A 112722-nucleotide genomic window follows, 5' to 3' on the forward strand; every position below is an offset into this window, starting at 1 on the left:
CGAGCCTTATCCTCCGTCACGATCCTGACGGGGAGCTCAAGGGGTTGAACGAGTTTCCATCGGCGCATCCGCCGGTGCTGCCGCTGTTCTGGTCGTTCCGGATCATGGTAGGAACGGGCATCCTGATGTTGCTCGTCAGCTGGGTCGGCCTCTGGAGGCATTGGCGCGACGGTTGGGAGTTTTCCCTGATGCCGCGGCCATTGCTCAGGTTGTTCGCGGGAATGACCTTTGCCGGATGGGTGGCAACCATCGCCGGATGGTACGTCACGGAGATTGGACGGCAACCGTTCATCGTGTCAGGCCTGATCCGAACGAGCGAGGTCGCCTCGCGCGTTCCATCGGCGAGCATCGCGCTGACCCTGGTCATCTACGTGACCCTCTATGTGGGCTTGCTGGTGGCCTATGTCGGCGTGCTGAAATATATGTCGGAGAAGCCGGAAAAGCGTCCGGCGGCGGTCACGTCGGAGGACCTTGCACAGGATCCGCTTCGCTATCAGAGCCGCGGAGAGTTCGCATGATGTCGATGTCCTTCGACGAGCTTCTGCCACTGATCTTCATCGGACTGATGGGCGTATCGCTGCTCGTCTATGTCGTGAGCGACGGCTACGATCTCGGGGTCGGCATGCTGATGCATCGGGCGACGCCGGACGAGCGGGATACCATGGTCGCCTCGATCGGCCCGTTCTGGGATGCGAATGAGACCTGGCTTGTCCTCGGCGTCGGCCTTCTCCTCGTCGCCTTCCCAAAGGCGCATGGACTGGTCCTGTCGGAATTGTACCTGCCGACCGCGCTCATGCTGGTCGGCCTGATCCTGCGCGGTGCAGCTTTCGATTTCCGGGTCAAGGCCAAGGCCGACCGGAAGGCGATGTGGGATCGCATGTTCATCGCCGGGTCGATGCTGGCGTCGGTATGCCAGGGCTGGATGCTCGGCCGCTACATCAGCGGGTTCGGCGAAGGCTGGAATTATCCGATCTTCGCCGGCGCAATCGCGATTGCGTTGCCGATGGCCTATGCACTGCTCGGCGCGACGTGGCTTGTGATGAAGACGCATGGCGAGCTGCAGGAGAAGGCGATCGAGTGGAGCAAGATCGCCTTCGCACCCATGGTTCTCGGTCTGATCCTGATCTCGATGGCAACGCCGTGGATCAGCGAGACGGTCCGCATCAGGTGGTTCACCCTGCCGGCGATGATCGCGGTGGCCTCGATCCCGATCACGTCCAGCGTTGCGCTGCTGACGGTCCGCCTTCTGCTGGGTGCACCGGCCGTGCGCGGCGCGCTTTGCTGGCTGCCTTTCGCGCTATTGGTGCTCGTGTTCCTCCTGAGCTTCCTTGGTCTCAGCTATAGCATCTACCCCTATGTCGTGATCGACCGGCTCACGGTCTGGCAGGCCGCCAGCAGTCCGGAGTCGCTCCGAGTCATACTGATCGGGGTCTGCGTGACGCTGCCGGTCATCATCGCCTACACCGGATTTTCCTATCGCGTATTCCGGGGCAAGACCATAGAGTTAGACTATGCGTGAGTGGCCTGCCGCAATTGCCGGCGCTCCCGGGTTTGTGCTGGTTCACAAGATGGCGGAGCTTTCATCCCTGGTGAACGTCAAGGAGCCTGCCAAGGTTGGTTCGGTGGCGCCTGCTTCCGCGCGTTGGTTCATTCGCGGTGCATTTGCCCTTGCGTTGGTCGCCGCCGCGGCGTGGCTCGGATATGCGGTCACGTTCCGCCGGGGACTGGACCATCTGCACGCCGTGGCCCAGCAGCGGCTGGCCGTCGAGGCGGCCAGACTCGACGGCCATCTTTCGAGATTTGAGTATCTCCCGTCTCTCCTGGAGACGTCCCCCGGCGTGTTCCGGCTGCTGGAGGCGCCCGGCGATCCCGCGTTGCAGCAAGCCGTCAGCCTCTATCTGAAATCGATCAACCTGCTGGCGGGGGCCGACAACCTCTACGTCCTCGGTGTCACCGGCGCGACGCTGGCCGCGGCCGATTTCGACCAGCCCGGAACACCCTTCGGCGAAAACCTGTCGTATCGTCCCTATGTGAGCGAAGCGCTTGCGAACGGTCGCGGTGCATTCTTCGGTGTCGGTATCACCACCGCGCGCGCCGGTTATTATCTGTCCTATGCCCTGAAGGACAGCGGGACGACCAAGGGGATCGCGACCGTCAAGGTCAATCTGGATTCGTTCGAGCGGGCGTGGCGCAACATCGACAACGACATTCTACTGGTCGACGAGCGCAAGGTCACGATACTCGCCTCTCGCGACGAGTGGCGCTATCGCCCGATGGAGCCGCTGTCGGTTCAAACGCGCGATGACATCGCGCGATCCAAGCCCTACGGAAACCACGATCTTGCGCCGCTCGGATGGACCTTCGTCGCCCAGTCCGAGAACGGCACGGCACGGATCACCGCGGAGAACGGCACCGCCTATACCGTCAGCGAGCTTCCGATCAACCGCGGGCTGTGGAAACTCGTGCTTCTCGACGACGAGGCGCCCATACGGCAGACTGCGCTCGTCATCGGGGTCATATCGGGATTAGCCGCCCTCGTCGCGCTGTTGGCGCTTGGACTTGTGGAGCAACGCCGCAGAGAGATCAAGCAGCGGTTGGCGAGCCAGGCCGCGTTGCAGGCGGCGAACGACATGCTCGAAACCAGGGTGCAGGAGCGCACAGCCGAATTGCGCGCTACGCAGGATGAACTCGTTCATGCCGGCAAGCTGGCCGCGCTCGGCCAGATGTCGGCGGGCATCGTTCATGAACTGAACCAGCCGTTGGCAGCCTTGCAGACCGCCGCCGACAATGCCGTTTTGCTGGTCGACCGCGGATCAATCGGAGATGCCCGTGGAAATCTCACCCGCATTGGCGAGCTGGTGCGGCGGCTCGGACGCCTGACCGGCCAGTTGCGGGTGTTCGCATACAAGTCGAGCAGCCCGCTTGGCGCGGTTTCCGTTGAGCAGGCCGTGGCTGAATCGCTCAAAATATTATCCGGGCGAGTCAAGGAGGGCGGGGTTGCCGTCGCGACGGACATTGACGCAAAACTCTGCGTCATCGCCGATCAGACGCGGCTCGAGCAGCTGTTGTGCAACATAGTGGCGAATGCGCTGGATGCGGTGGAGAATGTCGAGCCGAAGTCGATCCTGATCCGGGCGGGCAGGGAGGAGGCGCAGAGCGCGCGCTGCCGCATTGCGATCAGCAACAGCGGGCCCGCGATCGCCCCCGACGTCCTGCAGCGCATGTTCGAGCCGTTCGTGACGACCAAGCCCGCGGGCAAGGGGCTTGGGCTGGGCCTGATGCTGTCCAACCACATTGCACGCTCGTTCGGTGGCGAGCTGCATGCGCGAAACCTGGCGCCGAGCGGCGCCGAATTTGTTGTGACCCTTCCATTGGCTGAGATTACAGAGGCGGCTCCCGCATGGGCGATGACCAATCGATCGGCGTGATCTATGTCGAGGATGATGACGACGTCCGGATCGGCGGGGTCCAGGCGCTTGAGCTTGCGGGATTTTCCGTTTCGGGCTTTGCCTCGGTCGAGACCGCCCACAGCTCCGTGCGCGCCGACATGCCCTTTGTCGTGGTCTGCGACGTGCGCCTGCGCGGGCGCAGCGGCCTCGATTGGCTGTCTGATCTGCGTCGGCTGGATCAGGATCTGCCGGTGATCCTGATCACCGGTCACGGCGATATTTCGATGGCCGTGCAGGCAATGCGGACCGGCGCCTATGACTTCATCGAGAAACCCTGCTCCTCGGAGCAGCTGATCTCGGTGGTGCGCCGGGCGGCGGAGAAGCGGCGGCTGACGCTCGAGGTGCGATCGTTGCGATCCGCCTTGGCGGACCGCCAGGGAATCGATGCCAGCCTGCTCGGTCGGTCGCCGCAGATCCAGGAGGTGCGCCGGTTGGTCTCCACCTTGGCTGCGACCAATGTCGACGTCACGATCTATGGTGAGACCGGGACGGGCAAGGATGTGGTGGCGCGCTGCCTGCACAATCATAGCGGCCGCCGCGGCGGCAACTACGTTGCGGTGAACTGCGGCGGCCTGCCGGAATCGCTGGTCGAGAGCGAGCTGTTCGGCCACGAGGTCGGCGCGTTCACCGGCGCCACGCGTCAGCGGATCGGAAAGATCGAATACGCCAGCGGCGGAACGCTGTTCCTCGACGAGATCGAAAGCATGCCGCTCAGCGTGCAGGTCAAGTTGCTGAGGTCGCTGCAGGATCGCTCGATCGAGCGCGTCGGCACCAACAAGCCGATCGCTGTAGATTGCCGTGTCGTGGCCGCGAGCAAGGTGAATCTGCTGGAGCTCAGCGAAAAGCGGCTGTTTCGTGCCGATCTTTACTATCGCCTCGGCGTCGCTTTCATCGAGCTGCCGCCGCTGCGCGAACGGCGGGAGGACATCCCGCTGCTGTTCGAGCACTTCACTCTGGATGCCGCCAGGCGTTTCGAGCGCGACGCCCCGATCCTGGATGACCCGACCATGTCTCACCTCCTGGCCTATTCGTGGCCGGGCAACGTGCGCGAGCTTCGCAACGTCGCCGACCGTTTCGTGCTCGGTGTCCTCGACGGCAAGTCGATCAACAAGTCGGGCTTCGGCGCGTCCGATATGTCATTGCCGCGGCAACTGGAGAACATCGAGCGATCGATCATCGAGGATGCGCTGCGGCGCAGGCAAGGCGATGTCCAGGCAACGGCTGCCCTTCTGAGCATTCCGAAGCAGACGCTGTACGACAAGATCAAGCGCCTCTGCGTCAATGTCGACGGAATCAGGGAGGGCGCGACCGTCCGCTCCGGATCCTGAGACCGCGGCGGATGAGACGGCAAGCTCTCGGTGCAAGCGGGGGCAAAGGGCGCCAGGCAGAAGCGGCCCGAAAACCGGACGTCAACGAACCAATCAATCTTGCCAAGCGAGGAACGCCATGAATCGGCCATTCAACATGCCTGACGAATTTGTCGAGGGCTTCATGAAGGCGGGTGAAAGCCTGTGGCGCTCGCTCGGATGGGCGCCAAAGGGCGATCGTAACGGGGCCGATCCCGGCCCGGCTCTGAATTCGTCAGGCCTCGCTCAATTGCAGGCGGACCACATGATGCGGCTGTACAAGCTCACCGAGCATGTCCTCAAATCGGCCGCCGGCGTCCAGAGCGAAGCAGGCATCGAGCCCGCGCGCGGCGATCGCAGGTTCAACGCGACGGAATGGCGGGACAATGCCACCTATAGCCTGCTCAAGCAATGCTATCTACTCAATGCGCGCTATTGCGTCGACTTCGTCGAAGCACTCGATCTCGACGAGAAGGAAAAGCATCGGCTGCGCTTCTTCACGCGCCAGCTGGTCGAGGCGATGAGCCCGACTAATTTTCTCGCCACCAATCCTGACGTCATAAAGCTTGCGACGGACAGCGAGGGGCAGAGCCTGAAGGCGGGCTTGGACAATCTCATGGCCGATCTCGGCCGAGGCAGCCTGACGATCACGGACGAGGAGGCGTTCGAGGTCGGAAAAGACGTCGCCGCATCCAGGGGCGCGGTCGTGTTCGAGAACGAGCTGTTTCAGCTCATTCAGTATGAACCCGCGACCGAGCAGGTGACGGCCCGGCCGCTGCTGATCGTGCCGCCATGCATCAACAAGTTTTACATCCTCGACCTGCAACCGGCCAACTCCTTCGTCCGCTTTGCGGTCGAGCACGGCCTGACCGTCTTTATGGTCTCCTGGCGCAATCCGGATGCCTCGTGCGGGCACTTTGGCTGGGACGATTACGTCGGGCAGGGCGCCATGCGCGCCATCGAGGTGACCCGCTCGATCTCGGGTGCCGACAAGGTCAACGTGGTCGGCTGGTGCGTCGGAGGAACCATTCTGTCATCTGCGCTGGCGATCCTGCGGACGCGCGGCGACGAGTCGGTCGCCAGTGTGACGTTGCTGACCACGATGCTCGACTTCCGTGAACCGGGGGATCTCGGCGTGTTCGTGGACGAGGAGGGTGTGCGGCAGCGCGAGCAGACCATCGGCAACGGCGGCATTTACCGCGGCTCGGAGCTCGGGTTCGTCTTCCAAACCCTGCGTTCCAAGGAACTGATTTGGCCGAACGTGATCAACAACTATCTGAAGGGAAAATCGCCTGAGCGTTTCGATCTTCTGTTCTGGAATGCCGACGTGACCAACCTGCCGGGGCCGATGTATTGCTGGTACATCAGGAACATGTATCTGGAGAACAGACTTCGGGAGCCGAACCGGTTGACGATGTGCGGCACGTCCGTCGATCTGGGGCGAGTCGACCTGCCTGCCTATGTCTTGGCGACCGTTGAAGATCACATCGTGCCGTGGCGATCGGCCTATCGCACCACGGGCCTGTTCAGTGGCAACACCCGCTTCGTGCTCGGAGCGAGTGGGCACATTGCCGGCGTGATCAACCCTGCGTCGAAGAACAAGCGAAGCTATTGGCTGTCGGACAAGCGATGCGAAGACCCGGCGGCGTGGCTTGCGAGCGCTGACGAAAAGCCAGGCAGTTGGTGGAACGATTGGATCGCGTGGCTCAAGCCGTGGGCTGAAGATCAGGTGCCCGCCCGGACGCAACTCGGCAGCAACCTCTATCCTCCGGGGGAAGTGGCACCAGGCCGATATGTGAAAGCGAAGGCAAACTGACTTCGCTGAACGGTCATGGAACGATTGGAAGATTTCGGAAGAGCTGGCAGTTCGAGCAATCGCTGAGCGAGGCGACCTCATCATTAGAAGCGATGATGGATTGCTCTTCGTACCGTTTGGCGACATCGATACGTTGTTGAGGGCTGCCACAGAAAAGTGCGAGCGAAGCGCTTTGATTGCACATGCACACCTCGGCCTCCGTCTGACGTGTGCATTGAGAATCCGAAGAAGCGATTTCTGCTTCCAATTCATGCAAATATCGTCCTAGAAGAGCCAAGTTACGGAAGCCTCGTCAAATGAGAATTCTCAGTCGGTCCAATTGCACAAAGGGCTGATCGAAGTTAAAATACCTCAATAAGATGAATAGCTTAGAACGAAAATTCGCCGTAGCCCCCATGATGGACTGGAGCGAGAGCTCATGTTTTTCAAACGGTTAGAAGGCGCTGTGTGCACGACGTGTGCACCGGAAGATCAAAGAAAATCTAGCGACGACTAGCGTGAGCGGCTTCGGTGCTGAGCTTGGCGCACGGCTGGCATTGCGCGACCGCGGCGCCATTTGAGCGCGGCCCTTCAAGTCTCCCGGCGCAGGTGCTTCCGCGCTTAGTAACAGTCACCCGGAAGGAGCTAACTGGCTTACCGTACAGCTATCGCAACAGCAGCCAGTGCTGCCGGAAGGGACCAGGCCCAGTCTGCCGCCAATGAAGCTGCTGCCGCGGCGACGACACATCCGAGCAGGAACCCGAACAAGCGACCCAGCGAACGATTCAGCGGGGTTGAATCGTGCGGCAGTAGCGGATGTCGGTCTGTCAGCAAGTCCATCGCTGACAGGACCGCGTTGGCCAGATTGCCGGTCATCACCGCGGTCGAGATCGCGCCGGGCACCGCCAGGCGGAGCAGGGCGTACTGGCAGGCCATGGCCGACACCGCGATCATGGCGGCCGTGCCGGCCAGCAATCCCACCGGATCGGCCGATGCCTTGGTGATGACGCAAAAGATCAGGAGTGCGACCAGAAGCAGGAATTGAACCAGGAGCAACAGTCGCGCCAGGCTCGGACCGCGCCGGCGCGAAGCCTGCGCGACCAGCCAGACGCTCCCCAACGCCAGCATGAAGACAGGAATGGCCAACAACTGCGCCCAGTGAAACGAGCCGCCCTCCACGGCGACGCCGGCGGCCAGCACGATATTGCCGGTCACATGCGCCGTGAAGACATGACCCAGGGTGAAGAAGCCGGTGGCATCGACCATTCCGGCGATCATGCTGAGCAACAGCGGCAGCCGCGCCTCCAGGCGCGACAGCTCCGCTGCGTCATCCGCCGAATCCGGTGTCCTTGCGAAGGTGCGGGAGTCGCTCGCGAGCATGGACATCTTTGGCCGCTCCGGCTATTGCGCGGTCCAGCCGCCATCGACGGAGATCGTTGTTCCCGTGATCTGGTCTGCCGCCGGCGAACACAGAAAGGCGACGGTGCCTCCGAGTTGCTCCGGGGACGCAAAATCGAGAGACGGTTGCTTTTCCGACAGCAACTCCTCGACGGCTTGCTGTTGACTGATGCCGCGTTGCGCGGCCATGTCGCCGATCTGCTTTTCGACCAGCGGCGTACGCACCCAGCCGGGGCAGACCGCATTGCAGGTAACGCCGCTTCCGGCCGTCTCAAGCCCGACCACCTTGGTCAGGCCGACCAGCCCGTGCTTGGCGGCGACGTAGGCGGCCTTGTGGGTCGAAGCGACGAGGCCGTGGGTGGAGGCGATGTTGACGATCCGTCCCCAACGCTGCTTTTTCATCTGAGGTACTGCTGTCGCAATGCCGTGGAACGCCGCCGACAGATTGATTCCGAGGATCGCATCCCACTTGGCAATTGGGAACTCATCAACCGGAGCGGTGAACTGGATGCCGGCATTGTTCACGAGTATGTCGAGGCGACCGAATTTCTCGATCGTCGCGGTGATCAATCCGCGTACGGCTTCGGCTTTCGACATGTCGGCGCCGTCATAGACGGCCCGGACACCGTGTTCGCCTTCGATCCCTTGGCGGATCGTCTCGATCTCGCTTGCGTCGCCGAAGCCATTCAACACCAGGTTGGCGCCGAGCCGGGCCAGCTCCTTCGCGATTCCCAGCCCGATGCCGCTGGTCGAACCGGTGACGATGGCCACCTTGTCCTTTAACATGGGAATTCCTTTGGTCGCCTGGTCGAAGTTGATGCGGGGGTTCATGGTCGTGCTCCCTTGGGTGCGGTTGGAACGAATGATCAGTGGGCGCCGCCGGCACTGAGCTGGCCGGGCTTCTTCAGCATCATGGAAGCTGCGAGTGCTACGACGAGCGCGGCACCGAGCAGGAAAAACATGTCGCTGAAGGCGAGGATGAACGCCTGCTTCTGCACGATCTTGCCGATCGCGACATAGGCGCGGTGCGCGGCATCGCTGCGATCGATCACGCCGTGGCTGATGAAATACTGTGTCAGCTTCTCAACTCTTGCCTGAGTCGCCTGCTCGAGCATGGAAACCGACTGCATCAACACGTTGGAGTGATACTGTTCGCGCTTGGTGAGCAATGTCTGCAACAGGGCGATGCCGACGGCGCCGCCGAGGTTACGTATCATGTTGAATAGGCCCGAGGCCGAGCCGGCGTTCTCTGCCTCGATGCCCGCAGTAGCGACCGCCGATAGCGGCGCGAACACGAAGGCCTGACCTACGGCACGAACGACGTTGGGCCAGAACAACTGGTCGGTGGCGTAGTCATTGGTCATGTGGATGTTCATGAAATTGGAAACCGCGAACAGCGCGAAGCCGGCACCGATGATGATTCGGGCGTCGAAGCGCCGCATCAGTTGCGGCACCAGCGGGATGAACAGCAATTGCGGCAAGCCGGTCCATGCCAGCACCATGCCGATCTGCTCGGCGTTGTAGCCCTGGATACGCGACAGATAGACCGGCAGGATAAACACCGAACCGTACAGCGCGATGCCGAGCAGGAAGTTGGCGAGGATACCGAAGCCGAAGTTGCGACGAGCCAGCAGGCGCAGATTCAACAGCGGCTTGCTGGCGGTCAGCTCGATCCATAGGAAGGCTGACAGCGCAACCGTGGCGATAACCGACATCTTGACGATGAAGGGCGAGCCCAACCAGTCGTCCTTGTTGCCCTCTTCCAGCACCGTCTGAAGCGCGGACAGGCCGATCGACATGGTAACGATGCCCAGCCAGTCGCCTTCGCGAAGCAGCGACAGATTCATCGGTGCTGGCTCCAGGGAGAACCACAGCATCGCAATCATCGCCGCGCCGGGCACCAGGTTGACGTAGAAAATATATTCCCAGCCCCAGTTCTCGGTGAGATACCCGCCGATCGTGGGGCCGATCGCGGGGGCGAATGTCGCTGAGATCGCAAACAACGCGAGCCCGATCGGCTGCTTCGCCTTTGGCAGCAGCGTGATGATGAGCGTGAACGCCATCGGGATCAGCACGCCGCCGGTAAACCCCTGCACGGAACGCAGCACAATCATCTGCGGCAGGTTTTGCGCCAGTGCGCAGGCCGCCGAGAACAGCAGAAACAGGACCGCGTTGGTGAGAAGATACACCCGGATCGAGAATACCTGGGCAAGCCAGCCGGAGAGCGGGATTACCACGATCTCGGCGATCAGATACGAGGTCGAGATCCAGCCGCCGTCGTCGGTTCCAGCACCGATCGCGCCCTGGATGTCGGCGAGTGAGGCGTTGACGATCTGGATGTTCAGTACCGCCATGAAGGCGCCGAGCGTGGCGCCGCCCACTGCGATCCAGGTTTTTGCGGAGACGGCAGGAGCCTTCGGGGCTTCGGCGGCGAGCCGGGGATCGCTGGCGGGAACGCCGTTATTGGCGGTTTGCAATGTGGTCATGATGGTTCTCGTCGGATGCGAGGGGCGGGCGATCGGCGCCGTTCAACTGCGGGGCCCGGCGGCCCGCGAGGCGAGGCGCTTGCCGGCTTCACGCTCGGTGACGACCGTTGCCTTGGTGTCGACGGTCGGCTCGGCCGACATGCCCGGCCGCAGCAGGCCCTTCAGGTTGTGATCGTCGAGCACGATCTTCACCGGCACGCGCTGCACGATCTTGGTGAAGTTGCCGGTGGCGTTGTCGGGTGGCAGCAGTGCGAACTCGAGGCCGCTGGCCGGCGAGAGGCTATCGACATGGCCCTTGAGCCGGGTCGAGTGGAAGCTGTCGATTTTGAGCTCCACCGGCTGGCCGTTGCGCACATGGGTGAGCTGGGTCTCCTTGAAATTGGCGACGACATACACGGCGTCGAGCGGCACCACCGCCATCAACTGTGTGCCGGCCTGCACGAATTGACCGACCCGCAGCGAGCGCGCGCCGACTGTGCCGTCGACCGGCGCGGTGACGGCGGTGTAGGAAAGATTTAGCGCCGCCTGCTGCTCCATCGCAGCCGCGCGGTCGCGCTGCGCGATCGCCTGCGCCCGCTGGGTGGTGAGGACATCGACCCTGCGTTCGGCTGCCAGCAGGCCGGACTTCGCGTGCTGCCATTGCGCGTTGCTGGCACGCAGCGCCGCATCGGTTTGCTGGGCGCGCTGCACCGTGCCGGAGCCGGTCTTCATCAAGCCGTCGTAGCGCGCCTGCTCTTCCTGTGCGAACTTCAGGTTGGCTTCAGCGGCGGCGATATCGGCGATACCTTGTTCGATGATTGGCTGCTGCAGGGCGAGCTGTGCATCGAGATTGCGGACGGCGGCTTCGCCCGCCGCAACGTCGGCGTCGGCCTGGCGGAGCGCCGCGCGAAAATCGCGATCGTCGATTTTCGCCAGCAACTGGCCGGCCGTCACCGGCTGGTTATCGCTTACCAGCACCTGCGCGATGTAGCCGGAGACCTTCGGCGCGATGATGGTCGAGTCGGCTTTGACATAGGCGTCGTCGGTGGTTTCCAGATAGCGGCCGGTGGTGAGGTAGTAGTGGCCGAAATCGGCTCCGGCTGCGACCCCGAGCGCCGCCGCCAGCGCCAGGGCGGCACGTTTGATCGCCTGCCGTGAGGGGCGAAGGCTGATTTTGGCTTTTTGTTCCTCGGTATAGGCAAGTGTGGACATGGCGTTCTCCCAAATCTGCTGGAGGGCGTTGAAGCTCAGTCGCGGCGATGGACGTCGTGGGTGACCATGCCGAGTTCGTGGGCCGGCCGGTCGAGGCGTTGCGGCTCGGCCAGCGTGCGGCGGATGTCATCCACCCCGCTCTGCCAATGCGTGCGCATCGCACTCAACCCGAACTCGTAGTCCCTGGAATGTCCCTCGTAGATCTTGGACTGGTAGATCAGGTGGATGATGTTGTAGGAGCGATGACGGGCCAGATCGGCAATCGCCCGGATTTCCGGATCGTCCTTTGCGCTGGCCGGCAATTTCTCCATCGTCCGTTGCAGCGCCTGACGCATTTTCTGCATCCGCGTCATGTGATCGGTAATGGCGCGCGTCCGGCTGGAATATTGAATGTCTTTCTGCCGGCTCGACACTTCCATCATGTCGTGGGGAACGCGACCCATCGCCGACCAGAGATCGATCTGGAATGTCAGCGTGTCGCGCGGCTCGCCGGACAGCACGCGGGAGAGGGGTGTGTTGGAAACGACGCCACCGTCCCAGTAGTGCTCGCCGTCGATTTCAACGGCGGGGAATCCCGGAGGAAGTGCGCCGGAAGCCATGAAATGCTTCGCTCCCAGCCGGCGTTCGGCGGTGTCGAAATAAGTCAGGTTGCCGGTGCGGACATTGACCGCGCCGACGCTGACGCGCGTTTCACCCGAGTTCAGGCGGTCGAAGTCGACCAGTCGCTCCAGCGTCTGCTGCAACGGTGCGGTGTCGTAGAAGCTAGTCGCCGCATCGCCTGAGAACGGGGACCAGAGCGGCGACGGGAACCGCGGCTTGTAGAAGCCGGGCTGGCCTTGCACCAGCGCCCGCGTTGCCGCCAGCGCGTTGCGCACCGAGCTGATGTCGAACGCAAAGGGCAAGGCATTGGCGAGCCCTTCGCCGGCGGGCCACTCGATCGAGAAGGCGCAGATGGTCTCCCAGAATTCGCGCAGCCGCTGCACCCGTTCGCCTTCGGGCGAGCCGGCGATGACGGCGGCGTTGAGGGCGCCGATTGAGATGCCGGCCAGCCAGTTCGGCCGGATGCCAGCCTCGTGCAGACCCTCATAGACTCCGGCCTGGTAGGCCCCGAGCGCGCCGCCGCCTTGCAGCACGAGAGCTACGACATCGTAGGGCAGCGGTCTGGTTTGCTGCGTCGCCGGACTGATCTGCTCGCGTATCACGTTCAACATGGCCAATACTCCCTGCATTGCGGTTGACCCGATCACCCGGCATTCGCTTCGATCAGGATTTCGGACCCGCTCCCGCGTCGACGTGCGGCAGCGCCAGATGCCAGGTAGTCGTGGACCACCGTGCCTAGCCCAAGCGTCAGGTCGGCAACGATGTGCTTGGCCGACAGCACCTGGAGAACCGGCAACTCGGCGACGGGAGCCAAGGCATGCGAATACAGGTCCAGTGCCGCGGGTCCGGTCCATGCGCCCTTTACCGTGATGTCTTCGAGGTGGTAGCGGACCAGCTCGCAGATGCGCGGGGTGCCCTCGACATGCGGGATGATCTTGAGCAGGAAATTGGGTGCGGCGAGCTTGCCGGCTTCGATCGCGGTGTCGAGCGCGCGGTGTTTGTAGCCCATGGTGCCGGTCGCGATCCGCACCGAGCCATAGTTCAAGGTGCCGACCAGCGTGTCGATCTCGACCGCGAGCTTTGGTTGCGCCAGCTTCTTGGGAAAGCCCCACAATTCGCGTCCGCCGGCGATCGGCGGATGATCGTTGAGAAACATCTGATGGGTGAAGCTGCCGGTCTCACCCCGGTAGGACACCGGGATGACCTGACCGCTTTCGGTGTAGTCGCCGAAGCCGGTCGAGTCGGGCATGCGGATGAATTCGTAATTCACCACCGGCTCGGTGAGTTCGAGCGGCTCGGGCACGATCCGGCGCAGCGCCTCGGGATCGGTCTGATACTGGATGATGAAGTACTCGCGGTTGACGAAGCGGTGGGGGCCGGGTGGAAAAGCCGGGTTCGTCAGCGGCATGGCGAAGGCCTTCGTTCGCACGGTCTCATGTTTCATCGCGGTCGAGCTCCAGGTTGATCGATGTTGAGCGGGCCGCGCTCTGGCGCGGAAGACGCGGCCCGTATCGGATGAGCGCTTGCTGCGCGCTTGCCGGCACTAACCCGACAAGCGATCAGTAATCCCAGAAGGCCGGCACCCAACGAAACGCATCGCCCGCTGTGGCCACATGGCCGACGGACGGGAACGGCATGTGCGTGGCGACCAGCAGTCCGCCGGTCTCCGCCAGCTCTCGCAAAAGGCTGGTACGCGCACGGGCGGCTTCCTCGGGGTAGTGTTCGAAGCCGTTGTGCCAGTCGGGGTGTTCGAACCCGACCGCGAACACGAGGTCGCCGGCGAATGTCAGCCGGTCGCCGCCGGACGTCAGGCGAACGATGCTGTGCCCGGGGGTGTGACCGCCGGTGCGGTGGATGACCACGCCCGGCGCCACCTCGTGCTCATCCTCGAAGAGCCGAAGCTGGCTGCGGTATTCTTTCGTGAACCGTTTGGCCGTGGCGCGAAGCGCATCCGGGAAGCCGTCCGGCATCGAGACGTGGGAGAAATCGGGCGACTCCCAGAACTTGACCTCGGCGGCCGCGACGTGGATCTGCAGGTCCGGACGCAGTTGCTGCTTCACGCCGTCGACAAGCAGCCCGCCGACATGGTCCATGTGCATGTGGGTGAGCACTACGTCGGTCACGGAGGCGAGATCGACACCGGCGGCCTCCAGCCGATGGATCAATTGCCCGGCCCGGGGCAGCGGAAATTCCGCCCCCATGCCGGCGTCGATGAGGATGGTCCGGCCGCCGCTCCGCACCACGACCACGTTGAGTGCCCAATCGAAAGCGTCCGGTGGCAGAAAATTTTCTTTCAGCCAGGCCTCGCGGACGGCCGGCGCAGCGTTGTGGGCCAACATCGCGCCCGGCAGCGTCAGCACGCCGTCGCTGACCACCATCACGTCAATCTCGCCGATCCGCAGCGCGTAGCGCGACGGGACCAATTCATCGGGCACCTTGTTGCCGGTGTATGAGGGATCGTGCAGGTTCATGTTTCTCTCCTGTTAAGTGGCTGGGTGCTGGCAGGTCTTGTTTGGGCAGGCCGCGCAGCCAGCGCGGAGCGCGGCCTGCTTCACGTCGCGGGCTAAAAGAAGCCGCTTACATCGCCCACACGCTCCGGATCGGCCGAGGCGAGGGCGGCGGCGCGTTCGGCCTTCGGCGGATAGATCCAGACGGTGTTGATCTCCTGCTTGGTTTTCTTGGCGGTATCGCCGACCATCGTCACCTCGCGCTCCCAGCCGCGGGTGAACACCGCGTCGGCTTCGCCGAGGTCGAGGCAGGTAACGTATTTCTCCTGGTGGTAGCGTTTGGTCGGAACGCCGAGCAGTTCTGCGGCGGCGTTGTGGCCGGCAAAGGCGCCCATTCGCGTGGCGTGCTGGCACGACATCAGCGCGAAATTACCGTCATCGTCGCAGGCGGCGCGGGCGGCATCGCCGGTGGCAAAGACGCCGGGTACCGACGGCACGCGCAAATCACGGTCGACCAGCAGCCGGCCGGAATTGTCGCGCTCGGCGGGGACTTGTGCGGTCAACGGAGCTGCGCGAATGCCGGCCGCCCAGATCACGGTCTCGGTCTCGATGTGTTCGCCTGAGGTCAGCGTAACGCCCGATTTATCGAGCGAGGCGACACCGACGCCGAGCCGGGTCTCCACGCCGCGCTTGTGCAGGGCGTCCTCAATGACGGGGCGGGGGCGTTCACCCATGGCGGGAGCGATAGCGCTGTTTCGGTCGACGATGATGACGCGCGGCTTGACGCCCTTGCCGAAAATAGCGCGAAGCCGCGTCGGCAACTCGGTTGCCGCCTCGATGCCGGTGAACCCGCCGCCGGCCACGACGACGGTGTCGCGCCCGTTCAATGCCGGCCGGTCAGCCAGGCCATGCAGATGCCGGTCGAGGGCAATCGCGTCGTCGAGCTGGTCGACGCTGAAACCATGTTCGGCAAGGCCCGGAATATCAGGACGCGCCAGCCGACTGCCGGTCGCCACCACCAGCCGGTCATAGGACAGGCTCTTCTTCACACCCTCGGCGGCGACGATTCCCACCACGCGCGACTGGGTGTCGATCGTCTCTGCGCTGCCTTGCACATAGACGACGTCGATGGCCTTGAGCACACCCAGCAGCGGCGCGGTCAAGGTCTCGGGCTTCGATTCGTAGAGCCGCGGGCGGACCACGAGCGTCGGCTCGGGCGAAACCAGCGCGATCTCGAGCTGTTCGGGCGAAACGCCCTGGATGTCGCGCAGGCGGGCGGCGGAAAGTGCGGCGTACATGCCGGCGAAGCCGGCGCCAATGATGACAAGTCGCATGTCGTTACTCCTCTGGTTTGACTTCTCGAACCTACGCGCGCGTCACCGTTGCCGCTCCCGCATCCGGGGATGGCTCGTAGCGATCGGTGACGACGCGAATACGTGAAACGAAAATTGTCGGGCGCTTACGGAGCGCTGCAGTCCGGCGCTAGTATCGTTGGACGTTCGCAGGAAGCCTGACAGCCGCGCGACGCCCGGGCGAGCTGAAGGGTGATCGGTTCGCTGGCCCTCAACGGCCAGCCGTCGCGCAAAACAGGGGCGCCATCTCTGGTTACGATCGACGTTGCGGGCAGTGTCGGAATTTCAACTTCCTCGCCCGTAGCTGAAGTGAAGCGCACGCTGAGTGACAGTCCGTACACCAGCGCGGTCGCAACGACCTTCCGTCGCGGTACGATTGCAAGGAGGGCGACACAGTGCTTCCAGGCCATTGTTCGTCTCCGTCCGTTGTCGATGTTCGATACCGCAAATCTACGGGATCGGAGTTGTGACCGCGCCAGCGCGATTGACGCGGTTGCAGAGAGATTGCTGTTACCGGATGCGCCGGCGCCAATCGCTCGGGGTATTACCCGTCAGCTTCTTGAACGCTGCCGTGAAAGCAGTTTGCGAAGCATAACCGAGCTCTGCGGCCACCAGCTCGATCGATGCGTCGGTATCGCGCAGCATGTTCATGGCCCGCTCGAGTCGCTGCTGGCGCAGCCAGGCGTGCGGTGAAAGCCCGGTGCTATCCTTGAAGGCGCGACAGAAGTGGAAGCGCGACAGGCCGGCATCCGATGCGAGCGCCGCCAGCGAAACGTCAGCATCGTTGCCCGAGCGCAGGCGTTCGATCGTTCGGCGGAGCGCATGGGGCGACAGCCCACCCACGGCCGGCTCGAACGTGACGGCTGTGCCGGTATGCGCAGCCAGCAGACGCGTGGCCAGCAGATCCGTCAGCTGCTGCCTGAACAGGGCATCAAGGGACGAATTGCCGTCGAGTACATCCGCCGCGCTCATCAGCAAGCTGGATGTGATGGCGTCGGGATGCCCCGTCCGTTCCAGCAGTTCGCCGGGAGCAGATGCGTCGGCTTCGCGGGCTACGCGTTCGAGCGTGGTGCGCGGAAGATAGAGCTGGATGACATCGACGGGGCCGGGGATATCCCATTTCGAGCTTGAACCCGCCGGAATGATCGTCACGACTCCGGGACGCGCCGTTCCAGTTGCCAGCGATTTCCCGCTGCGCCGCTCCAGACGCTGAACGCCCGTGGGGTAAGCCATGATGACATGGTCGGCCATGGGCTCGACCACGTCGTGCAACGCCCCGTGCTTCCAATGCGCGATGGCGCCGTTGGCAGGGTCTGAAGCCATCTGTACCGGCGCCGTCTTGAGCACACGCGCCATCTCGACTTCGGCAGCGCGCCGCTGGGCGGCCGGCCAACCGTCCTGGTGCGCACCGGCTGCGCCAAGCAGAGCCTCCAGGGGATCGTTCACGATCGGTTTCTTCATGAAACTATCCTTGCGTTGCTACCGCGCGCCTCGTCGCCAATCGGTCGGAGTTTCTCCGGTCAACCGCCTGAAGGCGGCCGCGAATGCCGTCTGCGAGGCATAGCCAAGCTCGGCCGCCACCGACACGATGGATGTGTCGGTGTCGCGCAGCATGTTCATGGCTTGCTCGAGGCGATATTGCCGCAGCCATGCGTGAGGAGAGAGCCCGGTACTTTCCTTGAAGGCGCGACAGAAGTGCGAGCGCGACAGGCCGGCATCCGAAGCGAGAGCTGCAAGCGAGACGTCGGCGTCGCTATCCGAACGCAAGCGTTCGATGGCGCGAAGCAGGACATTCGGCGAAAGCCCGCCGATGATCGGCTGGAACGCGGTGGGCGAAGCGGTGTGCGCGGCCAGCAGGCGCGTCGCGAGCAGGTCGATGAGCTGATGCCTGAACAGCGTATCGAGAGCGGAGTTGCCCTCCAGCCCGTCGGCCGCACTCAGGAGTAGTCGGGATGTAACGGGGTCGGGATGCCCGGTTCGCTCCCGGAGATCGACCACAGTGGTCGCGTCGGCTTCGCGGGCCACGCGCGCGAGCGTTGTGGTCGGGAGGTAGAGCTGAACGACATCCACGGGTTTCGGAATATCCCACCGCGAACTCGATCCTTCCGGAATGATGATCACGGCTCCGGGACGGAACGTTCCCTTCGAAAGCGATTTTCCCGAGCGCCGCTCCACGTGCTGCACCCTGCCATTGTAAGCCATGATGACGTGGTCGCTCATGGGCTCGACGACATCGTGCAACGGATCATGCTTCCAGTGCGCAATTGCGGCTCCAGAGGGGTCCAACGCCATGCGGATCGGTTCGGTGTGGAGGACGCGCGCCATCTCCGCGTCGGCGGAACGCTGTTCGGCGCTCGTCGATCGGCCCTGACGCTCGCCGGACGCGGCCGAAGGATTCTCATGCGCGGAATCGTGCGAGATCGGCTCGCTCATTGGGGCGCTCCCTTCGGAGGGGGACTTGCGCTGGCGTCGCCTGGGGCGACTTGCGGGCCGGTGTGAAGCCATTGCTTCCGTATGCCCGAATTGATCCGCGAGGCGCCGCGAACTCTCGCTGCGCGATCTAGGCGCGTGGTATTACGGGGTCTTTCCCAAAGCGGCCGCGATTTGTCTGATTCTGCTCAAAGCGCTCCGCGCCGCATTTCGTGATCGGCTGGAGTTCCGATTGACGCCAATGGCAAGGTTGCCATCGAACGCGATGGGTATTGAAATCACTTCGAAAAATTACTTTGTGACAATTAAGGCGGCCGACGATCACAATCACGGTCGACGTTCACCGCGACCTAGACCTCCGCACTCCGATACCGGATAATGCGTGCCGACATGACGGGTGGCGGTGAGACGAGCTGCCTGGTCAACTTCGGACGGGCCGGTCGAAATGGCACAGGCGAGCACCTTCGGACAGAGGGTCAGACAGCAGTTACACCTGACGGATACGCCGCCCTCGCTGATCACGCGTTCGCTGCGCGGCATCGAACTCGCGGCCACCGAAACCCGGAATGATAATCCCGTGCCAGGCCGTTCCGGTTCAGCGGCGGATGAGGCCTATTTCGTCAGTCTGAAGCTTCAGGATTATCCGGACTGCGAACTCTGGGATCATGGCAAGTGCGTCATGAAGACGGATGTCAAAGCCGGTACCACGTATCTGTACGATCTCCGGAGCGATCCGGGCTATATCATCGACAAGCCGTTTCATTCCCTGCACTTCTATCTTCCGCGTTCAGCGCTCGACGGCATCGCCAGAGAATCCCGTGTCCCGCGCGGTGACCTCGCCTGTCAGTTTGGCTTCGGCCATGACGACCAGGTCATGCGTCATATTGGGGCAGTGCTGTTGGAAGCACTGAGTCGGCCGGCAGAGGCCAACCAGCTTTTCATCGATCACATGATGCTGGCGTTCACCGCGCACATCGCGCAGGCCTATGGCGGGCTGCAAAGCACTGCCGGACCCGCTCGCGGGGGTCTTGCCCCGTGGCAGGTAAAGCGAGCCTGCGAACGGCTCGACTCAGACCTTGGTGGGAGGCTATCATTGCAATTGATCGCGGCCGAGTTCGGACTCTCGGTCAGTCATTTCTCGCGCGCGTTCCGAATCTCGACCGGCCTGCCGCCGCACCAATGGCTGCTGCGTCAGCGGGTGAACGCGGCCAAGCAGTTGATGACCGCACGAGACCTGTCGCTGTCCGAAATTGCGATCTCAGCCGGGTTCGCTAATCAAAGTCACTTTACGAAAGTGTTTTCGGTGCAGGTCGGCATCAGTCCGGCGGCATGGCGTCGCGAGGCCGCTGGCGGCTCCGAAGATGATATGTGATCACGGACAGCCCCAGACGGCTGTTTCGTACTCATCGCAATGGTCATGACCTTTGGTCGATCCCGATCAGGTGTTCCGTGCAACTCCACTCAAGGAGGCGGTGCATATGAAATCGTCAGGTTTCTACGGTCAGACCGTGAAGCGGTTCTTGCACCTGGAGCAAGAACCGGTTTCGTTGATCACGCGTTCGCTGCGCAACGCCGAGATCGCCGTCACTGAGACTCGTGTTGATGCGCCCGTGCCACGCCCCTCCGGCGAGATGGGTCTTCAGGATGCGTATGTTGTAAGCCTAAAGCTCAACGACTACCCGAACTGCGAGATTTGGGAGCATGGCAACGCCGTCAAGGCCGATATTCGTGCGGGCGCGACCTATCTGTACGACATGAAGAAGGATCCGCGTTTCATCATCAACAAACCGTTCCACTCGCTCCATTTTTATCTTCCGCGCTTTGCGCTCGACGGTATCGCTGAACAGTCCGGCGCACCGCGCGTGGGTGATCTGCCTTCTCAGCTCGGCGTCGGCCACGACGACCAAGTCATGCGTCATATTGGCGGGACGCTACTGCAAGCGTTGCGCCGGCCAACTGAGACCAACCAGCTCTTCATAGACTACATTATGCTCGCTTTTACCACACACGCTGCGCAGGCCTTTGGCGGGTTGCGATGGCGCGCTCGGGTGCCCCGGAGCGGTCTTGCTCCTTGGCAGGTACAGCGCGCCTGCGAAAGGCTCGACTCGGACCTCGGCGGGATGCTTCCATTGCAACTGATCGCTGCCGAGTTTGGCCTCTCGGTCAGTCATTTCTCGCGCGCGTTTCGAATTTCGACCGGCCTGCCGCCGCACCAATGGCTGCTTCGCCGGCGTGTCGAAGCGGCCAAGCAGTTGATGACCGCGCGAGATCTGTCGCTGTCCGAAATTGCGATTTCGGCTGGGTTCGCCAATCAAAGCCACCTTACAAAAGTGTTTTCGGCCCAGGTCGGCGCCAGTCCAGCGGCATGGCGCCGTGAAGTGCAGGGCACCGAGGATAGCGAAAGCTGATCATTCGATCACCGGCGTTGCGCCAGCGACGTCGCGTAGGCGGCGCGGCGTGCCGCGAAGATCTCATCGGGTGGATAACCGATGCCTTCAGCGAGGGCTGCCGGATCGAAGGCCAATGCGTCGCACACTTCGTTCGCTTCGATTGCGGTGATCACGATCGTGCCGAGGCGCACCGTCTCCCTTTGGTCCTCATCCGGCCATCGAGTCGTGACGTCCAGGATCGGGTCGCCGGGACGGCCGAGCACCGCCATCAGGCTGAAGCGGATATCGCGTGCTGCGATCCTGCTTTGCAGATCATCGTGCAGGAAGGCTCCAGGCTTTGTTTCGGCTACGTCTTCGGTCGGCGCAGCCCGGTTGCCGACCGGGACGATCTTGAACTTGATGAACTGTGTCTCGTCACGCCCGTTTGTCGCCGGAAAGGAGTGGACGGCCCAGTAGGTGGTGTCGGCAAAACTTGCGGGAAGCGGATGGGCGGCCATGTAGCTTGCCTGATGCAGGGTCTCGGGATTGGCAGTGGAGAACGCCTCGAATTTATCCGGATCGGGCCGTCCGTCTGGGGTGGGAACGCGCACCTTCAGGTACGCCAGCATTTGTGCAAGTGTCCTCGCATAGTGAACGGGAGCGCTCTGTGTGAGGATGTCGGAACGATGGTCGACATCCCCAAGCCTGAAGCTGAAGCCGCGCAGCACGGGATTGTCCGTATCCGGCATGCGCGAATTGCCGTCTACCGCGAAGCGCGCCACCACGCGCGACGCGCCCGTGAAGCTCCGGGACTTCGTAATTTCTTCAGCCCGGTCCGACGGAATATAGGTGCCCCGGACGCAGCGGCCTTTGGCGAATCTGGCACGTGCCTTTGGAGAGGCGCCGGCCATCGCTTTCAGCGTGTCGACGATGGACGCGGGCGTGGCGCCACCGGTTGGGACCCGGATCATGACGATATCTCCGACATCCTGCTAAAGCGGCCAGGCACGGCAGCCTCGCGGGCGCTGAAAGACCAGCGGCTGCGTGGGCTTCGGTCTCCAGCCCATGCAGAAGATCGGAACGCCGTCCCGGGTCATGATCGAGGCCAGGGGATTTTGCGCGTGCGCCGGTTGCGGCGGAATCTTCGTTGCTTCATCTGCCGTGGAAGCGAAGCGTACCGTCGCTGACAGGGCGCACATGAAGGTGGCGGTGAGGACTTTCGGCCGTGATGCAAGGGTCGCAGATTGGTTGACGAGGTTTTTCCAGATCATCACGCGTCCCTTCGTGGTTGACGTCGACGCAGTGATGGTAGGGAAATGGCTCGCCGCTGCCCCAGAGCGATTGACCCAATTGTAGAGCGATTGCTGGCAGTTGCTGGCGGTCGGGAACCGCGCTGCGCGAGCGTTGCCGGTCATTCCTGGAGTTTGCCGAAATTGCCGCTGCTGGACGCGCGCTAGCTCAAATGGCTCTCGATGGATCCGAGCGAGAGTTCGGTTTCTTCAGTTGCCGATAGGGTGTCGAAATCCGATTCACTACTGATCGACACTGCTGTTTCGGCGCCATTGCCCCACAATGACGGCAACGCGTCGCAGTGATGCCTCGCAGGCACATCGCGCTGGCGTGGATGGATTGGGAGTGAGGGCAATGTCCAACATCGCATATATTGCCGTGGTTACGGGCGGCTTGGCGATCACATGGGATCGGCAGCTATACTATTCTCGCGAAAATAGTATAACGGAAGGCAACGGCAAGAAAATGTGGTAATCTATTGAAATCACTAAATTATCGCTTTTCCGTGGCCCCCATGATGGATTGGAGCGACCGGCACTGCCGGGTGTTCCACCGCCACCTGACGCGGCGGGCGCTGCTCTACACGGAGATGGTGACGACGGGCGCCGTCATTCATGGCGACCGGGAGCGGCTGCTTGGGTTCGACGTGAGCGAACATCCCGTGGCGCTTCAGCTTGGCGGCTCGGATCCGGGAGAGCTCGCGCGGGCGGCGCGGATCGGCGAAGAATTCGGCTACGACGAGATCAATCTCAATGTCGGCTGCCCGTCGGACCGCGTGAAGGATGGCCGCTTTGGCGCCTGCCTGATGGCGGAGCCGGAACTCGTGGCGCGGTGCGTCGATGCGATGAAGCAGGCTGTCGCGGTTCCCGTCACGGTGAAGTGCCGTATCGGCATCGACGACCAGGATCCGGAAGTGGCCCTTGATGCGCTTGCGCGCGCGGTGGTCGCCTCCGGCTGCGACGCACTGATCGTGCATGCCCGCAAGGCCTGGCTCAACGGGTTGTCTCCGAAGGAGAACCGCGACATCCCGCCGCTCGACTATGAGCGCGTCTATCGGCTCAAGCGCGCGATGCCTGACGTGCCTGTCATCATCAACGGCGGCATTCGAGGCCTCGACGAAGCGAGAGCGCATCTCGAGCATGTCGACGGCGTGATGCTCGGCCGCGCCGCCTATCAGGACCCGTGGCGGCTGCTCGGCGTCGATCAGGAGATCTTCGGCGAGGCGAGCCCGCACGCGACCGTGCAGGACGCGCTGGAGGCGATGATGCCCTATATCGAGCAGCAGCTTGCGCGCGGCACGCGGCTGCACGCGATCACGCGGCATTTCGTCGGCGCATTCCATGCCGTGCCCGGCGCGCGGGCCTTCCGCCGCCATCTGGCCGAGCAGGGGGTTAAGGCGGGCGCCGGCCTCGAGGTGCTGCGCGATGCGATCGCGTGCGTCGGTGCGCGTGCGCCGGCCGAGGCGGCGTAAGGCGGCTAATCCATCGCCGTGCGCGAGCGGCGATGGCTGCTCTGAAGCTCGGGATAGCCGGTCAGCATCAGCTTGTCGGCGCGCACCCCCCAGCTCTCCAGGCGGTCGAGGAAGCTCATGCCGAGCAAATTGGTCTTCATCTGCCCGCGCTGGACGACGAGGGCCGGCACCGATTTTTCGACGAGATGGCCGACGGAGAGACGGTCGAGGGTGAGGCGGGCTGCCTTGGTATGTCCGCCCGCGGTTTCGAGGTCGACATCGTATTCGAGCATCTCGAGCGGCAGCCCGATGGCTTTCGCGGTTTCCCAGGTCAGCACCACCGACGTCGCGCCGGTATCGATCACCATCGGCGCGGCGATGCCGTTGATCTTCGCGCGCAGCGCGAATTCGCCGCCCTGGCCGCGTGGGATCTGCACGGCGGGAGCGGGCGTTGCCGTCTGCGCGCGAAAAATGTGGGAGACCTTGTGGCTGGCGCGCGCGATCTGCTCGGGGTCGCCATAGGCGACGACCGCGCCTGCCGTGCCTGCAAGCATGACGAGAACGAGCAGGAAGCGGATCATCGCGCGCCTCCGCAGGCGAGCAGGCCGGTCAGGTGCGTTTCGGCGATGCCGCGATCGGCGCCAGTCCAGCTTCCGTCATGCGTGCCGGCAACAGCGCCATGACCGCGAGCCGGTCCGCGCTTTCCATGGCGTGCCAGCGCGCGATCTCGGGCAAGGTCCGGCCGCAGCCGAAGCACAGCTTGGTCCTGGGATCGATCATGCAGACGGCGACGCACGGCGTTTCTTTGCTCATTCGGACATAGTGGGGGATTGTCGGGCATGTCTGCAAGCATCTGGTTAGGAGCCTGTACCTGCGCTCATGATCGGCTTGTGGCGCGGCCGGCGCTTCTCCTCGGGCAGTACGGAACTCTCCGGCTGGAGCGGCGGGGAATCATCCGACAGCGGCGCCAGCGCGCTCATCACGCGCTCCGGCGGGAAGGTGACGATCACCTCGGTGCCGATGCGCAGCTTCGATTTCAGCGTGAACGTGCCGCCATGCAGGTCGATCAGATTCTTGGCGATCGGCAGGCCGAGACCGGCGCCCTGTTCGGCGGACTTGATCGAGTTGGAGCCCTGGCCGAACGAGGCGAGCACGACCGGGATCTCGTCCTCGGGAATGCCGGAGCCGGAATCCCGCACCGAGAGATATTGTCCGCCCGAGGCGGTCCAGCCGGCCTTGAGCCAGATCTCGCCGCCTTGCGGAGTGAACTTGATCGAGTTGGAGAGCAGGTTGAGCACGACCTGGCGGATCGCGCGCTCGTCGGCCCACAGCCGCGGCATGGCCTGCTCGAACACTTCGTGGATGGTGATGCCGCGGCTGGAGGCGCGCAGCTTCATCAGGTGATGGCAGTCGGCGACGATGCCGACCAGCGACACCGCTTCTTCGTTGAGCTCGTAGCGGCCGGCCTCGATCCGCGACAAGTCGAGGATCTCGTTGATGAGGTTGAGCAGGTGCACGCCGGAATTATGGATGTCCGCCGAGTACTCCTTGTACACCGGTACCGCATGCGCGCCAAAGATCTCGCTCTTCATCACCTCGGAGAAGCCGAGGATGGCATTCAGCGGCGTGCGCAGCTCGTGACTCATCTGCGCGAGGAAGCGCGACTTGGCGACGTTGGCGGATTCGGCGCGGTGGCGCGCCTCGTCCGAGATCGCCTTGGCCTGTTCGAGCTCGCCGATCAGCGCGTCCTTCTCGGCGCGCGCTTCCAGCGTGGCGAAGGTGGAGGAGTGCAGGCGGTGCGCCAGCAGCACGAAATAGCCTTCGGCGGCGAGCGCGAGCGCGGCCAGGATGTAATTGTCCAGCGAGCCGGTCATCACGAAGCTCAGCGCCATGGCGACCGCGACCGGCGCGGTGGCGGCAAGGGCTGCGATCGGCAAGTTCGCGGCGAGCATGCTCGACACTGCGATCACCAGCAGCATCAGGAACATCATCAGCGATTCCGTGACCATGTCGAGCACGGGATGGATCAGGATCGCCATCCAGCACAGGCCATAGAGCAGGTCGAGCACGACGAAGCGCGTCCGCCAGGCGCGCGTCGCCGCGGGCGAGGCGGGCTCGGTCAGGAAGCGCCGGCAACTGCGGGTCATGGCGCTGTGGATGCAGAGCATGCCGGCGGTCCAGGCCGCGGCCGGGATCGGCTGCATCCACAGGCCGAACAGCACGCCGGTCGCGACCACCAGCAGCATCACGACATAGGAAGCCGACAGCCGCGTCTGGGCGTATTGGCGCAGCATCTCGGCGTCGAAGGCCGGCCGGGTTCCACTGGTCGACGTTAACTTGTCCCGCGCCTCGCGCACCCGCTGCGCCGCAGCCCTTCGGCTGCTCGCCGATGGAGCGCTCACCGGCTCGGCCGGAAGCTCCACAACCTCAGGCTTTTCAGCGGGGTTACTCATCAAGCAACACGATTCCTGCCCACGCCGGACGCGGGCCTTCTGCATTGTCTATCTCTGGCAAGAAATCCTTAAGAGGTGACTTAAGGAGCTAAAGAATTACGTTAACCCGGCGTTAATTTTGGATCTCGCCTGCGCCGTCAATGCAGCGCTGCGTACTGGGCGATGTAGACCATCGCGCCCGCCAGATACCCCACCAGGGCGGGGCCTGCGATGCGGCGGGCGTACCAGAAGAACTCGATCTTCTCGAGTCCCATGGCGGCAACGCCCGCGGCCGAGCCGATGATCAGGATCGAGCCGCCGGTGCCGGCGCAATAGGCGATGAACTCCCAGATGAAGCTGTCGGGCGGATGTTGCACCAGATTGTACATGCCCATCGTGGCCGCGACGAGCGGCACGTTGTCGATGATGGCACTCAACAGGCCGAGCAGGATGACGATGACGTCGAGACGCCCGACCGTGGCGTCGAGCCATTTCGCCAACAGTTCCAGCACGCGAGCATGCTCCAGGCACGCGACGGCCATGAGGATGCCGACGAAGAACACGATGGAACTCATGTCGATGCGCGTCAGCGCATGGACGAGGGTGAGGGGACGGCGCGCATCCTCGTCCTTGTGGCGGTGAACGACCTCGCCGACCAGCCAGAGGATGCCAAGCCCGAAAAGAATACCCATGAAAGGCGCAAGGTGCGTCACGGCCTTGAAAACCGGAACGGCGACCAGGGTGCCAAGGCCGAGATAGAACATCAAGTTGCGCTCGAACACCTCGACCCTGAGGGCCTGTGCTTGGTCTTGCAGCGGAGGGACAATCTCCTTCCCCTTGATGGAATAGCCAACGATGAGCAGCGGTATCAGCAGGTTGAGCAGTGAGGGCAGGAACACCGACTTCATGATGCTGAGGGGAGTGATCTGCCCTCCGATCCAGAGCATCGTGGTCGTGACGTCGCCGATCACGGTCCAGGCGCCGCCGGCATTGGCCGCGATGACGATGATCGAGGCGAACAGCAGGCGATCGCTCCTGTTGCCGATCAGCTTCTGGATCAGCGAGATCATCACGATGGTGGTGGTGAGATTGTCGAGGATCGCGCTCAGGAAGAACGTCACGAAGCCGATGATCCACATCAGCGTGGTTTGCTTCGTGGTGCGGATGATCGAGGTGATGACTTCGAAGCCGTTGTGGGCGTCGATCACCTCGACGATCGTCATGGCACCGATCAGGAAGAAGACGATCTGCGCGGTCGAGGCGACGGATTCGTCGAGCTGATGGTTGACGAGCGAGGCGTCGCCGACGGACAGCGCGTAGATGGTCCAGAGCAGGCCGGCTCCAAGGAGAGCCGAGGCGCTCTTGTTGACACCGAGCGGATGTTCGAGCGCGATGGCAGCATACGCAACGATGAAAACGGCGGCTATCACGCTCAGCAAAGTCGGTCCCCCCGGTGTTCGTTCTTCGGCTCGATGCGCTTGCAAGACCTCGACGCGGCGCCGCGTCAAGGCCGGGGGGACGGTCGCAGCTGCCCGGCAGCGACCGTCGATGCGCTCCTCAGCGCTGCAGGCGCGCGAGCAGGCTGGACGTATCCCAGCGCTTGCCGCCCATCTTCTCGACCTCGGAATAGAACTGATCGACCAGCGCGGTGACCGGCAGGTTGGCGCCGTTGCGGCGAGCTTCAGCCAGCGAGATCGAGAGGTCCTTGCGCATCCATTCGACCGCGAAGCCGAAATCGTACTTGTCCTCGTTCATGGTCTTGTAGCGATTCTCCATCTGCCAGGACTGCGCCGCGCCCTTGGAGATGGTCTCGATCACTGCGGCGACGTCGAGGCCGCTCTTCTTGGCGAAGTGGATACCCTCGGAGAGACCCTGCACCAGACCGGCGATGCAGATCTGGTTGACCATCTTCGTGAGCTGGCCGCTTCCGGCGGGCCCGAGCAGTTTGCACATCCGCGCATAGGCGCCCGTGATGATCGGCTCGGCGCCGGCATAGGCGTCCTGCGCGCCGCCGCACATCACCGTCAGCACGCCGTTCTCGGCGCCGGCCTGGCCGCCGGAGACCGGCGCGTCGATGAACCTGAAGCCGGCCTTGGTCGCGGCCGCGTCCAGCTCACGCGCGACTTCGGCGGAGGCGGTGGTATGGTCGACGAAGGTCGCACCCTTCTTCATGCCGGCGAACGCGCCGTCGGGGCCGATCGTGACCGCGCGCAGATCGTTGTCGTTGCCGACGCAGCACATCACGAAATCCTGGCCTTCAGCGGCGGCCTTCGGGGTCGGTGCGGTCTTGCCGCCGAACTTGTCCGCCCATTCCTTCGCCTTGGCCGCGGTGCGGTTGTAGACGGTGACCTCATGGCCCCCTTTTTTCACGAGGTGTCCGGCCATGGGGTAGCCCATGACGCCGAGACCGAGGAAAGCGACTTTAGCCATGTGTGGTACCTTGTCCGTAGCTTGAGTTTTACGGTTGCAGCCGGGCGAGGGCGCCAGGGCGGCGTCCTCCAAGTTCCGCCGCGAGGGCGGATCGGAGGCGCACCATAAACCGTTAAGCCGGGAGGGCAACGGCTTCGTTTGGCGGCCCCCTGTGCTAGGATGGCGGACCTAAGGACTTCAAAAAAGGGAGCGAAAGCATGGGCGGCGTGAGCGTTGGCGTCCTCGATCATTTCAACATCCGGACCCGGAATCTGGCCGAGACCGTCCGCTTCTACGAGGATGTGCTCGGCCTGGAAAAAGGCGCCCGGCCGAATTTCGCCTTCCCCGGCGCCTGGATGTACAGCGAGGGCAAGGCGGTGGTGCATCTCGTCGATATTTCTGCGACCGCCGAGCCACAAAAGCCGGATTCCGGCGTTGTCCATCATGTCGCCTTCGTCAGTCGCGGCTTTGACGGCATGAAGCGGCGGCTGGCGTCCAAGGACATGAAGTTCGAGTCCCGCCAGGTGCCCGGCGGCGACCTCTGGCAGATCTTCGTCAACGATCCCAACGGGGTCATGATCGAGCTGAATTTCGAGGCCGCCAGGGAGCAGGGGGCGGCGCCCGCCGAGAAGGCCGACGATATCGGCAGGCAGTAGCCTTTTGGGCGTTTCCGCTCTAATGGGGCATCCTAGAGTCTCGAGCATGACCTTGCCGGAAAGCCGCGCCACGCCTTGCGCTGGCGCCGTCCTCCGGCTCCGGATCATGCTCCGTTCAGGAGATGCGCTTTGAGCGTGACGCAGCAACAGGTTCTCGACAGCCTCGCCAGGATCAAATCTCCCCGCGGGGTCGCGCTCATCAATGCCAACGTGCTGAGCGCGATCAGCGCGTCCGACGGCAAGGTGTTCTTCTCGATCAATGTCGATGCCGCCGAGGCGAGGGCCTGGGAGCCAATCCGGGCCGAAGCCGAGGCCGCTGTGCGCACCATTCCCGGCGTCACCACCGTCATGGTGGCGCTGACCGCCGAGCGCAAGCAGCCGGGCTCCGCGCCGCCGCCGCCCCCGCAACCCAGCCGCGGCACGCCCGGCGTGCAACCGGTCCATGCCCACAAGCCGCCGCAGGGCGGCGGGTCGCCGATGGCGCGGCAGTCGGAAATTCCCGGCGTTGCCGCCGTGATCGCGGTCGCCTCCGGCAAGGGCGGCGTCGGCAAGTCGACCACCGCGCTGAACCTGGCGCTGGGCCTGCGCGACCTCGGCCTCAAGGTCGGGCTGCTCGATGCCGACATCTACGGCCCCTCGGTGCCACGGCTGACCGGCCTGCACGACAAGCCGGAGCTGAACGACGAGCGAAAGATGATTCCGCTTCGGCGCTTCGGTCTCGCCATCATGTCGATCGGCTTCCTGGTCGAGGAAGAGACCGCGATGATCTGGCGCGGTCCCATGGTGATGTCGGCGGTGACGCAGATGCTGCGCGACGTCGAATGGGGCAAGCTCGACGTGCTGGTCGTCGACATGCCGCCTGGCACCGGCGATGCCCAGCTCACGCTGGCGCAGAACGTGCCGCTGAAGGGCGCGGTGATCGTCTCGACCCCGCAGGACCTGTCCTTGATCGATGCGCGGCGGGGGCTTGCCATGTTCAAGAAGGTCAACGTGCCCGTGCTCGGTATCGTCGAGAACATGAGCTACTTCCAGTGCCCGCATTGCGGCACGCGGTCGGACATTTTCGGTCATGGCGGCGCGCGGCACGAGGCCGAGAAGCTCGAGGTACCCTTCCTCGGCGAGATCCCGCTGCACATGGCGATTCGTGCTACCTCGGATGCCGGCAATCCCGTCGTCGACAGCGAGCCGGACGGTCCTCATGCGGCGATCTACCGCGCCATTGCAGGGCAGGTCCGCGACCAGCTCAAGGGCGTCATCGCGGCGGCCTGAGCCGGCCGCTCGGGGCACGCCTTCCTCGTCCTTTTGGGGGGCATGCGACTTTCGTAGAGCCCCGTCATGCCATTGTCGCGTTCCGCAAGCGGGGCTTCCGTGGTAAAGGCCCACGGCAGTCAAGCCCCTTCGGTTCGACGCGGCCCTAACGCGTCGCCGGAATGAGCGGCGGCAAGAAGAGAAGTTAAGGGGAAACGCCCCAGCAAGGAGAGACCTGAAGATGAAGCGTCGTGATTTTCTGAAAGTGTCGGCAGCAGGCGCGGCGGCAACCGCGGTAGCCTCGCCGGCGATCGCGCAGTCCTCGCCCGAGGTGAAGTGGCGCTTGACTTCGAGCTTCCCGAAGTCGCTCGATACCATCTATGGCGGTGCCGAGCAGGTGGCGAAGTACGTCGCCGAGATGACCGACAACAAATTCCAGATCCAGGTGTTCGCGGGCGGTGAAATCGTCCCGGCCCTCCAGGCGCTCGATGCGACCTCCAACGGCACCGTCGAGATGTGCCATACCGTCTCGTACTACTATGTCGGCAAGGACCCGACCTTCGCGATCTACGCCTCGGTGCCGTTCGGCCTCAATGCGCGCCAGCAGAACTCCTGGTGGTATCAGGGCGGCGGCATGGAGCTCGGCAACGAGTTCTTCAAGAAGTCGAACGTGATCGGCTTCCCCTGCGGCAACACCGGCACCCAGATGGGCGGCTGGTTCCGCAAGGAGATCAAGACCGTTGCCGACCTCTCCGGCCTCAAGATGCGCATCGGCGGCATCGCCGGCCAGGTGCTTCAGAAGGTCGGCGTGGTGCCGCAGCAGCTCGCCGGCGGCGACATCTATCCGGCGCTCGAAAAGGGCACCATCGACGCCGCCGAGTGGGTCGGCCCCTACGATGACGAGAAACTCGGCTTCGCCAAGGTCGCCAAGTACTACTACTATCCGGGCTTCTGGGAAGGCGGTCCGACCGTCCACGCCTTCGCCAACCTGGAGAAGTGGAATGCGCTGCCGAAGAACTACCAGGCGATCCTCACCAACGCGATGACCAATGCCAACACCTGGATGGCGGCGCGCTACGACATGCAGAACCCGGCGGCGCTGAAGCGTCTGGTTGCCGGCGGCACCCAGCTTCGTCCCTTCACCAACGAGGTGCTGGAAGCCTGCCTCAAGGCGACCAACGAGCTGTGGGCGGAGATCTCGGCCAAGAACCCCGACTTCAAGAAGTCGATCGACGCCATGCAGGCCTACCGCTCCGACGAATATCTGTGGTGGCAGGTTGCCGAATATACCTACGACAGCTTCATGATCCGCTCGCGCACGCGCGGCTGATCGCCTAGGCCTAAAGTCGCAAAGACCGGAAAGCCCGGCCTCCATTGGAGGCCGGGCTTTTTCTTTGCCGCAGTGCGATCGGGATGGAATTGGGCGGCGGCTTGCGTCATGGTGGTGCAAAGCCTCGGCAAGAAGGCCCACAATCACTGGTACATCAGGGCAGGAAATCATGAAGAGAAGAGACTTCATCAAGGTCACAGGACTCGGTGCGGCCGGCGCCGCCACGCTCGCGGCTCCCGCGATCGCGCAGTCGATGCCGGAAATCAAATGGCGCATGCCGACGAGCTGGCCGAAATCGCTCGACACGCTGTTTGGTGGCGCCGAGATGATGTGCAAGATGGTCGCCGAGGCGACCGACAACAAATTCCAGATCCAGATCTTCGCGGCCGGCGAGATCGTGCCGGGCCTCCAGGTGCTCGACGCCGTTCAGAACGGCACCTGCGAAATCGGCCACACCGCGTCCTACTATTATTTCGGCAAGGATCCGACCTTCACCTTCGGCTCGGCCGTGCCGTTCGGCCCCAACATGCGCATCAACCAGGCCTGGTACATGCAGGGCGGCGGGCGCGACGTGCTCAACGAATTCTACAAGAGCTACAACGTCGTCTCATTGCTCGCGGGCAACACCGGCTGCCAGATGGGCGGCTGGTTCAGGAAAGAGGTCAACGCACCCGACGATCTCAAGGGCATGAAATTCCGCATCGGCGGCTTTGCCGGCCGCGTGCTCCAGAAGCTCGGAGTGGTGCCGCAGCAACTCGCCGGCGGCGACATCTATCCCGCGCTGGAAAAGGGCACCATCGATGCCGCCGAATGGGTCGGCCCCTATGACGACGAAAAGCTCGGCTTCTACAAGATCGCGCCGCACTACTACTATCCCGGCTGGTGGGAGGGTGGGCCGATGCTGCTGGCCTTCGTCAACCTCGACAAGTGGAACGCGCTGCCGAAATATTACCAGAGCGTGCTGGAGCAGGCCGGCCACTACGCCAACAACTACATGATGGCGCGCTACGACACCGCCAATCCGCTGGCGCTGAAGAAGCTGCTCGCGGGCGGCGCCAAGCTGCACGCCTTCTCGCCGTCGATCATGGATGCCTGCCACAAGGCCGCCAAGGAGCTGCATGCCGAAGTCGGCGCGACCAACGCCAATTTCAAGAAGGTGCACGACTCCCTCGCCAAGTTCACGAGCGACGGCTACGCCTGGTTCCAGGTCGCCGAGGTCGGCTACGACATCTTCATGGCGCGGCGCTCGCAGAGCTGATCGCGTCACGCCGCCGAATGCAACGCCCCGGAGCGGAAGCTTCGGGGCGTTTCTTGTGCGTCCTGCTTCTTTGAAACCAGGAGTAGTTGACTTGTCGGGCAAAGCAGAATGTTAGGATCCAATGATCCGGAATATGGTTCGTCGGCAGCCGTTTGGACGTGACATGAGTTTCGATCCCGAGGCCGTTCAAAGCGCGCTGCTCAAGGCGTGGTCGCGGTCGACCGCGAGCCAATGGACGGCGGACAATCCGGCCGCAGGACAATGCAACGTCACGTCGCTGCTCGTTCATGAACTCTTCGGCGGCGACCTGCTGAAGACGCCACTGCCGGCCGGCGACCATTTTTACAATCGGATCGAAGGCAAGAGGTACGACTTCACGGCGAGCCAGTTCGACCGGCCGATCGCTTATACGGACTTGCCTGCAGATGGGGCCGACGCGTTGCTGGGAGCAACGAACGATCAATTAGCCGAACTAAGGGCAGCATTTCAGCAGAGCCATACCAAGTCAGGCTAGCGCCATCAGGCAGAAGGCGAATGCGAGTGCGAGTGTGAAGCTGACCATGTGCATGCGTTGCCCTCCGTTGAGATTTGCGGAAGGTGTTTGTTCGGAGCGGATCCATCCATAAGGTGGTTCTTCGCTGCGCTCTCTCCATCCCTGCATGCTGAAGCGCCATTGCTTACACAAACCTGACAAGCGTGGCCTTCTTTGATGCCGCTCATCAGCGGTGCGCCGGGAGAGACCATCGCGTCCGGAGGCGCGAGATTTCGTGTCATTCAACGCCCACGCGATGCGTAGTTTTTCGGTGTTCCTTTTACGGAACGGTCGAGTTATCGGAATCCGGCAATCGGGCTGAAGCTGCGGCGTGTCATCACGCCGGTCGCGCTTCACGGTACGGTATACCGGACTCAACCAGTCCCGACGGGAATGCAGCATTCACCGAACACGGCGGCTCTCGATCGTTGATCGAGATGCCAGGGCCGCCGTTTCCCGTGGGACTTCTCAAATGAGACTGGCAATTGAAATTCTACAACTCCTGGTCCAATCGGCCGACAGCTGGCTTTTTGAAGGGAGCCTTGCGGGGCTGAGCGATCGGGAATGGATGGCCTTGCGCTTTCTCGCCCGCGCAAACAGGTTTTCGCGGACGCCCACGGCTCTCGCCAGCTTTCTGGGCACGACCCGCAGCGTCGCATCGCAGATCGCCGCCGTGCTCGAGAGCAAGGGGTTGATGGTTCGCAAGCCATCTGCAGAAGACAAGCGCTCGATTGCGCTCTGCATCACGAGCGAAGGCGAGAAGTTCCTCGAGCGCGATCCAATTAACGTCCTTCGAGATCAGCTCGTGACACTTGAGCTCCCCGATCGATCTCAGCTGCGCGATACGCTTCGCCGCGTCCTCGATGGGCTCGATGTTGCCAAGCGCCGTCACAATGCCGACGTCTGCGGCAGGTGCATGTTCCTGATCGAGAGCGGAGAGGGGAAGGGTCGTCACTTCAAGTGCCGGCTGTTCCGGAAATCCATAGCTCCAAGGGACACGACCCTGCTTTGCGCCTATTTCGAGGGACGAGGCTAGGCGGCACTGGTGCCCGTGAGGATTGCTGCCGCGCACCGTGTCCTCATCCCGAGGGCCCGCCAACGGCGGGCGTCTCGAAGGATGGCCATAGAGAAGTCGCTTCCAAATGCGATTGGCCTGCGCCTCTTGGGGGGTACACCTGGTCGGCTTACACAAACCTGACAGACGACTGGTTCGGCCGGACGCTTTTTCGCTGGCCGAGGCGTCCGGAATGATGGAAGACAGCGAAGATGCCGCGCGAGGCGTGCGGTGACCTGAGTATCCGGCAGATATGCGATGCGCCTTCTGATCGTCGAGGACAATGCCGAGCTGTCGCGCCTCGTCGCTGGCGGGCTGGCGGCGGCTGGCTATCAGAGCGACATCGTCGGCAGCGCGGCCGAGGCGCGCGAGGCGGTGAGCAGCGTCAGCTATGCCGCGATGATCCTCGATCTCGGGCTGCCCGACGGCGACGGCCTGTCGGTGCTGCGCGAGTTGCGCATCAAGATGGAACCGCTCCCCGTGCTGGTGCTGACCGCCCGCGGCGGCCTGCAGGACCGCGTCAGCGGCCTGCGCAGCGGCGCCGACGACTATCTCGCCAAGCCGTTCGCGATGGAGGAACTGGTGGCGCGGCTGGAGGCGATCCTGCGCCGGCCGGGCCAGCTGCTCGGCCGCTCGCTCAGTCTCGCCAACCTCGTCTACGACACCGAGAGCCGCCAGATCTTCGTCGACGACCAGCCGCGGATCATCTCCGCGCGCGAGACCTCGGTGCTGGAGATTTTGCTGCGCCGGCAGGGGCGGGTGGTGCCGAAGAAGAACGTAGAGGATCACATCTTCGGGCTCGACGGCGAGGTCGCCTCCAACGCGGTCGAGGTCTATGTTTCGCGGCTGCGCAAGCAGCTCGCTGAACACGGCGCCAAGGTCGTGATCCATACCATCCGCGGCGTCGGCTATCTCATGGACGTGGAGAAATAGCGTGACCCAGCTCGGATCCAACGTCGGATCCTATGCCGGGTCCTATGGCAGGTCTCCGACGTTCAAATCGCTGATCTGGCGCATCGTGTTCCTGCACATCCTGGCGGTCGCGGTGGTCGCGATCTTCCTGCCGCTGGTGCTGTTCTGGCTGCTCAATTCCGAGATCGACCAGCTGCATCGCGATGCCATGCGCGCCCAGGCCGAGGTGCTGGCGGAGCGCATCGTTGTTCAGCCGGGCGGATTGCTGACGTTCAATCTGCCCGACAGTCTCAAGGGCCTCTATTCGGAAGCGTATGGCCGTTATCAGTACGACATTCGCGATGCCGATGGCCGGCTGCTGTTCTCCTCCCATCGGCGCTCCGCCGCCACCGCTGCACCGCGCTCGTCGGAGAGCATTTCCGGCGCCGCCGTCACCCGCGACATCGACGGCAAGACGGTGCGCATCCAGGTTGCCGAGGACCTCGCGCACCGGGACGTCATCATCGACGACATCGTGTCGAATTTCTTCCGGCGCGTGGGATGGATCACCATCCCGATCCTGCTGGTCCTGCTCGCCACCGACATCATCATCTTCCGCCGCGCGATCGCGCCGCTGTGGAAGGCCTCCGAGGAGGCCAGCAATATCGGTCCGGCGCGCACCGACATCCGCCTGCCGACGGAGCAGATCCCGCGCGAGATATTGCCGCTCGTCACCGCCGTCAACCAGGCGCTCGACCGCCTCGAAGGCGGCTTTCGGGTACAGCGGCAGTTCACCGCGGATGCCGCGCATCAATTGCGCACGCCGCTCGCGATCCTGCGCACGCGGATCGAGACGCTCGACGATCGGGCGGCACGGCATGCGCTGCATGCCGACATCGAAACCATGAGCCGCCTCGTCGCCCAGCTTCTGGAGATCGCCGAGCTCGACACCCTGGTGCTCGATCCCGGCGAGACTGCGGATTTGCGCGCCGTCTGCGCCGAAGTGGTCGCCTCGATCGCCCCGTTCGCGATCGCGCAGCACAAGGACATTGCGCTCCGGGGGACCGATGCGCCGGTCACGATCCACGGCAATGCGGAGATGCTGCAGCGCGCGGTCTTCAACCTGGCGGAAAATGCCATCAAGTTCACGGCAAAAGACACGACCGTTGACGTCGAGGTGCGCGAGGACGGTTCGGTGCGCGTGCGCGATAGCGGCCCGGGGATTGCGGAGGCCGAGCGTGAGCTGATCTTCCAGCGCTTCTGGCGCGCCGACCGCCGGCGCAGCGACGGCGCGGGACTTGGGCTTTCCATCGTGCGGGCGGTGGCGGACGATCACGCGGCGACGATTGCGGTGGAGAATCTTCCGGGGGGTGGGGCCGAGTTCACGCTGCGGTTTCGGCTGGCGGACAGCAACACCGAGTTACCCTCTCCCCTTGTGGGAGAGGGGGGCTCGCCGCGATAGCAGCGAGACGGGTGAGGGGTCTCTCTCCGCTAGTCTCACCCTCAATTGAATGCGCGGAGAGAGACCCCTCATCCGGCGCGAACTGCGTTCGCGCCACCTTCTCCCGCAAGAAGGCGGGGTAATCGCATATGGCGCATTGAGAGACCTGAGCGCGCGCCTCGTCCTTCGAGACGACTGCTTCGCGGTCCCTCGGGATGAGGCTAAGCAGCATCGGTGCTCGTTGAAGCGAGTGCCGAACGTCCGGTCCACATCCTGAGGGCCCGCCAAGGGCGGGCGTCTCGAAGGATGGCTACAGGCGAAATCGCTGCCATATGCGATTGCCCTGCACAAGAAGGGGAGAAGGAAGAAAGGCCGTCGCTACTTCAGTTTACCCATGGACAGATCCATGATCATGCGTGTGGCCAGATACAACCGCGGCACGATGCTGTTGATCTGCACATATTCGGCGTCGTTGGAGTGCGCACCGAAGCCCGACAGGCCCATGCCCTCCACCACGGCTCCACTGGTCTTCAGCGCGGCAAACGCTGCGTCTGTGCCGCCCCCGGTCGCCTTCTCGTCGACCTTGAGGGACATTCCGAGCTCCTGATAGATCGTCTTGCCGTAGGCCGCCACGCGGCGTGAGGCCTCGTTGGCCTCTAACGGCGGGCGACGCACCTCGAACTTCAGCTCGACCTTGGAGTCCGGCAGCAGGCGATCCTTGATCTTGTCCTGGAGGGCCTTCTCCAAATCGTCGAAATCGGACACCTTAAGCGCGCGCGCATCGGCCTGGGCGGTGGCGTCGGCAGGGATCACATTGCGGTTGGTGCCGGATTTGGAGACCGTCCAATTCAGCTTCAGGCCCTGCTCGGGCTTGGACAGGTCCTTCATCTGCAGCACCTGGTGCGAGAGCTCGTATAGCGCATTCACGCCGCCCTCGGGCCTTGCGCCGGCATGTGATGACTTGCCCTGCACGGTGAGATAGGCCGAGCCGATACCGCTGGTGGCGAGGCGCAGCGTGCCGTCGGTTCCGCCGCCTTCGAACGAGAACACCGCGTCCTGGTCAGAGGCGAACCGGGTGATGGTGCTGCGCCAGCCGGGGGAGGAGATCTCCTCGTCGCCGTTCGCGAGCACCGTGAGCGTGCCGTAGTCCTTGAAGGCCAGCTTCTGCAGCAACGCCACGGTATGGAGAATGAGCGCGACGCCCTGCTTGTCGTCGGCGATGCCGAGGCCGTAGGCCTTGTCGCCGTCGATGCGGAACGGTTGATCCTTCAGCATGCCCTTCAGGTACACCGTGTCCATGTGGGCGATCAGCATGATCTTCTTGCTGCCTATGCCCTTGAATGTGGCGTGCACGGCCGGTCCGATCTTCTCGGGCGTGTCGTCGAGGCGATAGATGTCGGTGGGTTGCAGGATCTCCACCGTGCCGCCGAGCTGTTTGAGCTGGCCTGCGACGCGCTCGGCGATCTGGTTCAGGCCTTCGATGTCCTTGCTGCCGGATTCGATGGCGACGAGATCGCGCAGCGTGTCGAGCAGCGGCTGCTGCTCCTTTTGCGCCAGCATGTGGACATCGGCGATCGGCTCAGCCTGCACCGACGTTGCGGCATATGTCAGCCAGAGTGAGGCGATCAACCGGCCAATGAGCGATGCGGCAGGGTGCGATCGGGGCATGAGCGGCCATCCATGGGATTGAGGATGGCCCGGTATGCCTCCGTTTCCGGTGCTTGTCACGCGCGCCGTCGCGCGTCATGCGCCGCTTGAGCGGAGCACGACGGTGAGGGGCGTCCGCGGCTACTTCTGCGGCGGTCCGAGATCCAGCGGCGGCAACTCGATCTGCGGCACCTCGATCTTGATCGTGCTGGGGTCGATGGTCGACTGGACGCCCTTGTAGTGCATGACCATCGACGGGAACGCGATCACCAGAGCGACCATGATGATCTGGATGACGACGAATGGCACCGCGCCCCAATAGATCTGGCCGGTGGTGACAGGGTCCATCCGCTTGCCGGTGACGCGGTCGGTGTAGCGCTCCTTCGGGGCGACCGAGCGGAGATAGAACAGCGCGAAGCCGAACGGGGGATGCATGAACGAGGTCTGCATGTTGACGCCGAGAACGACGCCGAACCAGATCAGGTCGATGCCGAGATGCTCGGCGGCAGGTCCGAGCAGAGGGATCACGATGAAGGCCAGTTCGAAGAAGTCGAGGAAGAAGGCCAGCACGAACACGAACGCGTTGACGAAGATCAGGAAACCGACCTGGCCGCCGGGCAGCGAGGTGAGCAGGTGCTCGACCCAGACGTGCCCGTTGACGCCGTAGAAGGTGAGCGAGAAGACGCGGGCGCCGACCAGGATGAACACGACGAAAGCGGACAGCTTGGCCGTCGATTCCGTGGCCTGCCGGATCAGGTCCCAGCTCAGCCGCCGCTTCGCAGCACCGAGGATGAGGGCGCCGGCGGCGCCCATCGCGCCGCCTTCGGTCGGGGTCGCGATGCCGATGAAGATCGTGCCGAGCACCAGGAAGATCAGGAAGAGCGGCGGCACCATGACGAAGGTGGTCTGCTGCGCCATCTTGGACAGGAAACGGAAGCCGGTGAGCTTGTCGATAACCCAGTTCAGCACGGCGACGGCGAACGCGAAGATGATGCCGTAGAACATGCTGAGCACGACGTAATCGGCGCCGTGCGTCTCCGAATGGCGCATCATGAACCAGCCGAACACGCAGCTCGCGATGAAGAGCACACCGAGCGAGCGGAGGCCACGATCGCCACTCTCCTCGCGAAAGCCGATGGCCTCCTTTGGCAGGCCCGGGACGGCCTTCGGGAAGATCACGCTGACGAGGAAGGCGTAGAGGGCGTAGAGGCCCGCGAGCACGAGGCCCGGGATGAAGGCGCCCTCGTACATGTCGCCGACGGACTTGCCGAGCTGGTCTGCCATCACGATCAGGACGAGCGAGGGCGGAATGATCTGCGCGAGCGTGCCCGAAGCGGCGATGATGCCCGTCGCCACGCGCCGGTCGTAGCCATAGCGCAGCATGATGGGCAGCGAAATCAGTCCCATCGAGATCACGGAAGCGGCGACCACGCCCGTCGTTGCGGCGAGCAGCGCGCCGACGAACACCACCGCGTAGGCGAGGCCGCCGCGGATGGTTCCGAACAATTGGCCGATGGTGTCGAGCAGGTCCTCGGCCATGCCTGACCGCTCCAGCACCAGTCCCATGAAGGTGAAGAACGGGATGGCGAGTAGCGTGTCGTTGTTCATCACCCCGTAGACGCGCTCGGGAAGGGCCTGGAGGAAGTCCGGGTGGAATTGGCCGAGCTCGACGCCGATGATGGCGTAGAACAGGCCGACGGCGCCGAGCGAGAATGCCGCGGGATAGCCCAGCAGCAGCATGACGACCAGCGACGCGAACATGATGGGCGCCATATTGGCGATGATGAATGCGGTCATGACTTCCCCTAAACCGTCGCCAACGGCTATTTCTTCTCGATCGCTCCGACGAGATGCTCGACTTCCGCCTCGAGCGCCGACACCTGGGATTCATGCGGGTCCGGGATCAACCCGCGCATGACCGCGATGCGCTTGATCAGCTCGGAGATGCCTTGAACGAGCAGGAAAGCGAATCCGATCATGATCAGGGATTTGGCGGGCCATTGCGGCAGACCGCCGGCATTGCCGGACTGCTCGTTGATCTCGAACGAGCGCTGGAAGAACGGCACGCCCGTGATGATCATGACGATGCAGAGCGGAATGAGGAAGAACAGGTGACCGATCACGTCGATCAGGTTGCGGACCGGCTTCGGCAGCGCGTTGTTCACGATGTCGATGCGGATGTGCTCGTTGTCGAGCAGCGTCCACGGCGAGCACAGCAGGAACACGATGCTGAACAGCACCCATTGCAGCTCGAGCCATGAATTGGATGACGTGTCGAACGTCTTGCGGACGATCGCATTGACCGCGGAGATGATGACGGCGGCCACGATCAGCCACGCCAAGCGTTTGCCCGTCCAGCGTGTGAACGCGTCGATTCCTCGGCTCAGCTTCAGGAGCGCTTGCAACGACGGATCCTCCCGATCGTGCCCCGGCCGTCTTGACTGCCGAAGCGGGCGCGTGGCTTGTCTCGCCGCGCAGGCATGAGGCTGTCGCACCAAACCAGCGGCCATGCCGCCCGTCAATTGGAAGTTTGTTGAGAGTTAAGGGGAATAAGGCCGCAGCCGATGGTGTCAGCCGCCGGTGACGCTCATGTGCCTGGAGACGCTGGGACGGTCGTGGCGGCGGTCGATGATGAAATCGTGGCCCTTGGGTTTCAAGCCGATGGCGCGGTCGATCGCATCCGCAAGCAGCATGTCGTCATCGGATGCACGCAGAGGTTTGCGCAAATCGGAGGCATCCTCGTGGCCGAGGCAGGTGTGCAGCGTTCCCGTACAGGTAATGCGAACCCGGTTGCAGGATTCACAGAAATTATGCGTCATCGGCGTGATGAAGCCGAGCTTGCCGCCGGTCTCGGTGACGCTGACATAGCGGGCCGGACCTCCGGTGCTCTCCGCCAAATCCGTCAGCGTGAATTGCTGGGCGAGGCGCGCGCGCACCAGCGAGAGCGGCAGATACTGGTCGATGCGGCCCGAGCCGATCTCGCCCATCGGCATGACCTCGATCAGCGTCAGGCCCATGCCCTTGCCGTGGGCCCAGCGCATCAGGTCGGGAAGCTCGTCCTCGTTGAGGTTCTTCAGTGCCACCGCGTTGATCTTCACGGCAAGTCCTGCGGCGCGCGCGGCCTCGATGCCTTCCAGCACCTTGTCGATCTCGCCCCAGCGGGTGATCTCGCGAAACTTCTTGGGATCGAGCGTATCGAGCGAGACGTTGATGCGGCGCACGCCACAATCGGCGAGCTCGCTTGCGTGTTTCGCAAGCTGGGTGCCGTTGGTGGTCAGCGTCAGCTCGTTCAGGGCGCCGCTCGACAGATGCCGCGACAGCGAACGGACCAGCGTCATCACGTTGCGCCGGACCAGCGGCTCGCCACCGGTGAGCCGCAGCTTCTTGACGCCCTTGGCGATGAAGGCCGAGCAGAGCCGGTCGAGCTCCTCCAGCGTCAACAGGTTCGCCTTGGGCAGGAACGTCATGTCTTCCGACATGCAGTAGAAGCAGCGGAGGTCGCAGCGGTCGGTGACCGAAACGCGCAAATAGCTGATGGTCCGCCCGAACGGATCGGTCATCGGGGTGGACAGCGCGGCGGATCCGTTCATGCGAGAGGCCTTGTCACTGACGGCGACGGGCGCACCTTGGCTTCGGCGGTGCTCGGCACCCAATCTAAGCATCGGACGCGACGAGGACAATCGGGTGGTATACGTAGATCAGCGCCTGCCGGCGTTCGGATCGGGGAACGGTGAGCCCGCGGCCGTTGCGGCCTCAGCCGGTGCCGCAGCAGGCGCCGCGGCGGCCGGTTTGGGCTTCCTGGGCCGGTGCGGCTTGCGGATCGGTTTCGGCGGGGTGGCCGGCTGGAGTTCCGCAACCACCGGATTCGGGTCGGTGACCACCGAGGCCGGGGTGGTGAAATCCCCGGGATTCTTGATCACGTTCACCGGGACGCTCGCCGGCTGGTACTTGGGCAGCGCGAAAGCGACCGTAAACGGGGCCTCGGGTGCGGGAACCGAGACGGAGCAGGGTGTCTTGCAGCCCGGCCCGAGCGAGGTGGTGGCGTCGGCACCTGGCGGGTTGGATTCGATTCGGACCTGGACGGTCGGCGGGGCCGATTTGAACATGTCCCAGGACATCGAGGAGCAGCCCCCAAGACTTGCCGCTCCCAATAGACTCGCTCCGGCTAACGCAACCGCGATGACACGACGCATGACCCATCCACTTCAACTGCGACGAACCGCCACATAACCCCGCGCGGACTTTAGGAGCGTCGTCTGGGGCAGGGCAACCGGCGGGCTGCGCATAAGTAATGAATGGTTAAGGGGTATTTCGCGGAATAACGACGCTATATCAATAGCTTGGTAGAGCTATGCCGTCATCAGGCTGCTGGCGGCGGCTGGCAGGTCACGCATGTGATGGATCAGCCGGTCCGGCTTCAGGTCGGCGATCGGCACGTCGGTGTAGCCAAAACTGACCCCGATCACCGGCACTCCGGCCCGGCGGGCCACCCCGACATCGGTTCCGGCATCGCCGACCATGATGCTGGCTTTGACCGCTCCGCCGGCGCGCGCCACCGTTTCACGAAAGATGGTCGGGTCGGGCTTCTGGACGCCAAAGGTGTCCGCGCCGCAGATCGCCGCGAAGCGGCGACTGAGGTCGAGCTGGTCCAGCAACCGCTTCGACAGCCATTCCAGCTTGTTGGTGCAGACGGCGAGGCGATGGCCCTGCGCTGAAAAATGGTCAAGCGCGGCCTCGAGCCCCTCGAAGGGGCGGGATTCGACCGCGATATGATCGGCGTAATAGGCGATGAAATCCGCGGTCATCCGGTCCATGTCGGCGGGGGTGACCGTGCGGCCCTCGGCCTCCAGCCCCCGCTCGATCAGCTTGCGGGCGCCGGCGCCGATCATGTTGCGGGCCGAGGCCATCGGCACGGGCGGCAGCCCTTCGCGGTCGAGCACGTGATTCAGCGCGGTGATCAGGTCGGGCGCCGTATCCACAAGCGTGCCGTCGAGATCGAAGACGATGGTGTGAGGGGAGGTCATGGTCCAAGCGCTACCGGCCCGGCAAGGTCAGTGCAAGGGGCGGCGCCATAAGATCAGCTTATAGCCTGGTTCCCCAGACACTGTTCTCCGGCGGAAAACGAGGCTACATAGGCCGCCGAAAGCGGCCGGGATCGGCGGCACGTTCGAGACTTCAGAGGCAGGCGCAAACGTGAATATGGACCAGTTGAAGCGACAGGCCGCGGCGCGCGCGCTCGAGGAGGTGCGGGACGGCATGCAGCTCGGGCTCGGCACCGGCTCGACCGCCAAGCATTTCGTCGAGCTGCTCGGCGAGCGCGTCGCCGCCGGGCTCAAGGTGATCGGCGTGCCGACCTCCGAGGCGACTCGCCTCGATGCGACGCGGTGCGGCGTGCCGCTGACCACGCTCGACGAGATCGACCATCTCGACATCACCATCGACGGCGCCGACGAAATCGATCCCGCGCTCAACCTGATCAAGGGCGGCGGCGGCGCGCTGCTGCGCGAGAAGATCGTGGCAGCGGCCTCGGATCGCATGATCGTGATTGCAGATGACACCAAATGGGTGCCGACGCTCGGCAAATTTCCGCTGCCGATCGAGGTCATTCCGTTCGGCCTTGGCGCAACACGCCGTGCGATCGAGAAGGCATTTGCCGAGTGCGGCGTTTCCGGGCAAATGGCGGTCCGCAAGGCCAAGGGCGGGGACAAGGATGGCCACGTTTTCGTCACCGACGGCGGCCACTGGATCGTCGATGCCCAGCTCGGACAGATCGGGGATCCTGCCGGCCTCGCCAGCGCGTTGAGCGCGATCCCCGGCGTGGTCGAACATGGGTTGTTCATCGGCTTGGCCAGCTCGGCTGTTCTGGCGGGCGGCGAGGGAATTCGCGTGATTGAACGGCGTAAGCCGAAAGGAGACTAGGAATGAAGAGCGTTTTGAAGATTTTGCCGGCTGCGACCCTCGCTGTGGGACTGGCCCTCTCGGTCGTCCCGGCCGCCGCGCAGCAGGCGGCGCCGAAGGCTGGCGCCGCACCCGCCCAGCCGAAGGCCACGCCGGCGGCGGTCGCGGCGGCCAGGGAAATTCTGCAGATCAAGAATGCCACCGCGATGTATCAAGGCGCGGTGCCGGGCCTGGTCGAGAAGACCAAGATCGCGCTGATCCAGCAGAATCTCAACTACCAGAAGGATCTCAACGAGGTTGCCGGCGTCGTCGCCCAGCAGCTCAACGGCCGCCAGAACGAGATTGGCGACGGCATGGCGCAGATCTATGCCAGCGAGTTCACCGAGCAGGAGCTGAAGGATCTCGTCACCTTCTACAAGTCGCCGCTGGGCAAGAAGCTGATCGACGCCGAGCCGCGCGCCATCGGCCTGTCCATGGCCTTCATGAACTCCTGGGCCCAGAACTTCTCCGAGACCGTGATGGGAGCCTTCCGCGCCGAGATGCGCAAGCGTGGCAAGGAGATCTGACAGACACTATCTGATCAGGACTTCCTGACAGGGGTCGGAGTGGACAATGGCTGAATTCGACGTCGACCTCTTCGTCATCGGTGGCGGCTCGGGCGGCGTGCGTGCCGCCCGCATCGCGGCCGGTTACGGCGCCCGCGTGACGATCGCGGAGGAGTACCGCATGGGCGGGACCTGCGTGATCCGCGGCTGCGTGCCGAAGAAGCTGTTCGTGATCGGCTCGCATTTTCGCCACGAGCTCGAGGACGCCGCAGGTTTCGGCTGGACCGTTCCGCCCGCCAGCTTCGACTGGCCGACGCTGATCGCCAACAAGGACAAGGAAATCGCGCGGCTCGAGGCGGCCTACACCGCCAATGTCGAGAAGTCGGGCGCGCAGATCGTCAAGAGCCGGGCGGTGATCGAGGACAAGCACACCGTCCGCCTGCTCGAAAACGACCGCAGGATCACCGCAAGATACATCCTGATCGCCACCGGCGGCGCGCCCAACCACGGCGCGTCGATTCCCGGCATCGAGCACGTGATCTCCTCCAACGAAGCGTTCCACCTGAAGAAGCTGCCGAAGCGGATCGTGATCCAGGGCGGCGGCTACATCGCGCTGGAATTCGCCGGCATCTTCGCCGGATTCGGCTCCGACGTCACCGTGATCTATCGCGGCGACAACATCCTTCGCGGGTTTGACGAGGATGTTCGCACCCACGTTCGTGCCGAGATGGAGAAGCAGGGTATCACCATTCTCACCGGCTGCACGGTGAGCAAGGTCGATCGCCACGGCGAGGAGTTCACCACGCATTTGTCGAACGGATCGAGCATCGCCTCGGAGCAGGTGATGTTCGCGATCGGCCGCCATCCGGCGGTGGCCAATCTCGGCCTCGAGAATGCCGGCGTCGCCATCAACCCGAACAATGGCGGCATCGCGGTCGATCATTTCTCCAGAAGCTCGGTCGACAGCATCTACGCGATCGGCGACGTCACCCATCGCTTCAACCTGACGCCGGTCGCGATCCGCGAGGGCCACGCCTTCGCCGACACCGTGTTCGGCAAGCGCGAGGTGAAGGTCGACCACGCCAACATCCCGACCGCCGTGTTCTCGCAGCCGGAGGTCGGCACCGTTGGTCTCACCGAGACTGAAGCGCGCGCGCAGTTCAGTCACGTCGACATCTACAAGACCTCGTTCCGCCCGATCAAGGCGACGATGTCCGGCCGCGACACCCGCGTGCTGATGAAGCTCGTGGTCGACGGCTCGACCGATCGCGTGCTCGGCTGCCACATCGTCGGCGATGCGGCCGCCGAGATCACGCAAGCCGTCGCGATCGCGGTGAAGATGAAGGCGACCAAGGCCGATTTCGACGCGACGATCGCGCTGCATCCGACGGCGGCCGAAGAGCTCGTCACCATGCGCACCCCGACCGCGCGCCACGTGCGCCAGGCCGCGGAGTAGGCCTTACTCACGAAGTCCCTTCACTCGGTTTCGGTGATCTTTCCCTTGCCTTCGCAGGCCTCGCATTTGACCGGGTAGACTTTGCGGCCCGGCGAAGCCGCCTTGATGGACAGAGGAAAGCCCGTTCCGCTGCACGCCGGGCAGGTCCGCTCTTTGATTTTCGGGGCCATGGTCGTTCCTTTCCGACAGCTTCATAAATTCTCAGATCAACGCAGCGTTTCGGCCGCGGCTTCGTCGATTGCGGCCATCAAATCGGCCGTATCCGACTGTTGGATCATATGACCCGCTCTCGCGACGCGTCGCATCTTGCTGTGCCTGATTTCCTCATGGAGGCGACCGGACTGTTCGTCGATGTCGATGAGGCGATCCTGCGGCGGGTTCTCGCGTTGAGCCTTGTCGGCGAGCTTTCGATTGACGACCCGCAGCCGTGGCCATCAAGGCGACAGGCGCGGCAATCGCGGACGCGACCGGATTTTCTGCAAGAACGCGAAGGCTCGTGGCCGCCAAAGATGGCGAACGTTTCTTCAGTATGCGCATCTGAAAACTTTCGATGAAGATATTGGAAGAGAAAGAAAGGGAGCGTACGCCCATGGCCTGATCTTGGGGACGCATGCATCCATGGGCAGACGCAACAGGAGAGGCCGCGATATGTTCCTAAGTCCCACGGGATTGGTACGGCAGGGAGACTGTCACTCAAACGGAAGCCCCGCCGGAGCATCGTTCATCGGCACGTGAAGTGTGGTCGGGGTATGGCCACGGGCCGGATGCCGGGAACGTATTTTCGGCGCCGCGCTCTGGTGAATGGCGATCGAGACCCCACATTGAATGTATCGCTAGCACGACACACGACAGGCGCTAGTGGCCGAGAGACGTTACAGCGCTCCCGCCGAAACAGGAGGCGCGCATTGAACGTTTTGCAATATCCCCTGCATCTTTGTCGCAAGTTTGAACGCCGCTGGAGCGCGAAGGTGGTTCAGGACGACGGCGAAATGACCGCGTCGCAAGCGACGGTCGGCTGCGCCGTGTGCGGGCGGCTCGCTGCGGCCCCGGTGCACTCGACCTACTTGCCCATAGGCAAGTTCGTCTATCAATGGCGGTGTACTGTGTGCCGAAACTCCTGGCAGACTTCTGCCGATCCCGCGAGCGGCACGGAGATCCAGGTCAGTCGGTCCGGGCATCTTCGGGAGAATGCCGGACGCTGTCTGACCCTGGAAGGCACCGCTCCCAGCGACGCGGCGCGCAAGCGGTACAGGCGAATGGGCGATGCTTGGCTCGCTCTCGCGGAAACTGAGGATTGGCTCGACGGCGCGGTCCCGCCGGTCCTGCGCCCTAAAAAGGCGCAGGCTTGATCGACCTCGACTCTCCCAAGGCAGCGCAAGGACATTTGTCATGACAGAGAATCGCAGCCGCATCCATCAGGCGGGTTCACTTGCCGAGCGTCTGGCGGCCGATGCACTGAGATTGCGCGAACAGGCCGCGCGCCTTGAACCCGGTGCAGAGCGCGACGCGCTTTTGAACAAAGCGCACCGCAACAAGATGGCTGTCGATATCAATGCCTGTCTGACCTTTCCGGGGCGCCGGGTCCCGGAATAGCCAACGGGACCTTCTACGCTCAGTCGTACAGATATCCGACCGGCTTGCCTTCGGTCCGCAGGGGACGCATGTCCTTCCGTGTGATGATCTGGCCGGCGAGACCGTCGATCTCGTCGCGCTGGGTCGGCGTCCAGCCGCGAAGGTCGTCGATACCCCTGAGAAGGCCGAGCCGGAGCACCTGCGTGTTCTCGCCGACCGCAATGAGGCTGATCGAGCTCTTGCCTGCGGTCACGACGTCGCCGGCCGCGAGCTCGAAGGTCTCGCCCGCCTTGTTCCTGAATTCGGCCGTGCCGCGAATGACGCGATAGATCACGACCTCGCCCTTGGCGAACGAGGCGGCGTCCGCGGATGCCAATGTACTCTTCGGCAGAAGCGACCCGCCGCGCGGGTCGGTTGCGATGATGTGGCCGGTGACGAGCTGGCCGCTCGGCGCCTCGATACCGATATCGCGCACGTAAACCGGCAGCGCTGACTTGATCGAGCCGTCGCAAAGCGGCTTGAACAGCGCATCCAGCGCCAGCGGATCCTGAAGCCAGAAGCCGGCATTGGCCGGGCGATCGTGCAGCGGATGGCTCCAGGCCACGCGCGGCGTTTCGGCTTCGTTGATCTGATCGGGACCGACGATGGTGGGATTCGGAAAGGTGGTGGGATCGGTGATGAAGGCTTCGAGGAATTTGCCCGAATAGCCCATCGAGACCGGATCCGGTACCACCGTCTGCGGCGTCTTCAAATTCTCTTCGGTCGTCAGGCCCGACCAGGTGTAGAACAACTGGCGATGCACGATCGCGCTTTGCAGCATCACCGCGCCGGGGCCGACATTGTAGAAGCGCCCGTCATAGTCGAAGGTGAAAGCGCCCGAGGTGACCAGCACGAGCTGAAAGCCGCCGGGCGGCAGATGCAGATGGAAGTCGGTGGGACCGGTGTCGGGACGGTAGATCGGCAGATTGGTCGCGACTTCGTGCAGCAGGAACGTCTCGTTGTTGGCGTGAAAGCCTTCATTGGCGCGATTGTAGAGCGCTTGCGGACGATACGTCGCCTCGAACTTCGCATTCCGGTCGCGATCGATTGCGACGAAGTCCTGGGTGTTGAGGCGGAGCGGCGCGCCATTCGGATGGGTGAGGCCGGTCGTCTTGAGATCGCCCGCAGCATGCACGTTCATGACGTTCTCCGCTCTGCGCCGTTGCTTCGCTTGCACCGTCATTGCGAATTTTGGGCCAGTTGGTTTGCGAAGGAGCAAGCCGGCCTGGCGCCGCGATGCCGGCGTGCCCGTTCGGGAAAAATCCGGTGGTTGCACGGAGGGTTAGATCGACGGCTTGTTCTGATGGGGCGGACGCGTACCAGGGACGCGCGCTTTCGGCGTAGCGAGGGGGCTGTCTAATTTGTCGGCAGGCGCGAGTGCGCGTGCAGCGGCGGCGGTGCCGGATCGGTCCGATGGCGCCTTCGGGATTCAGCGAAAACGTCGCGACCGGGCAGGGCGGTGATTGACAGAATGTTCATGTTTTGTTCTTATGCTGCGACCGAGATGGAGGCCGCCATGGACAACCGCATCAACGAAATCCGCAGAACCATCAGAGCGCTCCGCGTGAGCATGCGCGAAGCGGAAGCGATCATGCATGAGCAGATCAACCGCGACGAGGATTGCAGCTTCGTGGCGCAGGAAGTCATCAAGATGCGCTCGGTCATGAGCCTGCTCGTGAAGGAGCGGATCGCGCTCGGCGATGACGAGCCGATCCTCGTGAACAATTTCTTCATCCCGCGGCGCCGGCCGACGCGAAAGCCGGTCGCGGCTCTTTCCCCGACCGTGGATTCCGTGTTCCGTCCGCGCGTGGTGGCGCGGGTTTGACGCAGAGGCCGGCTCAATCAAAAGCGTGAGGCGCGGCCCGATCCGGCTTGCCGGCCGGGCTGTCAGCCCACTTTGCCATCTCCATGGTCCGTGCGTCGACGCCCTCGCACCACAAACAGCTTGGCCGCGCGCGGCCGTTCTCGGACAGAATCGGGACCAGGCTGTGGCCGCAACCGGCGCACCAGGCGATGTCAGTCATGCATTCCCCCACGGCGTAGCAAATTCAGAAATGACGTTCTCGTCCGCGAAGCTTGCGCGGGTGCTATGACGGCGCTGGAGCGCTGCGCCCGATGGGCGCGCTCGTCCCTGAAGTCGTCGATGTCGCGATCCATCGTGACACGGCCGCGATGTCGTCGCCGCTTTCACGATAGGCGCGAAGCTGGAATTCGGCCGAGCTGCCGCGGTCCACAATGGTGCGGCAATGCTCGATCTCGGCGACGCAGCCCAGGGCGTCGGCGTCCCCGGCGGTGTCGTCGATGATTCGGGAGAGCATCTCGGAGATCGTGACCGGTCCGTCTCTGGAGCCGAAGATGCAATCGGTGCCGTAGCGCTGGGCGCGCCATTTGTTCTCCACGGCAATTGCGCGTTCGACCGCGGTGACCCCTTTGGAGAGATCCGGTCGCAGATAGAGGTGGCGCGTCAGGCAGCGATAGAGCGAGGCGATGGCGACGGCGTCGTCGACGAAGGTGCAGGTGTCGGGCGCCCGAAGCTCGAGGGTCGGATGCCGCATTGACGGGCGCATCGCCCACCAGATGTGGCTCTCGTCGGGAATCACGCCGGAGCGCTGCAACGCGCCGACATAATCGTCGTAATCCTGCCTGCTCTCGAACAGTTCGGGCAGGCCGGTGCGCGGCAGCTCGGAATAGGCGGCAAGCCGGTAGCCCTTCAGTCCGGTCTTGTGCGAATTCCAGAACGGTGAGGAGGCGGACAGCGCGATGAACAGCGGCAGATGCGGCAGCATCGCCCGCATCACCGCCATGCGCTTCTCGGGATCGGGCAACTGGACGTGCACATGCATGCCGCACATCATGTTGCGATGGCCGATGCTGCGCAGATCCTCGATCATCTCCTCATAGCGCGGTTTCGGGCTCGGCTGCGACATGCGCCAGACCGCGGTCGGGTGCGTGCCGCAGGCCATGATCACGAAACCATATTGCGCGGCGACGTTCGCGACTTCGCGCCGCAGGAAGCGAAGCTCTTCGCGGGCGTCGTTGACGTCGACGTGGACGTTGGTGGCGACCTCGAGCTGGGATTGCAGCATCTCCCGCATGGCCTGGCCGCCGGTCGACCAGTTCGCCGACTCGAAGAGCTCGTTGGGCGTTTCGATCGCAACGTCGAACGTGCGACGATCGGCCAGGAAGTATTCCTCCTCGATCCCGAAGGAATATTCAGCCGCCTTGCCGCCGCCGCCAGCGGAGCGAATCACGAGATTCTGCTTGTCGCCCGAGGAATCGAGGCGAAGCAGTTTCAAAACGTCTGAAGCAAATGTCATATCCCACCCGGCAAAGATCACCTGCGGGCACTAATCCTTCTGGTAGGGGCGGGTTCCCTGTCAGCGCTACTGCAAATTGTCGCGTCGAACGGAACAATCTTCACGTTTTCGGACGCGCGCGCGATCAGCGCGTGATTTGGCGGCACTTCGGTCCAGTCCGATTCCTTGTCGAAGGGTTCGGACACGACGATGACCTGGCCGCCGTCCTCGCGGTAATAGAGCGTATTTGCGGCGTCGTTGACCGCAACTCGAAACGCATAGAGATCCCGGCCGTTGGCGATCGCACTGGTGAAGCGCAGCCGTTCGCGCAGCTGGCCTTCATTGACGAGGCCGACGAGGGCTTGCAGCACGCGCCGCGTCGCTCGAAGCGGATCGCCGTCGAGGCCGGCGCCCATCATCGCCAGGAACACGGCTTCCGAGTCGGTCGTGCCCAGCCGCGACGGATAATAGGCATCGGGGATCAGCGCCTCGACCTTCCGCCGCAGCCGATTCCAGCTCCCGACGAATCCGTTGTGCATGAACATCCAGTGGCCGCAGGCAAAGGGATGGCAATTCTGCCGCGTCACCGCCGTGCCGGTGGCGGCGCGCACATGGGCAAAGAACAAATGCGAGCGCAGATGCCGGCAGAGGTAGCGCAGGTTTTCGTCCGACCAGGCAGGGCGGGTCTCGCGATAAAGGCCGGGCTCCGGATGCTCGCCGTACCAGCCGAGACCAAAGCCGTCGCCATTCGAGCCCGCCGTGGATTGCAGCGAGCGGATGCTTTGCGCGACCAGCGAATGTTCGGGCTCGGTGACATAGGGCTCAAACGAGGTGGTCTCGCCTCGGTATGCGATCCAGCGGCACATGGGGTTCCTGTGAGGCGGCGGATGGGTCGTGAGCTGCACTAACCGACGTGCCGGCCTCGTGGTTCCCGGCGCCAAGCAGCGATCACGACCAGAGGCGGCTTCAGTGTTACGATGCGGCAATTCGAAATTGGAGACCGAGATGAACGATCAAGCCGTATTGGCCGCGCTTCAGCGACCATTGCGACGCCTCGGACGCCAATGATTTCGAGGTCGAGCACGATATCTATCGCGAGGACGCAGTGCTCGACTATCCGCAGTCGGGCGAGCGCATCCGCGGTCGCAGGAACATTCAGGAGAGCAGGTTCGTGCAGCCGAACCAGAAGCGCTTCACGGTTCGGCGGATCGTTGGCGGCGGCGATCTCTGGGTCAGTGAATTCGTGCTGAGCTATGACGGGGTGCCGTCTCATGTCGTGAGCATCATGGAATTCCACGACGGACTGGTGACGCGCGAGACGCAATATTTCGGCGACCGCTTCGATCCCGCGCCATCCCGTGCGCATCTGGTCGAGCCGGTGGGGTGAGACGCGTTGATGCAGGTGCGCGACGAAATGGTGGCGTCTTGCCTCGGACGCAGCGCAGCGCCGACTTAGCGGTGCGCAGCGCGTCCGGAACACGATGCCCCACCACGGAACCGATGCGGCGGCTGGTCGCAGCCGTCCCGCCTTGATTCCGACAGGCCCACCTTTATCTCTGACACGAACAAGAATCCGGGCCCCTCTGGCGAGGACGCCGACGACGTCGGCAAACCTCGTGATGTCGGATGACCTGTCCCGCGCGAATGCGATGGATCGGCCGATCGTCGGGCCTCTGTACGTTCTCTCCGACCATTCGTCCCCATCGCAGCTCCGTGCGGTCATTTCGCAAGTTAAGGGAGCAACGATGTCTGACGCCAAATCCTCAAATCCCATCGAGATCGAGATCACGGAACCGTCCCGCCTGAACGAGCAGGCCGCGGCCGCGTTGGTAATCGTGGGCGCGCTGGTCGCGGTTGCCGACCGGCGCGTTTCGGCGGTCGAGCGCGACGAGGTGATCCGCTTCATCAGGGATCGCAAGCTGGCGCCGCACATTTCGGAAGAACGGCTCTACGCGATGTTCGACGAACTGGCCGAACGGCTCGAGGAGCCGGATTTTGCCAATGTCGTGATCGACACGCTGCGGCCGGTTTCGAACCTGCCGCTCTCGTCCCATCTGATGGAGCTGTCGGAGCGCGTGGCTGCGGCGGATGAGGACGTCCATCCCCATGAAGTGCAGGCAATCAAATTGTTGCGCTTGCTGACACTGGTGCTGCCGCGCGCGAAACCGGTCGTGCCGAGTGCCGCGGGCGCCGAACGGCAGGCTGCCTTGAAGGAGTAAGCATGAGCACAGTTTCGGACGAGCGCACGGCGAAAACCGAGGGCGCCGGTCAGATGGCCGGCGGAGACCCGCGTCTGGACAAGCTCGTCCACCGTTTGCCGCCACGCATGGGCGACACCTTCGCCTATCTGCTCAAGCCGTCCAGCCGCTGGGTGCGAATCCCCTCGGGCACGCTGCTGGTCGTCGGCGGTATGCTCTCCATCCTGCCGGTGCTCGGCATCTGGATGCTGCCGCTCGGCCTCGCGCTGCTCGCCGAGGACGTGCCTGCGCTGCGCTCGTCGCGTTCGAAGGTCTTCGACTGGATCGAGCGCCGCAAGCCGCATTGGCTCGATCCGTCCGCCCCAAAAAATGATCAAACATGACTGAATTCATCACACCCGAAGCGCTTACGGCCCTCCTTCAAGTCGTCCTGATCGACCTCGTTCTCGCCGGCGACAATGCCGTCGTCATCGGCCTCGCCGCAGCGGGACTGCCGGCCGAGCAGCGCCGTCGCGCCATCATCGTCGGTATCGCCGCCGCCACGGCATTGCGCATCGTCTTCGCCGGCGTCGCGACCCAGTTGCTGCAGGTCATCGGCCTGTTGCTTGCCGGCGGCGTGCTGCTGCTCTGGGTTTGCTGGAAGATGTGGCGCGAGCTGCGCGAGCAGGCGCATGCGCGGCAGCTGGCGTTCGGCCATGGCGGCGGCGCGGATGGTGCGGCCGTGCAGCGAAAGACCTTCGGTCAGGCCGCGGTGCAGATCGTCGCCGCCGACGTCTCGATGTCGCTGGACAACGTGCTCGCGGTCGCGGGCGCCGCGCGCGAGCATCCCTACATTCTCGTCTTCGGGCTGTTGCTGTCGGTCGCGATGATGGGCGTCGCCGCCGATCTGCTTGGCCGGGTGCTCCAGAAGCATCGCTGGGTCGCCTATATCGGCCTCGCCATCATAATTTACGTCGCCTTCGAGATGATCTATCGGGGCTCGCTCGAGCTCGCGCCGGTCATAGCGAGTCTCTGAGGCGACAACTCTTTCCGCAATCCGGAGTAATTCATGACGTCCGAACCCCAAGCACCTTCGGCGCAGGCCGAGCCGCCGCGCCTAGGCCTGTTTGCGCAGCTCATCTTTGGCTCGCGTTGGCTGCAGGTGCCGCTCTATGTCGGCCTGATCGTCGCGCAGGCCGTCTATGTGCTGCTGTTCCTGAAGGAACTCTGGCATCTGGTCGCGCACTCGTTCGACGCCAGCGAGCAGCAGATCATGCTGGTCGTGCTCGGGCTGATCGACGTCGTCATGATCTCGAACCTTCTGATCATGGTGATCGTCGGTGGCTACGAGACCTTCGTTTCCCGCCTGAATCTGACCGGTCATCCCGACGAGCCGGAATGGCTGAGCCATGTCAATGCCAGCGTGCTCAAGATCAAGCTCGCGATGGCGATCATCGGCATCTCCTCGATCTCGCTGCTCAGGACCTTCATCGAGGCCGGCAATCTCGGCACCACGCGCAGCAATTTCACCGAGACCGGCGTGATGTGGCAGGTGCTGATCCATCTGACCTTCATCATCTCGGCGATCGGCATCGCCTGGGTCGACCGCCTCAGCGAGAGCGGCCATCGCAAGGAGGCCGGCCACGGCTGATGAACCTGGCCGTCCGAAACCTCCCGAGCGGCCAATCCTGAGCCCGCCTGATCGTCCGATCGGCGGGCTCTTTTTTTGAGATCGATAAAATTGTCTGCAATCCGCTCAGCCGTGGCAAACCCTGCCGACAAGAACCGCGCGGTCTTAAACCAGGGCTTTGGAACCGGCGTGCATCCTTCCCGCAAAAGGGTGGGGCATCAGCATGTCAGTTCTCAAGGAGGTCGTCGCTGCGCTCGCGGGAGTTTACGCGCTCCTGTTCGCCTGCGACGCATTGTTCGGGGTCGGCGAGGTGCGCTTCGACGACGCCTATTACCGCGCCAGCTTCTACGCGCCGCGGCCGAAGGAATTCCGCTTCGCAGACGGCACCACGCCGGCGGCGCGCGTCAGCGACGCGTTCGCCCAGTTCTCGGCGGGCGAGGCCAAGCCGAACAGGCGTTACTCGTCGCTGACGACGATCATCCGGTAGGGCCGCTGCTCATTGATCGGCTATCCGCCTGACGTCCGGTTTACCGCCGGCATCGGCCGAGGAGCGGATGGCTTCCGAGGTCGCTGATGGGTCAGGAGCGGAAGCGCCGCTGCCCCAGCCGAGAAATTGTCGCGATGAAAACAGCGATGCGAGGAAAGCTCATTGAGGCATGTCCAAGTCAGCCTCATCTGATTGTCTATTGATCGCCTGCGGACGTTTTCCCGAAACCGCTAAGGTTTGCCGGATCGCAATAGCGACGAAGATCACAGAGGACCCCGCAATGATCAGAACCGCACCGAGGCCGATAGAGAAGCCGAATTGCTGGAAGAGATCGCGCCCCCTAAGGAAGGTGATCATCCCCATGCCTATCAGACAGGATATGAGGAACAGCCCCTTAAGTGTATGTCTACTCAGTGCCATTCGCACTAACGATTTCGTCCAAAGGTTGCATCTGAGACCGAAGCCTATCTCAAACTACGGACCACCGCAAAGCAGGTAGAGAAGGTCGGCAAGGGGTTACAAGCCGCAGATCACGGTCAAGGTGGTCGACTTCCGCTTTACGATAGCGACCCAACATTATGAGTCCACGCCCTGGTTCAAGGCGCACGCCGGCGGTCCCGAAGCCTTCAGCTTGGCGGCTTCCTTGTCGGTGAAGGCGCGGCTGTGCGTCGGGAATCGCACGCCTTCAGCGCTTCCACGGCAACGCCCGAGCCGCGGCCGGGCACGATATCTACAACACCTTGTGCTGCCGACGGGCGAAACACGCGAGCGCTGGGGCAACTCTGATCACCGAAAATATTCCACTTTACCGAAATTCGGATATCGCGTATGTGTTGCGGCATCCCGGCCCAACGAAGAGGGGCGTATCGCGATCGTCACGAACGCGGGCCGGGCGGCGGTGGACGTGGGTCACATCGGCGCCAAGGATTCCGCAGGGCGGGCAACCGTGAGCGAAACACCTGGCGCACACGACCGGTGTGATCGGCGTACGGCAAAATCGTGTCGTCCTGGCGCCCGGGGTCTGTGCGCCAAGTCTTGCGGTGATGTGGCGGCCCGACCGGGCACGCGCATCAGTCATCTACAAGGCGACGGGGGCAATAGTGCAACGCTCCCCGGGGAGAGCACGACATAAGCCGTAAACCCACTGCGCAGGGAAGGCCGGATGTACGGCTTCACCTGTATGCCGCTGTGCAGCTTCTTGTTACGCAGAATTCGCACAGTGGACCGCGGGTGCCAGCCGGCGCCCGGTCTTCCCTGCGCCCTCTTTCAAGTGAGGGTGAAGCGATCAAGCAAAGCTCGGGCGAAATGCGCCGCGAGGATGATCAATCATGTGTGTCATTGAACAAAGGTCTCGTGCCCCGGACGCGGCGCAGCGTCCCTTCGACGATGCGCTGCAGAGCCGGGGCCCATGCATCAACGAGTGCCGTGGCCTGCTGGGTCCCGGCTCTGCGCAGCAGCGTAAGGACGCTGCAGCGCGTCCGGGACACGAGAGAGACGCAGATCGCCACACGCGCCCTCATTGCAAGAAGCCTTTGCACAAGCAATCCAGACTGTCTCCGCGAAGGCATTCCGGAAGCCCGGACGAGATGCGCCGCGAGGACGCGAAGCTGTGTCTCAGTCCCCCTGAATCCATTCCGCGACGCCGCGCCACAGCGTGTCGCGGTGCTCGGGGCGGAAGAAGCCGAAATGGCCTATTGCCTTGGCGCCGACCTCGGACGGCTTGACGTTGAGCACCTCCGGCTTGATCGCGGTGAACCCGCTCGCGAGCAGCTCGACCGCCGGCCGGGTCGCCCAGGGATCGTCGGAGAAGCACAGCGCCCGCAGCTCGCCCTTGAACTTTGCAAAATTCTCCAGCGCCGGCAGCTTGGAATCGAAGAGATAGCGGGGGCTCGAGACCCAATCGGCCCATTGCAGGAAGACGCCCTTGGGCAGATCCTCGCCGACGCCGGCCCAGCCCGGGGCGTAGCCGAGCGTGTGGGCGAGCGGCACGCCGATGAGGTTCATGAAGGCGAAGACGCGGTATTTCTCCGGCGAGGTCATCAGCCGCCAGGTCGCGGCCTGCGAGGCCACGAAGGCGGCGCGCGAAATTTCGCTGTTGTTGGCGATCAGCCCCAGCGCCTGACCGCCGAAGGAATGGCCGACATAGGCCAGCGGCAGGGTGTTGTACCGCTCCCGCATCCAGCTGACCGCGGCGGTGACGTCGAGCGCGGCCCAATCCGACATCGAGGCCTTGAAGCCGACCAGCGATTTCGGCTGGTTGTAGCCGACCATCGCTGGCAGCCGGGAATCGCCGATGCCGCGATAGTCGTAGGTCAGCACCGCGCAGCCGCGATGCGCGAGATAGGAGGCAAAGCCCCGGTAGATCTTGCGCGGAACGGCGGTTGCCGAGTTGATCAGGACGGCATGGCGTTTGGTGCCGCGCGGCAGGAACAGGGTGCCGGTCAGGGCATACCCGTCGGTCGCCGGGAAGTTGATCTCGTCGATGAAAACGTCGTCCAGTGCCGCGTCCATGGGCGCAAGGTATCCTGCCAGTTGCCTCGCCCTCCCAGCAAATGCGAATTTGGCTTTCCCCGCAAGGGTTTGCGATCCCAAACGGATTTACAACTGGCGATGTCGTGCCAGCCTGTGTATAAGGCGGCCCTCGCAACCCCCAGATCAGGTTGCACTTTTTTGCTTCACGGAGAGATTGCGATGTCCGAGCGGTGGACGCCCGAGTCCTGGCGCAGCAAGCCGGTGCTACAGGTGCCCGACTATCCCGACGCCAAGGCCCTGGCCGACGTCGAGGCGCAGCTTGCGACCTTTCCGCCGCTGGTGTTCGCCGGCGAGGCGCGCAACCTGAAGAAGGCGCTGGGGCGCGTTGCGGCCGGCGAGGCCTTCCTGCTGCAGGGCGGCGACTGCGCCGAGAGCTTTGCCGAGCACGGCGCCAACAACATCCGCGATTTCTTCCGCGTGCTGCTGCAGATGGCCGTGGTGTTGACCTACGCCGGCGCGGTGCCGGTGGTGAAGGTCGGGCGCGTTGCCGGCCAGTTCGCAAAGCCGCGCTCCTCGCCGACCGAGAAGATCAATGGCGTCGAGCTGCCGAGCTACCGCGGCGACATCGTCAACGACATCGCTTTCACCAAGGAAGCGCGCGTGCCGGATCCGCAGCGTCAGCTGATGGCCTATCGCCAGTCGGCGGCGACGCTGAACCTGCTCCGCGCCTTCGCCACCGGCGGCTACGCCAATCTCGGCAGCGTGCATCAGTGGATGCTCGGCTTCCTCAAGGATTCGCCGCAGTCCCGCCGCTACAAGGAGCTGGCCGACCGCATCTCGGATGCGCTCAACTTCATGCGCGCCTGCGGCCTCGATCTCGAAGCCCATCCCGAGTTGCGCGCCACCGATTTCTACACCAGCCACGAGGCGCTGCTGCTCGGCTACGAGCAGGCGATGACCCGCGTCGATTCCACCACCGGGGACTGGTACGCGACCTCCGGCCACATGATCTGGATCGGCGACCGCACCCGCCAGCTCGATCACGGCCATATCGAATATTTCCGCGGCATCAAGAACCCGATCGGGCTGAAATGCGGCCCGTCGCTCAAGCCCGACGAGCTTTTGAAGCTGATCGACGTGCTCAATCCCGACAACGAGCCGGGCCGGTTGACGCTGATCGGCCGCTTCGGCTCGGACAAGGTCGGCGAGCATCTGCCGAACATGATCCGCACCGTGAAGCGCGAGGGCAAAGTGGTGGTCTGGTCGTGCGACCCCATGCACGGCAACACCATCACCTCGACCTCGGGCTACAAGACGCGCCCCTTCGACCGGGTTCTGTCTGAGGTGAAGTCTTTCTTCACGATCCATGCCGCCGAAGGCACCCATGCCGGCGGTGTGCATCTGGAGATGACCGGGCAGGACGTCACCGAGTGTATCGGCGGCGCCCGCGCGATCACGGACGAGGACCTCAACGATCGCTATCACACGGTCTGCGATCCCCGCCTCAATGCCGAGCAATCCATCGACATGGCTTTCCTGATCGCCGAGCTCCTCAAGCAGGAACGCGCGGGCAAGGCCACGCCGATGCCGGCCGCAGCGGGGCTCTAGGATCTTGCTGCGGATCTGGAAGGCCACGATCAATTCCCGTAACGGTCTGGCCTTTGCGTTCCGATCGGAGCAGGCCGTCCGCGAGGAGATTTTTGCGCTCCTCGCCTCGCTGCCGCTGGCCTGGTTGATCGGCGCGACCGCGATGCGCGCGGTCGAGCTGGTCTGTTCGGTTGCGTTCGTCCTGACGGTCGAGCTGCTCAACACCGCGATCGAAAAGCTTGCCGACCGGCTGACGATGGATCACGACAAGCAGATCGGGCGGGTCAAGGACATGGGCTCGGCCGCCGTCGGCGTCGCGCTGCTGATGGCCGGCGCGTTCTGGATCATCGCCATCATCGAGCGACTGGGATTTATCTGATCGGAGCGCGGCGGCCATGACCGAACGTCTCAAAGCATTCGCGGTCACGCTCGCCCAGCTCAATCCGACCCTGGGCGACATCGAGGGCAACGCCGCCAAGGCGCGCAATGCGCGCACGCGAGCCATCGCCGACGGCGCCGATCTCGTGCTGTTTCCGGAATTGTTCATCGCCGGCTATCCGCCGGAGGACCTCGTGCAGAAGCCTGCTTTCCAGGCGGCCTGCCGCGCTGCGATCGAGGCACTGGCCCGAGAGACCGCCGATGGCGGGCCGGCCATGCTGGTCGGCACGCCCTGGGTCGAAGACGGCAAACTCTACAATGCCTGCGCGCTGCTCGACGGCGGCCGCATCGCCGCACTTCGCTTCAAATGCAATCTGCCAAACTACGGCGTGTTCGACGAGAAGCGGCTGTTTGCGCGCGGCCCGGCGGCGGGGCCCGTGACTGTGCGCGGCGTGCGCATCGGCGTCCCCATCTGCGAGGACATCTGGCTGGAAGAGTCCGAGGATTACGAGAACGTGGTCGAGACGCTGGCCGAGACCGGCGCCGAGATCATCCTGGTGCCGAACGGCTCGCCTTACGCCCGCGACAAGAACGACGTGCGCCTGTCGGTCGCGGTGGCGCGCGTGACCGAAAGCGCGCTGCCGCTGGTCTATCTCAACCAGGTGTGCGGCCAGGACGAACTGGTGTTCGACGGCGCCTCCTTCGCGCTCAACGGCGATCTTTCGCTCGCGGCGCAATTGCCGTCCTTCGAGGAGAGCATCGTCACGCTGCGCTTCATCCGCAACGGCGACGATTGGCGCTGCACGGGACCGATCGCCGAGCAACCCGAGGGCGACAAGGCCGACTACGCCGCCTGCGTGCTGGGCCTGCGCGACTATGTCGCCAAGAACGGTTTTCCCGGCGTACTGCTCGGCATTTCCGGCGGCATCGACTCGGCTCTCTGCGCGGCGATCGCGGTCGATGCGCTCGGTGCCGATCAGGTGCATGGCGTGATGCTGCCGTATCGCCACACCGCAGCACACTCGATCGCCGATGCGGGCGAACTCGCCGGCCATCTCGGCATCCGCTATGAGGTGCTGCCGATCGCGGAGGCCGTGACCGGGTTCGAGACCATCCTCTCGGGCCTCTTCAAGAATCTGCCGCCCGATATCACCGAGGAAAACCTCCAGGCCCGCAGCCGCGGCACGCTCCTGATGGCGATCTCCAACAAGACCGGGTTGATGGTGGTGACGACAGGCAACAAGTCCGAAATGTCGGTCGGCTACGCCACGCTCTATGGCGACATGAACGGCGGCTTCAACCCGATCAAGGACATCTACAAGACGCAGGTGTTTCGGCTGGCAAGCCTCCGCAACGGCTGGAAGCCCGATGGCGCGCTCGGGCCGGCGGGCGAGGTGATCCCGCCCGACATCATCACACGGCCGCCGAGCGCAGAGCTGCGCGAGAACCAGACCGACCAGGATTCGCTGCCGCCCTATGAGGTGCTCGATGCCATCCTGGAGCGTCTTGTCGAGCGCGAGCAGCCGCTGGATCAGATCATCGCGGCCGGTTTCGATCGCGAAACGGTCGCCCGCATCGACCATCTGCTCAACGTCGCCGAATACAAGCGCCGCCAGGCCGCGCCCGGCGTGAAGGTGACGCCGAGGAATTTCGGCCGCGACCGCCGCTATCCCATCACCAACCGCTTTCGCGACAAGGGCGAGGGGCTGCCCGCCGGGGACGAGACGCTGGTCTCGCGCGGCAGCAAGGCGTCGATCGACGCGTTCGAGGGCTGACTTAGAGACTGGGCCTGCCGGCGCTACGACGGGGTTGCGAAGAACAACACCCGAAGCAAGTGCGTGTATTCGGATTCGAGCACCATGATCGACACAAATACCAATACCGCGATCGGCGGCAGCAGGATTGCATAGGCCAAGGCCAGTCGCTCCCAGGCCATGTGCATGAAGACGGCGACGATCAGGCCGGCCTTCAACATCATGAACAGCAGGATCAGCGACCACCTCAGGTAGCCGTGCAGGCCAAAGTAGTCGACGAGGTAGGAGCACGTGCTGAGGACAAACAACCAGCCCCAGACCACGAGGTAGAGCTTGATCGGGTGCTGTTGACCCTTGGCGTGAACGGCTCCTGTTGCGACTGCGCCATGCGCCGGAGCGTGGAGCTGTCCTTCCATATGTATTGTCGCGTTTGTCATGCGCCGACCTCACCAAAGATAGAAGAATGCAAAGATGAATACCCACACGAGATCGACGAAGTGCCAGTACAGGCCCGTGATCTCGACGATCTCGTAATAGCCCTTGCGGCTGGTGAAAAAGCCGCGCCTCTCGACATCGAAGTCTCCCCGCCAGACTTTTCGCGCGATCGCGATCAGGAAGATCACGCCGATCGTCACGTGAGTGCCGTGGAAACCCGTGATCATGAAAAAGCTGGAGCCAAACTGTGCCGCGCCCCATGGATTGCCCCAGGGGCGAACGCCCTCCATGATCAGCTTGGTCCATTCGAACGCCTGCATTCCGACGAATGTTGCGCCAAATGCCGCTGTGACCAGCATCAGGATTGCGGTTCTCACGCGATCGCGGCGGTAGCCGAAATTGACCGCCATCGCCATCGTTCCGCTGCTGCTGATCAGCACGAAGGTCATGATGGCGATCAGGATCAGGGGGATGTGGTTGCCGCCGATATTGAGGGCGAAGACTTCGCTGGGATTCGGCCAGGGCACGGTCGTCGACATGCGCGCCGTCATGTAGGAGAGCAGGAAGCAGCTGAAGATGAAGGTGTCGCTGAGGAGGAAGATCCACATCATGGCCTTGCCCCAGGACACGTTCTTGAAGGCGCGCTGATCGGACGCCCAGTCGGCGGCGATGCCGCGCCAGCCTTCAAGCTCCGCAGTCGATTGGCCCGGATTTGTCAGCACGGTTTCGGCCATCTGGTCACGCCTCCCTAGCTCAGCAATCGGCGACAGACGTCGACGAAATCGTCGGTCCAGCCCGTGAGAAGACCGAGCAGCACAAGCCAGACCAGCAGCAGGAAGTGCCAGTAGATGGCGCACAGCTCCACGCTCAAGCGCATGTCGGCGATCCTGGCGCCACGCCACATCTTGGTCGAGGTTCGGCCCAAAGCCACCAGACCGCCCGTCAGATGCAGCCCGTGCACTGCGGTCAACAGGTAGAAGAAGGAGTTCGCCGGATTGGACGCCACGAAATATCCGGCCGCACCGAGCTGTTGCCAGGCCAGAAGCTGTCCGCCGAGGAAGATCACGGCAGCTGCGCCGCCCGCGAGCAGGCCGATCATGACGCCTTCAGCGTCGTCTCGGCGCGCGGCCACGTAGGACCATTGCAGCGCGATGCTGCTCAGGACCAGGACCCCCGTGTTGAACCACAGCAGCCGCGGCACAGGCAGCGCCCGCCAGTCCACCACGTTCATGCGCATCGAGTAGGCGCTGATGAAGAGGACGAACAATGCGCTCGCGACGGCGAGAAACACGCCAAGTCCGATCTTCGCTGCCGGCCAGGTCATGGCGTCGCCGCCGGGGAAGTCACCGGCCGGACCTTCCTCCAGCCAGGGCCTGGCCGTCAGCCGCTGCTGCGACAGCCACCATCCGGCGACGACCGCGATCACAGCCACGAACAGGATGACGGCACTCACGAAGCAGCTCCTTGAACGACGTGCGTCGCGCGCGGCGGCTGGTTCTGCGGAATGAAGTCCTCCTCGGCGCCGGGTACGCTGTAGTCATAGGCCCAGCGGTAGACGACCGGCAGCTCCTTGCCCCAGTTGCCATGCCCGGGAGGGGTCTCCGGCGTCTGCCATTCCAGCGTCGTCGCCCGCCACGGATTGCCGCCTGAGGCCTCACCTTTGAACAGGCTCCAGGCAAGATTGAACAGGAACACCATCTGGCTGAAGCCGACGGTCAAGGCCACCACGGAGATGAAGGCGTTCAGTGAATGGGCCGAGGACGGGATGAACGACGTATCTCCGAGTTCGAAATACCGGCGCGGAACCCCGAGCAGTCCAAGATAGTGCATGGGGAAGAAGATCAGGTAGGCGCCGAGGAAAGTGACCCAGAAGTGAAACTTGCCGAGTGCGTCATTGTACATTCGCCCCGTGACCTTGGGGTACCAGTGATAAATCGCACCCAGCACGACCATGATCGGCGCCACGCCCATCACCATGTGGAAATGCGCGACTACGAACATGGTGTCGGAGAGGGGCACGTCCACGACGACGTTGCCGAGGAAGAGGCCGGTGAGCCCGCCGTTCACGAAGGTGATGATGAAGCCGAGGGCGAACAGCATCGGCACCCGGAGATGAATGTCGCCGCGCCACAGGGTCAGCACCCAGTTGTAGACCTTGATCGCGGTGGGAATGGCGATGATGAGCGTCGTGGTGGCGAAGAAGTACCCGAATTGCGGGAACATGCCGCTCACATACATGTGGTGCGCCCATACGACGAAGCTGAGCGCGCCGATGGCCACGATTGCCCAGACCATCATGCGGTAGCCGAAGATGTTCTTGCGCGCATGGGTGCTGATCAGATCGGAGACGATGCCGAAGGCGGGGAGGGCGACGATGTAGACCTCGGGATGGCCGAAGAACCAGAACAGGTGCTGGAAGAGCAGCGGGCTGCCGCCACCATATTTCGACAGCTGGCCCATCTCGACCAGCGAGGGCATGAAGAAGCTGGTGCCCAGCAGACGGTCGAGCAGCAGCATGACCGAGGCAACGAAGAGCGCAGGGAATGCCAAGAGCGCCATGACCGTCGCCGTGAAAATCCCCCACACCGTCAGGGGCAGGCGCATCAAGGTCATGCCGCGGGTGCGCGCCTGGAGCACCGTGACCACATAATTCAGCCCGCCCATCGTGAAGCCGATGATGAATAGGATCAGGGACGACATCATGAGAATGATGCCCCAATCCTGCCCGGGCGTTCCGGAGAGGATTGCTTGCGGCGGGTACAGCGTCCAGCCGGCGCCGGTGGGGCCGCCAGGCACGAAGAATGTCGAGGCCAGCACCAGCACTGCGAGCAGATAGACCCAGTAGCTCAGCATGTTCACATAAGGGAAGACCATGTCCCGGGCGCCAACCATCAGCGGGATCAGGTAGTTGCCGAAGCCGCCGAGGAACAACGCGGTGAGCAGGTAGATCACCATGATCATGCCGTGCATGGTGATGAACTGGAGGTACTGGTTGGCATCGATGAAAGAGAACGTGCCGGGGAATCCCAGCTGCAGTCGCATCAGCCACGACAGCACCAGGGCCACCAGCCCGATGGCCGAGGCCGTCAGCGAGTACTGAATGGCGATCACCTTGGCGTCCTGCGAGAAGACATACCGTGTCCACCAGCTCCTCGGATGATAGAGCTCGACATCGGGTACTTCGGCAGGCGGCGCGCCAGCGATCCCTTCATATGGAATATCGACCATAGAGAACCTCCTCGGTCGTTTCCATCGGGGGCGACGAGTTGGTCTCACGCACCCGATTCATCTTCGCGGCGGCGCCTTGCTACTTGCCGCCGGATTGATATGCCGCCTTCACGACGGTGTTTGCCGGCGACAATTCTGCAAACGTCTTCTGTTGCTCCAGCCAAGCGTGATATTCACGCTCTTCGTCGATGATGACCTTGGCCCGCATCTGATAGTGAGCCGCGCCACAAAGCTCCGCACAGAGAACGTCGAACGTTCCGGTTCGGATCGGCGTGATCCAGAAGTAAGTCACCATGCCTGGAACCATGTCCATCTTGGCTCGGAATTCGGGCACGTAGAAATCGTGCAGGACATCAACCGAGCGGAGCAGAACCTTGACCGGCTTTCCCAGTTGAAGGTGCAGGTCGCCGTTCTCGATCACGACGTCGTCCCGCGCATGCGGATCGTCGCGATTGAGTCCCATCGGATTGTCGGAAGCGATGTTGCGGACATCGGATGTGCCGAGCCGCCCGTCCTTGCCCGGAAGGCGGAAGCTCCATTGCCATTGCTGGCCCATGACCTCGACCTCGGTGGCGTCCGCAGGCACGGTCACGAACTGATGCCAGACCACGAGGCCGGGCGCCAGCATGGCCGCGACACCGATTCCGGTCCCGACGCTCAGCCACCATTCGAGCTTTTTGTTCTCGGGATTGTAATCAGCCCGTCTTCCCTCTTTGTGGTGAAAGCGGAAGACGCAATAGGCCATGAAGGCGATTACGGCGACGAAAACAAAGCCCGTGATCCAGAACGTGATGTTGATGGTGTGGTCGATATAGGCCCAGTTCGTGGCGATCGGCGTCCACCACCATGGGCTGTAGAGGTGAAACAGCACCGAGCCGATCGCGACCAGAAGCAGTATCAGTGCGACAGCCATCCTGATCCATCCTTGCCATCAAAGGCTACGGATACGAATCCAGGGCGGAGCTCATGTCTGTCGCGATGGCTGGCCTTTCTCGGTTGGCACTTATGCCATCGCCGGCCTCTTGCCTCGCCCATTCCACCGGCCGCGAAATCAAGAGAATGTTCGCGACCATCAACTCTAAGGGCGTCTGCTTCTAAAATGATACCAGCCTAACCCGGCGTCAATAGCGCAATGGTAGGTGCCCGACGTGGGGTGATCGCCGTGCTGGCAAGCCGACGAAGCATCTGGCGCGCATGTTGGGTCTGGGTGATGCAACGCACAAATCCGTGCTGGTGCACAATTCACTCAACCGTGAGTGCAGCTTTGCGCCGCAAGCGCTAAACTTTGCGAGGCAGGTCGCGACGGGTTCCGTCCGGCCAGGCTCGTTCGCTGAACCTGAGTTGCCGTACTCGACCCATCGCGTTTCCTGCTCATCAGGCGGACACGCGTGGCTGGAAAGCGCGTGTTATCGAAACCGCGATTTTCAGCACGGGAGGGTCCGTTCATGGCCACTCTGTACTCCCACGACATCATCAGGCGGCACGTATTCGGCGAAGCGGCCTCCTATCCCATTCGCAAGATCAGCCTGTCCGATCTGACCGAGGCCCTGCGCCTGGGTTGGGAAGATTTCCAGGCGATGCCGAGTCACGCGATCGTCGTGTGCGTGATTTATCCCGTTCTCGGTCTCGTCCTGTTCAGGATGGTTCTCGGCTATTCGGTGCTGCCGCTGCTATTTCCACTGGCCGCCGGCTTTGCCTTGATTGGCCCGTTTGCCGCGATCGGTCTCTACGAACTCAGCCGGCGTCGTGAGCGCGGCGAGGAGGTCGCTGCATGGGATGCGGTCAAGGTGCTGCGCGCACCGTCGTTCGGGGCCATGGTAGAACTCGGCGTGCTCCTGCTGGTCCTGTTCGGGGCCTGGATCGGTGTCGCGAACGCAATCTATGTCTCAATCTTCGGTCATGCGGCGGCCGCAAGCATTCCCGACTTCGCAACGCGCGTGCTGACGACACCGGAAGGCTGGTCGCTCATCATCGTCGGTTGCGGTGTCGGCTTCCTGTTTGCGGTTGTGGCTTTGTGTGTCAGCGTCGTGTCGTTTCCGTTGATGCTCGACCGGCATGCGACTGCGATCGACGCGATCCGTACCTCGCTCCGAGCAGTAGCGGCGAACCCGGTTGCGATGGCCGGATGGGGCCTCATCGTCGCGGTGCTACTCGTGATCGGCTCTGTACCGCTCTTCGTCGGTCTCGCTGTCGTTCTGCCGGTGCTTGGCCATGCCACCTGGCACCTCTATCGGCGGGTGGTCGAGCCGAATCCGAATCCACCGGACGCGCCGCCGCCGCCCACGAAGGGAAGGCGCTACGCAGCGGACTTTCCGGCCAATCTCTTCCCGTGGAGCCGCGAGCGTGAGTGAGACGGGCGATTGCGCCCATTGATTGTTGTCATCATTCGCGAAAGCGGATGATCCAGTACGCCGCGGCGCTGCCGGTGCGAGCCAAGTGTCGACACGGAGTACTGGATGCCCCGCTTGCCGCCTACGCTGAAGCTTCGGCGCGCCAAGACCTCAAACCCCGGCGAAGCCTTGGCGTAGCCGGGTCGCGGGGCATGACAGTTGAGCAAAAGGTGATTTACTTCTGCTGCTGCGGCAGGAAGGTCGGCCCGACCGAGCGGATCGGCTTGTTCTCCGAACTCGATGCTGCCGTGCCGGTATCTGCCGGCGGCGTCGCGGCCGGTGCATTCGCCGTCGTCGGCGCGGGGGCTGCGCCCTTCTTGGCGTTCGCAGGCGTGCCCTTGTTGAGCCGCTGCTGCTGCATCTTCTTGGCGCTCTCTTCGGTGACGATGATATCGCCCTGCTGCTCGGCTGCCGCCTTGTCGTCGGCTGATTTCAATGCGTCCGCCCAGGTCTGTCCTGCGGCCTTGCAGGAGCAGGACGGGTTGAACTCGCTGCGGAATTTGAAGGCGGTCGGCAGCGCCGTGTAGGGCTGGCCGCTGACCGAGACCGCGGAGTTCATGTCTTCGCCGGGATTGCGATGGGTGTAGAGCACGGCTTCCGCGGCCGGGCAGAGCGCCTTGCAGGTCTTCTCGTCGTCGGGGAAGCGCGCCGGCACCGTTGCAAACGAGACCGGGAAATAGGCGCCGTCGCAGGTGCGCACGCACACGGTGCGGTAGGTGCCGGATGGCGGGCCGAGATCGGACGGCGGCACACCTTGCGGATTGCCCGCGTTGTTGCCGCCGAACAGATTGCTGAGGAAGTTGCCGCCGCCTTGTGACTGCACGGCGTTGGCATATTGCGGGCCGCAATTGTTCTGCGCCAGCGCAACCAGCACCGAGCGGCGCTGACTGTCGCGCTCCGGGCTGAAGCCGCCGCCGCCGCGCAGGCGCTCGAGATTGCCGGTGATCTGGTCCAGATTGGCGCGCATCTGCTGGATCTGGGTGTTGACCGGTCCGCATTGGGCCGACTGGCCGTTGAACAGCGAGAAGAAGCCGGAGGAATCGCAGCCCATGCGCTTGGCCTGCATGGTGACCCGGTCGAGTTCGGCCTGCTGCTTGGCCTGGGAATCCTGATAACGGCGGATCTGGTCTTCGCGCGCGGGGTCACCACCGCCGCCGCGGTCCAGCGCCGCGAGCTGGCCTTCCAAACGCACGCACATCGGATTGGGCCCGAGTCCGTTCTGACCGGGCTGAGGCGGCGGTCCGGGCGGACCGGCCTGCGCGAGAGCGCCGGTGACGAGCACGGCCGTGCTCAAGAGCACGGTACAGGCAAGAAGCAAGCGAGCACGGGAGAGGGATAGGAATTCAGGCATATCCGCCATTCTAGCGAGGTCATGGCCCAATGTGACTTGGACGCTGAAGTGACTTGGACGCCGAAGCGACTTGGACGCCGAAGCAATTTGGGCCCCGAAGCGCGCCCTCCCAATAGCCGCTTCCTGCGGCATCGTCACGTCGTTTTGGGGGCCAATGGACCGGGCCTAAGCTGCGCCAGCTCCGAGCGAATTCAGCGCTGGCAAGTGATTGCGACATATTCGTCGCAATGGCCATGGGAGCAGTTTGCGCCGGATTTGGGGACAGAGCCGGTAATTTCGTCGGGGTCGACCCGGCGATAGCTTGATGCCTGGGCAAAATCTCGTGACTGGCAGTAGGTGCGGGCGACGGAGGCGCCGCATTTCTCGCCCTTGGCCAGGCACTGATCGACGCCGTAGCCGTCAGCCTGGTTGGCGATGATGAAGACGCGGGTCTCGGCGCAGGCGCCGGATGTCGCGAGAATCGCGGCGCTGAAAATGAGCGCGGGCAAGGATCGCATGAAAATACCGGGAGGCAAAAAGGAACAATCTGGTTCCAGAATGGACTCAAATAGTTAAGGATCATGAACGATCCCGGCGGCGGCGCGCTTTGCGGACGTAAAACGGCATTTTCGCGGCTCCCTTGACGCGGGGCCGCCTCATAGCCCATATGTGGCCGCATGAACGGTCTCCTCGCCATTTGCGCCATTTGCCGCGAGATTACGAGCTAGCGATTCGCTGGCTGGAGCCGTCTTTTCTCAAAACATTGAGAGCCCTGGACGCCCGGCCAACAGCCGACGGGTATCCATATGGAATTGCGCCTTTACGATACGCTGACGAAGGAAAAACGCATCTTCGCGCCGCTCGATGCGGAGAACGTCCGCATGTATGTCTGCGGGCCGACCGTCTATGACTTCGCCCATATCGGCAATGCGCGGCCGGTGATCGTGTTCGACCTGCTGTTTCGGCTGCTGCGCCACCTCTATGGCGAGGCGTACGTCAAATATGTCCGCAACATCACCGACGTCGACGACAAGATCAACGACCGCGCCGCGCGCGATTTCCCGGGCCTGCCACTGAACGAGGCCATTCGCAAGGTCACCGAGCAGACCGGCAGGCAGTTTCACGCCGACGTCGACGCGCTCGGCGCGCTTCGGCCGAGCGTCGAGCCGCGCGCGACCGAGCATATCGCCGAGATGCGCGAGATCATCGAGCGGCTGATCAAGGGCGGCTTTGCCTATGCCGCCGAGGACCATGTGCTGTTCTCGCCGCAGGCGATGAACGCGGCCAATTCCTCGCTGCCCCGCTACGGTGCGCTGTCGAAGCGATCGCTCGACGAGATGATCGCCGGCGCCCGCGTCGATGTCGCGCCTTACAAGCGCGATGCCACCGATTTCGTGCTGTGGAAGCCGTCCAAGCCGGGCGAGCCGTCATGGCCGTCACCGGCTGGTATCAAGGCCGAGGGGCGTCCGGGCTGGCACATCGAGTGCTCGGCCATGGCCTGGAAGCATCTCGGCGAGCATTTCGACATCCATGGCGGCGGTATCGATCTCGTGTTTCCGCATCACGAGAACGAGGTCGCGCAGACCTGCTGCGCCTTCCACCAGCAGCGCATGGCGAACTATTGGATGCACAACGGCTTCCTGCAGGTCGAAAGCGAGAAGATGTCGAAGAGCCTCGGCAACTTCATCACCATCCATGAGCTGCTCGCGGATTGGCCTGGCGAGGTGCTGCGCCTGAACATGCTCAAGACGCACTACCGCTCGCCGATCGACTGGACCATGAAGTCGCTGGAGGAGAGCGCCAAGACGCTCGACGACTGGTATCGCGTCGCGGCCGACGTCGCACCCGGCGAGCCGGCTGCGTCCGTGGTCGAGCCGCTGCTCGACGATCTCAACACCCCGCTGGCGATCGCGGCGCTGCACAGCCTGCGTGGAGGTGACGTGGGTGCCCTGGCGGGCTCGTTGCGCCTGCTCGGCTTCTTGTCCGAGAGCGCCGCACAGTGGGAAGGCCGCAAGCAGCAGGCGAGTGGCGTCGACGCCAAGGAGGTCGAGCGCCTGCTCGCAGAGCGGACGGCGGCCCGTAGCCGCAAGGACTTCAAGGAATCCGACCGCATTCGCGATCTGCTTGCTGCAATGGGCGTCGCGATCAAGGACTCCAAGGACGGCACCACCTGGGAGTTTTCGCGATGAAACGGCCCGACACGCCTTTCCCGCGTCACTGGCTCTATTACATCGCGCTGAAGATCGCGCTGCTCGCTGGTGCCGTGGCGCTGGTGCTCAAGCTTTATGGGATGTGGTGAGGACGATGGGACAGACTTTGCCAAAGCCCGGCTTGCGGCCGTTCCTGCCGGCGGACGTGCCAATTCTTGCTGCGATCTTCGCCGCCAGCATCGAGGAGCTGACTGGCGACGACTATAGTGAGGCGCAGCAGCAGGCCTGGATGGAGGCGGCGGACAGCGAAGAGTTCGGCAAGCACCTCGCGTCCGACCTGACGCTGATCGCGACGCTCGATGGTTCGCCGGTTGGCTTTGCCTCGCTGCGCGGTACCGACCACATCCGCATGCTCTACGTGCATCCGGCAGTCAGCGGGCAGGGCATCGCAACCCTGCTGGTCGACGCTTTGGAAAAGCTTGCAGGCGGCCGCGGCGCGCAAAACCTCTCGGTCGATGCCAGCGACACCGCGCAGGGTTTTTTCGCCAAGCGCGGCTACGTCGCCATGCAGCGTAACAGCATCACGATCAACGACGAGTGGCTCGCCAACACCACCATGAAGAAGACGCTCGGAGCGCCGCAATGAGCAAGGAGCGCCTTTATCTGTTCGACACCACGCTGCGCGACGGCGCGCAGACCAACGGCGTCGATTTCACGCTGACCGACAAGCAGGTCATCGCCGCGATGCTCGATGACCTCGGCATCGACTATGTCGAAGGCGGCTATCCCGGCGCCAATCCGCTCGACACAGAGTTCTTCGGCAGCAAGCCCAAGCTCGCCCATGCGCGCTTCACCGCGTTCGGCATGACGCGACGGGCCGGACGCTCGGTCTCGAACGATCCCGGCGTGGCCGGGCTTTTGGAAGCGAAGGCCGACGCGATCTGCTTCGTGGCGAAGGCATCCGCCTATCAGGTGCGCGTCGCGCTGGAGACGACGAAGGAGGAAAACCTCGCCTCCATCCGCGACAGCGTCGCGGCCGCGAAGGCCGCCGGTCGCGAGGTCATGCTCGACTGCGAGCATTTCTTCGACGGCTACAAGGAAGATGCGAGCTTCGCGCTCGCCTGCGCCAAGGCCGCCTTCGAGGCCGGCGCGCGCTGGGTGGTGCTGTGCGACACCAATGGCGGCACCATGCCGCACGAGGTCGAGGCCATCGTCACTGAAGTGACGAAACACATCCCTGGCGACCACGTCGGCATCCACGCCCATAACGACACCGAGCAGGCGGTGGCCAATTCTCTCGCCGCGGTGCGGGCCGGCGCGCGGCAGATCCAGGGCACGCTGAACGGCCTTGGCGAGCGCTGCGGCAACGCCAATCTCTGCTCACTGATCCCCACGCTGAAGCTGAAGCCGGAGTTTTCGGACGCCCTCGAGATCGGCGTCACGGCCGAGAAGCTGGCGACGCTTGTCAAGGTCTCGCGCACGCTCGACGACATGCTCAACCGGGTGCCGAACCGGCATGCGGCCTATGTCGGCGAGAGCGCCTTCGTCACCAAGACCGGCATCCATGCGTCCGCGGTGCTGAAGGACCCGCAGACCTACGAGCACGTGCTGCCGGAGACGGTCGGCAACCACCGCAAGGTCCTGGTCTCGGACCAGGCCGGACGTTCCAACGTCATCGCCGAGCTCGACCGCGCCGGCATTCCCTACGAGAAGAGCGATCCGAAGCTGACACGCCTCGTCGAGGAATTGAAGGAGCGCGAGGCGGCCGGCTACGCCTATGAATCCGCCAACGCCTCGTTCGAGCTGTTGGCGCGCCGCACGCTCGGCAAGGTGCCGCATTATTTCGAGGTCGAGCAGTTCGACGTCAATGTCGAGCAGCGCTACAATTCGCATGGCGAACGCGTCACCGTCGCTTTGGCCGTGGTGAAGGTCGACGTCGCCGGCGAGCATCTGATCTCGGCTGCCGAAGGCAACGGTCCCGTCAACGCGCTCGACGTCGCCATGCGCAAGGACCTCGGCAAGTACCAGAAATACATCGAGGGGCTGAAGCTGATCGACTACCGCGTGCGTATCCTCAACGGCGGCACCGGCGCGGTCACGCGCGTCCTGATCGAGAGCGAGGACGAGAACGGCGACAGCTGGACCACGGTCGGCGTCTCCCCCAACATCATCGACGCCTCGTTCCAGGCGCTGATGGATTCGGTGATCTACAAGCTCGTGAAGTCGGGCGCGCCGGCGTAAGCGACGGCGTGGCCACAAACGCCGTCATTGCGAGGGGAGGGAGTACGGCATGATCGACCACATCTCCGTCGGCGTCAGCGATCTCGATCGCGCCGCGAAATTCTACGAGGCAACGCTCGCCGCCCTCGGCCTTTCGCGCCTCGTCACGCGGCCGCGCACGGTCGGTTTCGGCAAGGCCTATCCGGAATTCTGGATCAATCTACGCGAGGCCATGCCGCGCGTGCCGCCCGAAAGCGGCGTTCATATCTGCCTGCGGGCGAAGACGACAAGCGAGGTCGATGCGTTTCACGCCGCAGCGCTGTCCGCCGGCGGCGCTTCGGACGGTGCGCCCGGCATCCGTCCGCATGATCGCGTGCGCTACTACGCGGCCTTCGTCACCGACCCCGATGGTAACCGGATCGAGGCGGTGACGTTTCCGAGCGAGTAGGACGTCAGAGCTTGCGCGCGACTTCCGGGGCGAGCTTCTTCTCGGCCTCGTCGATCTGGGCTGCGGCCGCCTTCAGCTTCGGCAAGATGTCCTCGACTCGATCGGCCTTGAGGATGTCGACCGAAAGGCCGGCGCGGATGAACTCGGTCTGCCGCATGTGCGACAGCAGCGAGAACAGCGGCTCCCAGAAATTGTCGATGTTGGCGAGCAGCACCGGCTTGGCGTGGCGGCCGAGCTGTTTCCAGGTCAATTGCTCGACCAGCTCTTCCAGCGTGCCGACGCCGCCGGGCAGCGCCACGAAGGCGTCGGAGCGCTCGAACATCAAGCGCTTGCGCTCGTGCATGTCGGGGGTGACGATCATCTCCTGCACGCGTGTCAGCGCGTTCTCGCGCATCCGCAGGAATTCCGGGATGATGCCGGTGACGGTGCCGCCGTGATCGAGCACGGAGGTCGCGACCGAGCCCATCAGGCCGAGCGAGCCGCCGCCATAGACGAGCCGGACGTTGTTCTCGGCGAGCGCCTTGCCGAACGCCTTGGCGCCTTCGGTGAAGCGGGGATTGGTTCCGGGGCCGGAGCCGCAATAGACACAGACAGTTTTGATCGTGCTCATTGGTGCCATGATGCATTGCAGCGAAGAGGCGTCAAGCCCAATCGGTGATTCGATACTCCCGGAAATCTACTGGTAAACGACGGCAAACAATCAAAGAATCGCCATCTGGCGGGGTGCGCTGGCATCGGGAAGGCTCTATATGACGTGCGAAAATCGTAGATCGCAGCGACGCCCGCATCCGGCGGGCTTTCAGGCTTTTTGATGGACCAACCTCAATCGTTCGACGGCGCCGACGTTCCCGATCCTCCTCCCGGCGGACCACCGGAGCGGGCGACGCTGATGGGAACGCTGGCGCATCTGTGGCCCTATATCTGGCCGGGCGACCGCTTCGACCTGAAGATGCGCGTGGTGTGGTCGCTTGTGCTGCTGCTCGCTGCCAAGCTGATCACGCTGACGGTGCCGTTCAGCTTCAAATGGGCGACGGACGCGCTGACCGGCGCCAACACGGCGCCGGTGCAGGCGGACAATTGGCACCTCTGGGTGATCGCCTCGCCGCTGTTGCTGACCGTGAGCTACGGTGCGATGCGCATTTTGATGGCGCTGCTGACGCAATGGCGCGACGGCATCTTCGCGCGCGTGGCCATGCATGCGGTGCGCAAGCTCGCCACCATCACCTTCGTCCACATGCACGAGCTGTCATTGCGTTTCCACCTCGAGCGCAAGACCGGCGGCCTGACGCGCGTGCTCGAGCGCGGGCGTGAGGGCATTGAGGTCATCGTGCGCATGGTGATCCTGCAGCTGATCCCGACCATCGTCGAGGTCTCGCTGCTGATGGCCGTGCTGCTCTGGCAGTTCGACTGGCGTTACGTGGTCGCCACCCTGATCACGGTCACGCTCTACATGTACTACACCTACATCGCGACCGAGTGGCGCATCGGCATCCGCCGCAGGATGAACGATTCCGACACGGAGGCGAACACCAAGGCGATCGACTCGCTGCTCAACTACGAGACCGTGAAGTATTTCAGCGCCGAGGCCCGCGAGGCGCAGCGCTACGACAAGTCGGTCGCGCGCTACGAGGAGGCGAGCGTCCACACCTACACCTCGCTTGCGGTGCTCAACACCGGCCAGGCCGTGATCTTCACGCTGGGGCTGACCGCGACCATGCTGATGTGCGCGATCGGCGTGCGCAACGGCACCAACACGGTCGGCGACTTCGTGCTGGTCAACGCCATGATGATCCAGCTCTACCAGCCGCTGAACTTCATGGGCATGGTCTATCGCGAGATCAAGCAGGCGATCATCGACATCGAGAAGATGTTCGGCGTGATCGGCCGCGAGGCCGAGATCAAGGACGCGTCCGATGCAATGCCGCTGGTCATCTCCGCCGGCACCGTGCGCTTCGAGGACGTGCGCTTCGCCTATGAGCCGACTCGCCCGATCCTCAAGGGCATCAGCTTCGAGGTGCCGGCCGGCAAGACCGTTGCCATCGTCGGCCCGTCGGGCGCAGGCAAGTCGACCATCTCGCGCCTTCTGTTCCGCCTCTATGACGTCTCCGGCGGCAAGATCCTGATCGACGGCCAGGACATCCGCGCGGTGACGCAGGATTCGCTGCGCGCGTCCATTGGCATGGTGCCGCAGGACACCGTGCTGTTCAACGACACCATCCGCTACAACATCCGCTACGGCCGCTGGGACGCCGATGACGCTGAAGTCGAAGAGGCCGCGCAGCTGGCGCAGATCGACCATTTCATCCGCATGGCGCCCAAGGGCTACGAGACCCAGGTCGGCGAGCGCGGGCTCAAACTGTCCGGCGGCGAGAAGCAGCGCGTCGCGATCGCGCGCACCGTCCTGAAAGCGCCGCCGATCCTGGTGCTGGACGAGGCGACCTCGGCGCTGGATACCCATACCGAGCACGAGATCCAGGGCGCGCTCGACCGCGTGGCGAAGAACCGCACCTCGCTGGTGATCGCGCACCGGCTTTCGACCATCGTCGGGGCCGACGAGATCATCGTGCTGGACCAGGGCCGCATTGCCGAGCGGGGGACCCACGCCCAGCTGCTCGCGCATGGCGGTCTCTATGCCAGCATGTGGAACAGGCAGCGTGAGGCCGAGGCGGCACGCGAGAAACTGGCCAAGATGGCCGATACCAGCGAGGCCCCCAACCGGGAGCCGCCGCCGGTGGATGACGCCCTGACGGCGCCTGCGGCAGCGGAGTGACCTTGTCTCCGGTCCCAACTCTGGCCTAAACAGGCCCGCGCGACGACCCGTGCCATTAACCCCGAGCGGCAGATACCGATGTCCATTCTCGATTCGATCCAGCGTCAGATCCCGCCGATTCACAAGGAGGGCTATCCCTTCATCGGCGGCTTTGCGCTGGCAAGCCTCGTCCTGTTCTGGCTGTGGTCGCCTTTGGGGTGGATCGGCACGATCCTGACCGTGTGGTGCGCGCTGTTCTTCCGCGATCCCGTCCGTGTGACGCCGGTGCGCGAGGGGCTTGTGGTGTCGCCGGCTGACGGCCGCGTCTCGATGATCACCATGGCGCTGCCGCCGGCCGAGCTCGGGCTCGGCGACCGGCCGCTGCCGCGCATCTCGGTCTTCATGAGCGTGTTCAACTGCCACGTGAACCGCGCTCCCGTGGCGGGCAGGGTGGACCGCATCGCCTACCGGCCCGGCCTGTTCATCAATGCCGAGCTCGACAAGGCCAGCGAGGACAATGAGCGCAATTCGCTGGTCATCTCGACGGCGACGGCGCGGATCGGCGTGGTGCAGATCGCAGGGCTCGTCGCCAAGCGCATCGTCTGCTTCGTCAGGGAGGGCCAGGCGATCGGCGCCGGCGAGCGCTTCGGCCTGATCCGCTTCGGCTCGCGGCTCGATGTCTATCTGCCTGTGGGGACCAAGGCGCTGGTCTCGGAAGGGCAGACCGCGATCGCCGGCGAGACGATTTTGGCCGATCTTTCCGGAGACGACCCCAGTCGCGCCTTCCGCGCCAATTAACCAATAAGTCGGTCTGTGGGGGCCTTCCGCCGCAATGGCGGAGGGAGACGCGGCTTGCTATATCTCGCCTTGAGGTGAGGACCAGCGATGACGCCCTATGACTTCAAAGACCCTGACGTACGCCGCCGGCGGTTCCGCCCGATTCCGGTGCGGATGCTGGTGCCCAACGTCATCACGCTGCTGGCGATCTGCGCCGGCCTGACCTCGATCCGGCTGTCGATCGAAGGGCGGATGTCGCTCGCCGTCTACGCCATCGTGTTCGCGGCCGCCCTCGACGGCATCGACGGCCGCATCGCGCGCATGATCAAGGGGCAGTCCAAGTTCGGCGCCGAGCTCGACAGCCTCGCCGATTTCGTCAATTTCGGCGTCGCGCCGGGCCTGATGCTGTATTTCTGGCAGCTGCACGAGCTCGGCAATGCCGGCTGGATCGCCGCCATGGTGTTCGCGATCTCCGGCGGCCTGCGCCTGGCGCGCTTCAATGCCACCATGGACGACCCGAACAAGCCGGCCTTCGCTGCCAATTTCTTCACGGGCGTGCCGGCGCCGGCCGGCGCGATCACCGTGCTGCTGCCGATCTATGTTGCGTTCCTCGATCTCGGCCGCTGGCCCGCCGCGATGACGGCGGCCTATACGCTGCTGATCGCCTTCCTGATGGTGTCGCGCCTGCCGGTGTTCTCCGGCAAGACCAAGCGCATGCGCGTGCCGCCGGAGCTGGTGCTGCCGGCGTTCGTCGCGGTGATCGTCTTCATCGCGCTGCTGATCGCCTATCCCTGGCACGTACTCTCGTCCGGCACCGTCCTGTACCTGCTCTGCCTGCCGCTCGGCTACAAATCCTATCGCGACCAGGCCCGCGCGATGGAAGCCTCCGCGCCGTCGGGAGGCGAGGTCACCTCACCGCCGTCGGCGCCGACGCTGGCGAATTTGTCGGAGCCGCCCAACGACGACGACGACCGGCCCGGACGGCTGCACTGAGCGGCCACACGCGGATATCTGCCATGAGGCTCCCCGAGTTGGGCTGAGACCTGATCTCGGCTATATCGCCCTGTGCCGGCGGCATCGCGCCAACAGCGACCGCCAATCTGGGAGAGAACGCCGTGACTGATAAAGCGACCGGGCCGCTGCCCGCTTCCGTCCTCGAAGCGCTGGGCCGCTACGACACGCCGACGATCTGCAATGCCATGGAGATTGTGGCGCCCGAGCGCCGGCTGATCGGCTACACCACCAAGCAACTGGTCTGCCCGTTTCCCGACCTGCCGCCGATCGTCGGCTATGCCCGTACGGTCGCGATCCGCTCGGTGCTGAAATCCTCGCTTCCGGCCGAAGAGCAGTCCAGGCGCCGCATCGAGTATTACGAATATGTCGGCACCGGCCATGGTCCGCGCATCTCGGTGATTCAGGATATCGATGGTCCCGACGTCGGCTACGGCGCGTTCTGGGGTGAGGTGCAGAGCAACGTGCACAAGGCGCTCGGCTGCCTCGGCGTCATCACCGACGGCTCGATCCGCGACATCCCGCAATGGGCGCCGGGCTTCCAGGCGCTGGCCGGCTCGATCGGTCCGTCGCATGCCTGGGTGCATGCGGAGAGCTTTGGCGGCGAGGTTCGCGTTGCCGGCATGACCGTGAAGTCTGACGATCTGATCCACGCCGACCAGCATGGCGCCATCGTGATCCCGCTGGACATCGCAGCAAAGCTGCCGGAGGCCGCCGAGCTCTGCGGCCGCCGCGAGACGCCGATTCTGGAGATCGCCCGCAGCCCCGACTTTTCGCTCGAGAAGCTGAAGGCCGCGCTGAAGCGTTCGGCGGAGATCCACTGAGGGGTGATGAGGCGGCCTAAGGCCGCGACACCGGTCGCGGGTCACCCTGTTCCGTCAGAAACAGGGCGGCCTGATCCGGCTCGCCGAACATCGCGGCGGCGCACCCGATCAGGGTGAAGCCGCCTGCAAGGTCCCACAGCGTGATGTCCTCCGCATTGTCCGGAAGGTGAATCAAGCGCGCTGCGATCACCGCGAAGGCGGCCTCGGCAAAGAGCACGAGGCTGAAGGCCGGCAGAACGAGTTCCGGCTCGAGCAGGTGGAGCGCCAACACCGCAGGCAGCGCGGTGAGAAGGCTGAACAGCGTCAACATTGCAAAACGGCTCCCGCGATGGAGCATGCCGCAGGGCCCTAGAATAGCAGTCATCCCTCGTTCCGCCCCCGTGGCGCAGGGCCGCAGCCGGAGGACGCACGATGAAGATGAATGGCAAGACGATCCTGGTAACCGGCTCGACCGACGGCGTCGGCCGCTACGTCGCGCGCCGGCTGGCCGAAGACGGTGCAAGGGTCCTGATCCATGGCCGCGATGCGACGCGCGCGAAGGTGTTGAGCGACGAGATCGCGAAAGCCGGCGGTGCCGCGCCGGCCTTCTACCAGGCCGATCTGTCGTCGATGTCGGGTACGCGAGCGCTCGCCGAAGCGGTCATCCGCGATCATCAACGTCTCGACGTCCTCATCAGCAATGCCGGCATCGGTTCGCAAAACGATGGGCCGCAGCGACAAGTCAGCGCCGACGGTCACGAGCTGCGCTTTGCCGTGAACTACCTCTCCGGTTTCCTGCTGGCCCATCTGTTGTTGCCGCTGCTCAAGACTGCGGCGCCGTCGCGGATCGTCAACGTCGCTTCCCTCGGCCAGCACCCGATCGACTTCGACGACGTCATGATCACGAAAGGCTACAGCGGTTCGCGTGCCTATGCACAGAGCAAGCTCTCCCAGATCATGTTCACCATCGATCTCGCGGACGAACTGAAGGGCGCGGGCATCACCGTGAACGCGCTGCATCCGGCGACCTACATGAACACCACGATGGTGCGCGCCGGCGGCGTCACGCCGATCTCGACGGTGGAGCAGGGCGGCGCGGCGATCCTGCGCCTCGTCGGGGGCGACGATGTCGCAGGCAAGAGCGGCCTGTTCTTCAACGGCATGAGCGAGGCGCGTGCCAATCCGCAGGGCTACGATGCAGCTGCCCGCAAGCGCCTGCGCGAACTGAGCCTGAAGCTGACGGGCCTGGCACGCTAGCGCGCCGCAATCATGGTTAGCAAAGCGTTGAAATTCGTGTCGGCAGTCGGCAAAGCCGGCCTCATCCCGATGCGTTGCCCCGGTCTGGCGCGCCGGCTCAACTTAACCTTTACGCGGCTTTAAGGGCGGCACTCTAGGGTTTCCGATGCGGTTCGGGGTTGGGCCGCGCCAGCGGCCAGGACGGCCGTTGTTGCGTACGCGTTGGAGTATCCCATGGATATCATGACGAGCGTCGGGCTCATTGCGGGCATCATCGTCATCACGATGATGATCTTCATGGGCGGCGACCTTCACATGTTCATCTCCGAACATGCCATGATCATCATCTTCGGCGGCTCGATCTCCGCCACCATGATCCGCTTTCCGCTCTCGGCACTCCTGCACGGCCTTCCGCTCGGCGCCAAGTTCGCCTTCACCATGAGCCGCCTGTCGGCGCACGACCTCGTCGACGAGCTCGCCCGCATCGCCGAGATCGCCCGCAAGCAGGGCCCGGTGGGTCTGGAAAAGGTCGAGACCGACGAGCCCTTCCTCGCCAAGGGCATCCGCTACGTCGCCGACGGCTATGACCTCGACTTCATCCGCGACAATCTCGAGCGCGACCGCGACAACTTCCTCATGCACCTCGACGAGGGCAGCAAGATTTATCGCGCCATCGGCGACTGCGCTCCGGCCTTCGGCATGATCGGCACCCTGATCGGCATGGTGCAGATGTTCGCCAACATGACCGACCCTTCCAAGCTCGGCCCGTTCATGGCGACCGCGCTGCTCGCCACGCTCTACGGCGCGCTGGTCGCGAACCTGTTCTGTCTGCCGATCGCCGACAAGCTGCACGGCAAGCTGCTGGACGAGGAGACCAACCGCACGCTGATCATCGACGGCATCCTGATGATCCGCGACTCCAAGAGCCCGACCCTGGTGCGCGAAATGCTGCTGGCCTACCTGCCGGAGAAGCATCGCCACGCCGAGGGCGAGCCGGTGCCGGCGTAAGCCCGCCCGCCGGGATTTTGAGACATGGCCAAGAAGAAACGCGGCGATGCCCATGGAGGCGGTCACGGCTGGTTCGTGACCTTCGCCGACCTCATGGGCCTGATGATGAGCTTCTTCGTGATGCTCGTGGCGTTCTCGACGCAGGACGCCAACAAGCTGAAGATCGTCGCGGGATCGATGCGCGACGCCTTCGGCGTGCAGAGCGAGGCGCGCTATGCCGGCATCGTCGAGTCCGACGGTTTGCCGACCCGCCCGCGGCTGAAGAACGTCGACCATATCCAGCCCGAGGATGCCTCCAACACGCCGACCCCGGACCAGGAAGATCGCGACAAGACGTCGGGCGCGAAGATCAAGGTCGACCGCAATTTCGCGCTCGCCGCAGCCTCGCTGCGCCAGGCGTTGCAGGACATGCCGGAGCTGACCGAGATGTCCAAGCACATCATGTTCGAGGAGACCAAGCAGGGTCTCAATCTGGAGATCGTCGACCAGGACGGCCGCTCGATGTTCGCCGACGGCTCCAAGGTGCCCTATGACCGCACCCGCCGCCTGGTCGAGAAGCTCGCGATCCCGCTCAAGGCCACGCCGCTCCGCGTCTCCATCGCCGGCCACACAGCGGCCGGCTTCGTGCCGACCCGCAGCGACTACGGCGCCTTCGATCTGTCGGCCGACCGCGCCAATGCCGTTCGCCAGATCCTCGAACGCGAGGGCCTGCCGCCGTCGCACATCTTCGCCGTCTCCGGCAAGGCAGATACCCAGCCGTTGTTTCCGGACGATCCCTCGCTCGCGGCCAACCGGCGGGTGACCATCACCCTGATGCGCGAAGATCCGCCGCTGCCGCCGAATCTGAAGCCGTGAGCATCACCCGGGCACGGTGAGCACTTTTTTCCGACGAGATCCTGCCCGGAAAATAGGCCCCTTGCGCTACCATTCTACCTGAGGCATGTCGTCGCGCTGGCAATGAGCGTGGCTGCAGCGTCACAGCATCCGGCTCTGCGCCTGCTATGGTGGTGCGCCGATTGACAGGCGCACCGGAAGCGTCAAAAGGCGCCGGATCAATTCCAGGGAAGAAGCGTTTTCCATCTTCATGACGGCGAGCATCACACAGACCGAGACCCAGGACGGGCCGGTCACCTCGGGCTTTTGGTCCCTTACGCTCGGGAGCATCGGCGTCGTGTTCGGCGATATCGGCACCTCGCCGCTCTACGCATTCCACGAGGCGGTCAGGGGCGCCGCTCATGGCGAGCCGGTCTCGCGGGTCATGGTTCTCGGCGTGCTCTCGCTGATCCTGTGGGCGCTGCTGATCGTCGTCACCGCCAAATACGTGCTGCTGCTGCTGCGCGCCGACAACAACGGGGAGGGCGGCACGCTCTCGCTGATGGCGCTCGGCCAGCGCGCGCTCGGGCGGCGGAGCTGGTTCCTGCTCGCCCTCGGCGTGGTCGGCGCTTCCATGTTCATCGGCGATTCCATGATCACGCCGGCGATCTCGGTGCTATCGGCGGTCGAAGGCCTGAAGCTCGCAACCCCCGCGCTCGAGCATTACGTGGTGCCGCTCACCGTCCTCATCCTGGTGCTGCTGTTCGCGGTCCAGAGCAAGGGGACGGCGTTGGTGGCCTCGGCCTTCGGGCCGGTGATGGTGATCTGGTTCACCGTCATCGCCGTGATGGGAGCCGTCCACATCGCCGACGACCCGTCCGTGCTGGCGGCGATCAATCCCTATTACGCCGTGCAGTTCGTGCTGTCGCACGGCACGATTGGCCTCGTCACCCTTGGCGCCGTGTTCCTGGCGGTGACCGGGGGCGAGGCGCTCTATGCGGATCTCGGCCATTTCGGGCGCAAGCCGATCCAGTCGGCCTGGATGTTCTTTGTGCTGCCCGCGCTCTTGATCAACTATTTCGGGCAGGGCGCGCTGGTGCTGTCTGATCCCAGCGCGATCGAGCACTCGTTCTATCGCATGGTGCCCGAGAGCCTGGTGCTGCCGCTGGTCGGGCTTGCGACGGCCGCGACCGTTATCGCGAGCCAGGCGGTGATCACCGGCGCCTATTCGCTGGTCTATCAGGCGGTACAGCTCGGCCTCTTGCCGCGCTTCGAGGTCCGCTACACCTCCGAGACTCACGCCGGCCAGATCTACCTGCCGCGGGTGAATCGACTGCTGCTGATCGGCGTGATGCTGCTGGTGCTCTTGTTCCACACCCCCAGCAATCTGGCGTCGGCTTACGGCATCGCGGTCTCCACCACCATGGTCGCCGACGGCATCATGGGCTTCATCGTGATCTGGAAATTGTGGAACTGGCGCGCTGCCACGGCTGCGGCCGTGATCATGCCCTTCGTCATCGTCGATCTGAGCTTCTTCAGCGCCAATCTCTTGAAGCTGCTTGAGGGCGCCTGGGTGCCGCTGCTGTTCGGCGTGGCCATGGCGGGAACGATCTGGACCTGGCGGAAGGGCTCCGGGATCCTGATCCAGAAGACGCGCCGGATCGAGGTGCCGCTGGACGATCTGATCCGCAGCCTGGAGAAGCGGCCCCCGCACATCGTCAAGGGCACCGCGGTGTTCCTGACCAGCGATCCCTCCTTTGTGCCGACCGCGCTGCTGCACAATCTCAAGCACAACAAGGTGCTGCACGAGCACAACGTGATCCTGACCATCGAGACCGCGCATACGCCCCGGGTCGACCTGGCGGAGCGTTTCCGCATGGAGAAGATCAGCGACAAGTTCTCGAAAGTCCGGCTGCGCTTCGGCTACATGGAGCAGCCGAACGTGCCCAAGGCACTTGCGATCGCGCGCAAGCAGGGCTGGCAGTTCGACATCATGTCGACGTCGTTCTTCGTGTCGCGGAGGTCGCTGAAGGCGTCGGCGCAGTCGGGCATGCCGCTGTGGCAGGACCATTTGTTCATTGCGCTCAGCCGGTCCGCCAACGACGCCACGGATTACTTCCAGATCCCCACGGGACGGGTGGTTGAAGTCGGAACCCAAGTCACCATCTAGAACGAAACTGCCTTAGTCATGCAAATTTGCATGTCTAAGCCCCGGAATCGGGCTAGGCTATGCCGGTAGCGCAGGACTATAAGCCGCGCGCTCTTCCGCCATTGTGCAGTGAAGCATTTTAGAGGCCACTGGGCTCTCCCATGACAAGCGACGTAGTGATTTCCGCCCCGGAAACGGCGGCGGCCAATGGGCATGGCGAGGCCCATACCACCGCCCGTTTCGGCGCGCTGACCCTCGGCAGCATCGGCGTCGTCTACGGCGATATCGGCACCAGCCCGCTCTACGCGTTCCGCGAGGCGGTGATGGCGGCATCGGGCGCGGACGGGCTGCCGACGCCGGCGGCGGTGCTCGGCGTGGTCTCGCTGATCCTGTGGGCACTGATTGTCGTGGTGACGCTCAAATACGTCGTGATCCTGCTCCGGGCCGACAACAACGGCGAGGGCGGCACGCTGGCGCTGATGGCGCTGGCCCAGCGCGCGGTCGGCACCGGCGGGGCGACCGTCGTCCTGCTTGGCATCATTTCCGGCGCGCTGTTCTATGGCGATGCCGTGATCACGCCTGCGCTGTCGGTGCTGTCCGCGATCGAAGGCATGAAGGACGTCACGCTGCGGTTCGAGCCCTATATCGTGCCGCTAACCGTGGTCATCCTGGTCTGCCTGTTCGCCGTGCAGTCGCGCGGAACCGCCCGCGTCGCCGCCTTCTTCGGCCCGATCATGTGCGTCTGGTTTGCGGTCCTTGCCGCGGCGGCGATCCATCCGATCATCCAACAGCCGCAAGTGCTGTATGCGCTGAACCCGCTCTATGCGGTCTCTTTCATGTTCCACCACGGCATCATCGGCTTCGTGACGCTGGGCGCGGTGTTCCTCGCGGTCACCGGGGCTGAGGCGCTCTATGCCGATCTCGGCCATTTCGGCAAGCGACCGATCCAGACCGCGTGGCTGTTCATCGTGCTGCCGTCGCTCGCGCTGAACTATCTCGGGCAGGGCGCCCTCGTGCTCGGCGATCCCGGCGCCATCGTCAGCCCGTTCTTCCAGCTCTTCCCGCAGGGCTTGTTCCGCGGCTGCATGGTCGTGCTCGCCACCATGGCGACCGTCATCGCCAGCCAGGCGGTCATCACAGGCGCCTATTCCTTGACGCGCCAGGCGATCCAGCTCGGCCTGTTGCCGCGCTTCGAAATTCGCCATACGTCGGAAGCCCATTCCGGCCAGATCTTCATCCCGCGCATCAACCAGCTGCTGCTGGTCGCGGTGGTGCTGCTGGTGCTCCTGTTTCGCTCGTCCAGCGCGCTCGCCTCGGCCTACGGCATCTCGGTCACCGGGACCATGGTGGTCACGGCGATGATGGGCTTCGTCGTGATCTGGAAGGTCTGGCGCTGGTCGCCGCTCGCGGCCGGAGCGCTGATTGCGCCGTTCCTGTTTCTCGACCTCACGTTCCTGGCCGCCAACCTGCTCAAGGTGTTCGAAGGCGGCTGGGTGCCGCTGGCGCTCGGCGCGCTCATGATCATCCTGATGTACACGTGGCGGCGCGGCAGCCGCCTCTTGTTCGAGAAGTCGCGCAAGCTCGAGTTCCCGCTCGCCGATCTCGTGGCGATGCTGGAGAAGCGGCCGCCGCAGCGGGTGCCCGGCACCGCGGTGTTCCTGACCTCCGACCCGCTCAGCGCGCCGACCGCGCTGATGCATAGTCTGAAGCACTACAAAGTGCTCCACGAGAAGAATGTCATTCTCACCATCGAGACGGCGCAGACCCCACGGATCGATCCGGCCGAGCGCGTGAAACTGGAGCAGATCTCACCGACCTTCTCCAAGGTGACGCTGAAGTTCGGCTTCATGGAATCGCCCAACGTGCCGAAAGCCCTGGCGATCGCCCGCAAGCTCGGCTGGCAGTTCGACATCATGTCGACCTCGTTCTTCCTGTCGCGCAGAGCGCTCAAGCCCGCCGTCCATTCCGGCATGCCGCGCTGGCAGGACCGGCTGTTCATCTCGCTCAGCCGCTCGGCCAACGACGCCACCGACTATTTCCAGATCCCCTCTGGCCGCGTGGTCGAGGTCGGAACGCAGGTGACGATTTAGGCGGCCGGCCAACGCCCCACTTCAAGTCGCTGCGATTTAGCTTTAACTTGCGCCGCGCGGCTCAAGCCTTTGTAGCGCTTGATTTTCGTGAGCCGAGAGGCGAGGTTGCCGCCGGCCGGGATAGGTCCGGCTGGCACGCGCGACGTTGGAGGATGATGTGGCAAACCAGGTGCAGGATCTGACCCCGGACGAGGTCTCCAAGGGTGTCGCGGAGGGCCGCTATCTCCTCGTCGACGTGCGCGAGCCGAACGAGGTCGAAGCCGAGGCCTATCCCTACGGCGTCGTGGTGCCGCTCTCGACCTTCGATCCCAAGGCGATCCCCGATCCCCAGGGCAAGGACGTCGTGTTTGCCTGCCGCTCGGGCAAACGCTCGGTGACGGCCTCGCTCGCGGCTCAGGCGGCGGGCCTGCCTTACGACAAGCATCTGGCCGGCGGCATGCTGGGCTGGAAGGCGGCGGGGCTTCCCAGCAAGGTCGGTGGCTAGCCCCGCGATGACGTCCAAGAGCTCTTCGCTGAACAAGGTCTTCGCCGACCTTCCCGTCACCATCTTCGAGGCGATGTCGCAGGCCGCGCGCGACAATGCCGCCATCAATCTCGGCCAGGGCTTTCCCGACGATCCGGGGCCGGAGGACATCCGCCGCGCCGCGGCCGAGGCCTCGCTGAACGGCTACAACCAGTATCCCTCGATGATGGGCCTGCCGGAGCTGCGCCAGGCGATCGCGACCCATTACGGCCATTGGCACGGGCTCAAGCTCGATCCGATGAGCGAGGTGATGGTCACCTCCGGCGGCACCGAGGCACTGACCTCGGCGATCCTCGCGGTGGTGCAGCCCGGCGACGAGGTGGTGTGCTTCCAGCCGGTCTATGATTCCTATTTGCCGATCATCCGCCAGGCCGGCGGCATCCCGCGCCTCGTGCGGCTGGAGCCGCCGCACTGGCGGCTGAATGAGGACATGCTGAAAAGCGTCTTCAATTCAAAGACCAAGGCGGTGCTCTTCAACAACCCCTTGAATCCCAGCGCGGTGGTTTTTCCGCGCGAGGATCTCGAGCTCTTGGCGCGCTACTGTCAGGAGTTCGACGTCATCGCGATCTGCGACGAGGTCTGGGAGCACGTCACCTTCGACGAGCACAAGCACATCCCGCTGATCACCATTCCGGGCATGCGCGAGCGCACCATCAAGGTCGGCTCGGCCGGCAAGATCTTCTCACTGACCGGCTGGAAGATCGGGTTCGTCTGCGCCGCGCCGCCGCTGTTGCGCGTCGCCGCCAAGGTGCACCAGTTCCTGACCTTCACCACGGCGCCGAACCTGCAGGCCGCCGTCGCCTACGGCCTCGGCAAGTCCGACGACTACTTCCTGTCGATGCGCAAGGATTTGACGCGGAGCAGGGACCGCCTGACCAAGGGGCTGGAGAGCCTCGGCTTCCCCGTGCTGAAGTCGCAAGGAACCTACTTCCTCACCGTCGACCTGTCGCCGCTCGGGCTCAACGAGAGCGACACCGAGTTCTGCTGGCGAATCGTGAAGGACTACAAGGTCGCGGCGATCCCGGTGTCGGCCTTCTACGAGCAGGACCCCGTGACATCAGTGGTGCGCTTCTGCTTTGCCAAGAAGGACGAGACCCTCGACACCGCCCTGGAGCGGCTGTCGGACGCGGTGCGCGGTCGCAAGAGGTAGAGATGACGAATGTCGGCCGCTGCGGGTTTGGCCTTGGCCTCGCGATCGCCGCCGCGCTGAATTTGCTTTCCGCCCCTGTCAGGGCCGAGGAGCGGGTCGTCAATTTCTACAACTGGTCCAACTATATGGCGCCAGACGTCCTCGAGGCCTTCACCAAGGAGACCGGCATCAAGGTGGTCTACGACACCTTCGATGCCAACGAGACGCTGGAGACGCGCCTGATGGCCGGCAAGTCCGGCTACGACGTCGTGGTGCCCACGGCCTATTTCCTGCAGCGCCAGATCAAGGCCAACATTTTCCAGAAGCTCGACAAGTCGAAGCTGCCCAACCTGGAAAATGCCTGGCCGATGGTGACCAAGAACCTTGCGACCTACGATCCCGGCAACAATTACGCCGCCAACTATATGTGGGGCACGACGGGCATCGGCTACAACGTCGCCAAGGTGAAGCAGATCCTGGGGCCCGACGCGAAGATCGACAGCTGGGACATCGTCTTCAAGCCGGAGAACCTCGCCAAATTTAGAGATTGCGGCGTCCACATGCTCGACTCCGCCGACGACATCTTTCCGGCGGCGCTGAATTATCTCGGGCTCGATCCGAACTCGACCAAGCAGGCTGACCTCGAGAAGGCCGCCGATGTCGTCGCAAAAGTCCGCCCCTCCGTGCGCAAATTCCACTCCTCCGAATATCTCAGCGCGCTCGCGACCGGCGAGATCTGCTTCGTGGTCGGCTGGTCCGGCGACATCATGCAGGCCCGCGCTCGCGCGGCCGAGGCCAAGAAAGACAACAGCAGTGGCATCGAGATCGGCTACGCGATCCCGAAGGAGGGCGCGCAGATGTTCTTCGACAATCTCGCGATCCCCGCGGACGCCAAGAACGTGAGGGAAGCCTACGAGCTGATCAACTATCTCTACCGTCCGGACGTCGCCGCCAAGAACTCGGACTTCCTGTCCTACGCGAGCGGCAACCTCGCCAGCCAGAAGCTGGTCGATCCGAAGATTTTGAACGACAAGAACATCTATCCGGACGAAGCGACGCTCGCAAAGCTGTTCGTCATCACCGCGCGCGAGCCGGCGACCCAGCGCATCATCAACCGGCTGTGGACCAAGGTGAAGACGGGAAGGTAGAGGGGCCGCACTCGTCATTGCGAGCGGAGCGAAGCAATCCAGAATCTCTCGGTGAGGGCACTCTGGATTGCTCGTCGCTTAGCTCCTCGCAGTGACGGCAACTACCGCCACCTGCGGTGCAGCCACAACCACTGCTCGGGATGCTCGCGCACCCAGCCTTCCACGACGCTGGTGATCGCCTGGGTCGTGCCCTGGATGTCGATCTTGCCGTCGGCATCGCGCACCGGTCGGACCTCCTCGGTGATCTCGGCGGTGAAGCGGCCGCCGGGCAGGCGGATGATGCGGACGCCGTGGATCGGACATTCGACCTGGCGGAGCAGGCGGGCCAGCATCGGGTTGGCGCGGGTCTTGCGGCCGAAGAAGGTTACCTCGACGCCGCCGGTCAGATACTGGTCGATCAGCATGGCGACGTGCTTGCCGTCCTTCAGCGCCTGCGCGAGGCGCAGCGGCGCGTCGCGCCCGGCCGGGATCAGCGTGCCCATGTTGACCTGGCGCATCTCCTGGATGATGCGGTCGGCAGATGCGATGTTCGGCCGACGGTAGAGGATCGCGGCATCGAGGCCATGCGAGACGGCGGCGAGCGCCGGCAACTCCCAATTGGCGAGGTGAGCTGCAAAGATCAGCGCCGGCTTGCCGTCGTCGCGGATCTGGTCGAACAGCTCGATGCTGCGCGCCGGGAGTTCGATCCGGCTGTTTTCGGGATGATCGCGGTCGTAATCCCAGACGTGATCCATATGGGCGAATTCGGCGCCGACGCGGCCGAGATTCTCCCAGACGCCCATCAGGATGGCTTCGATCTCTTCGGGCGACTTCTCCGGAAACGCCGCGGTGAGGTTGGCGCGACCGATGCGGTGCTCGCGCAGGCGCGGGCCGATCAGCTTCACCACGCGCGCGAAAAAGTCCGAGGTCTTGACCGGATCGAAATAGCGCGTGGTACGCAGCATGCCGACGGTGGCGGCGCCGATCAGGCTGCCGCCGATCGATTTCGCAGCCTCCCGCGCGCGGGCCTTCGTCCTCGCAGGAAGCAGCGCCATGCGTCCGGTCAGGCCGGTTCGCGGGTCAGGATCAGCGAGGCGTTCTGGCCGCCGAAGCCGAACGAGTTCGACATCACCGCGGTGACGCGGGCGTCGCGCGCCTTGTTGCCGACGACGTTGAACAGGATCGTGGGATCCGGCGTCTCGTAGTTGATCGTCGGCGGGATGCGCTGATGCTCGAGCGTGAGCAGCGAGAAGATCGCCTCGACCGCGCCTGCCGCCGAGATGGTGTGGCCGACCATCGACTTGTTGGAGGTCACCGGAATCTTCTGCGCCAGCTCGCCGAACACGGCCGATGTCGTGTTGAACTCCATCTTGTCGTTCTCGGGCGTCGCCGTGCCGTGCGCGTTGATGTGGTCGATCTGGTCCGGCGTCATGCCGGCATCGGCCAGCGTCTTGTTCATGCAGCCGATGATCGGCTTGCCGTCGGGCGAAGAGCGGGTGCGATGGAAGGAATCGGTGAGCTCGCCGCAGCCGGCGATCACGCCGAGGATCTTTGCGCCGCGGGCGGTGGCGGCCTCGTAGCTTTCCAGCACGAGCGCGCCGGCGCCTTCGGCCATGACGAAGCCGTCGCGGTTCTTGGAGAAGGGGCGGGAGGCCGCCTGCGGCGGATCGTTCTGGGTCGACAGCGCCGAGAGCAGCGAGAAGCGCACGAGGGCCTCGGGGTTCACGGTGCCGTCGGTCGCGACGCACAGCGCAGCATCGGTCTCGCCGCGGCGGATCGCCTCGACGCCGAGCTGGATCGAGGTGGCTCCGGACGCGCAGGCCGTCGACAGCGAGATCGGCGAGCCCTTGGTGCCAAAGGTCTCGGCGAGATGCGCGGCCACCGAGCCGAACATGAAGCGGTGATGATAGGCGCTGTACTTGCCGCCGCCGGAGATGCGCAAGAGATCGTCATAGTTGAAGTCGAGCGCGCCGACGGCGCGGCCGAGCTCGCGTCGCTGTGGCCATTCGACCTCGACCGGCGCAACCGCGAGGAAGAGGGGCCCCGGGAAATCGGCCTTGGCGCCGATGCCGGCCTGCTCGAGCGCTTCTTCCGTCACGAGCTCAGCCATCCGCTCGGACAGGCCGGTGGAGGAGAATGGATCGACGCTGACGAAATCGACGGTGCCGGCCATCGTGGTCTTCAGGCCGTCGACCGGAAAGCGCGTGATGGTACGGATGCCGGATTCGCCGGCAACGAGCTTGGCCCAATTGTCGGCCTTGCCGGCACCGAGCGAGGTCATGATGCCCATGCCGGTGACGACGACGACGGGGCGCCCGAGTTTGTCGCGTGGTGCAGTCATGTCGATCCCCCGATAGAGCTAGCTAACTGCCTCGACCAGCGCCATGCCTTCGCCGCGCCAGTGTCCGGCCCCCACCACCACAATCTGGGTGGGCGCTCCCTGCATTTCAATCTCGGTGCCCGTCGAATCGTTCGGCGGGAACAGCGCACCGCGCGAGATCGACAGCGCGGCGAGCGCGATGCCGAGCGGGAATTGCGTCTCCATGGTGTGGCCGAACATCGTGCCGGTCGAACGCACCGGGAAATCGGCATGGCCCTTCAGGAAGCCGCGCTCTTCGCTCGTTGCGGGCTCTGCACCGGTTGCGCCTGAGATGATGGCGCCTTTACCTTCGCGCCTGGGCAGCTTGGCCCACAGCTGCTCCAGCGTCGCGGCCATGTCGCCGGGCTGCTTGCGCCGGGCGAGGTCGGCGACGACGCTCGACAGTCTTGCGAACGGCTTTGCGCCGCGCGCTTGCGCATGCGCCTTCGACTCCAGCACCAGGAAGGCGCCGGCAGATCCGAGCGCGAAGCCGGCGTGGTCCTTGCGCGCCCAGACGGGAGCGAACTTGTCCTTGAGATTGAAATCGCCGAATTCGTAGAGGACGAGCAAGTCCTTGCGCTCGCCATTATGCGAGCCGCCGACCAGCGCGATGTCGCTCTCGCCCGAGGCGATGCGCGCAAGCGCAATGCGGGCAGCATCGGCGCCCGCGACCTCTTCGCCCATGAAGGTGCGCGAGGTGCCGCCAAGTCCGTGCACGATGGCGATGTTGCCGGCGAGCAGATTGGAGAGCTGCGCCAGGAACAGCGTCGGCCTCAGATCGCTCATCAGCCGTTCGTTGAGGAAGCCGGGCGCGTTCGCGCCCTTGGCCTCGGCCGTCAAGACACCGGTGTCGACGTTGAGATCGCGCTCGCCGCCGCCGGCGGCCACCACCATGTCGATCTTCGACAGGATGTCCTTGTTGCCCTTGATCCCGGCGGAATCGAGCGCAAGGCCGGCGGCGTAGGTGCCGATGCGCTGCCAGGCTTCCATCTGGCGCTGGTCGCCCTTCTTCGGGATCTGGCTGTCGAAGCTGACAGGCGTCAAGGGATGCACGATGTAGGGCGCAAAGCCCTTCTCGTCGACATTGATGCGCTTCTCCTGAAGCGCGGCCCAGTTGGCGTCCAGGCCCTCGCCGAGCGAGGTCGCGAGTCCAATGCCGGTGATCCAGACTTCGGTCTGGCCGGGCTTCGAAGCAGTGTCAGTCATGGCGATACGGCCTGTTGCGGAAAGCCGACGCGCTCGGCGACTTTCGTCATGTAGCCGCGCATATCCGCATTGGGGAAGGGGATCAGCGTGAAGGTGAGCGCCGAATTCGCGCGCAGCTTGCCGCCGACCCTGATCTTGGCTTCGGTCATGGCATAGCCGGAGCCTTCATGGATGAGGCTCGCCTCGATGCTCATGAGATCGCCGGGGAAGACCGAGCCGCGGACCTTGGCCTCCTTCACGGCGGCAAGGATCGGCATGCGTTCAAACTTGAACACGCCGAGCTGAAGCCAGCCCGAGGCCTGCGCCATCGATTCGATCAGGAGCACGCCGGGCATCAAGGGGTAACCCGGGAAGTGCCCCTCGAAGATGGTGCTCTCCTGCGGGACCTGCGCTTCGACGACGATCGTCTTCTCGTCGACCTTGAGGTCGACGATGCGATCGATCATGTGGAAGTATTCGAGTTGCATGACCGCGCGCTTAGGCGCTCGCGCCCTTGGCCGCAACCAGTTCGTCGATGCGGGCGCACAGGTTCTTCAGCACGAAATACTGCTCGGTGGTCGCCTTGCCGTCATTGACCTCCTGGGTCCACTTTTCCAGCGGGAGCTTGATGCCGAACTGCTTGTCGATCGCAAACGCGATATCAAGGAAATCGAGGCTGTCGATGCCGAGATCGTCAATGGCATGACTATCCGGCGTGATCGTGTCGCGCGGGATGTCGCAGGTTTCAGCGATGATCGTGGCGACCTGATCGAATGTGGAAGACATCACTAAGCCTTTGATATATTGCGGATATTTGTCAGGTTATCCAGAGTGGCACGGTGGGTGGGCATCGCGCCCCTGATGACGCCCTCAAACCCCCCTCTGGCCGGGTCGAAAGCCCGTATATCGGAGCGCCGCCCTGAGTTCAATGGAGGCGGGCAGGCGGTGAGACGGGGCTGGGGATGCCCCGCTGAAGTCGCGTGCCCGCCGGGGCCGGGGCGAGGTGGGCCTAGATGTGCGGCGTCGTGATCTTGACGCAGTCGCGACGGCCCATCAGCACGCAATCCTGGGTCCGGCGCAGGTCGGCGATGCTGACCGCGAGCCAAATTCCGATTGCGGTTAGCGCGATGGTGAAGGCCAGCGCCGCGATGTTGGCGAGCATGCGATGGCGGAAATTGTCCGGCTCGGCGCGGGGCTTCTCGTAGCGCGACAGGTCGAGCGGTTCGGGGGCGACTCGCAACGGCTGCACGGTACCGCTGCCGCGGTGGACCGTCGGGGAAGGCGAGGTGCGCGGCCTGAACTGGAGCACCCGGTGCTCGTCGTCAGAGCTTATGGGCCGCTGGGTCGTCATGGGGCGGGGATCACTCCGAAGCAGCGATTTTAGATAGCACACGTGATGAACGTGTTGCAGAAAATCTTCGCAATGCCCGCGAGCATTTGTACGCTCGCACTATTTGTGCATGGATTGTGGGAAGCGACCGCGGAACCGGCCGTCGTGTCGGCGGCAGGGATGCAAGGGTTGCGTTGCAACAACAGAGGTAGCAAGGGCCAAGGATTTCACACCTTCGTTCCCCTCTACATCGGCTTGTGATCTCCGCGTCCTTCCGAACACGTTTTGCCGCCGCATGGCCCATGTCATAGTCGTGGAACCTGAACCGTCAGTTGCATCCATGCGAGGGGCCTTCGACCATGACCACGACCAACGCGCGTGAGCCGAGAGTGCACCCGGTCCCGATCCTGTCGCTCCGGCCGACGCAGATGACGGTCGGCATGCGCGAGGTCAAGGAGAAGCGCAAGCGCTGGCGCGAGCATGACAAGAAGAAGCAGGCGGATCTGCTCGGCAAGCACATGATCCCCGTCGTCTACGGCCCCGACGCGCGCTACTATGTGATCGACCATCATCATCTCGGCCGCGCACTGCACGACGAAGGCGTCAAGGAGGTGCTGGTGACCATCGTCGGCGACCTCCGCATGGTCGAGCGCGAGGCGTTCTGGGGCGTGATGGACAACAAGCGTTGGGTCTATCCTTACGACGCCAAGGGCGAACGGCGGCAGTTTCGCGACCTGCCAAAATCGGTTGCCGATCTCAAGGACGATCCGTTCCGCAGCCTTGCCGGCGAATTGCGCCGCCTGGGCGGCTTCGCCAAGGACACCACGCCGTTCTCGGAATTCCTGTGGGCCGACTTCCTGCGCCGAAAGGTCTCGCGCAAGACGGTGGAGGCCGATTTCGACAAGGCGATCGAGAAGGCGATGTCCGCAGCCAAGAGCAAGGACGCGATCTATCTGCCCGGCTGGTGCGGTCCGGAGGACGATGATTAGGGGCAGTCGGGAATCGCTCTAGTGAGCTGACCATCATGCGCAGCCGCTCGCGTCAGTCGCGCTGGAAGATCCTGGCGCCGGGATAGGCGCGGCGAGCGTAAGTGACCACTAGCGCACGATCCTGCGTGTCGAGGAAGGGCGTTCGGATCAGGCACGATCCGACGATGAGGTGCCACAGGCCATTGAGCTTCTGGATCACGATCTTCATTTGAATAGTCCTTGATGACTCCCATTCCAGCGAATGCTGCTGGTCGCCGCAGTGCTTTAGGATCGTGTCCGCGGACGTAGAATTCCCAACACGGCCGGGCTCCGCTGCAAAATACGTCGACCATTGTTAGTTGGTTGCGGAATGCGTCCAGATAAGCCGGATCCCATCACAGGCGCTTGAGTGAAATCAATTTCCGCGCCCATGAAACCGTCCTGAAACAGAGCCGTCCCATCTGTATGGGGTAGACGAGCTCACACAGGAGGCGAACATGCGCCGTCTGGCTTTCGTAATTGCGTTGCTCGCGGTCGCTTCGGCAGGAATTTCGGCATCGTTTGCCGCAGTTCACCACGCCAAGTCGTTGACGTTCGCGGAGCGCTTTGCTCCGGCGCTCGAGTTGATGGCGAAGCGCTAGCGGCACGGCGCCTTGCAACCATGAGCGATGCCGCGGCTGATCGCTCGCGGCGGGACATCACGTCGCACCCGTCGACCGGCCAGATGCGGCGATGGCCGGATCAGGCTTGACTTGTCGCAAATCTGCGCCGCTGTGACGGGCTAAAGTCTCTCTGCATGGTTGCAGAAGCAGCGTTGTGCCCAGACGTCGTGGGCCCGGGCTCCAAGTCATGCAAGACTGGAGACATGACCATGAGCCTCATCTTTCGTATCGTCTTTATCATTGCCGGCGCGCTCACCGCGTTGTTCGTCGCGCGTGATGCCCTGAACTTCACCATCATCCAGACCTTCGTCGCCGTCCTGCTCGTGACAGCCGTCGTGGGGGCTGGAAGTCTCTGGAGCATGCGGCGGAAGACGTGAGCAGGACAGAAAGCGGCGGTTCGGCCGGGCTCAGCGAAACCGAGGCCCGGCTGCGGCTGCAACATGAAGGTTACAACGAGCTGCCTCGGCCCGAACGGCGCACGCCCCTGCGCATCGTGCTCGAGGTGCTGCGCGAGCCGATGCTCGCTCTCCTTCTGTGTGGCGGGCTGGTTTACCTGCTGCTCGGCGACCTCCGCGAGGCGCTGCTTCTCCTGGCATTCGGCGCCATCTCCGTCGTGATCACGATCGTGCAGGAAACCCGCACCGAGCGCGTGCTGGAGGCGTTGCGGGAGCTGACCAGTCCGCGAGCGCTCGTGGTCAGGGATGGCGAGCGGCGGCGGATCGCGGGCCGGGACGTCGTCCGCGGCGATCTGCTCGTCCTGGCCGAAGGCGATCGGATTCCGGCGGATGCGGTACTCGTCAGTGCGCGTGATCTGGCGGTCGATGAGTCCCTGCTGACCGGAGAGTCGGTCCCGGTTCGCAAGCAGGCCCTCAAGACGCCGGTCGCCGAGGCTTCCATGACTGAAAAGGTCGCCTTGGCCGAACATCGCCCGGGCGGCGATGACCTGCCGTTCGTGTATTCGGGCTCGCTGGTCGTGCGAGGCGAGGGCCTCGCCGAGGTCGAGGCCACCGGCCCTCGCAGCGAGATCGGGAAGATCGGACTGTCGCTGCATGGTTTGCAGTCGGAGCCGCCGCGGCTGCAGCAGCAGACCGCACGGCTCGTACGGCTTTGCTTTCTCGGCGGCGCGGCGATCAGCCTGGCGGCTGTCCTGCTTTACGGAGCGTTGCGCGGGGATTGGCTGCAGGCAATGCTCGGAGGCATCGCGATCGGCATGTCCATGCTGCCTGAGGAGTTTGCCGTCGTGCTCACGGTGTTCATGGCCATGGGCGCCTGGCGGATCTCCAAGGCGCGGGTGCTGACGCGGCGCGCGGCCGCGATCGAGGTGCTCGGCTCCGCCACGGTGCTGTGCACCGACAAGACCGGCACGTTGACGCAGAACCGGATGTCGGTCGCGGAGCTGAGGCTACGCGGCGGGACGAGCGTCCGCCTCGTGTCTTCGCAGCCGGCGCCCGTGGGAGCGGAGTTTTTCGAGCTGGCGCGTTGCAGTGCTCTGGCGAGCTCGCCCGAACCGTTCGATCCGATGGAGAAGGCCCTGCACGCGTTCGCGCAGGCGAACCTGCCGGAGGCTGATGAAACCCTGCATGCTCGGACCTTGATCCGCACCTACGGCCTGCGTCCCGAACTGCTGGCGATGACCCAGGTTTGGCAATCGTCCCAGGGAGTGTTCGCCTCGGCCAAAGGTGCTCCCGAAGCGATTGCGCGCCTCTGCAAGTTGCATGGTGCGGACCAGGACGCGATGCGGGATGCGGTCGCGGCGATGGCCAAGGACGGTCTTCGCGTGCTCGGCGTGGCCGCCGCGACCTGCGACGGCGAGGCCCTGCCGAGCTCGCAGGAAGGTTTTTCGTTTCGCTTCCTCGGTCTGGTCGGGTTGGCCGATCCGCTTCGTCCGCATGTCCCCGAGGCGGTGGCCGAATGTCGTTCGGCCGGCATCCGCGTCGTCATGATCACGGGCGACTATCCGGCGACCGCCATGGCGATCGCCGGGCAGGCCGGGCTCGACGTCAACGAGGTCGCGACCGGTGAGCAGATCAGGCTCGCGGACGAGAGCGGGCTGGAGGCCCTCGTCAGGAACGTGAACGTGTTCGCGCGGGTCCTGCCGGAGCAGAAGCTGCGGATCGTTCAGGCGATGAAGCGCAACGGCGAGATCGTCGCGATGACCGGCGACGGCGTCAACGACGCGCCGTCCCTGAAGGCGGTCCATATCGGGATCGCGATGGGTGGTCGCGGCACCGATGTCGCCCGCGAGGCATCCTCGATCGTCCTGCTCGACGACGATTTCGGCTCCATCGTCGCATCCATCCGGCTGGGGCGCCGAATCTACGACAATCTCCGCAAGGCGATGGCCTTCATTTTCGCCGTCCACGTTCCGATCGCGGGGCTCGCCCTGCTGCCGCTGGTTTTCGGGCTGCCTCTGGTTCTCGGGCCCGTTCACATTGCATTTCTGGAGCTGATCATCGACCCGGTCTGCTCGCTCGTGTTCGAAGCCGAGCGGGAGGAGCGCGATGTCATGACGCGCCCGCCGCGGCGCGCCGATGCGGAACTGTTCTCGTGGGCTTTGGTCGGCTGGAGCGTTCTTCAAGGCGTCATGGCCTTTGCCTTGATCGCGGTGATTTTCGTCGTTGCGCTTCGTTCCGGTATTCCACCCGACGAGGCGCGCACGCTGGCTTTCATCGCGCTGGTCGTCTGCGTCGTCGCGCTGGTGCTGGTCAACCGGTCCTTCAGCGCGTCGTTCTTGTCGGCGTTCTTCCGTCCGAATCCGGCTTTGCTCTGGATATTCCTGTCGATCGCGCTCGTTCTGGCCGCGGCCCTGTTCTGGCCGCCGGCGTCCAGTCTGTTCCGGTTCGGTCCCCTGCACCTGGACGATCTGATGGTCACGCTCGGCGCAGGATTGCTGGTACTCACGGCGCTCGAACTGCTGAAGCCGGTTTGGGGCCGGCGGTTGCGATTCTAGATCGTGACGCGGCAGGTCGGTCATCGCGGCGCGCTGCGGTGGATCGTCAGCGTCGGGAATTCATGCAGCCCGTGGAGGGCCGGCGCAAGATGCTGAGGCCATTTCATTAGAATGGATCCAGTCTACATAGATTCTACGACACGAACGTCCAAAAGACTTTGATTGTGCGTTCGGAGTCTTTGCATGGTCGTCCCGGTAAATTCGGGGACTGGGAATGCTGGAATTCGTGTTTGACGCACGCGCAACGAAGCGCGGATGCGTGTCGATGCTGTGCGGTCTTGTCGTGCTTCCTCCGGCGATCGCTTTTGGCGGAAACGCGCAAGCCCAGAGCGCGAGCGCAGCATCAGATCTTCCGCCGGTCGTCGTCGAGCAAAGCCGCGCGAACAAGCGTCAGGTCACGAGATCGCGCACCACCCGGTCTGTGAGCGCCCGAACTGCGCGATCGCGCGCGGCAGGACAGGTGCTCCAGTCCGGCTCTCAGCCCGCCGCCGTCGCCATGGAGCGCGGTACGGATCCGGTGAAGGGATTTGTACCTGTCGTCAGCTCGGCTGCGATGAAGTCCGACGTCCCGATCCTCGAGACGCCTCAATCCGTCTCCGTCGTCAGTCGCGATCAGCTCGATGCCCGCTCCGTCACGACACTGGTCGAAGGATTGCAGCATGTCGCAGGTCTCGCCATTCAGCCGGGCGGTAAGGACCCGCGCTTCGACAATGTCTTCATCCGCGGCTTCGACAACAACGGCTACGGCGCATATCGCGACGGGCTTCGCGAGATGGGCGATCCCAACTTCCTCTCGCTGTTCCGCAACGAGCCCTATGGTTTCGAGCGCATCGACGTCATCAAGGGGCCGAGCTCGGTCATGTATGGACAGGGCGCGCCGGGCGGACTTGTCGATGTCATCAGCAAGCGGCCGCCCGAAAAGGCCTTCGGTGAGATTGTCGGGCAGTTCGGCAACTACGACCGGTTTCAGGGTGCCTTCGACTTCGGTGGTCCTGCCACCAAGGACGGCACGCTGCTCTACCGGCTGACCGGTGTGTTCAGGGATTCCGATGCGCAGATCGCCAACTTCTCGAACTACGTGAAGGACAATCGCACCTATATCGCGCCGGCGGTGACCTGGAAGCCGACGAATGACACGACGCTGACCATTCTCGCCGACTATACCCGCGATCTGACCGGCAACGCCTTTCCGCTGTCGATGGCCCATGTGAGCGGCGGGAAGATCACCGGTATCACGGCGCTGCCGCTTTTCCTTGGCGATCCCAGCTACAACAAGTTCGACCAGGAGCAGGAGCGTGTCGGCTACCAGTTCGAGCATCGCTTCAGCAACAATCTGGTCTTCGAATCGAAGGCCCGCTACGGCCACACCGAACTCGACTATCGCTATCTGACGTTCATCGGAAGTCCGCTCGATACGACCACGGTCTTTCCGCGGCGTGCGGTGCGCATACAGGAGCAGGTCGAATCGCTGTCGACCGACAACCACCTGATCAGCAAGTTCAGCACGGGGCCGCTTCAGCATACGGTGGTCTCCGGCGTCGACTATCTGACGTTCAACATGACGGACCGGACTTATTCCGGAGCAGCGACGCCGCTCAGCAAGCTCAATCCGGTGTACGACCAGGCCGTCGTCGTTCCGACTGCGCTCACCACCCCCTCGACGAACCAGACGATCGACCAGGTGGGCGTCTATGTGCAGGATCAGATGAAGATCCAGAACTGGATCTTCACGCTGGGTGGCCGGTACGACGCCTCGGAACAAAACACCTACGCCTTGGCGACCAACAAGACCACCGACACGAAGGACACGGCCTTCACCAAGCGGGGAGCCGTCTCCTACGTGTTCGATTCCGGTGTTGCGCCTTATTATAGCTACTCGGAATCCTTCCTGCCGACACCCAACACGAACTTTGCGGGAAACCCGTTCAAGCCGACGATGGCGCAGCAGCATGAGGTGGGCGTCAAGTATCAGCCGTCGCGAAACCTGCTGATGACCGTGGCGATCTACGACCTGACGCGGCAGAATTCGCTCACGTCCGATCCATCACATCTCGGCTTCTCGGTCCAGCTCGGCGAGGTGAACTCGCGCGGCATCGAGTTCGAGACGCTGGCGCAGATCATGCCCGGGCTGAACTTCGTGGCGACCTACACCAACCAGGATGTGAGGGTGACGCAGAGCACCGGGACCGACCTCGGCAAGGTGCCGACGCTCGTCGCCCGCCAGCTCGCATCGGCCTATGTCGACTACACGATCCAGGGCGGCACCTGGGACGGCTGGGGACTTGGCGGAGGCATCCGTTACAACGGACCGACCTTCGCCGACACGACCAACACAATCGTCAACGAGGGCTACGTCGTGCTGGATGCGGGCCTGCATTATCGTCAGCCGAAGGGCGTCAACCTGGCGCTGAACGTGAAGAACATCGCCGATCGCGTCACGCTTGCCTGCACGACGAATGGCGGTTGCCAATACACGAGCCCGCGCACCATCACGGGCACGGTCAGCTATCGCTGGTAGTATTCGTCATGGTTCAAGCACGCACGATTCGCCTGTGGTCCCGCATTCACACCTGGACGTCCCTGGTGTGCATGCTGTTTCTGCTGATGCTGTGCGTCACGGGGCTGCCGCTGGTCTTTCACGATGAGATCGACGACCTGCTCGAGGATGAGATCGCGGCGCCCGCCATGCCGGCCGGTACGGCGCGGCTCTCGCTCGACCGGATGATCGCGGCGGCACAGGCGCGCTTTCCCGGTCAGTACGTGCTGCTCCTTAATCTCAAGCAGACGGAGCCGCTGGTCACGGTCGCGGTTTCTCCGACGGCGATCCCGGCGCCGGGCAGCTTTCATCGCCTAACGCTTGATGCGCGCACCGCCGAGGTGCTCGGGGAGGAGGCTCCCCATCAGGACGTCATGGACATTGTATTGCGGATTCACAAGGACATGTTCGCGGGCTTGCCCGGCGAATTGTTTCTCGGAGGGATGGGTCTTCTGTTCGCAGCGTCGATCATATCCGGTGTGGTCGTGTATTGGCCGTTCATGCGGCGGCTCGATTTCGGCACGATCCGCCGGCGCTCGTCGCCACGCGCCAAATGGCTCGACACCCATAATCTCCTCGGCATCGTCACCGTGACCTGGACGATGGTTGTGGGTCTCACCGGCATGATCAACACGCTGGCGACGCCGCTGTTCGATCTGTGGCGCGCGCAGCTGATCCCGGTCTTGCTGGCGCCTCATCTCGGCAAGCCCGTGGCTCCGATCCCGTCGGTTCAGGCTTCTGTCGAACTCGTCCGCGCGAGATTTCCGGATCGTCTGGTCACCTCGGTGACGATGCCGACGTCGGCCCGCTTCGGCAGTCCGCAGCACCTCGTCGTCTGGACCAAGGGCGCGACGCCTTTCACGGCGCGCATGCTCCAGCCGATGCTCGTTGATGCCAATGACGGCAAGACGATCGCGGCACCCGAGGTGCCCTGGTATCTGAAGACGCTTCAGGTCTCGCGCCCACTGCATTTCGGCGACTATGGTGGGCTTCCACTGAAGATCATCTGGGCGCTGCTGGACATCATCACGATCATCGTTCTCGTCAGCGGGATCTATCTGTGGGTGGCGAGGCGAAAGTCGTCGGTCCGCCGCAAGCCGCTCGACGCGGGCCGGACCGCGGCAGTCGGCGTCTAGCCCATGGCCATTCCCGCCCGGAACCAGCTCCGGATTCACAGGAGCGCCTGGGATGTCTTCCGCTGGCCTGTCCTTGTCGGCGTCGTCTGCGGCGCGGGGCTCGGCGTTGCGCTCGTCGGGGACGGATTCTGGGACGCTCTTTCGTGGCTGGGGTTGTCGCTGCCGGTCGTTCTGGCGATTGTCTGCTGGCGCCGTGCAGGTCGACCCCGCTGAGATTTATGGACGGCGATCCGGCTCCGACAGGTGGCGCTCTTCAATATCGTGGCTGACGTCGTGTTTCTCATCCTTGCCGCCAAGCATCCGATGCAGCCAGCGTTCGACACGTCGGCCGATCGTGAGCAGCACGAAGGTGAAGGCCAGCGCGACCAGGACGATTTTCCATTGCCCGGCGCCGCACGCAATGCCGAGACAGGCGGCGAGGAAGGTGCAGGCCGCGCTGGTCAGGCCGAGTACGCGAAAACGATCGCTCTCATGGACGATGACGCCGGCTCCGAGGAAGCCGATGCCGGTCAGGATGCCCTGGATCACACGGCTCGCCGCATCGGTGATCTTGCCGGGCTCGGCGAATTGGACCGCGAGCAGCACGACGGTTGCAGTGGAGAGCCCGACGATGCCGAGTGTCTTCAGCCCGATCGGCTTGCCGTGCAGGTCGCGGTTCAGGCCAATCGCGCTGCCGGCGAGCGTCGCGGTGCCGAGGCGCAGCAGGATTTCGGGCCAGTCCATCTCGGTCATGTCTTGTCCGTCACTTCTTCGGCACGCGTCCCATCAGGTAGAACTCGCCGTTCGGGCGCATGCCCGTGAAATTCGCCAGCCGGTTCGACAGCGCAAAGAAGGCGGAGATCGCGGCGATGTCCCAGATGTCGTCGTCGCTGAAGCCGTGCGGCGCGAGCCCGGCGAAATCGTCCTCGGAAATGCGCTGCGCGTCGGCCGAGACCTTCATCGCGAAATCGAGCATCGCCTTTTGCCGCGGCGTGATGTCGGCCTTGCGGTAGTTCACCGCGACCTGGTCGGCAATGAGCGGGTTCTTGGCGCGGATGCGCAGGATCGCGCCGTGGGCGATCACGCAATACTGACACTGGTTGGCGGCCGAGGTCGCGACCACGATCATTTCGCGCTCGGCCTTGGTGAGGCCGCCGTCCTTTTCCATCAGCGCGTCATGATAGGCGAAGAACGCGCGGAACTCGTCGGGACGATAGGCCAGCGTCAGGAACACGTTCGGCACGAAGCCGCTCTTCTCCTGCACCGCGAGAAGACGCGTGCGGATGTCATCGGGCAGCGTGTCGAGGGCGGGAGCTGGGAAACGTTGTGAGGGCTGTGTCATGGTCATGGATTCCGGCTTGCGGCCGGGGACCATAGTCGATGCGGGCGAGAGGCTCCAGAGGAGTCGTTACGTCTGGTGCCCCGGACGCAGCGCAGCGCTCCCGGCGATGCGAAGCATCGTCCGGGGCGGTGAGCTGCTGAGCCGGGGCCCATGTCTCCGAGAGTGCCGTGATTGTGGCATGGCTCCCGGCTCTGCGCAGCAGCGGTTCACGCTGATGCGCGTCCGGGACACGAGAGTCCTTACCGCAGCGGCTTCTTCAACAGCGAGAAGCGGTCCGGATCGAGCCCCATCGAGGGCTGCAGCATCGGGGCCTCGACGTTGGAGAGCGTCTTGGCGGGCGGAGCCGAGAACACAGGGTCGTTCGGCACGTCGCGCTGCGAGGTGGCGCCGCGCCAGCGTTCCAGCACGGCGCTGACGAAATGCATGTCATGGCCGGAGGTGACCGAAGGCACGCTGCTGATGGTAGCCTCGCCGCGCGGCAATTGGTGCGGTGGCACCTCCTTGAAGCGCAACCGGGTCGGCAGTGCGACGCCTTCGCCGAAGGCCAGCACTTCACGCGTGCCAAGCGAGGGCACGAAGGAGAGCAGGTTCGCGGCGGCGTCCGACACCGCGGCGCGCAGCAGCGCCTGGTCGCGCTCGTTGGCAAGACGCATCGTGAACAGCGTGTTGCACTGGGAGATGATGGTGGCGTCGAGCTCGGCCGGACGCTGGGTGATGAGGCCGAGATAGACGCCGTATTTGCGGCCTTCCTTGGCGATGCGCGACACCGCCTTGCGGGTCGGGCCGAAGCCGATATTGCGGTCGGCGGAGGCGTAGCGATGCGCTTCCTCGCAGACGAACAGCAGGGGCGAGACGCCGTCGCTCCACAGGCCGAAATCGAAGGCCATGCGGCACAGCACCGAGACGACGGAATCGATGACCTCGGCGGGGAAGCCGGCGAGTTGCATCACCGTCATCGGCTTGCCGTTCGCCGGCAGGCGGAACAGATGGCTGATGACCTCGGCCATGGTGTCGCCGCCGACATTGGCGTTGTCGAACATGAAGGCGTAGCGGGGGTCGTTGCGCACCGCTTCGATGCGCGAGATCAGCTTGTGATAGATGATGCGCGAGGAGCGGTTCTCGAGCTTGCCCATGCGCTCGTCGATCAGCGACATCAGGTCGACCAGGCGGTACGGCACCGGGGTGTCGACGGTGTAGCCGATCTGCTTGGGATCGATGCGCTTGAGGCCGATGCGGTCGGCGTTCTGATATTGGGTGTAGACGCCCTTGGCGAGTGGGATCACCTCGGCCAGGATGTCGAGCTCCTCGGGCACGCCGGCGCGGCCGCCGAACAGCACGTCGACGATTTCCTCGAAATTGAACAGCCAGAACGGCAGCTTCAGGTTTCGCGGGTTGAGCACCAGCGCGCGGTCGCCGAAGCAGCGGCCATATTCGTTGTGCACGTCGAGCAGGAAGATGCGCAGGTTCGGGCGCGCCTTCAGGATCTCGTTGAGCAGCAGCGACACGCCGGTGGACTTGCCGACGCCGGTCGATCCCAGCACTGCAAAATGCTTGGACAGCATTTCCTCGACATCGACATAGGCGACGACCGAGCGATCCTGCTGGAGGAAGCCGACATTGATCTGGTCCGAGCCGGTCGGCGCGTAGATCGTGCGCAGCTCCTGGCTGGTAATCAGATCGACGGAATCGCCGATGGTCGGATAGTTGGTGACGCCGCGCTGGAATTTCGGCTTGTCGCTGGCGTTGAGGATCTCGCCGAGCAGGTCGACCGACGCAACCGCGATATAGCTGTCGCTGCTCGACAGGTTCTCGCAGGACACCTCGGTGATCATCGCAACGATGACCGAGCTGGCGCTGCGAATACTGACGAAGCGGCCGACGGTCGCCCGAACTTCCGAGATAGGCATCTGGCTTTCTGCCAGCAGCCCGACCCGGGCCAGCGATCCGCGAACCGAAATCACGCGTCCAAAGGATGTCACGATGAATGAACCTGGCAAGAGCAAGGGATCTGCTCGGACTATGCGCGGCCGTGGCTGCACAAACGGTTAAGCGCCGGGCGCGGGCACTTCGTTAAATCCGCGACAATTCGGCCGCGAGGTTTGTTCCGATTGCATACCTACTGGCGGAAACGGCGGGAAATTGGCGCAATTTCGGGCCGTTGGAGCCGAAAGGCAATTAAGGAACATTTTACCATCAGGCCAGTCAGTCCACCGTTCGGGGGACATCTTCCTTCGATCCAGGGGTGGTTGATTTGTTGACGGGACCTAATCATTTGTACATTAGTACAAATAGGCCGGCGGACCTTGTGACCGTCTCCGGGGGCTGAGCGCGTTGCAGCCTTGCTCCCGATGATGCGATCCGGTCGGCGGATCGCCAGCTGTGCCCTGGAGGAAAGCCATGCAGCCCGAACCGATCCTCGATCTGGCTCATCTCGGCCATATGGAGCTGCTGACGCCCAAGCCCGATGAGAGCCTGAAATTCTTCGTTGACGTCATGGGCATGACCGTCAGCGGCCAGAAGGGCGAGTCGGTTTACTTGCGCGGCTGGGACGATTACGAGCGCTATTCGCTCAAGCTGACGGCGTCGAAGACCTCGGGCATGGAGCACATGGCGCTGCGCGCGCGCAGCCAGCAGGCGCTGGAGCGCCGCGTCGCCGCGCTGAAGGGCTCCGGCTTCGATATCGGCTGGATCGACGGCGACATGGGGCAGGGGCCGACCTTCCGCTGCCGCGACCCCGACGGCCACATCGTCGAGCTCTATTACGAGACCGAATGGTATCAGGCACCGCCCGAGCTGAAGCCGGCGCTGAAGAACCAGGCGCAGCGCTTCCCCGCGCGCGGCGTCAATGTCCGCCGCCTCGATCATCTCAACTGTCTCGCCGTGGACATCAAGGCCAACCGCGAGTTCTTCGAGAATTACCTCGGCTGCCGGCTCACCGAGCAGATCGTGCTCAACGACGGGCGGGAAGCGGCGATGTGGCTGACGATGTCGAACAAGAGCTACGACTTCGCCTATTCGCTCGACCATTCAGGCGTGCCCGGCCGCTTCCACCACGTCACCTACGCGCTTGACAGCCGCGAGGAAATTCTGCGCGCTGCCGACATCTTCCTGGAGAACGGCATCCACATCGAGACCGGCCCGCACAAGCACGCGATCCAGCAGACCTTCTTCCTCTACGTCTACGAGCCCGGAGGCAACCGTGTCGAAGTCGCCAATGCCGGCGCCCGCCTGATCCTCGCGCCGGACTGGAAGCCGATCGTGTGGACCGAGGAGGAGCGCAAGAAGGGCCAGGCGTGGGGGCTGAAGACGATCGAGTCCTTCCACACCCACGGCACGCCGCCGGTGGAAGTGAAGAAGCACGCTTAGTGGATTGAAATGCGCACCCGCGCAATCGTCTCGCGCACGCCGGTCCACGCCGGCTTGTCCGGCGCGAACTGGCCGCGCAGGAAGCTGACGAGCTCGTCCACCTGTGCGTCGCTCATGCTGTTCCTGAACGCCGGCATGTAGCCGAGGTCGCTCGACACCGGCTCGGCGATACCATGCAGGATCACCTGCACGAGATTGTCCGACGTTGCGCTGTGCAGATTGCTGTTGAGCGCGAGCGAGGGCCGGCTGCCGAACAGTGGCAGGCCGCCGACTTCGTGGCAGACGGCGCAGGCGCCTTGATAGAGCCGTGCGCCGGTGGAGGAGGCGATGGTAACCTGCGTCGCGCTCTCCAGCTTCGCGGCGAGCACCTCCGGCGCATCGGCTGCGGTGTCGTTGAACGAGTTGAGATAGACCGCCATCGCGCGGATATCCTGATCGGGCAGGGCCTTGAGATCCCTGACAACAGGCGCCATCGGGCCGGCGGCGACGCCGTGATAGCGCGAATGGCCGGTGCGCAAATAGGCGAACAGCTCGTCCTCGCTCCACGGGATCGGGGCGTGAGAGAGCGAGGTTAGGGGCGGCGCTTCCCAGCCTTCGGCGAAGCCACCGGCGAGATAGGCCTTGCGTTGCTCCGCGCCGAGCGCATTGCGCGGCGAGTGGCAGCCGCTGCAATGGCCGAGGCCCTCGACGAGATAGGCACCGCGATTCCAGGCCTCGGACTTGGTGGGGTCGGGCTTGAATTCCTTTGCCTGGTGGAAGAGCGCATTCCAACCCGCGAGCAGCGGGCGCAGGTTGAACGGGAAGGCGAGCGAGTTCGCCGGCGCCGTCGCGCGCACTGCAGGCTGCGCCATCAGATAGGCATAGAGCGCCTGAAGGTCGGCTTCGTTTGTCTTGGCGAAGTGTGTGTAGGGAAAGGCGGGATAGAGCTGCCGCCCGTCGCGATGCAAGCCGTCGCGCATTGCGCGCTCGAAGGCGGGATAGGACCAGGCACCGATGCCGGTCTCGACGTCGGGGGTGATATTGGTTGAATAGATCGTGCCGAATGGCGTCTCCAATGCGCGGCCGCCGGCATTGAGTACGCTGTCGATATTGGTGTGGCACTCCGCGCAATTGCCGAGCGCAGCAAGCTGCTCTCCCCGTGCGATCGTCGCGGCGGAATAGACCGATGCGTCGGGCCGGGCGATCGGCGCAATCGCGCGCCCCGGCAGCAGCGCCGCGCCGATGCCGATTGCGGCAGTGCAGACCGCGGCAATCGTCGCGACAATGCCGGCGCGTTTGGCGAAGGGAGTCTCCCGGATGCGCGACGGCGGCGGCGCGGCGGGCGCGGGCAGGGCCTGCGGCACGGGCGATGTTTCACCGTGCAATCCCCTCAGGATGCGTTCGGGCGTAAAGGGCGGCTCGCGAAAGCGCACACCGGTGGCATCGAAGATCGCATTCGCTATCGCCGCCGCGCTCGGGACCGAAGCGGACTCGCCGACGCCAAGCGGTGGCTGGTCCTGACGTGGCAGCATCAGCACGTCGATCTTGGGCACGTCGGGGAAAGGGATGATCGGATAGGCGCCCCATTCGCGCGCCGCCACCGCGCCGCGCTCGAACGAGACTTCTTCCATCAGCGCGCGGCTGGTGGACTGGATGACGTTGCCGTGGATCTGGTGGCGGACGCCCGCCGGATTGATCATCAATCCGGAATCCTGTCCCGCAACCACGCGGGTCACGCTGACATCGCCGGTCGATTTGTTCACCGCGACATCAGCGATCCATGCCGACCACGCCGCACCGTAGCCGGGAAACTTGCTGTGGACGTAGAGCGCATAGGCAAAGCCGCGCCCGTGCACGATCTCCCCGTCCTGCTCCTCGCGCACCGGCCGCGGCGTCCAGCCCGCGCGCTCGGCGACCGCATTGACGAGATCGACGGCGCGCTGGTCCTTCAGATAGCGCAGGCGGTATTCGATCGGATCGACGCCAGCCTCGGTCGCGGCCTCGTCGATGTAGGATTCATGCGCAAAGGTGTTCGGCAGCGCGGAGACGCCGCGGAACCAGGAGGCGCGCACGATCGGCGGCATGTCGTGCGCGACGACGCGCATGTGGTCGTAATCGTAGGGCGGGATCGCGGTGCGGTCGCCCATCTGCAGCACGGCAGGTTCGGGCGAGATCCGACCCGTCAGCAGCAGGGCCAGCGTCGGTGCGGCATTCGAGGGATAACGCGTGGCGAGATCATACGCCGCGATACCGCCGTCCGCATCCAGACCGCCATTGACGTCGATGAGCTGCGCGGTGCCCTTGGGCTCCCAGGCGTGCTCCTGCTCGCGTGTCAACTGCACGCGCACGGGCCGCCCGACCGCGCGCGACAGCAGCAAGGCGTCGGCAGTGACATCGTCGGCGCAGTTGCGCCCGTAGCAGCCGGCGGCTTCCAGCCGGATCACCTCGACCTCGCTTTCCGGTCGCTCGATCAGAAGTGCGAGGTCGCTGCGCAGCACGTGCGGATTTTGCGTGCCCGACCAGACCCGGATATTGCCGTCCTGAAAATCCGCGACGGCGCAGGATGGGCCGATCGAGGCGTGCATCTGATACGGCCACACGTAAGTACGCTGCATCGGCTTGGCCGCACCTGCTATCGCCGCATCGACGTCGCCCTTGTCGATCAGCGTGCGCGGCGTCGATGGATTGGCGCGCAGCGCGGTCTCGATGTCGGCGAGATCCGTGAGGGTAGGCGTAGGCTTCCAGCTCACCTTGAGCTGCTCCGCCGCGCGGATCGCGTTCTCTTCGCGCTCGGCGACGACACCGACGAAGTCGCCGATGCGCACCACGGCGACAAGCCCGGGAATGTTGCGCACTGAGGATTCGTCGACCGCGATCAGGCTGGTGCCGACGAACGGACCGGCATCGAGGCCGGCATAGGGCGGGCGCACCACGCGGCCGTGCAGCATGCCGGGGACGCGGATATCGTGAACGAAAGCCAGCTCGCCCGTGGCCTTGGCGGGCAGGTCGACGCGCGGCATCGACTGGCCGACGATGGCATAATCGCCGACCGCCTTGACGGTGACGTCGTCGGCCAGCTCCAGGCGGATCGTCTCGTCGCCAATCAATTCGCCATAGCTGATGCTGCGATTGTCGTGCCCGCGCACGAGGCCGTCTTCGATCCTGAGATCGGCCGCCGGCAGCTCCAGCCGCTCGGCCGCGCGCGCGATCAGGAAGTGACGGGCTTGCGCCGCGGCCTTGCGCAGGGGCACGGCCGTGATCTGGATGGTCTCGCTCGCGATCGTCGCGCCCTGATTGGGCACCACCGCAGTGTCGCCGAGCACCACGACGACGCGCGCAAAGGACACGTCCAGCTCCTCGGCGACGATCTGGCCGAGCGCGGTACGGATGCCGGTGCCGAGATCGACATGGCCGTTATAGGCGCTGACCGAGCCATCCGCGGCGATGCGGATGAAAGTCTCGGACGTGAGCTCGTCCACGGTGCGGACGACGACGAGCGAACCGGATTGGCGCTCAGATCCATCAGGGGCAGGGGAGGCCATCAATCAACGGCCTCGGTGAGTTGGCCGGAAGCGCGCATCACGGCGCGCAGGATTTCGACATGTGTGCCGCAGCGGCAGAGATTGTAGCGGAGCGCCGCCAGCGCCTCCTGCTCGGTCGGGCGCGGGTTGATCGCGAGCAGCGCCTTGGTGGTCATGATCATGCCGTTGAGGCAATAGCCGCATTGCGCGGCCTGCTCGTCGATGAAGGCCTGCTGCACGAGGTCAGGCTTGTCGCGCGTGCCGAGCCCTTCGAGCGTCACGATGTCGCGGCCGGCGCAGCCACCGACGGGAATCACGCAGGAGCGGGCTGCGGCCCCGTCGATCAGGACAGTGCAGGTGCCGCATTCGCCGAGGCCGCATCCATATTTCGGGCCGTTGAGCGCGAGATCGTTGCGCAGCACGTAGAGCAGCGGCGTCTCCGGCGCTGCAGCGACCTCGTGGATCCCCCCGTTCACGGTGAGGCGGATCGGTGTCTGCGTCATCCTCGTTTCCAAGCGCTCGGCCAGTAATGGCGAAAATCTACGTCGCGACGATACCGTTTGTACACAAACGTGCAAGCCATGCATGCCGCACTGCAGCGCGACTGCCTTCTTTGTGGACAGGGCGGATAGGCAAATGAGGTTTTATGCAGCAGCAGCATCTTTTGCGCCGCACCGCCGCTTGACAGCCATCCGGGGCGCGCGCACCATCGTTCGTATACGAATGATAACCGCGGTCTCGCTGGCTCTGACATGGTGATGGAAACGACGAGCGCTGCTATCGACAAGATCCGCTGCGATGCTTGTCCGGTGATGTGCTACATCAAGCCGGGCGCGGCGGGCGCCTGCGATCGCTACGCCAACCACGACGGCAAGCTCGTCCGCGTCGATCCGCATGTGATCCTGGAGCGCACGGTCTCGCATGGCGGCAAGCTGGTCCCGTTCAGCCGCACCGAAGACTGGGACGGCAAGATCGTCCACGAACCTTCCACCTTCGTGACGGCGATCGGCGCGGGCACGACCTATCCCGACTACAAGCCGGCGCCGTTCATCGTCTCGGCGGAGGTCGACGGCGTCGACATGGTGACTGTGGTCACCGAGGGCATCTTCTCCTATTGCGGCATCAAGGTGAAGATCGACACCGATCGCTATCTCGGGCCGGAGACTGCGACAGTCCGCGCGCAGGGCGAGGCGGTCGGCCACGTCACCACCAGCGAATACGGCTCGCAGATGCTGTCGCTCGGCGGCGTGCATCATCTCACCGGCGGCTCCAAGAAGGAGGGCCGCGTCACCTGCGACACGCTGATGGATCTCGCCAATTGCAAGGCGGTCGAGCTGACCATCGACGGCGGCGCGAGCGTCGTGGTCCAGGCCGGCCAGCCGCCGATCGTCAACGGCATGAAAGAAGAGCGCATGCGCGTCGGCTGCGGCTCGGCGACGATCGGCATGTTTGCCAAGCAATGGCACGGCAAGGTCGACGAAGTCGTCGTGGTCGACGATCACATCACCGGCGTGCTCTCGGAGCATCAGGCCGGCAAGCTGCTCGACATCGCCGACACCGGCATCAAGATGAAGGGCCGCCGCTCGACGCCAGGCCGCTATTTCCAGGTCGCCGATCCCGGCACGGGGTGGGGTGGCACCAACATTTCCGATCCGCTCGCGATCCTCGGGCCGTTCGACGCCAAGGAAGCAAAACCGGGTCTCTCGATGCTGATGGTCTCCACGACCGGCGAGCATTCGTCTTATTACGTGCTCGACGGGGCCCTGAAGCCAGTCGAGACCGAGATGCCTGACGACCTGAAGTTCTCGGTCGAGCGTATCCAGGAGAATTGCGAGCCGGCGCTGTGCACGGTGCTGTTCATGGCCGGTGCCGGCGGCTCGCTGCGCGCCGGTGTCACCGACAATCCGGTGCGGCTGACGCGCTCGGTGAAGGACGCGCTGACGCGCGTCACCAGTGGCGGCGCGCCGGTCTATGTCTGGCCGGGCGGCGGCATCACCTACA

The 112722-nt window shown here is 64.0% G+C and carries 107 protein-coding genes and 2 pseudogenes (2 of these 109 running past the window's edge); 57 read left to right on the forward strand and 52 right to left on the reverse strand.

Translation table 11 applies throughout. The annotated features are described in order from the left end of the window. The 5 genes from XH81_RS34335 to XH81_RS34355 all read left to right on the forward strand — a co-directional run. Positions 1-518, forward strand: the final stretch of a protein-coding gene (locus tag XH81_RS34335; RefSeq protein WP_244439114.1) for a cytochrome ubiquinol oxidase subunit I. It extends 874 nt beyond the left edge of the window; only the last 518 of its 1392 coding nucleotides appear in the window; the start codon falls outside the window, past its left edge; it ends in the stop codon at positions 516-518. Further along, on the forward strand, positions 515-1519 hold the full coding sequence (locus tag XH81_RS34340) for a cytochrome d ubiquinol oxidase subunit II (RefSeq protein ID WP_085967607.1): 1005 nt from the start codon (positions 515-517) through the stop codon (positions 1517-1519). Before XH81_RS34335 ends, XH81_RS34340 begins: the two co-directional genes overlap by 4 nt. Further along, on the forward strand, positions 1512-3428 hold the full coding sequence (locus XH81_RS34345) for a sensor histidine kinase (RefSeq protein WP_028145333.1): 1917 nt from the start codon (positions 1512-1514) through the stop codon (positions 3426-3428). The genes XH81_RS34340 and XH81_RS34345 overlap by 8 nt, the downstream gene beginning before the upstream one ends. Further along, on the forward strand, positions 3401-4777 hold the full coding sequence (locus tag XH81_RS34350; protein ID WP_028145332.1) for a sigma-54-dependent transcriptional regulator: 1377 nt from the start codon (positions 3401-3403) through the stop codon (positions 4775-4777). The genes XH81_RS34345 and XH81_RS34350 overlap by 28 nt, the downstream gene beginning before the upstream one ends. A gap of 118 nt (positions 4778-4895) precedes the next feature. Further along, entirely contained in the window at positions 4896-6611 is a 1716-nt protein-coding gene (locus XH81_RS34355; RefSeq protein ID WP_028145331.1) for a PHA/PHB synthase family protein, read from the forward strand. A 633-nt stretch (positions 6612-7244) separates the two neighbouring features. On the opposite strand, the gene XH81_RS34360 is transcribed toward XH81_RS34355, so the two are convergent. From XH81_RS34360 to XH81_RS34405, 10 genes are all read right to left on the reverse strand, one after another. After that, positions 7245-7976 (reverse strand): YoaK family protein, encoded by a 732-nt coding sequence (locus tag XH81_RS34360; protein ID WP_028145330.1) that lies wholly within the window; start codon positions 7974-7976, stop codon positions 7245-7247. Between the two features lie 15 nt (positions 7977-7991). Next, the gene (locus XH81_RS34365; RefSeq protein ID WP_028145329.1) at positions 7992-8774 is read right to left on the reverse strand and encodes a 3-hydroxybutyrate dehydrogenase; all 783 of its coding nucleotides are present in this window, start codon (positions 8772-8774) and stop codon (positions 7992-7994) included. Positions 8775-8854: 80 nt separating this feature from the next. Continuing rightward, positions 8855-10474: an MDR family MFS transporter gene (locus XH81_RS34370; RefSeq protein WP_028145328.1), complete on the reverse strand. Its 1620-nt coding sequence runs from the start codon at positions 10472-10474 to the stop codon at positions 8855-8857. A gap of 42 nt (positions 10475-10516) precedes the next feature. Further along, a complete protein-coding gene (locus tag XH81_RS34375; protein WP_028145327.1) occupies positions 10517-11665 on the reverse strand; it encodes an HlyD family secretion protein in 1149 nt (382 codons plus the stop codon). A 35-nt stretch (positions 11666-11700) separates the two neighbouring features. After that, on the reverse strand, positions 11701-12876 hold the full coding sequence (locus XH81_RS34380; RefSeq protein ID WP_028145326.1) for a DUF3734 domain-containing protein: 1176 nt from the start codon (positions 12874-12876) through the stop codon (positions 11701-11703). A gap of 32 nt (positions 12877-12908) precedes the next feature. Next, positions 12909-13709 (reverse strand): acetoacetate decarboxylase, encoded by an 801-nt coding sequence (locus tag XH81_RS34385; RefSeq protein WP_271596790.1) that lies wholly within the window; start codon positions 13707-13709, stop codon positions 12909-12911. Positions 13710-13824: 115 nt separating this feature from the next. Then, a complete protein-coding gene (locus XH81_RS34390; RefSeq protein ID WP_028145324.1) occupies positions 13825-14736 on the reverse strand; it encodes an MBL fold metallo-hydrolase in 912 nt (303 codons plus the stop codon). Positions 14737-14828: 92 nt separating this feature from the next. Next, entirely contained in the window at positions 14829-16046 is a 1218-nt protein-coding gene (locus XH81_RS34395; protein ID WP_028145323.1) for an NAD(P)/FAD-dependent oxidoreductase, read from the reverse strand. 528 nt (positions 16047-16574) lie between these two features. Then, positions 16575-17525, reverse strand: a complete 951-nt coding sequence (locus tag XH81_RS34400) for a helix-turn-helix domain-containing protein (protein WP_028145322.1) — start codon at positions 17523-17525, stop codon at positions 16575-16577. A gap of 18 nt (positions 17526-17543) precedes the next feature. Beyond that, on the reverse strand, positions 17544-18497 hold the full coding sequence (locus XH81_RS34405) for a helix-turn-helix transcriptional regulator (protein ID WP_028145321.1): 954 nt from the start codon (positions 18495-18497) through the stop codon (positions 17544-17546). 442 nt (positions 18498-18939) lie between these two features. On the opposite strand from XH81_RS34405, the gene XH81_RS34410 reads away from it, so the two are divergent. Together XH81_RS34410 and XH81_RS34415 are read left to right on the forward strand one after the other, a co-directional pair. After that, positions 18940-19866 carry a helix-turn-helix domain-containing protein gene (locus tag XH81_RS34410; RefSeq protein ID WP_028145320.1) on the forward strand — a complete coding sequence of 309 codons (927 nt, stop codon included), beginning with the start codon at positions 18940-18942 and terminating at the stop codon, positions 19864-19866. A 106-nt stretch (positions 19867-19972) separates the two neighbouring features. Next, positions 19973-20902, forward strand: a complete 930-nt coding sequence (locus XH81_RS34415; RefSeq protein ID WP_028145319.1) for a helix-turn-helix domain-containing protein — start codon at positions 19973-19975, stop codon at positions 20900-20902. An 8-nt stretch (positions 20903-20910) separates the two neighbouring features. Here the strand turns inward: XH81_RS34415 and XH81_RS34420 are convergent, their stop codons facing one another. Together XH81_RS34420 and XH81_RS34425 are read right to left on the reverse strand one after the other, a co-directional pair. After that, positions 20911-21834, reverse strand: a complete 924-nt coding sequence (locus tag XH81_RS34420) for a catalase (RefSeq protein ID WP_028145318.1) — start codon at positions 21832-21834, stop codon at positions 20911-20913. Positions 21835-21855: 21 nt separating this feature from the next. After that, complete coding sequence (locus XH81_RS34425; RefSeq protein WP_028145317.1) at positions 21856-22278, reverse strand: hypothetical protein; 423 nt, start codon at positions 22276-22278, stop codon at positions 21856-21858. 353 nt (positions 22279-22631) lie between these two features. On the opposite strand from XH81_RS34425, the gene dusA reads away from it, so the two are divergent. Beyond that, the gene (gene dusA, locus XH81_RS34430; protein ID WP_080670314.1) at positions 22632-23624 is read left to right on the forward strand and encodes a tRNA dihydrouridine(20/20a) synthase DusA; all 993 of its coding nucleotides are present in this window, start codon (positions 22632-22634) and stop codon (positions 23622-23624) included. 5 nt (positions 23625-23629) lie between these two features. Here dusA and XH81_RS34435 read toward each other — a convergent pair whose 3' ends face one another. The 5 genes from XH81_RS34435 to XH81_RS34455 form a co-directional block, all read right to left on the reverse strand. Then, positions 23630-24184, reverse strand: coding sequence for a TIGR02281 family clan AA aspartic protease (locus XH81_RS34435; protein WP_028145315.1), 555 nt, complete (start codon positions 24182-24184; stop codon positions 23630-23632). A gap of 28 nt (positions 24185-24212) precedes the next feature. Next, positions 24213-24416: a DUF1289 domain-containing protein gene (locus XH81_RS34440; protein WP_026202286.1), complete on the reverse strand. Its 204-nt coding sequence runs from the start codon at positions 24414-24416 to the stop codon at positions 24213-24215. Positions 24417-24460: 44 nt separating this feature from the next. Beyond that, positions 24461-26056: a sensor histidine kinase gene (locus tag XH81_RS34445; RefSeq protein WP_028145314.1), complete on the reverse strand. Its 1596-nt coding sequence runs from the start codon at positions 26054-26056 to the stop codon at positions 24461-24463. Between the two features lie 137 nt (positions 26057-26193). Beyond that, positions 26194-27474, reverse strand: coding sequence for a sodium:proton antiporter NhaD (nhaD, locus tag XH81_RS34450; protein WP_028145313.1), 1281 nt, complete (start codon positions 27472-27474; stop codon positions 26194-26196). A 118-nt stretch (positions 27475-27592) separates the two neighbouring features. Beyond that, on the reverse strand, positions 27593-28465 hold the full coding sequence (locus tag XH81_RS34455; protein WP_028145312.1) for an NAD(P)-dependent oxidoreductase: 873 nt from the start codon (positions 28463-28465) through the stop codon (positions 27593-27595). Between the two features lie 197 nt (positions 28466-28662). Between XH81_RS34455 and XH81_RS34460 the strand changes: the two genes are divergently transcribed. From XH81_RS34460 to XH81_RS34495, 8 genes are all read left to right on the forward strand, one after another. Beyond that, positions 28663-29100 (forward strand): VOC family protein, encoded by a 438-nt coding sequence (locus XH81_RS34460; protein WP_028145311.1) that lies wholly within the window; start codon positions 28663-28665, stop codon positions 29098-29100. Positions 29101-29229: 129 nt separating this feature from the next. Continuing rightward, positions 29230-30369, forward strand: coding sequence for an Mrp/NBP35 family ATP-binding protein (locus XH81_RS34465; protein WP_271596791.1), 1140 nt, complete (start codon positions 29230-29232; stop codon positions 30367-30369). Between the two features lie 220 nt (positions 30370-30589). Continuing rightward, complete coding sequence (locus XH81_RS34470; RefSeq protein ID WP_028145309.1) at positions 30590-31678, forward strand: TRAP transporter substrate-binding protein; 1089 nt, start codon at positions 30590-30592, stop codon at positions 31676-31678. Between the two features lie 169 nt (positions 31679-31847). Then, a complete protein-coding gene (locus XH81_RS34475) occupies positions 31848-32936 on the forward strand; it encodes a TRAP transporter substrate-binding protein (RefSeq protein WP_028145308.1) in 1089 nt (362 codons plus the stop codon). A gap of 163 nt (positions 32937-33099) precedes the next feature. Next, positions 33100-33450 (forward strand): YunG family protein, encoded by a 351-nt coding sequence (locus XH81_RS34480; RefSeq protein WP_095425856.1) that lies wholly within the window; start codon positions 33100-33102, stop codon positions 33448-33450. A gap of 490 nt (positions 33451-33940) precedes the next feature. Further along, positions 33941-34504, forward strand: coding sequence for a MarR family winged helix-turn-helix transcriptional regulator (locus XH81_RS34485; protein ID WP_152103128.1), 564 nt, complete (start codon positions 33941-33943; stop codon positions 34502-34504). A 276-nt stretch (positions 34505-34780) separates the two neighbouring features. Next, entirely contained in the window at positions 34781-35455 is a 675-nt protein-coding gene (locus XH81_RS34490; protein WP_018319980.1) for a response regulator, read from the forward strand. Between the two features lies 1 nt (position 35456). Beyond that, positions 35457-36875 carry a sensor histidine kinase gene (locus XH81_RS34495; RefSeq protein ID WP_212477075.1) on the forward strand — a complete coding sequence of 473 codons (1419 nt, stop codon included), beginning with the start codon at positions 35457-35459 and terminating at the stop codon, positions 36873-36875. A gap of 357 nt (positions 36876-37232) precedes the next feature. Here the strand turns inward: XH81_RS34495 and XH81_RS34500 are convergent, their stop codons facing one another. The 6 genes from XH81_RS34500 to XH81_RS34525 form a co-directional block, all read right to left on the reverse strand. Beyond that, a complete protein-coding gene (locus XH81_RS34500; RefSeq protein ID WP_271596792.1) occupies positions 37233-38522 on the reverse strand; it encodes a M20/M25/M40 family metallo-hydrolase in 1290 nt (429 codons plus the stop codon). Between the two features lie 120 nt (positions 38523-38642). Then, on the reverse strand, positions 38643-40298 hold the full coding sequence (locus tag XH81_RS34505) for a TRAP transporter large permease (protein ID WP_271596793.1): 1656 nt from the start codon (positions 40296-40298) through the stop codon (positions 38643-38645). 26 nt (positions 40299-40324) lie between these two features. Beyond that, positions 40325-40906: a TRAP transporter small permease subunit gene (locus XH81_RS34510; protein WP_028145301.1), complete on the reverse strand. Its 582-nt coding sequence runs from the start codon at positions 40904-40906 to the stop codon at positions 40325-40327. A 165-nt stretch (positions 40907-41071) separates the two neighbouring features. Next, a complete protein-coding gene (gene moaA, locus XH81_RS34515) occupies positions 41072-42091 on the reverse strand; it encodes a GTP 3',8-cyclase MoaA (RefSeq protein WP_018319985.1) in 1020 nt (339 codons plus the stop codon). 108 nt (positions 42092-42199) lie between these two features. Beyond that, entirely contained in the window at positions 42200-42694 is a 495-nt protein-coding gene (locus tag XH81_RS34520) for a hypothetical protein (protein ID WP_038946266.1), read from the reverse strand. Positions 42695-42850: 156 nt separating this feature from the next. Further along, complete coding sequence (locus XH81_RS34525) at positions 42851-43525, reverse strand: HAD family hydrolase (protein ID WP_038946267.1); 675 nt, start codon at positions 43523-43525, stop codon at positions 42851-42853. Positions 43526-43694: 169 nt separating this feature from the next. Between XH81_RS34525 and rpiA the strand changes: the two genes are divergently transcribed. From rpiA to gor, 3 genes are read left to right on the forward strand one after another with little or no spacing between them, the layout of a single operon-like run. Further along, the gene (gene rpiA, locus XH81_RS34530) at positions 43695-44420 is read left to right on the forward strand and encodes a ribose-5-phosphate isomerase RpiA (RefSeq protein WP_038946268.1); all 726 of its coding nucleotides are present in this window, start codon (positions 43695-43697) and stop codon (positions 44418-44420) included. 2 nt (positions 44421-44422) lie between these two features. After that, on the forward strand, positions 44423-44965 hold the full coding sequence (locus XH81_RS34535) for a DUF2059 domain-containing protein (protein WP_028145297.1): 543 nt from the start codon (positions 44423-44425) through the stop codon (positions 44963-44965). A gap of 46 nt (positions 44966-45011) precedes the next feature. Continuing rightward, a complete protein-coding gene (gene gor, locus XH81_RS34540) occupies positions 45012-46400 on the forward strand; it encodes a glutathione-disulfide reductase (protein ID WP_028145296.1) in 1389 nt (462 codons plus the stop codon). A 20-nt stretch (positions 46401-46420) separates the two neighbouring features. On the opposite strand, the gene XH81_RS34545 is transcribed toward gor, so the two are convergent. Together XH81_RS34545 and XH81_RS34550 are read right to left on the reverse strand one after the other, a co-directional pair. Continuing rightward, positions 46421-46570, reverse strand: a complete 150-nt coding sequence (locus XH81_RS34545; RefSeq protein WP_154694136.1) for a hypothetical protein — start codon at positions 46568-46570, stop codon at positions 46421-46423. Between the two features lie 36 nt (positions 46571-46606). Beyond that, positions 46607-46768: pseudogene (locus XH81_RS34550) on the reverse strand (alpha/beta fold hydrolase); the annotation flags it as partial. Between XH81_RS34550 and XH81_RS34555 the strand changes: the two are divergent. The 3 genes from XH81_RS34555 (at position 46727) to XH81_RS34565 (ending at position 47993) form a co-directional block, all read left to right on the forward strand. Further along, positions 46727-46954, forward strand: coding sequence for a hypothetical protein (locus tag XH81_RS34555; RefSeq protein WP_136392563.1), 228 nt, complete (start codon positions 46727-46729; stop codon positions 46952-46954). The pseudogene XH81_RS34550 and the gene XH81_RS34555 sit on opposite strands and share 42 nt — an antisense overlap. Positions 46955-47305: 351 nt before the next feature. Beyond that, positions 47306-47749: a hypothetical protein gene (locus tag XH81_RS34560; RefSeq protein ID WP_240536298.1), complete on the forward strand. Its 444-nt coding sequence runs from the start codon at positions 47306-47308 to the stop codon at positions 47747-47749. A 40-nt stretch (positions 47750-47789) separates the two neighbouring features. Further along, on the forward strand, positions 47790-47993 hold the full coding sequence (locus XH81_RS34565) for a hypothetical protein (protein ID WP_049824288.1): 204 nt from the start codon (positions 47790-47792) through the stop codon (positions 47991-47993). A gap of 19 nt (positions 47994-48012) precedes the next feature. On the opposite strand, the gene XH81_RS34570 is transcribed toward XH81_RS34565, so the two are convergent. After that, positions 48013-49152, reverse strand: coding sequence for a hypothetical protein (locus tag XH81_RS34570; RefSeq protein WP_028145294.1), 1140 nt, complete (start codon positions 49150-49152; stop codon positions 48013-48015). Between the two features lie 375 nt (positions 49153-49527). On the opposite strand from XH81_RS34570, the gene XH81_RS34575 reads away from it, so the two are divergent. Continuing rightward, the gene (locus XH81_RS34575) at positions 49528-49836 is read left to right on the forward strand and encodes a hypothetical protein (RefSeq protein ID WP_240536297.1); all 309 of its coding nucleotides are present in this window, start codon (positions 49528-49530) and stop codon (positions 49834-49836) included. Positions 49837-49849: 13 nt separating this feature from the next. Here the strand turns inward: XH81_RS34575 and XH81_RS34580 are convergent, their stop codons facing one another. The 3 genes from XH81_RS34580 to XH81_RS34590 all read right to left on the reverse strand — a co-directional run bounded on the left by XH81_RS34580 (position 49850) and on the right by XH81_RS34590 (position 52173). Further along, on the reverse strand, positions 49850-50035 hold the full coding sequence (locus tag XH81_RS34580) for a hypothetical protein (protein WP_028145293.1): 186 nt from the start codon (positions 50033-50035) through the stop codon (positions 49850-49852). 63 nt (positions 50036-50098) lie between these two features. Continuing rightward, on the reverse strand, positions 50099-51328 hold the full coding sequence (locus tag XH81_RS34585; protein ID WP_028145292.1) for a carboxylate-amine ligase: 1230 nt from the start codon (positions 51326-51328) through the stop codon (positions 50099-50101). A 17-nt stretch (positions 51329-51345) separates the two neighbouring features. Continuing rightward, positions 51346-52173: a class II glutamine amidotransferase gene (locus tag XH81_RS34590; protein WP_028145291.1), complete on the reverse strand. Its 828-nt coding sequence runs from the start codon at positions 52171-52173 to the stop codon at positions 51346-51348. Between the two features lie 139 nt (positions 52174-52312). Here XH81_RS34590 and XH81_RS34595 point away from each other — a divergent pair. The 6 genes and pseudogenes from XH81_RS34595 to XH81_RS34620 all read left to right on the forward strand — a co-directional run bounded on the left by XH81_RS34595 (position 52313) and on the right by XH81_RS34620 (position 55601). After that, positions 52313-52694, forward strand: a pseudogene (locus XH81_RS34595) (nuclear transport factor 2 family protein). Between the two features lie 358 nt (positions 52695-53052). After that, the gene (locus XH81_RS34600; protein ID WP_028145290.1) at positions 53053-53526 is read left to right on the forward strand and encodes a TerB family tellurite resistance protein; all 474 of its coding nucleotides are present in this window, start codon (positions 53053-53055) and stop codon (positions 53524-53526) included. A 2-nt stretch (positions 53527-53528) separates the two neighbouring features. Next, positions 53529-53888: a hypothetical protein gene (locus tag XH81_RS34605; RefSeq protein ID WP_028145289.1), complete on the forward strand. Its 360-nt coding sequence runs from the start codon at positions 53529-53531 to the stop codon at positions 53886-53888. Continuing rightward, entirely contained in the window at positions 53885-54520 is a 636-nt protein-coding gene (locus tag XH81_RS34610) for a TerC family protein (protein WP_028145288.1), read from the forward strand. The genes XH81_RS34605 and XH81_RS34610 overlap by 4 nt, the downstream gene beginning before the upstream one ends. A gap of 33 nt (positions 54521-54553) precedes the next feature. Continuing rightward, entirely contained in the window at positions 54554-55135 is a 582-nt protein-coding gene (locus XH81_RS34615; protein WP_028145287.1) for a TIGR00645 family protein, read from the forward strand. A 202-nt stretch (positions 55136-55337) separates the two neighbouring features. After that, entirely contained in the window at positions 55338-55601 is a 264-nt protein-coding gene (locus XH81_RS34620) for a hypothetical protein (protein WP_028145286.1), read from the forward strand. 159 nt (positions 55602-55760) lie between these two features. Here XH81_RS34620 and XH81_RS34625 read toward each other — a convergent pair whose 3' ends face one another. Together XH81_RS34625 and XH81_RS34630 are read right to left on the reverse strand one after the other, a co-directional pair. Then, positions 55761-55964 (reverse strand): hypothetical protein, encoded by a 204-nt coding sequence (locus XH81_RS34625; protein WP_131233226.1) that lies wholly within the window; start codon positions 55962-55964, stop codon positions 55761-55763. Positions 55965-57215: 1251 nt separating this feature from the next. Further along, positions 57216-58112 carry an alpha/beta hydrolase family protein gene (locus XH81_RS34630; protein ID WP_028145283.1) on the reverse strand — a complete coding sequence of 299 codons (897 nt, stop codon included), beginning with the start codon at positions 58110-58112 and terminating at the stop codon, positions 57216-57218. A 180-nt stretch (positions 58113-58292) separates the two neighbouring features. Between XH81_RS34630 and XH81_RS34635 the strand changes: the two genes are divergently transcribed. From XH81_RS34635 to XH81_RS34645, 3 genes are read left to right on the forward strand one after another with little or no spacing between them, the layout of a single operon-like run. Further along, positions 58293-59681, forward strand: a complete 1389-nt coding sequence (locus XH81_RS34635) for a class II 3-deoxy-7-phosphoheptulonate synthase (RefSeq protein WP_028145282.1) — start codon at positions 58293-58295, stop codon at positions 59679-59681. 4 nt (positions 59682-59685) lie between these two features. Then, a complete protein-coding gene (locus XH81_RS34640; RefSeq protein WP_028145281.1) occupies positions 59686-60039 on the forward strand; it encodes a diacylglycerol kinase in 354 nt (117 codons plus the stop codon). A gap of 16 nt (positions 60040-60055) precedes the next feature. Next, positions 60056-61813 (forward strand): NAD+ synthase, encoded by a 1758-nt coding sequence (locus XH81_RS34645; protein WP_271596794.1) that lies wholly within the window; start codon positions 60056-60058, stop codon positions 61811-61813. A 23-nt stretch (positions 61814-61836) separates the two neighbouring features. Here the strand turns inward: XH81_RS34645 and XH81_RS34650 are convergent, their stop codons facing one another. The 5 genes from XH81_RS34650 to XH81_RS34670 form a co-directional block, all read right to left on the reverse strand. Next, the gene (locus tag XH81_RS34650; RefSeq protein ID WP_028145279.1) at positions 61837-62229 is read right to left on the reverse strand and encodes a cytochrome C oxidase subunit IV family protein; all 393 of its coding nucleotides are present in this window, start codon (positions 62227-62229) and stop codon (positions 61837-61839) included. A 9-nt stretch (positions 62230-62238) separates the two neighbouring features. Further along, positions 62239-62961 (reverse strand): heme-copper oxidase subunit III family protein, encoded by a 723-nt coding sequence (locus tag XH81_RS34655; RefSeq protein ID WP_028145278.1) that lies wholly within the window; start codon positions 62959-62961, stop codon positions 62239-62241. 14 nt (positions 62962-62975) lie between these two features. Beyond that, positions 62976-63680 carry a cytochrome c oxidase subunit 3 gene (locus tag XH81_RS34660; protein WP_097668067.1) on the reverse strand — a complete coding sequence of 235 codons (705 nt, stop codon included), beginning with the start codon at positions 63678-63680 and terminating at the stop codon, positions 62976-62978. Beyond that, entirely contained in the window at positions 63677-65455 is a 1779-nt protein-coding gene (locus tag XH81_RS34665) for a cbb3-type cytochrome c oxidase subunit I (protein WP_038946291.1), read from the reverse strand. The genes XH81_RS34660 and XH81_RS34665 overlap by 4 nt, the downstream gene beginning before the upstream one ends. Positions 65456-65534: 79 nt before the next feature. Then, on the reverse strand, positions 65535-66368 hold the full coding sequence (locus XH81_RS34670; RefSeq protein WP_028145275.1) for a cytochrome c oxidase subunit II: 834 nt from the start codon (positions 66366-66368) through the stop codon (positions 65535-65537). A 532-nt stretch (positions 66369-66900) separates the two neighbouring features. Here XH81_RS34670 and XH81_RS34675 point away from each other — a divergent pair. After that, positions 66901-67806, forward strand: a complete 906-nt coding sequence (locus XH81_RS34675) for a DUF2189 domain-containing protein (protein ID WP_038970985.1) — start codon at positions 66901-66903, stop codon at positions 67804-67806. Between the two features lie 214 nt (positions 67807-68020). On the opposite strand, the gene XH81_RS34680 is transcribed toward XH81_RS34675, so the two are convergent. Together XH81_RS34680 and XH81_RS34685 are read right to left on the reverse strand one after the other, a co-directional pair. After that, positions 68021-69205 carry a DUF2865 domain-containing protein gene (locus XH81_RS34680; RefSeq protein ID WP_095425869.1) on the reverse strand — a complete coding sequence of 395 codons (1185 nt, stop codon included), beginning with the start codon at positions 69203-69205 and terminating at the stop codon, positions 68021-68023. 182 nt (positions 69206-69387) lie between these two features. Beyond that, positions 69388-69693, reverse strand: a complete 306-nt coding sequence (locus XH81_RS34685; protein WP_038946295.1) for a hypothetical protein — start codon at positions 69691-69693, stop codon at positions 69388-69390. Between the two features lie 288 nt (positions 69694-69981). Between XH81_RS34685 and cysS the strand changes: the two genes are divergently transcribed. The 4 genes from cysS to XH81_RS34705 all read left to right on the forward strand — a co-directional run bounded on the left by cysS (position 69982) and on the right by XH81_RS34705 (position 73993). After that, positions 69982-71364 (forward strand): cysteine--tRNA ligase, encoded by a 1383-nt coding sequence (gene cysS, locus XH81_RS34690; protein WP_038946296.1) that lies wholly within the window; start codon positions 69982-69984, stop codon positions 71362-71364. Positions 71365-71479: 115 nt separating this feature from the next. Further along, positions 71480-71971, forward strand: coding sequence for a GNAT family N-acetyltransferase (locus XH81_RS34695; protein ID WP_028145270.1), 492 nt, complete (start codon positions 71480-71482; stop codon positions 71969-71971). Further along, complete coding sequence (gene cimA / locus XH81_RS34700; RefSeq protein WP_038970982.1) at positions 71968-73566, forward strand: citramalate synthase; 1599 nt, start codon at positions 71968-71970, stop codon at positions 73564-73566. The genes XH81_RS34695 and cimA overlap by 4 nt, the downstream gene beginning before the upstream one ends. A gap of 49 nt (positions 73567-73615) precedes the next feature. After that, on the forward strand, positions 73616-73993 hold the full coding sequence (locus XH81_RS34705; protein ID WP_028145268.1) for a VOC family protein: 378 nt from the start codon (positions 73616-73618) through the stop codon (positions 73991-73993). Positions 73994-73997: 4 nt separating this feature from the next. Here the strand turns inward: XH81_RS34705 and XH81_RS34710 are convergent, their stop codons facing one another. Beyond that, positions 73998-74603 (reverse strand): TIGR00730 family Rossman fold protein, encoded by a 606-nt coding sequence (locus XH81_RS34710; RefSeq protein WP_026202462.1) that lies wholly within the window; start codon positions 74601-74603, stop codon positions 73998-74000. Positions 74604-74804: 201 nt separating this feature from the next. On the opposite strand from XH81_RS34710, the gene XH81_RS34715 reads away from it, so the two are divergent. The 4 genes from XH81_RS34715 to XH81_RS34730 all read left to right on the forward strand — a co-directional run bounded on the left by XH81_RS34715 (position 74805) and on the right by XH81_RS34730 (position 79354). Next, positions 74805-76763: an ABCB family ABC transporter ATP-binding protein/permease gene (locus XH81_RS34715; RefSeq protein ID WP_028145267.1), complete on the forward strand. Its 1959-nt coding sequence runs from the start codon at positions 74805-74807 to the stop codon at positions 76761-76763. Between the two features lie 54 nt (positions 76764-76817). Continuing rightward, positions 76818-77540, forward strand: coding sequence for a phosphatidylserine decarboxylase (locus tag XH81_RS34720; protein ID WP_256379501.1), 723 nt, complete (start codon positions 76818-76820; stop codon positions 77538-77540). Positions 77541-77627: 87 nt separating this feature from the next. Further along, positions 77628-78512 carry a CDP-alcohol phosphatidyltransferase family protein gene (locus XH81_RS34725; RefSeq protein WP_038946300.1) on the forward strand — a complete coding sequence of 295 codons (885 nt, stop codon included), beginning with the start codon at positions 77628-77630 and terminating at the stop codon, positions 78510-78512. A gap of 122 nt (positions 78513-78634) precedes the next feature. Beyond that, complete coding sequence (locus XH81_RS34730; protein ID WP_028145264.1) at positions 78635-79354, forward strand: RraA family protein; 720 nt, start codon at positions 78635-78637, stop codon at positions 79352-79354. A 16-nt stretch (positions 79355-79370) separates the two neighbouring features. On the opposite strand, the gene XH81_RS34735 is transcribed toward XH81_RS34730, so the two are convergent. Next, positions 79371-79664, reverse strand: a complete 294-nt coding sequence (locus XH81_RS34735) for a hypothetical protein (RefSeq protein ID WP_028145263.1) — start codon at positions 79662-79664, stop codon at positions 79371-79373. A 101-nt stretch (positions 79665-79765) separates the two neighbouring features. Between XH81_RS34735 and XH81_RS34740 the strand changes: the two genes are divergently transcribed. The 8 genes from XH81_RS34740 (at position 79766) to XH81_RS34775 (ending at position 89429) form a co-directional block, all read left to right on the forward strand. Beyond that, positions 79766-80590, forward strand: coding sequence for an SDR family NAD(P)-dependent oxidoreductase (locus tag XH81_RS34740; RefSeq protein ID WP_271596795.1), 825 nt, complete (start codon positions 79766-79768; stop codon positions 80588-80590). A 213-nt stretch (positions 80591-80803) separates the two neighbouring features. Further along, positions 80804-81577: a motility protein A gene (locus tag XH81_RS34745; RefSeq protein ID WP_018320941.1), complete on the forward strand. Its 774-nt coding sequence runs from the start codon at positions 80804-80806 to the stop codon at positions 81575-81577. A 24-nt stretch (positions 81578-81601) separates the two neighbouring features. Then, positions 81602-82432: an OmpA/MotB family protein gene (locus tag XH81_RS34750; RefSeq protein ID WP_028145261.1), complete on the forward strand. Its 831-nt coding sequence runs from the start codon at positions 81602-81604 to the stop codon at positions 82430-82432. Between the two features lie 229 nt (positions 82433-82661). Continuing rightward, entirely contained in the window at positions 82662-84560 is a 1899-nt protein-coding gene (locus XH81_RS34755; RefSeq protein ID WP_212428869.1) for a potassium transporter Kup, read from the forward strand. 140 nt (positions 84561-84700) lie between these two features. Beyond that, positions 84701-86629, forward strand: a complete 1929-nt coding sequence (locus XH81_RS34760) for a potassium transporter Kup (protein ID WP_038974176.1) — start codon at positions 84701-84703, stop codon at positions 86627-86629. Between the two features lie 157 nt (positions 86630-86786). Then, on the forward strand, positions 86787-87113 hold the full coding sequence (locus XH81_RS34765; protein WP_026202463.1) for a rhodanese-like domain-containing protein: 327 nt from the start codon (positions 86787-86789) through the stop codon (positions 87111-87113). A gap of 7 nt (positions 87114-87120) precedes the next feature. Continuing rightward, positions 87121-88302, forward strand: a complete 1182-nt coding sequence (locus XH81_RS34770) for an aminotransferase (RefSeq protein ID WP_049824287.1) — start codon at positions 87121-87123, stop codon at positions 88300-88302. A 2-nt stretch (positions 88303-88304) separates the two neighbouring features. After that, entirely contained in the window at positions 88305-89429 is a 1125-nt protein-coding gene (locus XH81_RS34775; RefSeq protein ID WP_038946309.1) for a polyamine ABC transporter substrate-binding protein, read from the forward strand. 101 nt (positions 89430-89530) lie between these two features. Here XH81_RS34775 and XH81_RS34780 read toward each other — a convergent pair whose 3' ends face one another. From XH81_RS34780 to XH81_RS34805, 6 genes are all read right to left on the reverse strand, one after another. After that, positions 89531-90463 carry a lipid A biosynthesis lauroyl acyltransferase gene (locus XH81_RS34780; protein WP_271596796.1) on the reverse strand — a complete coding sequence of 311 codons (933 nt, stop codon included), beginning with the start codon at positions 90461-90463 and terminating at the stop codon, positions 89531-89533. A gap of 8 nt (positions 90464-90471) precedes the next feature. After that, positions 90472-91749, reverse strand: a complete 1278-nt coding sequence (locus XH81_RS34785; protein WP_028145255.1) for a beta-ketoacyl-ACP synthase — start codon at positions 91747-91749, stop codon at positions 90472-90474. Between the two features lie 18 nt (positions 91750-91767). Continuing rightward, positions 91768-92973, reverse strand: coding sequence for a beta-ketoacyl-ACP synthase (locus XH81_RS34790; protein WP_271595029.1), 1206 nt, complete (start codon positions 92971-92973; stop codon positions 91768-91770). Continuing rightward, positions 92970-93440 (reverse strand): 3-hydroxyacyl-ACP dehydratase FabZ family protein, encoded by a 471-nt coding sequence (locus XH81_RS34795; RefSeq protein WP_028145253.1) that lies wholly within the window; start codon positions 93438-93440, stop codon positions 92970-92972. Before XH81_RS34795 ends, XH81_RS34790 begins: the two co-directional genes overlap by 4 nt. 10 nt (positions 93441-93450) lie before the next feature. Beyond that, complete coding sequence (locus tag XH81_RS34800; protein WP_007592476.1) at positions 93451-93738, reverse strand: acyl carrier protein; 288 nt, start codon at positions 93736-93738, stop codon at positions 93451-93453. 223 nt (positions 93739-93961) lie between these two features. Continuing rightward, on the reverse strand, positions 93962-94303 hold the full coding sequence (locus XH81_RS34805) for a hypothetical protein (RefSeq protein ID WP_028145252.1): 342 nt from the start codon (positions 94301-94303) through the stop codon (positions 93962-93964). A 338-nt stretch (positions 94304-94641) separates the two neighbouring features. Between XH81_RS34805 and XH81_RS34810 the strand changes: the two genes are divergently transcribed. Then, a complete protein-coding gene (locus tag XH81_RS34810) occupies positions 94642-95271 on the forward strand; it encodes a ParB-like protein (protein ID WP_028145250.1) in 630 nt (209 codons plus the stop codon). A gap of 52 nt (positions 95272-95323) precedes the next feature. Here XH81_RS34810 and XH81_RS34815 read toward each other — a convergent pair whose 3' ends face one another. Next, complete coding sequence (locus XH81_RS34815; RefSeq protein WP_162832237.1) at positions 95324-95479, reverse strand: hypothetical protein; 156 nt, start codon at positions 95477-95479, stop codon at positions 95324-95326. A gap of 268 nt (positions 95480-95747) precedes the next feature. Between XH81_RS34815 and XH81_RS34820 the strand changes: the two genes are divergently transcribed. From XH81_RS34820 to XH81_RS34840, 5 genes are all read left to right on the forward strand, one after another. Beyond that, the gene (locus tag XH81_RS34820) at positions 95748-95891 is read left to right on the forward strand and encodes a hypothetical protein (protein WP_162832236.1); all 144 of its coding nucleotides are present in this window, start codon (positions 95748-95750) and stop codon (positions 95889-95891) included. A gap of 230 nt (positions 95892-96121) precedes the next feature. Continuing rightward, positions 96122-96289, forward strand: a complete 168-nt coding sequence (locus XH81_RS34825) for a hypothetical protein (RefSeq protein ID WP_162832235.1) — start codon at positions 96122-96124, stop codon at positions 96287-96289. Beyond that, entirely contained in the window at positions 96286-98862 is a 2577-nt protein-coding gene (locus tag XH81_RS34830; RefSeq protein WP_271596797.1) for an HAD-IC family P-type ATPase, read from the forward strand. The genes XH81_RS34825 and XH81_RS34830 overlap by 4 nt, the downstream gene beginning before the upstream one ends. Positions 98863-99415: 553 nt before the next feature. Then, on the forward strand, positions 99416-101380 hold the full coding sequence (locus XH81_RS34835) for a TonB-dependent siderophore receptor (RefSeq protein WP_028145248.1): 1965 nt from the start codon (positions 99416-99418) through the stop codon (positions 101378-101380). Positions 101381-101388: 8 nt separating this feature from the next. Then, complete coding sequence (locus XH81_RS34840) at positions 101389-102534, forward strand: PepSY-associated TM helix domain-containing protein (protein ID WP_095425879.1); 1146 nt, start codon at positions 101389-101391, stop codon at positions 102532-102534. 216 nt (positions 102535-102750) lie between these two features. On the opposite strand, the gene XH81_RS34845 is transcribed toward XH81_RS34840, so the two are convergent. From XH81_RS34845 to XH81_RS34855, 3 genes are all read right to left on the reverse strand, one after another. Beyond that, positions 102751-103266 (reverse strand): MgtC/SapB family protein, encoded by a 516-nt coding sequence (locus XH81_RS34845; RefSeq protein WP_271596798.1) that lies wholly within the window; start codon positions 103264-103266, stop codon positions 102751-102753. A gap of 10 nt (positions 103267-103276) precedes the next feature. Beyond that, complete coding sequence (locus tag XH81_RS34850) at positions 103277-103855, reverse strand: peroxidase-related enzyme (protein WP_028145245.1); 579 nt, start codon at positions 103853-103855, stop codon at positions 103277-103279. Between the two features lie 239 nt (positions 103856-104094). Next, positions 104095-105834 carry an ATP-binding protein gene (locus tag XH81_RS34855; RefSeq protein ID WP_026202466.1) on the reverse strand — a complete coding sequence of 580 codons (1740 nt, stop codon included), beginning with the start codon at positions 105832-105834 and terminating at the stop codon, positions 104095-104097. 418 nt (positions 105835-106252) lie between these two features. On the opposite strand from XH81_RS34855, the gene XH81_RS34860 reads away from it, so the two are divergent. Beyond that, a complete protein-coding gene (locus XH81_RS34860; protein WP_028145244.1) occupies positions 106253-107221 on the forward strand; it encodes a catechol 2,3-dioxygenase in 969 nt (322 codons plus the stop codon). On the opposite strand, the gene XH81_RS34865 is transcribed toward XH81_RS34860, so the two are convergent. After that, on the reverse strand, positions 107218-110742 hold the full coding sequence (locus XH81_RS34865; protein WP_271596799.1) for a molybdopterin cofactor-binding domain-containing protein: 3525 nt from the start codon (positions 110740-110742) through the stop codon (positions 107218-107220). The genes XH81_RS34860 and XH81_RS34865 overlap by 4 nt on opposite strands. Then, positions 110742-111224 carry a (2Fe-2S)-binding protein gene (locus XH81_RS34870; RefSeq protein WP_028145242.1) on the reverse strand — a complete coding sequence of 161 codons (483 nt, stop codon included), beginning with the start codon at positions 111222-111224 and terminating at the stop codon, positions 110742-110744. Before XH81_RS34870 ends, XH81_RS34865 begins: the two co-directional genes overlap by 1 nt. 249 nt (positions 111225-111473) lie before the next feature. Here XH81_RS34870 and XH81_RS34875 point away from each other — a divergent pair, with 249 nt between their 5' ends. Next, on the forward strand, positions 111474-112722 hold the 5' portion of the coding sequence (locus XH81_RS34875; protein ID WP_028145241.1) for a hypothetical protein. Its footprint extends 209 nt past the window's final position; only the first 1249 of its 1458 coding nucleotides appear in the window; it begins with the start codon at positions 111474-111476; the stop codon falls past the right edge of the window.

It is taken from the genome of Bradyrhizobium sp. CCBAU 25360, assembly GCF_028128695.1.
Lineage (GTDB): Bacteria > Pseudomonadota > Alphaproteobacteria > Rhizobiales > Xanthobacteraceae > Bradyrhizobium > Bradyrhizobium ottawaense.

Excerpts from the sequence above, each read along its gene's own strand:
- XH81_RS34620 (WP_028145286.1), top strand. The coding sequence starts at position 55,338 with ATGTCAGTTCTCAAGGAGGTCGTCGCTGCGCTCGCGGGAGTTTACGCG.
- XH81_RS34575 (WP_240536297.1), top strand. The coding sequence starts at position 49,528 with ATGGACAACCGCATCAACGAAATCCGCAGAACCATCAGAGCGCTCCGC.
- XH81_RS34840 (WP_095425879.1), top strand. The coding sequence starts at position 101,389 with ATGGTTCAAGCACGCACGATTCGCCTGTGGTCCCGCATTCACACCTGG.
- XH81_RS34555 (WP_136392563.1), top strand. The coding sequence starts at position 46,727 with ATGGAGGCGACCGGACTGTTCGTCGATGTCGATGAGGCGATCCTGCGG.
- XH81_RS34650 (WP_028145279.1), bottom strand. The coding sequence starts at position 62,229 with ATGACAAACGCGACAATACATATGGAAGGACAGCTCCACGCTCCGGCG.
- XH81_RS34345 (WP_028145333.1), top strand. The coding sequence starts at position 1,512 with ATGCGTGAGTGGCCTGCCGCAATTGCCGGCGCTCCCGGGTTTGTGCTG.
- XH81_RS34630 (WP_028145283.1), bottom strand. The coding sequence starts at position 58,112 with ATGGACGCGGCACTGGACGACGTTTTCATCGACGAGATCAACTTCCCG.
- XH81_RS34710 (WP_026202462.1), bottom strand. The coding sequence starts at position 74,603 with ATGAGCACGATCAAAACTGTCTGTGTCTATTGCGGCTCCGGCCCCGGA.
- XH81_RS34405 (WP_028145321.1), bottom strand. The coding sequence starts at position 18,497 with ATGAGCGAGCCGATCTCGCACGATTCCGCGCATGAGAATCCTTCGGCC.
- XH81_RS34750 (WP_028145261.1), top strand. The coding sequence starts at position 81,602 with ATGGCCAAGAAGAAACGCGGCGATGCCCATGGAGGCGGTCACGGCTGG.
- XH81_RS34775 (WP_038946309.1), top strand. The coding sequence starts at position 88,305 with ATGACGAATGTCGGCCGCTGCGGGTTTGGCCTTGGCCTCGCGATCGCC.
- XH81_RS34455 (WP_028145312.1), bottom strand. The coding sequence starts at position 28,465 with ATGGCTAAAGTCGCTTTCCTCGGTCTCGGCGTCATGGGCTACCCCATG.
- moaA (WP_018319985.1), bottom strand. The coding sequence starts at position 42,091 with ATGAACGGATCCGCCGCGCTGTCCACCCCGATGACCGATCCGTTCGGG.
- XH81_RS34865 (WP_271596799.1), bottom strand. The coding sequence starts at position 110,742 with ATGGCCTCCCCTGCCCCTGATGGATCTGAGCGCCAATCCGGTTCGCTC.
- XH81_RS34740 (WP_271596795.1), top strand. The coding sequence starts at position 79,766 with ATGAAGATGAATGGCAAGACGATCCTGGTAACCGGCTCGACCGACGGC.
- XH81_RS34480 (WP_095425856.1), top strand. The coding sequence starts at position 33,100 with ATGAGTTTCGATCCCGAGGCCGTTCAAAGCGCGCTGCTCAAGGCGTGG.
- XH81_RS34770 (WP_049824287.1), top strand. The coding sequence starts at position 87,121 with ATGACGTCCAAGAGCTCTTCGCTGAACAAGGTCTTCGCCGACCTTCCC.
- XH81_RS34475 (WP_028145308.1), top strand. The coding sequence starts at position 31,848 with ATGAAGAGAAGAGACTTCATCAAGGTCACAGGACTCGGTGCGGCCGGC.
- XH81_RS34505 (WP_271596793.1), bottom strand. The coding sequence starts at position 40,298 with ATGACCGCATTCATCATCGCCAATATGGCGCCCATCATGTTCGCGTCG.
- XH81_RS34860 (WP_028145244.1), top strand. The coding sequence starts at position 106,253 with ATGCAGCCCGAACCGATCCTCGATCTGGCTCATCTCGGCCATATGGAG.
- XH81_RS34390 (WP_028145324.1), bottom strand. The coding sequence starts at position 14,736 with ATGAACCTGCACGATCCCTCATACACCGGCAACAAGGTGCCCGATGAA.
- XH81_RS34805 (WP_028145252.1), bottom strand. The coding sequence starts at position 94,303 with ATGACGACCCAGCGGCCCATAAGCTCTGACGACGAGCACCGGGTGCTC.
- XH81_RS34570 (WP_028145294.1), bottom strand. The coding sequence starts at position 49,152 with ATGAACGTGCATGCTGCGGGCGATCTCAAGACGACCGGCCTCACCCAT.
- XH81_RS34745 (WP_018320941.1), top strand. The coding sequence starts at position 80,804 with ATGGATATCATGACGAGCGTCGGGCTCATTGCGGGCATCATCGTCATC.
- XH81_RS34445 (WP_028145314.1), bottom strand. The coding sequence starts at position 26,056 with ATGAGTAACCCCGCTGAAAAGCCTGAGGTTGTGGAGCTTCCGGCCGAG.
- XH81_RS34440 (WP_026202286.1), bottom strand. The coding sequence starts at position 24,416 with ATGAGCAAAGAAACGCCGTGCGTCGCCGTCTGCATGATCGATCCCAGG.
- XH81_RS34835 (WP_028145248.1), top strand. The coding sequence starts at position 99,416 with ATGAAGTCCGACGTCCCGATCCTCGAGACGCCTCAATCCGTCTCCGTC.
- XH81_RS34695 (WP_028145270.1), top strand. The coding sequence starts at position 71,480 with ATGGGACAGACTTTGCCAAAGCCCGGCTTGCGGCCGTTCCTGCCGGCG.
- XH81_RS34525 (WP_038946267.1), bottom strand. The coding sequence starts at position 43,525 with ATGACCTCCCCTCACACCATCGTCTTCGATCTCGACGGCACGCTTGTG.
- XH81_RS34385 (WP_271596790.1), bottom strand. The coding sequence starts at position 13,709 with ATGAAACATGAGACCGTGCGAACGAAGGCCTTCGCCATGCCGCTGACG.
- XH81_RS34705 (WP_028145268.1), top strand. The coding sequence starts at position 73,616 with ATGATCGACCACATCTCCGTCGGCGTCAGCGATCTCGATCGCGCCGCG.
- XH81_RS34410 (WP_028145320.1), top strand. The coding sequence starts at position 18,940 with ATGGCACAGGCGAGCACCTTCGGACAGAGGGTCAGACAGCAGTTACAC.
- XH81_RS34600 (WP_028145290.1), top strand. The coding sequence starts at position 53,053 with ATGTCTGACGCCAAATCCTCAAATCCCATCGAGATCGAGATCACGGAA.
- XH81_RS34355 (WP_028145331.1), top strand. The coding sequence starts at position 4,896 with ATGAATCGGCCATTCAACATGCCTGACGAATTTGTCGAGGGCTTCATG.
- XH81_RS34675 (WP_038970985.1), top strand. The coding sequence starts at position 66,901 with ATGGCCACTCTGTACTCCCACGACATCATCAGGCGGCACGTATTCGGC.
- XH81_RS34625 (WP_131233226.1), bottom strand. The coding sequence starts at position 55,964 with ATGGGGATGATCACCTTCCTTAGGGGGCGCGATCTCTTCCAGCAATTC.
- XH81_RS34820 (WP_162832236.1), top strand. The coding sequence starts at position 95,748 with ATGCGCCGTCTGGCTTTCGTAATTGCGTTGCTCGCGGTCGCTTCGGCA.
- XH81_RS34460 (WP_028145311.1), top strand. The coding sequence starts at position 28,663 with ATGGGCGGCGTGAGCGTTGGCGTCCTCGATCATTTCAACATCCGGACC.
- XH81_RS34635 (WP_028145282.1), top strand. The coding sequence starts at position 58,293 with ATGTCCGAGCGGTGGACGCCCGAGTCCTGGCGCAGCAAGCCGGTGCTA.
- XH81_RS34795 (WP_028145253.1), bottom strand. The coding sequence starts at position 93,440 with ATGCAACTCGAATACTTCCACATGATCGATCGCATCGTCGACCTCAAG.
- XH81_RS34580 (WP_028145293.1), bottom strand. The coding sequence starts at position 50,035 with ATGACTGACATCGCCTGGTGCGCCGGTTGCGGCCACAGCCTGGTCCCG.
- XH81_RS34665 (WP_038946291.1), bottom strand. The coding sequence starts at position 65,455 with ATGGTCGATATTCCATATGAAGGGATCGCTGGCGCGCCGCCTGCCGAA.
- XH81_RS34520 (WP_038946266.1), bottom strand. The coding sequence starts at position 42,694 with ATGCGTCGTGTCATCGCGGTTGCGTTAGCCGGAGCGAGTCTATTGGGA.
- XH81_RS34370 (WP_028145328.1), bottom strand. The coding sequence starts at position 10,474 with ATGACCACATTGCAAACCGCCAATAACGGCGTTCCCGCCAGCGATCCC.
- XH81_RS34375 (WP_028145327.1), bottom strand. The coding sequence starts at position 11,665 with ATGTCCACACTTGCCTATACCGAGGAACAAAAAGCCAAAATCAGCCTT.
- XH81_RS34810 (WP_028145250.1), top strand. The coding sequence starts at position 94,642 with ATGACCACGACCAACGCGCGTGAGCCGAGAGTGCACCCGGTCCCGATC.
- XH81_RS34845 (WP_271596798.1), bottom strand. The coding sequence starts at position 103,266 with ATGACCGAGATGGACTGGCCCGAAATCCTGCTGCGCCTCGGCACCGCG.
- XH81_RS34800 (WP_007592476.1), bottom strand. The coding sequence starts at position 93,738 with ATGTCTTCCACATTCGATCAGGTCGCCACGATCATCGCTGAAACCTGC.
- XH81_RS34435 (WP_028145315.1), bottom strand. The coding sequence starts at position 24,184 with ATGATCCGCTTCCTGCTCGTTCTCGTCATGCTTGCAGGCACGGCAGGC.
- XH81_RS34415 (WP_028145319.1), top strand. The coding sequence starts at position 19,973 with ATGAAATCGTCAGGTTTCTACGGTCAGACCGTGAAGCGGTTCTTGCAC.
- XH81_RS34760 (WP_038974176.1), top strand. The coding sequence starts at position 84,701 with ATGACAAGCGACGTAGTGATTTCCGCCCCGGAAACGGCGGCGGCCAAT.
- XH81_RS34815 (WP_162832237.1), bottom strand. The coding sequence starts at position 95,479 with ATGAAGATCGTGATCCAGAAGCTCAATGGCCTGTGGCACCTCATCGTC.
- XH81_RS34490 (WP_018319980.1), top strand. The coding sequence starts at position 34,781 with ATGCGCCTTCTGATCGTCGAGGACAATGCCGAGCTGTCGCGCCTCGTC.
- XH81_RS34735 (WP_028145263.1), bottom strand. The coding sequence starts at position 79,664 with ATGTTGACGCTGTTCAGCCTTCTCACCGCGCTGCCTGCGGTGTTGGCG.
- XH81_RS34780 (WP_271596796.1), bottom strand. The coding sequence starts at position 90,463 with ATGGCGCTGCTTCCTGCGAGGACGAAGGCCCGCGCGCGGGAGGCTGCG.
- XH81_RS34615 (WP_028145287.1), top strand. The coding sequence starts at position 54,554 with ATGACGTCCGAACCCCAAGCACCTTCGGCGCAGGCCGAGCCGCCGCGC.
- XH81_RS34590 (WP_028145291.1), bottom strand. The coding sequence starts at position 52,173 with ATGTGCCGCTGGATCGCATACCGAGGCGAGACCACCTCGTTTGAGCCC.
- XH81_RS34545 (WP_154694136.1), bottom strand. The coding sequence starts at position 46,570 with ATGGCCCCGAAAATCAAAGAGCGGACCTGCCCGGCGTGCAGCGGAACG.
- XH81_RS34420 (WP_028145318.1), bottom strand. The coding sequence starts at position 21,834 with ATGATCCGGGTCCCAACCGGTGGCGCCACGCCCGCGTCCATCGTCGAC.
- XH81_RS34715 (WP_028145267.1), top strand. The coding sequence starts at position 74,805 with ATGGACCAACCTCAATCGTTCGACGGCGCCGACGTTCCCGATCCTCCT.
- XH81_RS34350 (WP_028145332.1), top strand. The coding sequence starts at position 3,401 with ATGGGCGATGACCAATCGATCGGCGTGATCTATGTCGAGGATGATGAC.
- XH81_RS34500 (WP_271596792.1), bottom strand. The coding sequence starts at position 38,522 with ATGCCCCGATCGCACCCTGCCGCATCGCTCATTGGCCGGTTGATCGCC.
- XH81_RS34380 (WP_028145326.1), bottom strand. The coding sequence starts at position 12,876 with ATGTTGAACGTGATACGCGAGCAGATCAGTCCGGCGACGCAGCAAACC.
- XH81_RS34340 (WP_085967607.1), top strand. The coding sequence starts at position 515 with ATGATGTCGATGTCCTTCGACGAGCTTCTGCCACTGATCTTCATCGGA.
- cimA (WP_038970982.1), top strand. The coding sequence starts at position 71,968 with ATGAGCAAGGAGCGCCTTTATCTGTTCGACACCACGCTGCGCGACGGC.
- XH81_RS34825 (WP_162832235.1), top strand. The coding sequence starts at position 96,122 with ATGAGCCTCATCTTTCGTATCGTCTTTATCATTGCCGGCGCGCTCACC.
- XH81_RS34365 (WP_028145329.1), bottom strand. The coding sequence starts at position 8,774 with ATGTTAAAGGACAAGGTGGCCATCGTCACCGGTTCGACCAGCGGCATC.
- XH81_RS34680 (WP_095425869.1), bottom strand. The coding sequence starts at position 69,205 with ATGGCGGATATGCCTGAATTCCTATCCCTCTCCCGTGCTCGCTTGCTT.
- XH81_RS34425 (WP_028145317.1), bottom strand. The coding sequence starts at position 22,278 with ATGACCGGCAACGCTCGCGCAGCGCGGTTCCCGACCGCCAGCAACTGC.
- XH81_RS34535 (WP_028145297.1), top strand. The coding sequence starts at position 44,423 with ATGAAGAGCGTTTTGAAGATTTTGCCGGCTGCGACCCTCGCTGTGGGA.
- XH81_RS34610 (WP_028145288.1), top strand. The coding sequence starts at position 53,885 with ATGACTGAATTCATCACACCCGAAGCGCTTACGGCCCTCCTTCAAGTC.
- XH81_RS34785 (WP_028145255.1), bottom strand. The coding sequence starts at position 91,749 with ATGACTGCACCACGCGACAAACTCGGGCGCCCCGTCGTCGTCGTCACC.
- XH81_RS34685 (WP_038946295.1), bottom strand. The coding sequence starts at position 69,693 with ATGCGATCCTTGCCCGCGCTCATTTTCAGCGCCGCGATTCTCGCGACA.
- XH81_RS34670 (WP_028145275.1), bottom strand. The coding sequence starts at position 66,368 with ATGGCTGTCGCACTGATACTGCTTCTGGTCGCGATCGGCTCGGTGCTG.
- XH81_RS34725 (WP_038946300.1), top strand. The coding sequence starts at position 77,628 with ATGACGCCCTATGACTTCAAAGACCCTGACGTACGCCGCCGGCGGTTC.
- XH81_RS34755 (WP_212428869.1), top strand. The coding sequence starts at position 82,662 with ATGACGGCGAGCATCACACAGACCGAGACCCAGGACGGGCCGGTCACC.
- XH81_RS34870 (WP_028145242.1), bottom strand. The coding sequence starts at position 111,224 with ATGACGCAGACACCGATCCGCCTCACCGTGAACGGGGGGATCCACGAG.
- XH81_RS34585 (WP_028145292.1), bottom strand. The coding sequence starts at position 51,328 with ATGACATTTGCTTCAGACGTTTTGAAACTGCTTCGCCTCGATTCCTCG.
- cysS (WP_038946296.1), top strand. The coding sequence starts at position 69,982 with ATGGAATTGCGCCTTTACGATACGCTGACGAAGGAAAAACGCATCTTC.
- XH81_RS34655 (WP_028145278.1), bottom strand. The coding sequence starts at position 62,961 with ATGGCCGAAACCGTGCTGACAAATCCGGGCCAATCGACTGCGGAGCTT.
- XH81_RS34565 (WP_049824288.1), top strand. The coding sequence starts at position 47,790 with ATGACAGAGAATCGCAGCCGCATCCATCAGGCGGGTTCACTTGCCGAG.
- XH81_RS34485 (WP_152103128.1), top strand. The coding sequence starts at position 33,941 with ATGAGACTGGCAATTGAAATTCTACAACTCCTGGTCCAATCGGCCGAC.
- XH81_RS34470 (WP_028145309.1), top strand. The coding sequence starts at position 30,590 with ATGAAGCGTCGTGATTTTCTGAAAGTGTCGGCAGCAGGCGCGGCGGCA.
- XH81_RS34850 (WP_028145245.1), bottom strand. The coding sequence starts at position 103,855 with ATGACACAGCCCTCACAACGTTTCCCAGCTCCCGCCCTCGACACGCTG.
- XH81_RS34400 (WP_028145322.1), bottom strand. The coding sequence starts at position 17,525 with ATGAAGAAACCGATCGTGAACGATCCCCTGGAGGCTCTGCTTGGCGCA.
- XH81_RS34790 (WP_271595029.1), bottom strand. The coding sequence starts at position 92,973 with ATGACTGACACTGCTTCGAAGCCCGGCCAGACCGAAGTCTGGATCACC.
- XH81_RS34605 (WP_028145289.1), top strand. The coding sequence starts at position 53,529 with ATGAGCACAGTTTCGGACGAGCGCACGGCGAAAACCGAGGGCGCCGGT.
- XH81_RS34645 (WP_271596794.1), top strand. The coding sequence starts at position 60,056 with ATGACCGAACGTCTCAAAGCATTCGCGGTCACGCTCGCCCAGCTCAAT.
- gor (WP_028145296.1), top strand. The coding sequence starts at position 45,012 with ATGGCTGAATTCGACGTCGACCTCTTCGTCATCGGTGGCGGCTCGGGC.
- XH81_RS34395 (WP_028145323.1), bottom strand. The coding sequence starts at position 16,046 with ATGCGACTTGTCATCATTGGCGCCGGCTTCGCCGGCATGTACGCCGCA.
- XH81_RS34360 (WP_028145330.1), bottom strand. The coding sequence starts at position 7,976 with ATGTCCATGCTCGCGAGCGACTCCCGCACCTTCGCAAGGACACCGGAT.